Source organism: Rhizobium ruizarguesonis, assembly GCF_017357285.1.
Lineage (GTDB): Bacteria > Pseudomonadota > Alphaproteobacteria > Rhizobiales > Rhizobiaceae > Rhizobium > Rhizobium ruizarguesonis.
Genome location: NZ_CP071678.1, coordinates 516,255 through 627,197, shown reverse-complemented (window position 1 = coordinate 627,197; position 110,943 = coordinate 516,255). Strand labels below are relative to the sequence as shown.

The following is a 110,943-nucleotide window of genomic DNA, read 5'->3' as shown; positions in this document are numbered from 1 at the left end:
GCAACCGTCTGGGCGACATCGGCCGTCGTCGGGCCGCTGGCCGGCGGCATCATCGTCGACAACATTTCCTGGGCCTGGATCTTCTGGATCAACCTGCCGATCGGCATCATTTCGATCATTGCCTTCATGATCTTCCTGAAGGAGGACGTGGCGCACAAGCAGGCAAAGATTGATTACCTCGGAGCGGCGCTGTTTTCGATCTCGATCGTCGCACTTCTCGTCATGCTGACGGAAACCGATGCGAGCGCCTGGATCCTGATTTCGCTTTTCGCCGTCTTCGTGGTCGCGGGCCTTTTCTTTCTCGCCCAGGAGAAGCGGGCGCCGGAACCGATCATTTCGATCCCGCTCTGGAGCCGAAGGCTGATTGCGACCAGCAATGCGGCGACGCTGCTTGCCGGCATGGCGCTGATCGGGCTTTCGACAATCCTGCCGATCTATGTGCAGGGCGTGCTCGGCCGTTCGCCTGTTGTCGCGGGCTTCACGCTCACCATGCTCGTCGTCGGCTGGCCTCTGGCGGTGATCCTCTCCGGCCGCTTCTACAAGGCCTTCGGCATCCGCCGCACCTTGCGTGTCGGCAGCCTGATGTTTCCCTTCGGTGCCTGTTTCCTGTTGTTCCTGACACCTGACAGTTCGCCGGTCGTTGCCGGCGCCGGCTCCTTCTTCATGGGCTTCGGCATGGGTCTCATCAGCCTCACCAGCATCGTGCTGGTGCAGGAGAGCGTCGAATGGTCGATGCGCGGCAGCGCCACAGCCTCGATCATCTTTTCCCGCAGCCTCGGCAATACGCTCGGCGCCACCGTGCTCGGCGCCATCCTCAATGCCGGCATCAACCACTATGCGAGCGGCGAGGCGGCGGCAGGCCTGCATGACGCACTGAACCAGCCGACCGGGCTTTCGGCGCTCGCCGCCGATCCGGCGATCCGCGCCGTCTTCAATGCGGCTCTGCACTGGAGCTTCTGGGGCGTCGTCATCGTCGCGGTGCTCACCTTCTTCACCACCTGGCTGATCCCGGTCGGTCCTAGCCAGAAGCGCGAGGGGGCGGCGGTCGCAAGCGAGGCGGCTTCGCATTAAGCGGTTCGGCTTGTGGAAACGCAGATATGCTGCGTTTCCACAGCGGTGGATTGTGTTGGGAGAGTTATCGGACGATGAGTGTTTTCGTGCTGCTCCTGGGGTTTCCGGGCGTCGGGAAGCTGACAATCGCTCGAGAACTCGGCTCGCTGATATCAGCAAAGATTGTTGATAATCACTGGTTCAACAACCCGATCTTGCGCCTCCTCGACGAGGATCAGACCGCTCCGCTGCCTAAGGGCGTCTGGGAGTACACTGGTAGGATCCGGCAGGCCGTGCTGGATGCGATCACCGCCTATAGCAGCCTGTCGGCGAATTTCATCTTCACCCACGCCGGTGTCGAAGGCGATGTGCGCAGCGCGCGGACGTACCAACAGTTCGTCGACGCCGCCACACAGGGCGCCGCGGTCTTCGTTCCGGTGAGATTGCTTTGTGCCGAAGAAGAACTGGCGCGTCGCGTTTCCTCCCCCGCACGGCGCAACCATTTGAAAACCACCGACGTCGAGACGTCGAGGAGCCGAAGCCAACAGGCCGTGGTTCTTGATATTCCGCACCAACACGCGCTGACGTTGGATGTGACGTTCAGGTCGCCTTTGGAAAGTGCTGCGGCAATACGGGATCATGTTGTGGCTTGCGGCGCCTGAGGGGTGCAGCCCTTCGCGCAATCTTTCAGATTCGCTCCTTGCGCTTTAGGTCTTTGTTTTTAGGCATATCGTTATCGCAAAACCGCCGCACAGTTTTGCGCGACATGCGTGAGACTCGGCGGCGCGCGACAAGGCGCTACGATTCTGATTCAAGGAATTCTGCAGCAGGCTACCGCGTGCCTGTGATCACAGTTGCCGTTGAGCGAAGGTGAACCTTGCCGTCGCTGACGGATTGTAGCGCCAGCTCCAGGACCTCGCTGCGGATTTTCTCCCGTGTTGCTGCGTCGGCCCTGGATAGTCCGGCGACCACAGGCGCAGCGATCTCGGTCATGAAGTCCCAGTAGCGCTCCGGGGCATCGTGCACCATCATCGCCGACACCTCGTCCTCGGCGACATCGCGAAGACCCGCCTCCCTGAAGGTCTCGACGATCATGCCCTCCCCCGCGCAGCGGAACAGGCCCGGAGAGCCGGGCGGCGGCGGAGGCATGTCCACGTGGCGGGCGATCGTGCCCATGACCGTGGTCGCCCATGGATTTTTGGGAGGCACGCTCCAGACTGCGGCGCAGACGCGCGCACCGGGCTTTGCCACGCGCGCCATCTCCCTGGCGGCAGCAGCGATATCCGGGAAGAACATGAACCCGAACCGGCATAGGACGGCGTCGAAACTGGCATCGGCAAACGGCAACGCGCCCGCATCGCATAATTGAGTCTTGAAGTTCTTGAGGCCACGTCCGGCCGCATTTTCGGCGGCAGCAGTCAGCATATTTTCCGAGAGATCGGTGACGACAACCTGACCGTCGGGGATTGCCGCGGCCGCCGTCAGGCCGGGTTCGCCAGTGCCGGCGGCTATGTCGAGCACGCTGAAGCCGTTGGAGAGATTGGCGCGCCGAAGCATGGCGTCGCCAAACGGCGCGAGCCAACCGAGAACCAGGCTGTCCCATTTCTTCCAGCCGGCCGAAAACTTGTCCCAGGTCTCACGTTGCTGGTTACGGATATCGTCGAGATTTGCTGACATGCCCCCGCCTCCTCCCCATGCGCCCAACCGGCAAAGCTGGGAATGCCGACACTATGGGCCGCTGATGGCGGGATTCAATGGAAATAAGCGCCAATGCGCGGCAAATGCCCCGTTTGCCGGAAGCCAGCGGCAGCTTTGGGCCGAGAGGAGGCGCCAGCCCCCCGCTGCCTGTGAGATCAGCACGCCCATCATCCGCCTCACCACAGATCTCGCCCACCCCTGCCCGGCAGAAAGTTTGGCGAAAGCGCGACCACTGTCCTCTTCTCCCCCGCGGGGAGAAGAGGGAGCCAAGCCGCCTCGCCAGTCATCAGCCGGATCGCATCTCCCCGCTGTGCGCAAGCGGCGCGGCGAATCCGATATCCGCCACAAGCAAACATCTGCAGCAACCATAGCCAGCGAACTCAACAGCGCCGGGGCACTCCCATGACTGCCTTGTGTAAATCCTCAAAAAGCGGTTAGCTGCCATCGTTGGGGACGCTCATTCCTGCACGGCTGCTGAAATGTGTCCGCATTTCGAGGGATATCTCGTGCGCTGGTCCAAACCCCTGAGACTGCACCTCGGCGTCCTCGTCGTCGCATCGCTGCTTTGCACGTCGACGCCGATCATCTGGCTGGCGTTCAGACAGGGAAGCAATGCTGCGGTCAGCGCGGGCGTGCAGCAGATGCGCGAGATGAGCCTGCGGCTGATCGAGGGATACCGCAATACGCTGCAGGGGGGCACCGAGGCGGTGGCACTGGCATCGACCCTGCCGCTGCTCGCCTCCCCGCCGCCGCAGGATATCGCGGCAAAGCAGCAATTCTTCCTGGAAATCCTGCGCAACGTCCCCAATGCGACGAGCATCTACACCGGCTACCCCGACGGTTCGTACCTGCAGGTCATCAACACCGAAAGGCGGGATGTTCGCCAGACGCTGGCGGCACCCGACGGTACGGCTTTCGCGATCAGGACGATCGCCGGGAGACAAAGTGCTGATGTCATCTCGACGCTGCGGTTTCTCGACAGCCAGGCAAGACCGATCGGCGAGCGGGACTTCGACTATGCATCCTTCGATCCGCGGCAACGCCCGTGGTATCAATCCGTCGTTCAGGACGGTGTGCCGGTGTCTGTCGGCCCCTATATCGCCGGAACGCTCAAGGTTCCGACGCTGACGATCGCAGCACCCATGCGGGACAATGCTCAGGTGGTCGTCGGCATCAACATTCACCTGCAGACCATCAGTCGCCTGCTGGACGCGCAGGAGATTTCGCCGCGGGCGCGCGCCTACATCATCGACGATGCCGATGATCTGATCGCCCACTCCGACCCGGCAACCATGAACAGGCTTCTCGGCATATGGTCGAAAAATGCCGATGGCGCCGTTGCCGTCGATACGACGACAGACAGTTACGACACGAGCCTGGAAACGGTGGCGAGGCTCAGGCGCGATCCCGCCTTTGCCAATGGCGGCGTGGCGCGGATCGATCTCGATGGCGAACGCCAGATCCTGCAGATCGCCCCCGTCGGCGTGTCCGGTCTGTTCAAGGGAAGCGTCGCCGCAATCGTCGTGCCTCTGGAAGATCTGGTGGCTGAGGCCAATCGGCTGCTCCTGCACAATCTCCTGATTGCCAGCGCCTTCGTGCTCGCGGGTGTCGCTGCCTCGGTGCTGCTGTCGCGCATGGTCAGCCGCTCTCTCTATCGGCTGGCGGACGAGGCACGCAGGATCGGCGATCTCGACGTCGGCGAGAAAGGTGTCTCGCACTCCTGGATATCGGAGATCAACACGCTGGCGAGCGCGCTGGCGGCAAGCCGTCATGCCATCAGCCAGTTTGCCCTCTATGTGCCGCGTGAAGTCGTCCGGCGGATCGTCAGCCCGGAAGGACGAGCGGTCGTCAAGGCGCAGCGGCAGGATGTGACCGTGCTCTTCACCGACATCCGCGACTTCACCACCATCTCCGAGCAGCATTCGCCCGAAGACGTTGTGGATACGCTGTCGGCCTATTTCGAACTGTTGAACACCATCGCCGAGCGCAATGGCGGCACGGTCGTGCAATATCTCGGCGATTCCATTTTCGTCATGTGGAACGCCCCCGTTCCGGATGTCGGACATGCCGAAAACGGCTGCCGATGCGCGCTTGCCATGAAAGCGGCGGTCGACGACTTGAACGAAGCCAACCGTCGGAATGGCCGTCCCGCGCTCATCACGCGATTTGGATTGCACACCGGCCCGGCGGTCGTCGGCAGTTTCGGCGCGATTTCCAGGCAGCAGTACACGGCCATGGGCGACACGATCAATGTCGCCTCACGGCTGGAAGGATTGAACAAGGAATTCAACACCTCGATCCTGGTCAGCGCCGCCATCCACAATGCGGTTGCCGACCGCTTCGAGCTTCGCCCGCTTGGCCTGGTGCAGGTCAAGGGGCGCGCCGAGAAGGTCGATTTATGGGAGCTGGTTGGGGAAAGCCGGAGGATGCAGGAATGAATGAGGCGATCGGGTTGCTACCAACGGCAGCTTCGCGCCGCCAGCGGCCTTTGTGGCGTCGTAAACTTTCTCTATTTCTTTCGTCATTTGATCATGACCTCCAAGGGTATCGCCAATGGGATGGGAAGCACTCGGGCAATGGGGTGAAGACGCAGTTCGCATCGAACGGCTCACGGGTGGAGTTGCCAACGACGTGTGGAGCGTTCGCTTAAACGGGCAGATCGTGGTCGCTCGTCTCGGCACCAGGAGCGACGCTGATCTCGAATGGGAAACCGAGCTGCTCCAATACCTCGACCGTGAAGGCATGACCGTTCCAGTGCCGATCCCGACGACTGACGGCCGGCTGTTCGTGAACGGCTTGGTGGTGATGAAATACATGGAGGGCGGACCGCCCGAGACGGAGGCCGACTGGCGTCGCGTCGCCGACACGCTGCGCGAGCTGCATCGGCTGACGCAGGGCTGGCCGCAGCGCCCGGGCTGGCGATCGTCGACCAACCTCCTGCATACTGAGACCGGAACGAGGATCAACCTTGCCGCGATGCCGCCTGAGGCCGTTATTCGATGTCGGGCAGCGTGGGCGCGGCTCATCGGGCGTCAGACATGCGTTGTCCACGGCAACCCCAACAGCCCTGCCAACGTCCGCATGACTGCAGATCGGGTCGCGTTGATCGACTGGGATGAATCACATGTCGACGTCCCCGACCTTGACCTGGTGCTGCCCGACAACGCTGCCGATCTCGACGACGGCGCGTATGACATCGCCGCGCAAGCCTCAGCCGCATGGGAAGCCGCCGTCTGCTGGCAGGACGATTACGCAGTCAGGCGGCTTGCCGAAGTTCGAGCGGTTTAGAGCCTTTCCGGCGGATCGACGGGCGGCATCCACCTGTGAATTGCGCCAACGCCAGCGGAACATTGTGTGGTAGCGGACTTCAGGAAAGTAGTCACGCTGCGCCAATTCCCTGTTTCTTCTCTGTTTGAGGCATGGCCGATTGAGTTGAGCTGTCACTCGCTCGCGCTGAGCGTGATGAGAAGTTCATCCAACTGCTCGAACTGCTCGGGCATCGCGTCTTCCATGCCGACGAAAGCCTCGTCGAGCGCTTCGTTCGAGGGATAGAGTTCCTGCAGGACCAGCAGCGTCCTGCCGTCCTCTTCCTCGAAGGTCACCGTGGTGACGGCGGCGCCCTCGCTTTCGTCATTGGTCCAGACGAGGCGCGAAGGCGGCGACACGTCGAGATATTTGCCGAAGAAGGCCATGGCATCCGAGGCGTCGTGTCCGAACGTGATGCGATAACTGCCCCCGGTGCGAACATCCATCTCGCAGGAAAGTAAGGGCACGCCCATCGACTTCGGCGCCCACCATAGCTTGAACAATTCGGGCTTGGTCCACGCGTCGAATACGAGGCGAACCGGGCCGTTGAAGGTGCGCGTCACCACGAGTTCGCGCTCCGACCTCCGTTCGACCACCGTGCGGCCGTTACTCGCTCTGTCTCCCATCGATTTTCTCCTTCCGTTTCAGGGCCTCGACGACGTCATCCAGCGCGTCGAAGCGTGCGTTCCAGATCTGGCGGCGCGCTTCGATCCAGGCCGCCTCTTCCTCGAACCCGCGCAGGCCGAGCCTGCAGGTCCGCACACGGCCGACCTTCTCCGTCGTCACCAGCCCCGCCTGTTCCAAGAGGCTGACGTGCTTCTTCATGCCCGTGAGGGTCATGTGAAACGTCTCTGCAAGCTCCGTGATCGAAGCATCCGCACGTCCGAGCTGCTCCAGAACGCCACGTCGCGTGGCGTCCGAGAGCGCGGCGAAGGAGGCATCAAGGCGGGCTGTCGAAAACTGAACCATCTGGTTCAGTGTCTAGCACGCAGATCGGCGTCATGCAAGAGGCCGAGATCGGTCTCAGGCTAGCGGCTAGCGTTGGAAAGTCAGGTGGACGGTGCCGCTCGGTGACGTTTCTGCCTTGATTGTGCAGCCGGCTTCCAAGCCGCGCAAATCGTCCCATAGGCGGATGCCGCGCCCGAGCAAAATCGGCGTGATCGCCACGTGAAGGCGGTCGACGAGGCCGGCTTTGAGATAGTCGCGAACGACGGTAGGACCACCGCCTATCCTGACATCCTTGCCGTTTGCGACCCTCACGGCCTGCTGGAGCGCATCAACAGGGGTGGTATTGAGGAAGTGGAAAGTCGTCCCGCCGGCCATCTCGATGGAAGGCCGTGGCTTGTGGGTGAGGACGAAGACCGGGCACCCGAACGGTGGCTCGTCGCCCCACCAGCCGCGCCAGTTCGGATCGTCGGGAAAGTTGTGCAGTCCGAACATGCCGGCGCCCATGATCTCGGCGCCCACATTCTCGAAATATTCCTTCGCATATTCGTCGTCGAGACCTGTGGTTCCCGCTCCCGTCGTATCCTTGAGCACGCGCTCACGGAACGTTCGCGTTGCCGCATATGCGCCGACGAGACGCGGCCAGTCCTCGCCGAACGGGGTTTCGGGCGTCTGGTCCGTCGTTGTAGCGAAACCATCGAGCGAGATCATGAGATCGACACGAACTACCATTGGAGTCCTCCTTGAAAGGTGTTGCACCACAGCGGCCCCTGCATTCGGGGCCAAACACTAAGGCAACTACCTTCATATTTCGAGCCCGATACTAAGGCAAGTACCTTTTTATCCTTGACCGCCGCCACCGACCAATTTACGGATTGATATGCCTTACCATTCGACCCCCCTCGACCTCGCCTTTCACGCTCTCAGCGACCCGACCCGCCGTGCTGTGGTGTCGCGGCTGGTTGAGGGCGAGTTGCCGGTCAGCGCGCTTGCCGAGCCTTTCGACATGGCGCTGCCCTCCTTCGCCCAGCATCTCAAGGTGCTGGAAGATTGCGGACTGATCGCCAGCGAGAAGCGCGGGCGCAGCCGCTGGTGCCGGCTGGTGGAGGCGCGCTTCGACGAGGCGGCGGACTGGATGGTATCGGAGCGCCGGCGCTGGACCGAGCGGTTGGATCGCCTGGAAGTCTACCTGGACAAAACCGAAGAGGACGATGAAGGACATGGCAAACCTGTTTGAGACATGGTCGCTCGACCGCGAAATCGTGCTGGTGAAGCTGCTCGACCACCCACGCGACAAGGTCTTTGCCGCCTGGATGGACCCCAAGGCGCTTGGCGAATGGTACGGCCCGGCCGGTCTCAGCATCGAGACCCACGAAGCCGATATCCGCGAGGGTGGGGTCTGGCGGTTCGACATGGTGGGCGTGTTCGAGGGCAAGCAGCAGCGCTTCCCGAACCTCATGCGCTTTCTGGAGATCGTGCCGAACGAGCGGATCGTCATGGACTATGGCACGCCCGACCCCGACGACCCCGACCGTTTCCGCGCCACGGTGACCTTCGATGAGCAGGCCGACGGCAAGACGGTGCTGACCTTGCGCCAGCTCCACCCCAGCGCCAAGCGGCGTCAGGTGGTCATCGGCTTCGGCGCGGTGGAATACGGGCTGCAGACGCTGGATGGACTCGCCGCCTGGCTGGACGGCTGAGCCCTTGGTGGCTCGGTGCCGCTCGCACCAGATGGCGATGGCCGAGGCGGCGTGCAGATCGAGCTGCTAGCTGAAATAATCAGACCGGGACCAGTCCGTGGCGGAGCATGATCTCATTGGCCTTGGCGAGGTTCGGTTTACCGGGCACGTTCACCACCTCGGCAATTTCCTCGAAATAACGCCGTCCAATTGTACCCGGCGTGATGGTCGCCAAGACCTTGGCTGTGCCGTCATGCAGGTTCTCGTGATGGTGCACCGCGCCTCGCGGAATGAATATGGCGTCGCCGGCGCGAATCTCGCGCGTCTGCCCGTCGACGATGACGGTGAGCGCGCCTTCAAGACCGTAGAGGAATTCGTCGGCATCCCGATGACAGTGCGGAGCCGGCACGCGCGCCCGAGACGGCACCGTGAATTCGAACACCGTCGCGCCGGCTTCACTGATGAGAAAACGCAGTTCGAGTTGCTCGATCCGCACAATATCGTTTCGTACCGCTTCCATCTCAGGTCCCCACAATGTAAAGTAACTTTACATCGAAACGTAAAGTGACTTTACATACATGTCAATCCCATTGCCCCCGCATTCAATTCCGGACGCGTTGCCCGGCCCGCCCTTCTTCGGCGCGCTGCTGCGCATTGTCTGGCAGCATGTGCGCGACCGCATGCTGCAAGCCATTCACGAGGCGGGCTTTACCGACTTCCAGGAGCCGCATTTTGCCGTGTTCTCGTTTCCGTTGCCGGATGGCATGAGACCGTCCGAGCTCGCGCGTCAGAAGCGGATGTCGCGACAGGCTGTGAACTACCTGCTCAGCCAGCTTGAAGAGCTGGGCTATGTCGAGCGGCGCGCGGCCGACGGCAGCGATCGCCGATTGGTCTATCTGACGCCACGGGGACATGACGTCGTCGCAGCCATTTTCGCATGTCTTCGGCAGTTGCATGAGCAATGGTCGAAAGAGGTTGGAAAAGAGCGCTTCGATGACTTCGTCGATGTGTTGAGGCAGCTGTCGACCAAAGCACAGGAACCGGCAAACCGCTGAAAACTCAACACGGTTCGAGAGCCTTACCTCCGAAGGTGAGCCAGCCTGAACGCATGAATATTAGCCGATATAAGTCTACCGGAATTAGTGGCTAGGCCCACTGCTCGCCGCTGCGACCGGTGCAAAGCTGCCCGGCATCTTGCCTCTCCGGTCGGTAGAAGGTCCAACAGCCCGCAAGGGGGAACAGGTGGAAGGCCGTTCACTTCCGGAATGCGCCAATAGAGCCCACCCGGCATCCGAAAATTATTAGTTCCAGAGGCGAGAAATCGCAGCTAAAAATTGCAATCGCATGACATGCGTTTGGGGAAGAATGATGCGCCGCGCTTTCGTTGTTGTTGTCGGGATGGTTTGCCTCGTCTACGCCGCCTGGCATGTCGCAATGACGCGGTCGACCACAATTCGGCTTGAGCCTCCAGGCTACGAATTGACCTACAGCATGGCTTGGGGCTGGGGCATGGAAGAGCGGTGGACCATTAGAAAGTTCGGGGCACTTTGGTCGTCGCCATCAAGCAAATGGACTGAAATATGGAAAAAGCCCTACAATTCCGGGATGGTTGTCTATGCCAGCGATGATGGACAGACATACTATTTCGGAACGGGCTATGGGCTCCATTTCTTTCAGCCGAAACAAGGGGCTTATTGGACCACGTGTGAAAAAGGCAATATCCCGAAGCGTACTCCGCTTGCAGAACGCCTGTCGTTCTTCGGATCGGATCCCGCTGACGAGGATATCGATCCTGGAACGCCCCGCCTTTTCGAATACATCCGAGCAAATGATCCCAGCGGCGCCATTCCAAGCTCGCCACCTCCGTCAAGATATTATGCCGGCCTGAAATACCTCGGGAAGTTTGGGCTGGTCGCGACAGGCGGGCAAGGACGCGGCAACGAGGTTAGATTCGTTCCAGCGGGAAATTCCATCGAGCCGCGCTTAGGCCTGCAATTTAGCTGCGGCTGACTTTTTAGATGACCGCGCCGAGCCGAGCGTAGTCACCAGCCCCCTGCCCGCCAGCAATTCACCCCACGCTCAGTTGTTTCCTCCACGCACCGTGACTGAGCACCCTCGAGGCCCGGCCAACAAGGACAAAACCTCACGACAACGCAAAAATCCTCACTTCCCTCCCGATGCCCTGCAGCTCCGCCATCCGGGAGGCGGATGTGATGCCGCTCTCTCGCAGAATCTCCGAAACCTGCGCATTGCCGACGATCGCCTCCGTCGTCAGGATCACCTGGGGTTCGGCAAGGCCCTGGACACGCGAGGCGATGTTGACGGTCTGGCCGAAATAGTCCTGCCGGTCGTTCATGCTGACGGCGAGGCATGGGCCCTCATGGATGCCGATCTTCAGGAGAAGATCCTCGCTGCCGCGTTCGGCATTCAGCGCAAGCATCGCTTCACGCATCCTGAGGGCGGCGGCGACGGCCCGGTCCGGGCTCGGGAAGGTCGCCATCACCGCGTCGCCGATGGTCTTGACGACAGCTCCGGCCTCTGTGGCGACGATCTCGTGAAGGACCCTGAAATGCGCCCGCACCAGATCGAAAGCGGCAAGATCTCCGACGCGCTCGTAAAGCGCGGTCGAGCCCCTCAAGTCGGTGAAGAGGAATGTCAGGCTGGTGATCTTGAGGCGCTGGTCGATGTCGAGCGTGTCGGTCCGGTAGATGTCCCGGAAGCTCTGGTTCGTCAGCAGACGCTGGGCTGTCAGGAAAGCTCGCCTGCGGCCCAGTATGTCGTGCAGCTCGTCTCCTGCGATGCAGACGTTCGGCACCACCCTGCGATCGGTGTGGTTCTCCAGCGTCAGACGCAGCAAGCCGGGACGCAGGGTCACCGTTTCGTTCAGCGCATGGCCGTGACTGATGACCATCGAGAGGGTCTGACGTTCGTCGGTGGGCTCACCCTGCACATCGATGAACTGCGCCGAGTGTGTCACCGGATCGAATATGATGACGAATTGCGCCGGCAGCTGCAGCGAGACGAAGGCCTTCTCGCCCGGATCCAGCTCGATCATCTCCAACTGGATGTGTTTAAACCTCGCTTCGAGATCGTCAGGCAGGTCTACCCCGGAGCTGAAGAAGATCTGGCGGTAGTACTCGAACGGCGGCAGCCGATCGGGATCGTGGGCAGCAATCCTGCGCACGCGCGGACTGACGGTGAACGTGACCTCGACCATCTCGTCGAGGGTCGGCTCGTATCCGGCCGCACAGAGCGCGCAATGATAGGTCTCCCGGTCGACGGTTTTCAGCGTCGCGCCGGTGTCGAGGACGCCGCCGCATCCCGGGCAAAGCACGTTCCAGGTCATCTCGAACGCACCGATGCGGGCGGCGTGCAGAAATGCCGCGATGGTTTTCTCTTGATCGAGACCATGCGCATCGGCAAAGGCGAGCGCATTGATGCGGTTGAGGTCGCGGTCCGAGCCGCGCATGACCAGATTTTCGATGCACTCGACCGTCTGCGGGTCGGCCGCCTGTCGCAGGGCTGCAAAAAGCACGTCCACTTCGCTCATTCGACAAGTCTCTGTGTGCCACGGCGGAAGACGCCGGTCCGGAGGAATTATAACACGCAAACGTCCGGATAGATATCTCGACACCGGGACGCTGCTTGCTTGCCTATCTTCTGACTTCAATTCTTATTCCCGGGCAGCGCGACCTCGCTCGAACTCTCGCCGCCTTTCGGCAGGGAGCGCCGCTGGTCCAGGAGGCGTGAAAGCACGGTTCGTTTTCTCTTGCGTGGAACGAGGTCGATATCGCTGACGAGCTTTGCGCCGCCCTCGCGCCGCTCCAGTGTGATCTTGCGGCTATGGAAGGCTTCCAGCTCGGCGCGATGCCCGACACTGACGATGGTGACTTTGGGCAATTCCCGGATCACCATCTCCATCATCCTGTCCTGGCTCTTCTCGTCGAGAGCCGACGTTGCTTCATCGAGCACGATGATATCGGGATTGTGCAGGAGGAGGCGCGCAAAGGCGAGCCGCTGCTTTTCGCCTCCCGACAAGGTCTGATCCCATGGCGCCTCTTCCTCGAGTTTCTCGCAGAGATAATCGAGCCCCACCTTGTCGAGCGCCGCCTTGATCTCATCCAGCGTCCAGCCATCGGCAGCATTGGGATAGGCGACGGCGCGGCGAAGCGTGCCCGAGGGGATGTAGGGCCGCTGCGGCAACATGAACAACCGTCTGTCGGCGTGGAAATCGACGCTGCCGTGACCCCACGGCCAAAGCCCTGAGATCGCCCGCACCAGCGTGCTCTTGCCCGAGCCGGATTCGCCTGATACCAGCACCCGCTCGCCGGGTTCGATCTCCACTTGGGTTTCCGTGACCACGGCGGTTCCGTCATCGAGCGAGACGGCGAGATCGTTGAGGCTGAGCATCGCCTCGCCTTCGGTTTCACCATGCTTGATGCGTCCGAGCGAGTCGCTCTGTTCGGCACGCTCCAGCCCGTCGAGCGACATCATCAGCGACGCGACGCGCCGCGCGCAGGCGTTCCAGTCGGCAAGACGCGGATAATTGTCAACCAGCCATCCGAAGGCGGTCTGGACGATGGCGAAGGCCGACGCTGCCTGCATGACCTCACCCAGCGACATGCTGCCTTCCAGAAATTTTGGTGCGCAAAGCAGGAGCGGCACGACAGGCGCAATCAGCATCGACCCATGCGACACAAACGTCGTGCGCATGTGCTGGCGGGCAAGCAGCGCCCATTGTCTCAGCACGTTGCCGAAGGTCTTGTCGAGGTCATTGCGCTCCTCCTCCTCGCCGCCGAGAAGCGCGATGCTCTCGCCGTTTTCCCGCACATGCGTCAGCGTGTAGCGAAATTCGGCCTCTACCTGATTCTTGACCTCGGAGACCTGCACAAAATGGCGGCCGATCACCGCGATCACGCTGGAGGTGATCACCGCATAGAGGACCGCTGTAACGACGAGAAAGCCGGGAATGGTGACGGTCAACCCTCCGATCGGCAGGGTCAAGGCTCCGCCAATCGTCCACAGCACCACGATGAAGGTCGAGGCCGACAGGAAAGCGGAAATGACACCAGCGATGAAATCGACAGGGGCTTCCGTAGCAATCCGCAAATCCTCCGAGATGCGCGCCTCGGGGTTCTTGTGGTCGCCGCCGATGAGGTTCAGCTGATAATATCGGCCGTTTGCAAGCCAGCGCGCGATGACCGCGGTCGCGAGCCAGGAACGCCACCGGCGCTGGATCATCATGCGAACATAGACTTGTGCGGTGACCAGGATGACGCTTCCGAGCACGAGCGGCACGAACACGCCGCTGAGGTAAAAGACAGTCCCGGCATCGTGTCGCTCTATGGCGTCGAAGATCCCCCGGTTCCAGCGATTGATGCCGTACTGGAAGCCGACATTCATGCAGATCATCGCCAACAGCCCGATCGAGAAGGGCCAAGCGAACTTGTCGCCACCGCTGCCCCAGTAACGGCGCGCGCTGATCCAGAAACGCTTGAGCAGATACCGCTTGCGCGCCTCCTCGGCCTCCTCAGGCGTCAACTCCGGATCGGGTTCAATGATATTGGGCGGCGGCCCGACCTCAACAGTCGATGCCCTCTCTTGGCGTGTCTTGTCGGCACCGTGCGGTTCGTCGGTGCCGTCGACCGATGTCGGATTGCGTTTAGCGTCGGCCATAAGCGCGATAACGGCTTACACGTCGAAATGTTTCATGAGGGCTGCCATCCGCCCTATCGAAAACATCTGCTCCTCACTCTAACCCTCTCCCCGTAAAAAACGGAGAGAGGGGACGTGCCCTGCGAGAGGTGGGCGGGAAACGGAGAGGGTGCGGCCCCCTTCCCCCAGCCAGCATTTTGAATCTGATTTGCACCCCTTGGAAATCCCTTCGATTCAAGACAAGATCATCCCGCTCTAGTGTCTGGGGAAATCCTGATGGAAAACCACGAGCCGTTTTTGCGCGAGGCGATTGCGCTCTCGAAATCCGCGGTGGAAAACGGCAACGAACCGTTTGGCTCGCTGCTGGCGAAGGACGGCGAAGTCATCCTGCGCGCCGAAAACAGCGTCTTCACCGGCCACGATATGACGAACCACGCCGAGATGAACCTGGTCAAACTGGCGGCGCGACACTACGACACAGCGTTTCTCGCTGACTGCACGCTCTACACCAGCACGGAGCCGTGCGCGATGTGCTCCGGGGCGATTTACTGGTCGGGCATCGGGCGGATGGTGTTTGCGTGCTCCGAAACGCGGCTTGGCGAGATCGCCGGGATCGGGTTGAACGTGCCGAGCCGGGCGGTGCTGCAAACCGGCGCACGCATCGTCACTGTGGTTGGCCCGGACCCGAACCTCGAAGACGAAGCCGCCGCAGTCCATCAGGAATTCTGGCCGAAGCATCTGGGCAAGGCATAGCCTCTTTCGTCCGAAATGCCGCTGGCGGGCACACCGAGGCGGTGCCCGGAGCTGCTCTCATCCGATCAGGCGGTTTCGGTGGCGATCTGCGGCAGGGATTGCAGCAGGGTCTGGCGGGCGGAGTGCAGATGCGCGCGGCAGGCGGCGTCGATCGCGGCCTGGTCGCCGGATTCCAGCGCTGCGATATAATCCAGATGTTCGTGGATGGCGCGCTCGTTGCGCTGGCGGGCGGCGGTCTTGTTCCACTGGTAGTGATAGTGGAAGACGATGGCGATCGCATCGTAGAAATCGGCGATGAAGCGGTTTTTCGAGGCGCGGTGGATCAGCAAGTGGAAGCGCTCGTCGAGGACGGAGAAATCCTTGAAGCGCTGGTTGATGTCATCAAGCATGGCGTGATGTTCGTCGCGGATGGCGGCAAGATCGGCCCAGCTCTGATTATCCCTTGGAAGCCGGCCGAATTCGGCTGCGGAATGCAGCTCGAACATCTCGCGCACATCGGCAAGCTCGAGCGCGAATTCGCGGGTGAACCCTTTGAGCGTCCAGTGGCTGTTCGGCCGTTTCTCGATGAGGCCGAAACGGGAGAAGCGGATCAGGAATTCGCGCACGCTGGTGGTGCCGGTGCCGATCTCGCGGGCAAGCTCCAGCTCGTTGATCTGCATGCCGGGTGCGGCATCATCGGCAAGGATGCGCTGCATGAAGCTGCGCTCGATGATATCATGCAGGGAGTCGGTTTCTTCGGAGGGAAAGAGGTCATGGTCTGTGGGTTGGCGCAGCACGATCTTCTGGCGCTTGTTCCAGCGGATGATGCCTTCTTCGCTGAGCCGCGTCAGGATGGCCCGCGCCGTCGAGCGGCTGACGCCGAGCTGGGCGGCGATCTCCGGCTCCGACGGCAGTGCGGTATCCGTGCGCAGGGCTACGGCATACCTGTTGTAGGCTTCCTTGAAGACCGTATTCTGCCTTGCCACCAGACCCCGCTTTCCGCCCTCGTGACCGTCGTGCCGCTTCAAAGCAGGGCAGAACAGACCGGGGCTTGTTCAAACGACCTTTAGCTTGATTCCGGTCGCCTGCGGCTCATTGCCTCCCTCGTCCACAGGATCAATATTCCCGTTGACTTGAAAATGTTTATTGTAGATAAAAAACAAAATCAATGCGCTTTCGCCGATGCAGCGAGCGTTTCCCAGGGAGAATAAATTGGACAAACTGCCTTGGATCATCCTTTCGGCCGGCGACAATGTCGCGGTCGCAACGGCGGCAATCGCGCCAGGTTCGACGGTTGCCGGCATTCAGACCCGTGAGAAGATCGACCCCGGCCACAAGGTGGCGATAGCGGATATTCCGCTTGGGTCACCCGTGGTGAAATACGGACAGGCGATCGGCCGCACGACGGCCGAGGTCAAGGCCGGCGACCATGTGCACAGCCACAACCTGCATTTCGAAAACGACCGGCTGGCGGCGACCGCCAATTCGGCGCCGGAAACGGCCACAGTCGATGACAAGGCGCGTACCTTCATGGGCTATCGCCGCGCCGACGGGCGGGCGGCGACTCGCAACTATATCGGCATCATCGCCAGCGTGAACTGTTCCACCACGGTCTGCCGGGCGATCGCCGACGAGGCGAACCGGACGATCCTGCCGCATTACGAGGGCATCGACGGTTTCGTGCCGATCGTGCACGACCAGGGCTGTGGCATGAGCTCGACCGGCGACGGCATGAACGTGCTGCACCGGACACTGGCCGGCTACACCAGACACGTGAATTTCGGCGGTGTGCTGATGATCGGCCTCGGCTGCGAGGTCAACCAGCTGACGCTCTACGGCCAGAGCGGCGCCGGCGCCTCGAAGCGGCATTTCAACATTCAGGATGCCGGCGGTTCGCGCCGCGCGGTCGAGCGCGCCATGGGCATGCTGCGCGAAATCGCCGCCGATGTCGGCAAGGAAAAGCGCGTGCCGATGTCGATCGGCGAGATCATCATCGGCCTACAATGCGGCGGCTCGGACGGCTTTTCCGGCATCACCGCCAATCCGGCGCTGGGTGTCGCAGCCGATCTGCTGGCGGCGGCCGGCGGCACGGCGATCCTGTCGGAAACCTCGGAAATCTATGGTGCGGAGCACCTTTTGCGCAGCCGCGCCGTCAGCGACGAGGTGGCAAAGAAGCTCGACGACAAGATCGCCTGGTGGGAAGATTACGTCGCCCTGCACGGCGCCTCGCTCGACAACAACCCGTCACCGGGCAACAAACGCGGTGGTCTCACAACCATCCTTGAAAAGTCGCTCGGCGCCGTCGCCAAGGGCGGTCGTTCACCGCTGACGGCGGTCTATGGTTATGCCGAGCGGGTCACGGCCCCCGGCCTCGTCTTCATGGACACGCCCGGCTACGATCCGGTCTCGGCGACCGGCCAGGTGGCCGGCGGAGCAAACATGATCGCCTTTACCACAGGCCGCGGCAGCTGCTTCGGCTGTCGGCCGGCGCCGTCGCTGAAGCTTTCCAGCAATTCGGCGCTCTATGCCTCGATGGAAGAGGATATGGACATCGATTGCGGCACGATCGCCACCGGCGATGCCACGATCAGCGGCAAGGGCCGCGAGATCTTCGATCTCATCGTCGATACGGCCTCGGGCAAGAAGACCAAGAGCGAGCTCTTCGGTTACGGCGACAATGAATTCGTGCCGTGGCATCTCGGTGCAACGCTCTGACATCTGGGCGCGACGCTTTAAATAGTCAGTTCTTTAAATAGGCAGTTGTTCGCGAGGAGGCGTGATGAAGACGAGACGGATCGGCAAGACCAAGCTGGAGGTGACCGAAATCAGTTTCGGTGCCGCCGCCCTCGGCGGCCTCTACCGCGCCTGCCCGCGCGAGGTGGCGATGGACACGCTGCAGGCAGCCTGGGACAGCGGCATCCGCTATTTCGACGTGGCGCCCTGGTATGGGCTCGGCCTTGCCGAACGGCGGGTCGGCGATTTTCTGCGCGACCAGCCGGATGGCAGTTACGTGCTTTCCACCAAGGTCGGCCGGCTGCTTCGGCCGGTGCCGACCGGCACCGTGCCTGATTACAGCTATGTCGACCCGCTCTCCTTCGATGCCGATTACGACTATTCCTATGACGGCATCATGCGCTCGGTCGAGTTCAGCTATGCCCGCCTCGGCCTCAACCGCATCGATATTCTCTATGTACACGATCTCGGCGTCTACACGCATGGCGCGGCGAAGAATGCGGTCCACCAGAAGCAGTTTCTCGATTCCGGCGTGAAGGCGCTGGAGGAACTGAAGTCGTCTGGCGCGATCTCCGCCTTCGGCCTCGGCGTCAACGAGGTGCCGGTCTGCCTCGACGTCATGCGCCATTCCGATCTCGACTGCATCCTGATGGCCGGCCGCTACACGCTGCTCGACCGCTCGGCCGTCGCCGAACTGCTGCCGCTTTGCCGGCAGAAGAGCACGTCGCTCGTCGTCGGCGGCGTCTTCAACTCCGGCATCCTCGCCACCGGCCCGGTACCGGGTTCGCATTTCGACTATATGCCGGCTGATGACGATGTGCTTGCCAAAGTCGGCGCGATGGAGGCGATCGCCAAACGCCACGGCGTGCCGCTGGCAGCGCCCGCCCTGCAGTTTCCGCTGCGCGAACCGATCGTCGCATCGGTGCTGATCGGCACGGCCAAGCCGTCGAGCCTGACGCGCAACATGGAGATCGTCGAGCCGCGGCTTGCCGACGCGATCTATGCCGAATTCGAACCCTATACGCTGGTCGCGCCGCCGCTCGGCGCCGAAGCTGTGCGAGTCTGAGGAGAGATTATGCTCAAGGGTATTCATCCGCTGCTTGGCCCCGACCTGCTTCATGCGCTGAAGACCATGGGACATGGCGACGACATCGTCATATCGGACGCCAATTTTCCCTCGGGCTCGATGGGCCCGCCGGTCATTCGCGCCGACGGCGTCAGCGCCACTGACATGGCCGCGGCCATCCTGACCCACATGCCGCTCGACACCTTCGTGCCGGAAGCGGCGTGGCGGATGGAGGTGGTCGGCGATCCCGATGCGATGCCGGAGGTCTGCACCGAATTCCAGCAGATCGTTTCCAAACACGCCGGCGATTTCCGCATCGTGCCGGTCGAGCGTTTTGCGTTTTACGCGATGGCCCGCAAGGCCACCTACATCGTCGCGACGACGGAATTCCGGCTGTACGGCAACCTGATTTTGAAAAAGGGCGTCGTCCATCCGCACGAGATCGACATGGCCTGATCCCTATTTTAGGGTATCGTTGTATTGGAATGAAATCAGTTGCTTGGTGGGAGTTTGCCGAAGAAAAAAAGCCTGTTTGGCGCTCTTGCAATTTGATTGCGCCTCGGCTAGCTTCACCTGGCAAATGTTTTTTATCGATAAAAATCGTCCGCCTGCGTTCAGCGGTCGATTTATTCGGAGGAGAACGCACCCTGAGAGGAGAACCCTTATGAGTTTCGTGAAATCCCTTCTGTCCCGCCGCGCCTTTACCGCGCTTGCGGGTGCCGCAGTCATCGCCACGGCGATGCCGGCGCCGTCGTTTGCAGCCGACGTGACGATCCCGATCATCGTCAAGGACACGACGTCCTTCTACTGGCAGATCGTTCTGGCCGGCGCCCGCAAGGCCGGCAAGGATCTCGGCGTCAATGTGCCGGAACTCGGCGCTCAGGCCGAATCCGACGTCAACGGCCAGATCAGCATTCTTGAGAACGCCGTTGCCGGCAAGCCGGCCGCTGTCGTCATTTCGCCGACCGAATTCAAGGCGCTCGGCAAGCCGATCGATGAAGCGGCCAAGTCGGTTCCGATCATCGGCATCGACTCAGGCGCCGACTCCAAGGCGTTCAAGTCGTTCCTGACGACCGACAACGTTCAGGGCGGCCGCATTGCCGCTGACGGTCTGGCTGCCGCCATCAAGGGCGCCACCGGCAAGGAAGAGGGCGAAGTCGTCATCCTCACCAACCTTCCGGGCGTCGGCTCGCTGGAACAGCGCCGCGAAGGCTTCCTGGATCAGGTGAAGACCAAGTATCCGGGCCTGAAGGTCATTGCCGACAAGTACGGCGACGGCCAGGCAACGACCGGCCTCAACATGATGACCGACCTGATCACGGCAAACCCGAACCTCGTCGGCATCTTCGCCTCGAACCTGATCATGGCGCAGGGCGTTGGCCAGGCGATTGCCGAAAACAAGCTCGGCGAGAAGATCAAGGTCATCGGCTTTGACAGCGACGACAAGACGGTCGGCTTCCTCAAGGATGGTGCGATTGCCGGCCTCGTCGTTCAGGACCCCTACCGCATGGGTTATGACGGCGTGAAGACCGCGCTTGCCGTCTCCAAGGGCGAGAAGGTCGAAGAGAATGTCGACACCGGTGCAAACCTCGTCACCAAGGCTAATATGGCCGACCCGAAGATCGACGCGCTGCTGAACCCGAAGATCAAGTAATAACGACAGACAAGCCGCGCCGGCTTCAAAAACCGGCGCGGCTTTTTCCATCCGTGCTATGTTTTGCGGGGGATGGAGAGCAGACGCGACACAAGGAGGAGAGGTCCCATGATCGGACTGGAAGAGGTCAGTCATCGCCATGATGACAGTGCGACGCTGAAAGAAGCCAATCGAATTCCCGCCGGATCGCCTATCCTCGAACTCAAGGGCCTGCAGAAGAATTACGGTCATGTGCAGGCGCTGAAGCCAGCGACGCTGACCTTTCTCGCCGGCGAAATCCACGCCATCGTCGGTGAAAACGGCGCCGGCAAATCCACCCTCATCAAATTGCTGACCGGCGTCATCACCCGCACCGCCGGCGAAGTGCTGTGGTGCGGCCAGCCGGTGGGGCTGGCGACGCCGAACGAGGCGATCGCCCGCGGCATCAACGCCGTGCACCAGGAAGTCGTGCTCTGCCGGCACCTGACGGTCGCCGCCAATCTCTTCCTCGGCGATGAAGTCAACCGCTTCGGCCTGATGCGCAAGAAGCAGATGGAGAAGATGGCGCAGGCCGTGCTCGACGATCTCGGCTTCGGCCTGCCGGCCGGTGCGCTGTTGAGCTCGCTGACCATCGGCCAGCAGCAGCTGGTGGCCACGGCGCGCGCAGCGATGCGCGGCACGCAATTCCTGATCTTCGACGAACCGACTGCCTATCTCACCCGCCAGGAATCGGCGCAGCTCTTCAAGCTGATCCGCCGGCTGCAGGGCGAAGGCGTCACCATCGTCTATATCAGCCACCGCATGGAGGAAGTCTTCGAGCTTGCCGACCGTGTCTCCGTGCTGCGCGACGGCACGCATGTCGGCACGCGCCTGATCGGCGAGACCAACGATGCCGAACTGATCTCGCTGATGATCAACCGCTCGATCGAACAGATCTACCACAAGGAAAAGATTGCGATCGGCGAGACGATCCTCACGGTCAACGGCCTCTCCGGCCCGGGCTTCGAAGATGTGTCGCTCAGCATCAAGGCGGGACAGATCGTCGGCCTCTACGGCCTGATCGGCGCCGGGCGCAGCGAATTCGCGCTCGGGCTCTACGGCCGCCAGCCGACGACATCCGGCGATGTCGAATGGATGGGCAAGCCTGTCAACATCCGCAACGAACGCACGGCGATGGAGCTCGGCATTGCGCTGGCGCCGGAAAGCCGGCGCGACCAGGGGCTTTGCCTCAACCTGCCGATCGGCCTCAACATCAACCTGCCGGTGTTCGGGCGGCTGAGCCACGGGCCGGTGATCAATCACACGCGCGAATCGGCCAATGCCGACCAGCAGATCCGCAATCTCAGCATCAAGACGCCGAGCCGGCGCGTTCCGGCCTCCAGCATGTCGGGCGGCAACCAGCAGAAGATCGTTATCGGCAAGTGGCTGAGCCATGGCGCCCGGCTTTTCATCTTCGACGAGCCGACAGTCGGCGTCGACGTCGGCACCAAGGCGGAAATCTACCGGCTGTTCGCCAAGCTTCTGAAGGACGGCGCCGGCATCATCCTGATCTCCTCCTATCTGCCCGAGGTCTACGAACTGGCCGACCGGCTGCACGTCTTCCGCGCCGGCAAAATCGTCGCGAGCCATGATTATCACGCGGCGACGCATGAAGAAGTGCTCAGCGAAGCGATCGGCGTCTGAGCCAAAAGAATAAGAGGGAGAAAATTCATGACTGCCACCCCCACCGAAATAATCGCGCCGCCGCCGCGCCGGAAAATGAACATCCTGTTCGGCCTGACGCTGATCGGCCTGCTGATCTTCCTCTGGATCGTGCTCGGCGTCGTTACCCCGAGCTTCTGGACGCCGCTCAATATCTCCAACCTGCTGCGTCAAGGTGCGATGACGGCGATCCTGGCGCTAGGCCAGACCTTCGTCATCATCACCGCCGGCATCGACCTTTCGGTCGGCGCCATCGTCGGCTTTTGCACCGTGATCATCGCCTGGCTGCTGCAGGCGGGCGTGCCGGTCTGGGGGGCGATCGCGCTGACGCTGCTCATGGGTGTGGCGATCGGCGCCTTCCATGGCTTCGGCATCGTCCATATGGGCCTGCCGCCGTTCATCATCACGCTGGCAACCCTGACATCGCTGCGCGGCATCGGCCTGCTGATTACCAACGGTTCGACGATCAACATCACCAATGAGGGTTTCAGCAATTTCGCCCGCGCCGATCTGCTCAGTATTCCGAGCCTGTTCTGGATGGTCATCCTGGTGGCGGTCCCCTCCTTCATCTTCCTGCATCTGAGCCGTTGGGGCCGCTATCTCTTCGCGGTCGGTTCGAACGCCGAGGCGGCGCGCCTTTCCGGCGTCAACGTCAAGGGCATGATCTACCTCGCCTATATCCTGTCCGCCTCCTTCGCCGCCTTCGTCGGCGTGCTGCTTGCCTCGCGCATCGCCATCGGCAATGCGACGCAGGCCGACGGCTGGGAACTTCAGGCGATCGCCTCCTCCGTCATCGGCGGCACCAGCCTGTTCGGCGCGGTCGGCTCGGTGCACGGCCCGCTGATCGGCGCCTTCATTCTCGCCACCATCAACAACGGCGCGAACCTTCTGAACGTCAACTCCTTCTGGCAGCGCATCATTACCGGTCTGCTGATCATCGTGATCGTGTTCTTCGACCAGCTGCGCCGCCGCCGGAGCAATTGAGAGGCAAGCAAGTGATCGCCGCCGGCCCCTCATCCGGCTGCCGCCACCTTCTCCCCGTTTTGACGGGGAGAAGGGGATATGCCGCAAACCTCTCCGTCCCTCGCCAGCATCCCGATTGGCACGTCCCCTCTCCCCGTTTTTTACGGGGAGAGGGCTAGGGTGAGGGGCAGATGTTTTCGATACGGCGCCACATCGGCGCGAGCCGGCCAGACAAACCGGCTTCCTCCTTTCGAAGAATGTGAGACCCGTCATGAAAGCAGTTCTTTGCCGGGAGCCCGGCGTGCTCGATATCGTCGAGCGTCCTTCGCCAGCGGCTCCCGCCGCCGGCTGGGTGCGGCTTGCCGTCAGCCATGTCGGCATCTGCGGCACCGACTACCACATCTTCGAGGGCAAGCATCCCTTCCTCGAATATCCCAGGGTGATGGGGCACGAGATCTCGGCAACGGTGCTGGAAGCCGGCGATGGTGTGACTATCGCGGTCGGCACGCCTGTTATCGTCAATCCCTATCTCTCCTGCGGGCAATGTATCGCCTGCCGTCAGGGCAAGCCGAATTGCTGCACCAACATCAAGGTGCTCGGCGTCCATACCGACGGCGCCTTCTGCGAGGAGATTTCGGTTCCGGCCGACAACCTCTATGTCGCCAAGGGCTTAAGCCTCGAGGCGGCGGCGACGACCGAGTTCCTGGCGATCGGCGCGCATGCGGTCCGCCGCTCGATGACCGGTGCCGGAGCGCGGGCGCTCGTCATCGGCGCCGGGCCGATCGGGCTTGGAGCAGCGATCTTCTCGCGCATCGCAGGCCATGAGGTAACACTGCTCGATACCAGCGCCGAGCGGCTGCAGATGGCATCCGAGCGTTTCGGCTTCACCTCCGGCATCATTGCCAACGAGCAAACGGCTGACGCCGGTCGTGACAAGACCAACGGCGACGGTTTCGACGTGGTCTTCGATGCGACGGGTTACGGCCCTTCGATGGAGAAGGCCTTCTCCTTCGTTGCCCATGGCGGCGCACTGGTGCTGGTCAGCGTCGTCAAGGACGATATCCGCTTCTCCGATCCGGAATTCCACAAGCGCGAGATGATGGTGATCGGCAGCCGCAACGCCACCCGCGTCGATTTCGAGCATGTCGCGGATTCGATCGCCAAAGGGCTGGTGCCGGTGGACAAACTCATCACCCACCGCACGACGCTTGCCGATGCACCGCGCGATCTCGCGCGCTGGGCGCATGAGAAGAACGGCCTGATCAAGGCGGTGATCCGCATCGGTGCTTAGGGCAATCCCGAGGTACGAGGTCGTATCGCGATTGCCTTGAACGCTTCCGGCAAATCCCGCCGGGAGCCGTTGCCCCGTACCGCATAATTCAAAGTGTTACAGCGTCCTTTGCGCGTCTGAAAAGGCGCGCGGCGCTGTGGTCTTTCCACGAGACGTTCTGACGGGGCGCCCGCCAACAACGCGGTTCCGACTCGAACCGGCGCCCGCGATTTCGCGCAACATTTCTCAATCAAAAAGCACACAGACGAAAACGGAAGTGTCCATAAGTGGGGCCCGCCGGATACTCGGCAGATGTTCATCAATTGAGTGATGGAAAGGGTCGGGCGATGAAAATGCGAATTGCTTCCTTGGCAATGGCAGCTGCGCTGACAATGCCGCTTGTGATGCCGGCCCGCGCGCAGGTGGTCATCCAGGAAGGCCAGGGATCGCAGTTCTATGCCGATCCTGACGATAACCAGACGGAAACGGATTTTCTGCAGCGATGGAACCGCCACCACGACCAGCGAAGCGGATGGCGCTCGGGTCGGGACAATTTCGGGCCGGACGATGCGGTTCGCCTCCTCGAACGGCGTGGTTATCGCGTCAGAGATGTGAAGGACGTGGGTGAACGATATCTGATCAGGGCATGGCGAGACGGGGACGATCTCCTCGTCAGCGTATCGCGCAGGGGTGAGATCATGGGCGTCGTGCACGACCGCGAGTGATGGGTCGCTTGGGCTCTGTTCAAGAACCGGGTGTCTGGTTCGCGCCACTCGTCCCGACCCGTCCTTTGGACCCCCCGTAAAAACGGGGAGAGGGGACATGCCCCGTGAGGGGTACGAGGGGAACGGAGAGGTCGCGGCATCCCCTCTTCTCCCCAGCGGGGAGAAGGTGGCCCGAAGGGTCGGATGAGCATCTGTGTTTGGTGTCAAGGTGGATTTGGTGTCCAGATACGGTTTTTAGTGATGAGGGTATTTGCGAGCACGATGAGCTTTCGCATGACGGCGACGAGGACGACCTTGTTGGGTTTCCCGGCCTTCTTCAGTCTTTCGGCGAAGTGCGCGAGGTCGGGGTTGTGACGGGAGGCGGACAGGGCAGCCATGTAGATGGCGTTCCTGGGTGCGGGGCGTCCGCCCCTGATGGCGCGATGTCCGGCCCGCTCGCCACTTTCGCAGGCGAGCGGCGCAAGGCCAGCCAGCATGGCCGCCTGCTTGCCGGAGCAGGCGCCAAGTTCGCAAAGGCCAGCGATCAGGCTTGCGGCGGTGACGGCACCGATGCCGGGAATGGAGATGAGGATGTCGAGGCGGCGGCGCATCTCGGGCTCGGCGCCGATGCTGCGCTCGATCTCGGCATCCAGTCTTGCGATATGGGTATCGAGCGCGGCAAGCCGGCGCGTCAGTTCCTTGCGCAGGAAGGCGGTCACGGCCGTCTTCATCCGGTTGGACAGGGCGGTGCGTTCGCCGTTGGCCGCAGATCGCGCATTGACCAGTTCCTGCAGGGCTTCCAGCGCTTGGTCCTGCGGTGGGGTCTGTGCGGGCTTGAGGGCTTCTCCCATGATGGCCAAAAGCCGCGCATCGAGCCGATCGGTCTTGGCGAGAAAGCCGCAAGCTTTGGCAAACAGCCGGGCGCGCAACGGATCGACGACCGACACGTAAAAGCCATCGGCATGCCGAGAACGCTGAACGGCGCGATGCCACTTGCCGGTCGCTTCCATGACGATGTGCAGCGCCGAGGGCGGCATCTGGTCAAGCGCATCGAGCTCCCGCTTGAGGCGGCGCAGACCGGCCGTGTCATTGGTCACCCGAAAACTGCGGCCGAGAGGATGCAAATGAATGTCCAGCCACTCTTTACAGACATCGATACCGACATAAACTGTCGCCATCGCGGTGCGTTCGGACGATACCTTGCCTTGCATACGGGACCTGCTCCCCACTATCTGTTCAGGACAAACGCGAAGGACGGGCGGACCAGGCTCATCCCCGGTTCAAGCCAAGGGGGTTACGGTCCCGCCCGTCCGACCCCTGGGGGATGGCCATCCCCCAGGGGTCGCACCCATCATCAAACAATGAATGCAGTTTGAACATGCAAGGGGGCCACACGGCACGTTCTTCACGTAAAACCCATTCCGCCAAGCCGATGGCAAGCGCCTGAACACGGTCGTCCGATGCCGGCACGCTCGAAGTCCGCATAGGCGTTGTTGAAAAGACCGGCTTCGCCGGCCCCCTCATCCGCCCTACGGGCACCTTCTCCCCGCTGGGGAGAAGAGGGAATCGAGATGTTACGGCGTATCCCTTCTCCCGCAGTCGGGCTAACCCGCCGCCTCGATCGCCCTACGCATCTGCCTGACGACGGCGACGTCCGTCTTGTTCGTGCTTTTCGCCTCGAAACCAAAAGCAATGGCGCGCGGATCGGCGCTTTCGACGGGCGAACTGCAGGAGCCGTGGACCTCACGGGCGCCGGTCGCCTGCAGGATCTCGCCGACATTTGCCGGGCGGATGCCGCTGCCCGGCATGATGGCGATCCGGCCGGCGGCCTTTGCCGAAATGCGCTTCAGCGTGTCGATACCGTCGGCCGCCTTCAGCGCGCAGCCGGAGGTCAAGATGCGTTCGCAACCGAGCTCGACCGCCTGCTCCAGCGCCCGATCGGCATCCGGCACCAGATCGAAAGCGCGATGCAGCGTCGAGCCGAGGCCCGCGGCATGCGCCTTCAACCGGTGGATCAACGGCATGTCGAGCGTACCATCCTGCCGGTTGGCGCCGATGACGACACCGGCAAGGCCAGCAGCGCGCACGGCATCGATATCGATCATCATCGCTTCCTCGTCGACCCCGTCGAAGATGAAAGGCCCCGCATGAGGGCGGATCATCGCATAGACCGGAACGGGCGCCCGGGCGGCGATCCGCATCAGGCTCGGCAGCGGCGTCAGGCCGCCGAGTTCCAGCGCCGAGCAGAGCTCGATGCGCCCGGCCCCACCTTCGATCGCGGCGGCGAGGCCCTCGGCGCTGTCCACGCATACCTCAAGCAAGATCGTCACGCTGCAGTCTCCCTGGCTCCGGCATCCGCCGGCCTTATGGCTCGTGCGACGGATTCCGAGGTAATTCTCGCCGCCGCCTCGATGATGACAGTGCAGGCATCGGCGGCGGCTTTGCGATGGTTGAAGGCGACGTGATAGGACATCGGCAGATGCTCGTCGAGATCGACGATGCGCACCTTGTCGGCGATCGGCATGGCGCTGACCCGGCCGAGGAAAGAGACGTAACCGTGATTGGCGACGAGATCGACGATGACGGGCAGCGAATCTGCCGCGGTGATATCCTGGCCGCGCCGGCGCCGGTTGGGCGCGCGCTCATAGCTGAAGGCCATGGCCGCATGGCCGAGGCCGGTGCGCGGGCTCGGCATGCAGATCGCGTGGCCGGCGACGAGATCGGCGACACTGGTCTCGGTACTATCCGGCGGCGCGATCACCACCATATCGGTCTGCAGCAATTCGCGATGCCGGAAGCTTTCGAGGCCGAAGACCGAATCCAGGATTGCGACATCGATGCGGCCGTTCTTCAGCGCCTCGCGCAGATCGTCGGCGGTCATCGACACCAGCGAGATCGCATTGTTGTTGCGGCGCGCATTCCATTCGGAGACCAACGACCCCAGGCAGCGTGCCACCCAGCTTTCCGAACCGGTCGGAATGATCGAGCCGATGCGCAGCGACCGGGCGGTGCGCCGATAACGCTCGTCGGCCGACGATTTGAGATCGTTCCACGCCTGGCTGATCGCCATGAAGATCTGGTAGGCGCGCCTGCCCTCCTCCGTCAGCACCGATCCCTGCGCCTGCCGCTCGAACAGGCGGTGCCTCAGAAATTTCTCAAGATTGGCAAGCTGAAGCGAAAGCTGCGGCTGACCGAGGCGAAGACGGCGGGCGGCCCGGTTGATGCTGCCCTGATCGGCAACTTCGAGAAAACGCTCCATCGTGACGATCTTGACGGGAATGCGGGATGTCCAGGCCTCGTCGATCTCGGCGCCGGCGCCGTCGTGACCGGCCCATTGGCCGAGCTCACCGATCGCAGCCATGATCGGCTCCAGGCCTTCCAGCACCCTGCCGCTCGCAATCAGCGTCGCCAGCTCGCCGGAGGCGCGTTCCGTCAGCTTCATCGCCAGTTCGGTCTCAAGATTATGGATGGCCGTCGAGACGGTGGAGGGCGACAGCTGGAAGCGCCGCGCGGTCTCGCGGACCGAACCGGAGGTCAGGACATGGCTTGCGATGAACAGGGCACCAAGATGCAAACGGCCACCTCCGGAAAGTGCTGGAAAAACCGGACGATATGATGTGTTCATGAAAAAAGATATCCCTGCCTCCGGAGAGCCGGGCTATCGTTCGATCATAGAAAAATCCGGGCGGCGGGAATCCGCAACAGAGCCTGGGAATATCGTGGAAACACGCAAGGGGACAAAAACAAATCGCGACGGCCTTGGAAAAGGGAATGCCTTTCCGCGCGCGGAGATGCATTCGCCGCCATAATCGTGCCGCGACCGCAAATACTGGAGGGGGCTTGCATCGATTTTTCGGGCATGCACGCTATTTCCATCACGCACGCAATTCCGGCATGATGGCGGCCTCACCGCCTTCGCCGGCGGATTTCCTATGCGCAGGCCTCCCGCCCGGGGCTTGGGCCACTGCATAATTCCTTAAATCGGTATCGATTTAAGATAAAATTATGCAGCAATTCAAAGTGCTACAACGTCCTTGCACGTCTGAAAGACATGCGGCGCTGTAGGTCAACGGTTTTTGAAAAAGGGGACTTTCCATGCTGAAGAAACTCGCACTTGCCGTTTCGCTCTCCGCCTTCGCAGCGGGTGCGGCCCATGCCGCCGACATCGTCGTCTCGTCGAAGATCGACACGGAAGGCACGCTGCTCGGCAACGTCATCGCGCTCGCTCTCGAAGCGAACGGCATCAAGACGCAGGACCGCATCGCGCTTGGCGCGACGCCCGTCGTGCGCAAGGCGATCACCGCCGGCGAAATCGACATCTATCCCGAATATACCGGCAATGCCGGCTTCTTCTTCAACAAGGCCGATGACGCCGCCTGGAAAAACATCGACCAGGGATATGAGCTGGCGAAGAAGCTCGATTACGACGCCAACAAGATCGTCTGGCTGACGCCGTCGCCTGCTAATAACACCTGGGCGCTCGCCGTGCGCAGCGACGTCGCCGGCCCGAACAAGCTGAAGAGCCTCACCGACTTCGGCAAATGGGTTGCCGGCGGCGGTGCCGCCAAGCTTGCCGCCTCCGCCGAATTCGTCAATTCGGCCGGCGCGCTTCCCGCCTTCCAGACGACCTACGGCTTCCAGTTGAAGCCCGACCAGATGGTCGTTCTTTCCGGCGGCGACACGGCTGCAACGATCAAGGCGGCCGCCGACCAGACGAACGGCGTCAACACCGCCATGGTCTACGGCACCGACGGCGCCATCGAAGCGGCCGAACTTACCGTTCTCGAGGACGACAAGAACGTGCAGCAGGTCTATGCCCCGACGCCGATCATCCGCGAAGAGGTGCTGAAGGCCAATCCGAAGATCGAGGAAGTGCTCTCGCCGATCTTCAAGAGCCTGACTGCCGACGAATTGCGCAAGCTCAACGCCAAGATCCAGGTCGACGGCGAGCCGGCAAAGTCCGTCGCCGAAGCCTATCTCAAGGAAAAAGGCTTCCTGAAGTAGTCATTGCCCGCTCCGCCCGATTAAGGGCGGAGCTTTCTTTCCTGACAGGATTGGCTTTCCTGACAGGGTTGGCCAGACAGGATTGGGATTCATGGCAGAAACCTTAGCGGTCCGCAGGCTGGACCGGCTCGGCGTGGTTCTGGTGGCCGGCGGCATCGCGGCGACTGCACTGATGCCCTTCATCTACGTGAAGGCGAACCGCATCGCCGCCGGCAAGCCGATGCTGCTGATGCAGCTTCTTCCCCAGCCTTCCGTCATCATCCTGACCGCGCTTCTCCTTCTCACCGGCTTCGCCACGCTGTTCCTCACTAATGCGATCGCGCGGCTTGTCATCGCGACACTCTGTCTTGCGGCGCTAATCGTCGCGATCGGCTTCGTCTCGACGGCGGCAACGCCCCCCGGCAGCACGGTGGCGCGCATGACGCCCGGCGGCGGCTTCTGGGCGCTGTTTGCGGTGATCGGCCTCGTCATATCCGATGCGCTGGTGAAGATCCGGTTGGCGCCCTGGATGCGGATCGCAGCCCTGGCCGCCTATACGGCGCTGCTCTTCATCTCGCTCTCCTCCGGCCTGCTCGACAGCCTTTCGATCATGAAGGAATTCTCGACGCGGGCTCCGCAGTTCGAGACGGAGGCGACCTCGCATCTGCTCTTGGCGTTCGGCTCGCTTGCGATCGCCATTGTTCTCGGCCTGCCGCTCGGTATCCTCTGCTTCTGGGTGCCGAAGCTGCGCGCCATCGTGCTGCAGGGCCTCAGCCTCATCCAGACGATCCCAAGTCTGGCGCTCTTCGGCCTGCTGATGCTGCCGCTCGGCTATCTCGCCACCCATGTGCCGCTCGCCGCCGCGATCGGCATTCGCGGCATCGGCACGGCGCCTGCCTTGATTGCGCTGGTGCTCTATTCGCTGCTGCCAATCGTCGCCAATACCGTCGTCGGCCTGCAGGGCGTCGACCCCTCGGTGCGGGACGCTGCGGCCGGCATGGGGCTGACACGCTTGCAGATCCTGGCCGGCATCGACATGCCGCTCGCCTTTCCCGTCATCCTCACCGGCATCCGTATCGTGCTGGTGCAGGCGATCGGCATGGTGACGATCGCCGCGCTGATCGGCGGCGGCGGCTTCGGCATCTTCATCTTCCAGGGGCTCGGCCAGACGGCCATGGACCTCGTCCTGCTCGGCGCCGTGCCGACCGTCTTCTTCGCCTTCTCATCGGCCGTCATCCTCGATGCGGTCATCGAAAGCATCCGGGGATCTGCCGCATGACCATGATCGAGATCAGGAACGTCACCAAGCGCTACGGCACGGCCACCGTCGTCGACAACGTCTCGATGAGCGTCGAGAAGGGCGAGATCACCGTCATCGTCGGGACGTCGGGCTCCGGCAAATCGACGCTGATGCGGATGATCAACCGGCTGGTGCCGATCACCGAAGGCGAAATCTCAGTCGGCGGACAGAATGTGATGGACGTTGAGGTGACCGAGCTTCGCCGCAAGATCGGCTATGCCATCCAGGGGCACGGCCTGTTTCCACACCGGACCGTGGCGCAGAATATCGCCACCGTGCCGCAGCTTCTCGATTGGGATTCCACCCGCATCGCCAAACGCGTCGAGGAACTGCTCGGGCTTTTCAACCTCGATCCGGCAACATTTGCCGATAAATATCCGCATCAGCTCTCCGGCGGCCAGCAGCAGCGCGTCGGCGTCGCCCGGGCGCTGGCGGCCGAACCGGAGCTGCTGTTGATGGACGAGCCCTTCGGCGCGCTCGATCCGGTCATCCGCGGCAAGGCGCAGGACGATCTGCTGGCGATCCAGAAGCAGTTCGGCACGACGGTTATTCTCGTTACCCACGACATGGATGAGGCCTTCCATCTCGGCAACCAGATCGCGGTAATGAGCGAGGGCAGATTGCTGCAATGCTCGACGCCGGAAAAGATCCTCACCGAACCCGCCGATCCCTTCGTGCAGCAATTGACCGGCACCTCCGACCGGGCGCTGAAGCTGATGTCGCTGCTGCCGCTGAAGGAAAGCATGGAGCCGGCCAAGAACGGTCTTGCCTATGCCCTGCCGCAATCGCTCAGCCTGCGTGATGCGCTGGCCGAGATGATCTGGCAGGGGGTCGACGAGGCGGCGGTGCAGGATGCGCAAAAGGCGCCGGTTGGCTCGATCTCGATGACGCGGCTGCTCGAACTGGGCCGCAAGGCATGAAGCTCGTCGTCGCCAATCTCTTCCGCCTGGCGGCGCTGGCTTTGCTGCTCATCCTGCTGTTCAGGACGGAGTGGCTTTCCTTCATGCTGGTGCCGCTGACCAGCAATAATGCGCCTGCCGTCTATACACAGAACAGCCTTGCTTCACTGGCCGCCGGGCATCTGCAGCTGGTGATCGGCTCGATCGTCTGCAGCGCCGTGCTTGCCGTTATCGGCGGCATCTTCGTGACGCGGGAAAGCGGCGCTGACTTTCTGCCGCTGTCGCGCGCCATCGCCAATGCGGGGCAGACTTTCCCGCCGGTCGCAGTGCTGGCGCTCGCGGTTCCCGCGACCGGCTTCGGCGCCATGCCGACGCTGATCGCCCTCTTTCTCTACGGCCTGCTGCCGATCTTCGAAAACACCGTCGCCGGGCTGAAGCAGGTTTCGCCGCAGGTTCTCGATGCTGCCGACGGCATGGGCATGAACGGCACGCAGCGGCTGTTTCGCGTCGAGCTGCCGCTTGCCCTGCCGCTGATCCTCGAAGGGCTGAAGGTCGCGACCGTCATCAATATCGGCACGGCGACGATCGGCTCGACGGTTGCGGCCAAGGGTCTCGGCGAGGTCATCATCGCCGGGCTGATCTCCGACAATACCGCCTTCATCCTGCAGGGCGGCCTGATCGTCGGCCTGATGGCGGTGCTGATCTATGACGCCATGGGTCTGGTCGAAGCGGCGATTACGCGAAGAATCGGCTTGCGCGCGGCGTAAAAGGACGAGTACCAAGACTGCCGTAATTGATGAGAATGGGAGGCAGACTTGGCGAAGATGATCCACTCCATGATCCGCGTTCTCGATGAGGCGCGCTCCGTTGAATTTTACGAGAGGGCATTCGGCCTTTCGGTCGCCGACCGCGTCGATTTCGAAACCTTCACGCTGATCTATATGAGCAATGCCGAGACCGGCTTCGAGCTGGAATTGACCGTCAACAAGGGCCGAACCGCGCCCTATGACCTCGGCAATGCCTACGGCCATCTCGCCGTCTCGGTCGAAGAGGTGACGGTCGAGCGCGAGCGGCTGTCGAAGCTCGGGCTCAAGCCCGGTGAACTGGTGGAGCTCAACCGCGACGGCAAGCTCTTCGGCCTGTTCTTCTTCATCAGCGATCCCGATGGCTACAAGATCGAGGTGCTGCAGCGCCACGGCCGGTTTCTGTGAGGCATCTCATGCCGAACCACCGGTACGTTCCAATCCATAGATAATCCCACAGCTTCAAGCGGCATGCATCAGGAGCCCGCCATGATCGAAAAGACTGCGCTCAATTCCGGCTGGACGCTCGCCTGTAACGATACAGTAAGGCTCGGCCTGCCGGCCGCAATCCCCGCGACGGTGCCGGGCTGCGTGCATCTCGACCTTCTCGCCAACCGGCTGATCCCCGATCCCTATATCGACGTCAACGAGATCACCAACGACTGGATCGGCAAGACTGACTGGACCTATCGCTGCAGCTTCGAGGCGATGCCTGGTGATGGCAGGGTGCAGGAACTGGTCTTCGACGGGCTCGATACGGTCGCGGTGATATCCCTCAACGGTGAAGAGATCGGCCGTACCTTCAACATGCACCGCACCTATCGTTTCGATGTTTCGGCACTGCTGAAGGCCGGCGCCAACGAACTTTCTGTCACCTTTCGCTCCGCCTACGCCTACGGCGCGGAGATGGAAAAACAATACGGCTACCGTCCCAACAACTATCCGGGACCGGGCAATCTGATGCGCAAGATGGCCTGCAATTTCGGCTGGGACTGGGGGCCGACGCTGGTGACAGCAGGCGTCTGGAAGCCGGTCCGGCTGGAAAGCTGGGATCGGGCGCGGCTTGCCGAAACACGGGTGTCGGCAACACTTGCCGGCGGCGACGGGCTGGTGAAGGTGCATGCCCGGCTGACGCGGCATGGCGATAAGGCGCCATGCAAGCTCATCGCCGAAATCGGCGGCGTGACCAAGACGGTGGCGATCGCCGACGACGAAGACGCGGTGGCCTTCGAGCTTGCCGTGCCCTCGCCGCAGCTCTGGTGGCCGCACCATCTCGGCGCGCAGCCGCTCTATCCGCTGACGCTCAGGCTGATCGACGATATCAGCGACGATGTGCTCGATGGCTTTGAAAGGGAGCTGGGTTTCCGCTCCCTGCGGCTTGATACCTCGGCCGACGCGCACGGCTCGGCCTTTACCTTCGTCATCAACGACGTGCCGCTCTTCATCTGCGGGGCGAACTGGATACCGGACGATTGTTTTCCCCCGCGGGTGACGGCCGAGCGTTATGCCGCGCGGATCGAGGAGGCAAAGGCCGCCAATATCCACATGCTGCGCGTCTGGGGCGGCGGCATCTTCGAGGCCGACGAGTTCTATGAGGCCTGCGACCGCGCCGGCATGCTGGTCTGGCAGGATTTCCTCTTTGCCTGCGCCGCCTATCCGGAGGAAGAGCCGCTCAGAAGCGAGGTCGAGGCGGAGGTGCGCGACAATGTCGTGCGGCTGATGCCGCATGCTTCGCTCGTCCTCTGGAACGGCAATAACGAGAACATCTGGGGTTTCGACGAATGGGGCTGGCGGCCGATCATCAAGGCCGGCGAAAGCTGGGGGCTCGGCTACTATCTCGACCTGCTGCCGAAACTCTCAGCCGAACTTGATCCGGACCGGCCCTATTATCCCGGCAGTCCCTATTCCGGCTCGATGGAGATCGAACCGAATGCCGACGGACATGGCTGCAAACATATCTGGGACGTGTGGAACGACGTCGGCTACGAGGTCTACCGCAATTATATCCCCCGCTTCTGCTCCGAATTCGGCTGGCAGGCGCCGGCCGCCTGGGCAACGATCGAAGAAAGCGTCCATGACGCGCCGCTGACACCGCAATCGAACGGCGTCTTCCACCATCAGAAGGCAACCCAAGGCAACGACAAGCTGATCGGCGGCCTGTCCGGCCATCTGCCGGAGCCCAAGACGATGGACGACTGGCATTTCGTCACCCAGCTCAACCAGGCGCGCGCCATCCGTTTCGGCGTCGAACACATGCGCTCGCATCGGAATATCTGCAAGGGTGCGGTGGTCTGGCAGTTCAACGATTGCTGGCCGGTGACCTCATGGGCCGCCCTCGATTCGGCCGGGCGCCGCAAGCCGCTCTGGTACGCGCTGAAGGCAGCCTATGATCCGCGCCTGCTGACGATCCAACCGCGCGGCGGCGGGCTTGCGGCGGTGGCCGTCAATGAACGCACCCTGTTCTGGCGGGCGAAGATCAGCGGCAAACGCCTGAAGCTTGACGGCACGGTGCTTGCCCAATTCGAATTCTGGCGCTTGCTCTGCGACCGTTTCGAAGCAAAGGAATTTGCGCTGCCCGAGGATATCGTCACTCCCGACTTACCGAAGGACGAGCTCATCGTCGTGCAGATGCTCGACAGGCGGGCCTTCCATTATTTCGTCGAGGATATCGAGCTTGCCTTACCAGCACCGCGGCTGACGGTCGATGTCACCAGCATCGAGGGCGGGTACGGGGTCAAGGTCACAGCGCAAAATTTCCTCAAGGATCTCTGCCTGATGGCCGATCGGCTGGATCCGGATGCCGTTGTCGATTCGATGCTGGTGACGTTGCTGCCGGGCGAGAGCCATGTCTTTGCGGTCAAGACGGCAAAGGCGATCGCGGCAGACGACATTGTCGTCGGCACCGTGCTGCGATCGGCCAACGATCTTGTTGTCGGCCGCTGAAAAGCCCCTCATCCAGCTGCCGCCACCTTCTCCCCGCTCGCGGGGCGAAGGGGATATGCCGCGGCCTCTCGGTTCCCCGCCAGCCTCTCGTAGGGCACGTCCCCTCTCCCCGTTTTTACGGGGAGAGGGTTAGGGTGAGGGGCAGTCGTCGGCGCCGACGACAAGAGGCAACTATCGTCGCCAAACACTAAAAAGGCCCCGCATCCGCGGGGCCCTTCCAGCTCGGCCTATCGGACGACGTTACATCCAGTAGGGCGGCACGCCGTAGTAATCATAGACCCGGCGGCCATTGTCGTTGTACCAGGTGTCGTCATCGTCCGAATAGCTCGGGGCGCCTTCGATCTGCGCCTTGGTCAGGTCGATGCGATAGCCATCCAGCTGGGTGTCATAGTTCAGCTTTTCCCAGGGAAGCGGATAGTGATCGTGACCGATGCCCAGGAAGCCGCCGAAGCTCAGTACGGCATAGGCAACACGGCCGTCGAGCTTTCCGATGATCAGGCGTTCGATCGAGCCGATATGCTTGCCATCGGCCCCATAGACTCGGGTGCCTTCGACGCGGTCGCTGGCGATCAGCGAGTGCGTGGCCTTGACATTCGGGTCACGGCGGGTGGCGTCAGTATCCTGGTTCAACATTGTGCACCTCCTTTTTGGTGTTTCCTCATGGTGAGTATGCAAGGTCAACGCCATGGCGGACTCAAAGTTCCCCATCCTTCCCACGATCTCGCGATGGGCGAATGTTGACGTTTACGTCAAGGTTAGTATAGCTTCATTCGGCTTGAACCGTTCAGGCAATGGCATAAGCTGCCGGACTGGAAGATGGAGGACTCTTCCAGTCAATTGCGGGCCAGTCGATTACCGGCTCGGCTGGCGCGGCGGCCGCAAGGGAGAGAGGATACGATGAACAGCATTTCCGTCCATCCGAACGGAGCCAAGCCGAATAAGCCCTGGCTTGCCGCCTATCCCGATGTCGTTCCGGCCGAACTCCCGCCGCTGGAATATGCCTCGCTTGCGGAACTGCTGGAAAAATCCTGCACTCGTTACGCCGACCGGACGATGTTTTCCAGCATGGGCAAGGCGATGAGCTACCGCGAACTGGAGAGCCAGACGCGCAAGGTCGCCGCCTGGCTGCAAAGCACCGGCCTTCAGAAGGGCGACCGCGTCGCCGTGATGATGCCGAACGTGCTGCAGAACCCGATCGCCACCTACGCCATCCTGCGCGCCGGCCTCGTCGTCGTGAACGTCAACCCGCTCTATACGCCGCGCGAACTCGAACACCAGTTGCGGGATTCCGGCGCCAAGGCGATCTTCGTGCTGGAGAATTTCGCCCGCACGGTCGAGCAGGTTCTCAACAAGACGGATCTCCGCCATGTCGTCGTCACCTCGCTCGGGGAAATGCTGGGGCCTAAGGGGCTGATCGTCAATTTCGTCGTGCGCAAGGTGAAGAAGCTCGTTCCCTCCTGGTCGATCCCTCAGTACAAGAGCTTCGGCCAGGTGCTGCGCGCGGGGGCGGGAAAAAAGCTTGAGCCGGTCACGCTAACAGGCAGCGATATCGCCTTCCTGCAATATACCGGCGGCACGACGGGCGTTGCCAAAGGCGCGGTGCTGACGCATGAAAACCTGCTCGCCAACAAGCAGCAGCTGTCGCTCTGGCTGCGGTCGGCCTTCGAGCGCAAGAAAGAGCCGGAGGTGCTGAATTTCCTCTGCGCCCTGCCGCTCTACCATATCTTTGCGCTGACGGTGAATTCGCTGATGGGAATGTCACTTGGCGCCCACAATATCCTGATCGCCAATCCGCGCGACATCCCCGGTCTCGTCAAGGAATTCGAAAAGTCGAAGGTGCATATCTTCCCCGGCCTCAACACGCTGTTCAATGCGCTGATGAACAATGCCGATTTCGCCAAGCTCGATTTTTCCTCGCTGATCATGTCGCTCGGCGGCGGCATGGCCGTCCAGCGCCCGGTCGCCGAACGCTGGCTGAAGATGACGGGCACGGCGGTGACGGAAGGTTACGGCCTTTCCGAGACCTCGCCTGTTGCCACCGCCAACCGCTTCGATTCGGCGGAGTTCACCGGCTCGATCGGCCTGCCGCTGCCCTCCACCGAACTCGATATTCGCGACGAGGAAGGCAATTCGCTGCCGCTCGGGCAAGTCGGCGAGATCTGCATCCGCGGGCCGCAGGTGATGGCCGGCTACTGGCAGAAGCCGGAAGAGACGGCGCGGGTGATGACCGATGACGGCTACTTCCGCTCGGGCGACATGGGTTTCATGGACGAGCGCGGCTATACCAAGATCGTCGACCGCAAGAAGGACATGATCCTGGTCTCGGGCTTCAACGTCTATCCGAACGAGATCGAGGAAGTCGCCGCCATGCATGCCGGTATTCTCGAGGCCGCAGCGATCGGCGTGCCGGATGGACATTCGGGCGAGGCCGTAAAACTCTTCGTCGTCAGGAAGGATCCGAACCTGACGGAAGCCGAGGTGAAGGCCCACTGCATCGCCAACCTCACCAACTACAAACGCCCGCGCTTCATCGAATTCCGCACCGAGCTGCCGAAGTCGCCGGTCGGCAAGATCCTGCGAAAGGACCTGCGCGGCTGAATTTGACGAATTCAAAGTGTTACAGCGTCCTTTGCACGTCTTTTCAGATGCGCGGCGCTGTAATGAATTTGACAGCCATCCGCTGCCGCGGTTGGCTTTTTTCCATTTCGACAGGTGGCTGAACTTGATTTGCCGGTGAGAAAGCGAATAGTTTCCGCAACCTTTCCGCCTCCAAAGGAGCCTCCCATGAACGCCATCGTCGAACAGCTGAAAAGCACCGCTGATGCCACCAAGGCGACCGACATCCGTGCCGCCTTCGCCGCCGATTCGCAGCGCTTTTCGCGCTTTTCCGTCTCGCTTGACGACCTGCTGATGGATTTTTCCAAGACGGCGGTGAATGACGACATCCTCAAGCTCTTGGTGAAGCTCGCCGAAGAAGGCGGCGTCGAGAATAAGCGCGAGGAAATGTTCTCCGGCAAGGCGATCAACTTCACCGAGGATCGCGCCGTTCTGCACACCGCATTGCGCAACCGCTCCAACACGCCGGTCCTGGTCGACGGCAAGGACGTCATGCCCGACGTCAATTCCGTGCTTGCGGCCATGGGCAAGTTTGCCGACGACGTCCGCTCCGGCACGCTGAAGGGCGCGACCGGCAAGGCGATCACCGATGTCGTCAATATCGGCATCGGCGGCTCGGATCTCGGCCCGGTCATGGCAACACTGGCGCTTGCCCCCTTTCATGATGGCCCGCGCGCCCATTTCGTCTCCAACATCGACGGCGCCCATATCGCCGACATCCTGAAGCTGGTGCAGCCGGAAACGACGCTGTTCATCGTCGCCTCGAAGACCTTCACCACGGTGGAGACGATGACCAATGCGCAGACGGCGCGCAATTTCATCGCCAAGGCGCTTGGCGAAGCGGCCGTGCAGCACCATTTCGCCGCCGTCTCGACGGCGCTCGACAAGGTTGCCGCCTTCGGCATCGACAGCGCCCGCGTGTTCGGCTTCTGGGACTGGGTCGGCGGCCGCTATTCGATCTGGTCGGCGATCGGCCTGCCGCTGATGATCGCCGTCGGGCCGGAGAATTTCGGCAAGTTCCTCGACGGCGCCCATGCCGTCGACAATCATTTCCGTAAGGCGCCGATTACCGAAAATCTGCCGATGCTGCTCGGCCTGATTGGCTTCTACCATCGCAACGTGCTCGGCTACCCCACACGCGCCATCCTGCCCTACGACCAGCGCCTGTCGCGCTTCCCGGCCTATCTGCAGCAGCTCGATATGGAATCGAACGGCAAGGGCGTCACCATCGATGGCACGCCGGTCGAGGGCAATTCCGGCCCTGTCGTCTGGGGCGAACCCGGCACCAACGGCCAGCACGCCTTCTACCAGCTCATCCATCAGGGCACGAGCATCATCCCGGCCGAATTCATGATCGCCGCCAACGCCTTCGAGCCCGAGCTGCGCCACCAGCACCAGCTGCTGATCTCCAACGTTCTCGCCCAATCGGAAGCGCTGATGAAGGGACGCACCTTCGCAGAAGCCAAGAAGCAGCTGACCGACAAGGGCATGGACGACAAGAAGGCCGATTTCATCGCGCCGCACCGCGTCTTTACCGGCAACCGGCCGTCGATCACCTTCGTCTACGACAAGCTGACCCCCTATGCGCTCGGCCGCCTGATCGCGCTTTACGAACACCGCGTCTTCGTCGAAGGCGTGCTCTTCCGCATCAACTCCTTCGACCAGTGGGGCGTCGAGCTCGGCAAGGAACTGGCGACGGGCCTGCTGCCGGTCGTCGAAGGCAAGGAAAGTGCGGCATCGCACGACTCTTCGACCCAGGGCCTGGTTGCGGCGCTGGCGAAGCTGGCGAAATAAGTATTGAGAGTGCGAGAGGCCGGTGGGAACGGCAAGGTTGCCGCGAAATCCCTTCTCCCCTCGGGGAGAAGGTGCCGGCAGGCGGATGAGGGGGCCGTACGGCACAACCTTTGAGCAAAAACTATTCCGCAATGCCGTGCCTCAACGCCCCCGTCCACAGTCGAGACGATTCCAGCGCAGCCAAACCCGGAGGCCTTCTTGAGACCGGCTTCGCCGGCCCCCTCATCCGCCCTACGGGCACCTTCTCCCCGCTGGGGAGAAGACGGAATCGAGAGGCTGCGATATATGTCCCTTCGCCCTTTTATTAGGGCCCGAAGGACGGGGCGGGACCCGTGGTTCGACCCCAGTTGCTGCCGGGGCGGACGCTGGCTCTCGTCTCAAAGGCCGATCCTACGCGCCGGGGCGGATTGCCGCCAACATCGTCATTGCGGCTGCAAATGATGAACTGATATCGGCGGGCTCGGTGCATCCGCACGATGGGCTTCGTCGTGCGAAATCGGATTGAACGTTCTTCTAATGGAAAATTGTAGAATGAATTCTTTCAATTCGTTGGAATTGCCCTAGATTCAAGCAAAATCTGTGCGGAAAATGCTCCGTTCGTTGTTCCCTTGGGCCGCTCGCGTCCCGGTCGACTCTGTCGATGTCGGCGCCTTCACTGCATGGTCCCTGCCAAGTTCAGGAGATGTCTCAAGACGCTCGTCACGCAGCGTTTTCATGTCCCATCTTCATTAAAGGAAGCTCATGAGCCGTCTTATCGTCGTTTCAAATCGTGTTCCCATGCCCGCCAAAGATGGGAGCGCCGCTGCCGGCGGCCTGGCCGTCGCGCTGCAGGCAGCCTTGCAGGAGCGTGGCGGCATCTGGATGGGATGGTCGGGAGAATCGAGCGGGGACAGGGAACCTGGCCCGCTGTCGCAACTGCAGAAGGGCAACATCACCTATGCGCTGACCGATCTCACCGACACAGACGTCGAGGAGTATTATCGCGGCTTCGCAAACCGTGTTCTCTGGCCCATCTGCCATTACCGCCTGGACCTCGCCGAATATGGCCGGAAGGAAATGGCCGGCTATTTCCGCGTCAACCGCTTCTTCGCACACAGGTTGGCGCCGATGATCGAGCCGGACGACATCATCTGGGTTCATGATTACCACCTCATTCCGCTGGCCGCCGAACTCCGACAAATGGGGCTGAAAAACCGGATCGGCTTCTTCCTGCATATTCCCTGGCCGCCGGCCGACATTCTCGTCACGATGCCCGTCCATGAAGAAATCATGCGCGGGCTCTCGCATTACGATCTCGTCGGCTTCCAGACTGACTACGACCTCCAGAACTTTGCCGGGTATCTCAGAAGGGAGGGAATTGGCGACGACCTCGGAAATGGATTGTTCGATTCACATGGGCGGATATTCAAGGCTGGCGCCTATCCGATCGGGATCGAAACTGCTGCCTTCGCCGAGTTCGCCGAGAGGGCCGCAAACAATATCATGGTACAGAAAACCCGGCGCAGCGTTGAGGGCCGGGACATGATCATCGGGGTCGACCGCCTCGATTATTCGAAGGGCATCATTCAGCGGCTGGAAGCGTTCGAACGCTTCATCACCAACAATCCGGCCTACCAGAACAAGGTCACTTATCTGCAGATCACGCCGAAGTCGCGATCGGAAGTTCCCGAATACGAGCATATGCAGAACATGGTCGCCGAACAGGCAGGCCGCGTGAACGGCGCCATCGGAACGGTCGACTGGGTGCCGATCCGCTATGTCAACCGATCGATCAGTCGCAACGTGCTCGCCGGCCTCTACCGGCTGGCGACGATTGGACTGGTCACGCCGTTGCGCGACGGCATGAACCTCGTCGCCAAGGAATATGTCGCTGCCCAGGATCCCGATCGCCCGGGCGTATTGGTGCTATCGCGCTTCGCCGGGGCGGCTCGCGAGTTGAAGGGTGCGCTGCTGGTCAATCCTTACGATGTCGAAGGCACTGCCAATGCCATCGCCAAGGGCCTTGCCATGTCGCTGGAGGAGCGCCGCGACCGCTGGAGCATGATGATGGAGCATCTGCTGTCTCACGACGTCTCACTTTGGTGCGAAAACTTCTTGCGGGATCTGGTGCTTGCTCCCGAGCTTCGACCGGAGCGTGATCCGGGATAGTCTTGATCGATCGGCATCGACCCGTCCTTCGGACCCGAGGGAAGAAGAGGGAATCGAGACGTTGCGGCAAGGAGGAGGCACTCACGAGCGAGATTCCGCGTGACCTGCTGCGTGATGTGGCGGATGACTGTCACCCACCGTTTCAGACGCAGTGGCGCGTCAACCCTCGCCTTGGCACGATCGTGTGTGGCAGCTTGATCGCCGAAGCCAGGCCGAGCCTTGCCAGCAGCCGGATGAAATACCAACCGAGATCCAGCTGCCCCGGCTCGATGCCGAGCCGCGCCGAATCCGGAAAGGCGTGATGGTTGCCGTGGAAGCTCTCGCCGAAGGTCACCAGCCCGAAACGCGGCAGGTTATAGCCCTGCACCGCGACATCATCGACACTCCAGCCCTGATGGCCGGCTCGATGCGCGAAATGACCGACCAGCCAGTGTCCGGTCAGCGACACGGATATTCGCACGGCAATACCCCAGACCACCCACGGCAGTCCGCCGAGTGTGAAGAGCGCGAGTCCCAAGGGAATCTGCTGCGCCATCCATGTCGCCTCCAGGAAGCGATAGAAGCGGTCGCGCCGCTCGCGCTCCTCGAGGACGAAACGCGGCGGATGGTCCAGCGCCACAATGCAATGCATCTGCCAGAAGGCATCGATGAAGAAAGACCGCCGATGGGCATAGAGGTCATGGCAGTCTCGCTGCCGTTGCGCCCAGTCGCGAATGTCGTGCGCGTGGATCATGCCGAAGGGGCCGGCCATGCCGACCAGCATACCGAGATAGACAAGAAAATGCTCGATCCAAATATGAGTGCTGAATGAGCGATGGATCAGCAGCCGGTGCATGCCGACCGAATGACCAAGGCAGATCGTGATGGCGGTCAAGAGGATAAAGACGGCAAAGGCGCTCCAGGTGAAGGTCAGTGGGCCACCAATGATGGCAATCAAGGTCATGGCGGTGATCCAGATCGACTTTGCGGGCATCCAGACCACTCTGCCCTTCACCGGATCGCTGCTGTTGTCGATCATTCGCCCAGTGGAAATGCTGCTCATGACAAACTCCTTCCCATCGGGCGCATTCTCTACTTGAACATCGCCTAGCAATTTATTATTTAAGCAATTAGCTAATTACTTTGCACGAATGGAAACAATTAAGCAATGCATTAATTGCTTAATTGAGGATGATGCCGCAGGCACGGAGACCGGACTTGGACGAAGAGACTTTCGATAACGCTGTAGAAGGCAGCTCCGTCAGCGCCGCCCAGCGGGTATTCCACGCGCTTTCCAGTGCGCCGCGCCGGAAGATCCTCGCCTATCTCTCGGCATCGGGTCTGACCGCTGGCGAGATCGCTGACCGCTTCAGCATGTCCAAGCCAGCCGTTTCGCAGCATCTTTCCATCCTCGAAGCTGCGGGTCTGATCAGACGAGAGAAACAGGGCCAGTTCGTCCACTATTCCCTGATCGAGAACAATCTCGTCAATACGCTCAACGGCTTCGTGCAGGAGGTCTGCCCGGTCGGTCGGCCTATCAAGAAGGAAAGCCAGGCGCGCACCCGGGGCGGATTGGTGCCGGCGAAGCCCGCGAAATAAGCGTTCGAGATTTGCCCCTCACCCTAACCCTCTCCCCGTGAAGAACGGGGAGAGGGGACGTGCCATACGGGACGTCAAGGGGAACGGAGAGGGCGCGGCACATCCCCTTCGCCCCGTGTTTACGGGGAGAAGGTGCCGGCAGGCGGATGAGGGGCGGAGGCTTGCTCGAGCCTTAAAGCCCAATCTCGCGCGCCCAGGGCGGATTGGCGCCGGCGCGGGAGACGGTGACGGCGGCGGCTTTGGCGCCGAGGGTCAGGGCGTTGCGCAGCGCCTGCTCATCCAGCGAGGCGACTTGGCGCTTGGTCAGCAGATTGTCCATCTTCAGCGACGCCAGGATGCCGGCATCGAAGGTATCGCCGGCGCCGACCGTGTCGACGACGGTGACCCGTTCACTCGGCACCGTGACCTTGCGATCCTTGGTATAACCGGAAGCGCCTTCCGCGCCCTTGGTGATGACGACGAGCTTGGCGCCGTGGTTCAGCCAATGGGCGGCGAGCGCATCATGGTCGCCCTGCAGGCCGAACCAATCGAGGTCCTCGTCGGAGAACTTGACGATGTCGGATTTGCCGGCCATGCGCTTGATGCGGGCCATATGCGACGGCTTGTCCTTGATGAAACCGGGACGGATATTCGGATCGAGCGAGATGACGCGGCTTGCGGCTTCGCGGTCGAGCAGGGCTTCGTAGGTTTCGCCGCAGGGGCTGGGGATCAGGCTGATCGCGCCGAAATGCAAGGCCTCGCAATCATCGCCGAGATCCGGCAGGTCGGCCGTGGTGATCATCCGGCCGGCCGTGCCCTCGTCGTAGAAGGCATAGGTCGCTTGGCCGTTCACCAGCTTGACGAAGGCGATGGTCGAGGGACGCGGCGTAATGGCGCACGGGCTGTAATCGACATTGCTCGCCTTCAGCGTCTCGAGCAGGATTTCGCCCATCATGTCATCGGCAATGCCGGTGAAGAAGGCGGTGGGGATGCCGAGGCGGCCGAGCGCGATCGCGGTGTTGAAGATCGCGCCGCCGGCATAGGGCGCAAAGCCCTTTTCACCGAGAGTGGTGTCCCTCGGCAGCATGTCGATCAGGGCTTCGCCGCAGCACAAAATCATCGTATTCCTCCCAACAGCATCTATACGTTCATCAACCGATTAGGCGAGCTTTTGTCAACTGGCTAGAGCGAAAGCTCACTTACGCCACCATTCTTTCCCGACCAGGCCAGCGGCGCATCGAGGAAGGCCTCGACTTCCGACAGCGTCTTGTCGTCGAAGAGCTTCTGCTCCCTGGCGATGGCCAGAACATTCCGCCAGGTGGCGATGTGATGCAGCCTGACTTTGCCATCGGTAAAGCGCTGTTCGCCAAAAATGCCGTAGAAGAACAGCGCGATGCCATGATCGACAATGCCGCCGGCGGCACGGACGGCATCGATGAACTTGAACATGCTGCCGCCGGCTGTCGTCAGGTCTTCGATGACGAGCACGCGCGACCCTTCCGGCATATTGCCTTCGATCTGGGCGTTGCGGCCATGGCCCTTCGGCTGCTTGCGGACATAGATCATCGGCAGGCCGAGACGATCGGCCAGCAGGGCGGCGAAGGGGATGCCGGCTGTCTCGCCGCCGGCGATGCAATCGAACTGCTCGAAGCCGGCATCGCGCAGCAGGGTGCTGGCGGCGAAATCCATCACCGTCGAGCGGATGCGCGGGAAGGAGAGCAGCTTGCGGCAATCGATATAGACCGGGCTCGCCATGCCGGAGGCGAGTTTGTAAGGCTGGGCGGCATTGAAATGCACCGCCTTGATTTCCCAGAGCATCTTGGCCAGCAATTCGGCCATCACGGCACGGTCGGGAAATGTGGTCTGGATCATGCGGCTCTCCTTCGGCTTGGATCCTTGCGGGAATAGCAGCAAGAGCCTGCCGTTTCCAGACGAAAGGCGGGCTATTGCTGCTGCAGGCGGCCGATATCAACGATCTGCACCTTCTTGAACAGGGCAATCGCCTGGGCGCCCTCCTCCGCATCCAGCGAAACGGCATAACGCACGGCGGCGGCAAGCAACTGCATCGTCAGCCGCGCGATCGCCAGCAGCTCCTTGCGGTCGCGATCCGGCCACAGGCGGAGGAGCACGGCGAGAAACATCTGGGCATGAAATTCCATGTCCTCGGCATCGACCTGCTGCAACAGCTTGTCGACATGGGTCGCATGCCAGATGTCGCGCATGACGGGTTCGCTGAGGAAGAAGGCATAATATTCATCGACGATATTGGCGAGCGCACCCTGCAGGGCCGCCGCGTCGGTGACCTTCGCCAGTTCCTCTTCGACGCACCGCCTGCCCTGTTCGTTGAAGCGCTCGGCCAATGTCCGGATGATCGAGGTCTTGTCGGGGAAATATTGGTAGAGGGCGCCGAAGGAAAGGCCGGCCTTTTCGACGATCTCGCTCATCTTCAGGCCGTCGCTGCCATGGCTTTCGATCAGCTCGGCGGCGACGGTGAGGATCTTTTCGAAGCGCTCGCGGCCGCGCTGTTGGCTGGGGATGCGGCGCAGCTGGCCGGTAGACTCCTGCTGGCGCCTGCGCGCTGCGACCGGCTGTTCCGACATGCTCTCTCCTTTTCCACGTTGACAAACAAAATAAGAGATATTATCTCATTTTGCAAATGAGAGAGTTTCTCTTGTTTTTAACGTTTGGGAGGAGTTTTGACATGCAGACTTCCGAAATCGTCCTCGTCGGTGGATCGGGAAAGACCGGCGGCCGCATCATCAAACGTCTGGAAGAGCGCGGCCTCACCGTTCGCGCGGCATCGCGCTCCAGCGCACGGCCGTTCGACTGGGAGGACAGGTCGACCTGGCGCGGCGCACTTCAAGGCGCGTCGAGCGCCTATGTCGCCTTCCAGCCGGATCTTTCTGTCGCCTGGGCGGCGGAAGCGATCGGGGCACTCGCCGAGGTCGCGGTAGAATGTGGCCTTGAGCATATCGTGCTGCTTTCCGGCCGTGGCGAAGAGGGCGCGCAGCGAAGCGAAGCGGCGCTGAAAGCGTCCGGCATAAACACCACCATCCTCCGCGCCTCCTGGTTCTGCCAGAATTTCAGCGAGGGCGCCTTCCTGGAGCAGATCCTCTCTGGCCGCCTGCAATTGCCGGCGGGCGAGGTCAGCGAACCTTTCATCGATGCCGACGACATCGCCGATGCCGCCGTCGCCGCCTTGACCCATCCCAGCCACCGCAACAAGACTTACGAACTGACCGGCCCGCGGGCGCTGACATTCCGCCAGGCGGTCGCCGAGATCGCTCAGGCCACCGGGCGGCCGATCGAATACGAGCAGGTGTCGATGGCGGACTTCACCGGCGGGCTTGCGGCCGCCGGCCTGCCGCAGGGCCTGATCGATCTTCTGGAGGAGCTTTTCGGACAGGTGCTCGATGGGCGCAACGCCAGCACCATGGGCGGTGTCGCCGAAATTCTCGGCCGTCCCGCCACCGATTTCAACCAATATGCCCGCCGGACCGCGGCAACCGGACTATGGAGCGCCTGACCATGCAGATCTTTCTCATCCTCTCCCTCGTGGCGGCGGCAATCGGCAGCGGCCTCGTCGCCGGCATCTTCTTTGCCTTCTCGACCTTCATCATGACCGCCTTCTCGCGCATCCCGGCAGAGCAAGGCATCGCGGCGATGAACTCGATCAACGTGACGATCGTCCGCTCGCCCTTCATGGGCCTCTTCGTGCCGACGGCGATCCTCTGCCTCGTCATCGCCGTGCTCGCCCTGATCGACTGGCGCGGCGGGGCATCCTTTCTAATGCTGGCGGGTGCAGCGCTCTACGTCTTCGCCTCCTTCCTCTCGACCATTGTCTTCAACGTGCCGATGAACGATGCGTTGGCAAAGGTCGGCGGCAATGGGCCGGAAGCCGTTCAGCTCTGGGCCAGCTATGTCAGGGACTGGACGTGGTGGAACCATGTGCGGACCATCGCCTCGCTACTCGCCTCGGTCGCCTTCGTGCGGGTGTTGATGATCGTCTGAATGGTTGCCTCCCGGCGATCCTACGCGCCTTTCAGGAATCGGGTGGTTGGCCCCGGGCGGGCATGCGATGTTGGGCACTCGCCGCGAAAGGACCGTCATGTTTACGCTTCACGATTATCTGCCGTCGCAAAATGGCTGGAAGGTCAGGGTTTTGCTCGGCCTGCTCGGAATGCCCTACCGCAGTCGCATGGTATCGATCTTCGAGGGCGAGAGCCGCACCGAGGCGTTCCTGGAACTCAATCCGGTGGGCGCAATCCCGGTTCTGGAACTCGACGATGGGCGGGCGATCGCCGAATCCAATGCGATCCTCACCTATCTTGCCGAGGGCACGCGCTTCCTGCCGTCAGACCATTATCTGCACGCCAAGGTCATGCAATGGCTGTTCTTCGAACAGTATCATGTCGAGCCGGTCATCGGCTCGCTGCGCTTCTGGACGTTGACGGGACGGCTGGACCGTAACCAGAGCATGGTTGCGGGCAAGCGCGAAGCCGCAGCCCGCGCGCTTGCCGCCATCGATCGCGGCCTCAGCGACAGCCTGTTTCTCGTCGGCCAGGAGCTGACGATCGCGGATATCGCCGTTTACGCCTATAGCCATCGGGCCGAGGATTGCGGATTTTCTCTCGCAGCCTATCCTGCGTTTTCTGCCTGGTCCGGCCGCGTTCGGGATGCCATCGGCGCCGATCATCCGGTCTATCCCTATAGTATGGACCCACATTCGGCCGGTTGAGACAAAGTCCCACTCGTTCCGGCTATTTGCCAGCATACCGGGTGCGGAACGCGCGCCAGGCTGAGATCACAGCGAGCAACAAGAACAGCCCTGCCAAACCAGCCCACAGAGAGCCGCCTTGCGTTAGATTGTCACCGTCGGGAGTGAGGCAACTGGATAGGGCCTGCGATATGCAATCTCGGAACTTCCAGTACCTTTCATAGAATAACAATCCGAAAAAAATCGAAAGAAACGCTAAAATCGAGACTGAAACGTATCTCATTTTGTTCCTCCCTGCAGGCATGCCCGCGGCCCCATGGCTCCGGCACTGCGCCTTCTTTTGACCAGACAGCCATAGCTAAAGGCCGAGAATGACGGAATGTATGGCGACGTGCCAGTCAACCTCATCAGCGGCGCGGTCAGACGCCGGCATTCAAGAGAGCCTCATCCTGAGGTGCCCCGCAGGGGCCTCGAAGGACGAGGCGGGTGCGCTGACATCAGATACACGCAAGGAGTAGCGTCGAGGCGTGTCCTTCGAGGCTTCAGCCTTCGGCTTCCGCGCCTCAGGATGAAGGGAGGTTGGAGGGTACCTCGGCTTGGCTTTCGTCTCGGGGAACGGCGCTCACCCACCCTCATTCCTGTGCCTGTCACAGGAATCCAGTGCGCCCAAGTCCTTGGGCGCGTGAGACTCTTTTGACGGCAGCAGAAAGTCACTCACCGCGCCGACGCGCGGCGGCTGGATTCCTGTGACGAGCACAGGAATGAGGGTGGGGATATGGTGGCGCCTCGCGGCAGCGCGGCGTGCGTCGCTACAAATCCATTCAGCAGCGGTCTGAGGCAGAGGAGCAATTTCCCCCGCCCTCTTCCACTATCCCTGCTCGCAAAAGGCGATGCGGTTGCTGAAGGGGTCGGTGACGGTCATCTCCAGCCCCCACGGGGCTTCCTCGACGCCGGGCTTCATGTAGCGGTAGTCCTTGCCTGAGAGTTCGGCGTGATAGGCCCGCACATTGGCGACGCGGACGAAGGCCTTGGCGCCGGGGCTGGCGTCGCCGGAATGTTCGCTCAGGTGCAGCGCCATGCCGTCGCGCGAGACCTGGCAATAGAGCGGGAAGTTTTCGCCGAAGCGGTGCTCCCAATCGAGATGGAAGCCGAGGAAGCCGCAATAGAATTCCATGGCCTTTTCGACCGAAAAGATGCGGAAGATCGGCATCGGCGGCTCGATGCCGATCGCAGAGGGGCTCACCCCCGCCGCATCGATCTTTGCCGAGAGGATATTCCATTGATCGAGCCCGAACTGCCGGGCGACGATTTCGAGCGTCTCGCTGTGGGTCAGCGAAATGTCGCGGTCGGCAAGGGCCTGTCGCAATGTCTTTGCCATGAGCTTGGCATCGCGAAAATCGCGCATGATGTCATCCTTCCGTTGGCGGCAAACAGGAAGATCAGTGCCCGCGTCTGCTGACCCGTTCGCCATCGATCGCCAAACGGCAAGGGATGTGAAGGATGTTGTCTGGATGCATTCACCATAACGCAGAAGCGTCGCGGGGCGGCTGGCCGCATCCGGCCGGGGGCGATAATATGAGAGCGTCGGTCAGGAATCAAGACGCCGTGCGCGCTGCCTCGACGGGAACCGCCTTGAGGTAGCTGGCAAGCTCGACCCGGTTGCGGCCGGCGCGCTTGGCGACGTAGAGCGCCTTGTCGGCGGCGCTCAGCATGGTGTCGAAATCCAAGCTCTTCGAGCGGCCGGGGGCAACGCCGACGCTGACCGTGCATGTCAGCACTTCGTCATCGATATGGATCTCGCGCGCCTCGAACGCCCGGCGGATGCGCTCGGCCGTGAGTTCGGCCCGGCCGGGCATGATCTCCCTCAGCACCAGTACGAATTCCTCGCCGCCGAGCCGGGCAGCGGTGTCGCCGGTGCGGCAATGGGCCGAAAGTTCGCCGGAAAAGACATTGAGCACGCGGTCGCCGGCGGCATGGCCGAAGCGATCGTTGACGGATTTGAAATGGTCGATATCGAAGACGATGACGGCGGTGGTCGTTCCCATCGGGCGCGTGCCGTATTGGTCGAAGAGGGCGCGGCGGTTGAGCAGGCCGGTCAGCGGATCGGTGATCGCATCGAGACGATGGCGGGCAGCGAGCCGCCATTGATGCAGCGCCAGCGACAGCGCGCCGATCCCGGTCATGCCGGCAATGCAGACGGCAAGGCTCAGATCTTCGGCCCAGTTGCTGGGGGCTTTGCCGAGCACCAGCTTGCCGTCGGATATCAGCACCGCGGCGCAGAGAAAGAAGGAGATCGCCGTCAGCGTATAAAGCACTGCGATGCCGAGGAGCGGCGCCGGTGCTTCGGCACGGGCGAGCCAATATTGCCGGGCGGTGGCAAAGAGCAAAAGGGCGATGGCGAGATTGTCGGCGATGAAAGCCAGGCCGTCATAACCCGATAGCATCGGCACGACGGAGAAGACCATCGCCGCAAGCGCGCGGATCGCGATGGCGAGGAGAGACACCCGGCCGGTCAGGAATTGTTTGCCTGCCCCCCAGATGGTGGCAAAACCGGCATGAAACAGCACGAAATTGGCGACGCCGAGCCATTTCTCCGGCGTATTGACATAGGCGCTATAGACGAAAATGCCGCTGACGACGAGGACAAGGCCGACGGTGGCGGTCAACAGCACGGTTTCCGAGCGGCGGACAAGCCAGCTGCCCATCAGCGTCACCGCAAGGCAGGCCGCGGAGACGCCGAGCGCCAACAAGAGGGAGTTATAGTCAAGCATCATGCTTTTCAGTCTCCGCAGCTATTGTCGCTTCGAATGGCAGCTTATCGGTCTGCGAGGAGGAATGTCTTATGCATCCGTTAACAAATGATGCACTGCACAATACAAATGTTACGCGTTTAACGTCGCGCCGAATTTTAAGATGAATTTTCTATTTAAAATTGAAATCTGAGAGCTTACGCCTGCTGCATCACCTGCCAATGCAGGGGAAACATCGGATCGAACACCGTTACCGGACCGGCGCCGGTTTCAATCCTCGCGGGAAAGACGACCGGCTCGGCCTGCCTCGACAGGGTGATGCGCTCCTCGTTCGGCTGCAGCCCGTACCAGGCCGGCCCGTTCAGCGACACGAAGGCTTCGAGCCGCTCCAGAGCGCGCTCCTGTTCGAAGACATGGGCAAGGCAGCTCATCGTATTGACCGAGGTATAGATGCCGGCGCAGCCGCAAGCGCATTCCTTCAGCGGATCGACATGCGGGGCGGAATCCGTGCCGAGGAAGAAGCGCGGGTCGCCGCTGACGGCCGCCGCACGCAGGGCCAGCCGGTGGTTTTCGCGCTTGGCGACGGGCAGGCAGTAATAATGCGGGCGGATGCCGCCGACGAGGATGGCGTTGCGGTTGATGATCAGATGGTGGGTGGTGATCGAGCCGGCGAGATTGCCCTTGGCCGCCTTGATGTAATCGACGCCATCGGATGTCGTCACATGCTCCATCGTCACCTTCAGCTCCGGCAGGCGCTGCCGCAACGGATCGAGCACGGTCTCGATGAAGACGGCCTCGCGATCGAAGATATCGACCTCCGGCGTCGTCACCTCGCCATGGACGCAGAGCGGCAGGCCGATCTTTGCCATGCGCTCCAGCACCGGCATCGCCTTTTCCATGTCGCGGACGCCGCCATGCGAATTGGTCGTGGCGCCGGCGGGATAAAGCTTGACGGCGGTGATGAGGCCGCTGTTCTTCCCCTCCTCGACGTCATCGGGGCTGGTATGTTCGGTCAGATAAAGCGTCATCAGCGGCTGGAAGAGATGACCGTCCGGCAAGGCCTTGAGGATGCGTTCGCGATAGGCCTTGGCATCAGCGGTAGTGACAACCGGCGGCACGAGATTGGGCATGATGATGGCGCGGGCGAAGGTGCGGCTCGTATCGGCGATCACGCCCTCCAGCATGGCGCCATCGCGCAGATGCAGGTGCCAGTCATCAGGACGGCGGATGGTGATCGATTGCATGGCAGGCCTCCGAAGCGATGCGTCTGCCGTCTCGATAACACTAAAGCGCGCCGCATTGAAATTGAATCATGCGACCCGCTTTAGCTCTTTTTTCATGCGTGTCGTTATCCCGGAACCGGGGCATCACGCCAGCGCGATCTCCAGCGTCACATCGGCCGGGCGGCGGTTTTCGAGGATCAGCCGGCCATTCGGCAGGTCGTTGCCGTAGACTTTGGCGTTGGCGGCCTCTTCGGTCAGGTTGTAACCGCGCCAGCGCGCCCAGAGCCGCTCCTCGAGCACCTCGATCGGCGGCGCCAGCATGATCGAAAAATCGAAGACGCCTTCGAGTTCGGCCCATTTGCCCAGCGAAAACAGCAGATAGTTGCCCTCGACGATGATGAAGCGATGATCGGGGGAAACGGGCCGGGCCGACGCAATGGCGAGTTCGCGGGAACGGTCGAAGACCGGCACCAGAACTTCCTGATCGGCCAGCCGGACGGCGCGGATGATATCGAGGAAACCGCGGACATCGAAAGTCTCGGGGATCCCCTTGCGCGCCAGCAGGCCGCGTTCGATCAGGATGGCGTTGTCCATGTGGAAGCCATCCATCGGCAGGACTTCGGCACTTTCGCCCTTGGCTTTCAGCGCTTCCGCCAGATTGTCGGCCATGGTCGATTTGCCGGCACCCGGCGGTCCGGCAATGGCGACCAGGAAACGCTTGGAATGGCCGGCGCGGTCAAGAACTGCGCCGGCGATTTCATCGATGCGTGCATTCATGCGGCGACGGGCTCCGTCGGCACCGCCTTGGCGCCGGTCATGAAGGCGACGGCGTCGGACATGGTGTATTCCTTCGGATCGATCACCGTCAGCCGCCGGCCGAGGCGGTGGATATGGATCCGGTCGGCCACCTCGAAGACATGCGGCATGTTGTGGGAGATCAGCACGATCGGCAGGCCGCGGGCGCGCACATCGAGGATCAGCTCCAGCACCTTGCGGCTTTCCTTGACGCCGAGAGCGGCCGTCGGTTCGTCCATGATGATAACCTTCGAGCCGAAGGCGGCGGCTCGGGCGACGGCGACACCCTGGCGCTGGCCGCCCGACAGCGTCTCCACTGCCTGGTTGATGTTCTGGATGGTCATTAGGCCAAGTTCGGAAAGCTTGTTGCGCGCCAGCTTTTCCATGGCCGGCCGGTCGAGCATGCGGAACAGCGAGCCTAGCGGGCCCTTTTTGCGGATCTCGCGGCCGAGGAACATGTTGTCGGCGATGGAGAGCGCCGGCGACAAGGCGAGATTCTGATAGACGGTCTCGATGCCGGCGTCGCGCGCCTCCATCGGCGAGCGGAACTGCACCTGCCGGCCTTCGAGGGTAATCACCCCCTCGTCTGGGGTAACGGCGCCCGATATCGCCTTGATGAGCGAGGATTTGCCGGCGCCGTTATCGCCGATGACGGCGAGGATTTCACCCGGATAGAGGTCGAAATCGGCATTGTCGAGCGCGGTCACGCGGCCATAACGCTTGACGAGACCGCGGGCGGTGAGAAGGGGTTCGCGAGCCATGATTACACCGAAACCTTTCTGATCCACTGATCGATGGCGACGGCGGCGATGATTAGCACGCCTGTCAAAAGGACTTTCCATTGCGGGTCGGCGCCGAGCATGTTGAGGCCCATCGAGACGACGCCGACGATCATGGCACCGAAGAGCGTGCCGAGAATGGAGCCGCGGCCGCCGAACAGCGAGATGCCGCCGATCACAGTCGCGGTGATTGCCTGGAGGTTAAAATCGGTGACGGCCGAGGACGGCGAGATCGAGCCGTTGCGGCCGATCGAGACCCAGGCGGCCAAGCCGGCAATGACACCAGAGATGGCGTAAACGGTCAGCAGCACCTTCTTGGTCTGAATGCCCGAGAGCTTGGCTGCCTCCGGATCGTCGCCGACCGCATAGACATGCCGGCCCCAGGCGGTGTGATTGAGGACATACCAGAGCACCAGGACGAGCAGCACCATGGCGATGACGCCGAGGGTCAGCACGGCGCTGCCGAGCTTGAAGCTCACGGCGAAAAGATGAAGCAGCGGCGCCTTCTCGTCGACGTCGGTGTCGCGGATCGTCTCATTGGCGGAATAGATGAAATTCGTCGCCATGACGATGTTCCAGGTGCCGAGCGTGACGATGAAGGGCGGCAGCTTCATGTAGGCAACGAGGAAGCCGTTCAGCAATCCGCAAAGGCCGCCGACAAGCATGCCGGCTGCGACCGCGATCGGCGTCGGTATGCCGTAGGTGATGGCGACATTGCCCATGATCACCGCCGAGATCACCATGATGACGCCGATCGAAAGATCGATGCCGGCGGTCAGGATGACCAGCGTCTGGGCGGCGCCGAGAATACCGACGATGGCGATCTGCTGCAGGATCAGCGTCAGCGTATAGGACGAGAAGAACCGTCCGCCGATGGTGATCCCGAAGATGACGATCGCCAGCACCAACACGATCAGCGGCACGGCGGCCGGCGTCGAGTGCAGAAAATGCTGCGCGCGCTTGATCAGCGAGACTTTCTCGTGCTCGAAGGAGGCAACGCTCTTGTCGCTGCCGTCGAGGACACGTTCGAATTCCTGTGTTCCGGTCATGGTTCCTCCTCCGCATCCGCGCGCCGAACTCGCGCGGGGGCCGTCACCGATATCCATCCGGTCTTTGATTAGCCGGTTCGTGAGGCGACGGCACATCGTCCGTCGAAAACGGCCGGGGATCAAGCCCCGGCCGCCCTGCTTTCAACAATCAGGGCTCAGCCCCAGCACTTGTCCGTGCCTTCCTTGGTGTCGATCGACTTGACGCCGGAAACCGGCTTGTCGGTGACGAGCGAGACGCCGGTGTCGAAGAAGGACTTGCCTTCGGTCGGCTTCGGCTTTTCACCATTGTCGGCGAACTTCTTGATCGCTTCGACGCCAAGGGCTGCCATCATCAGCGGATATTGCTGCGAGGTGGCGCCGATGACGCCTTCCTTGACCGACTTCACACCCGGGCAACCGCCGTCGACCGAGACGATCAGCACGTTCTTTTCCATGCCGACGGCCTTCAGCGCCTGATAGGCGCCGACTGCGGCCGGCTCATTGATCGTGTGGATGACGTTGATGCTCGGATCCTTCTGCAGAAGGTTTTCCATGGCCTTGCGGCCGCCTTCTTCATTGCCGTTGGTCACGTCATGACCGACGATACGAGCATCGTCCTCGTCGCCGATCTTGTTCGGGTCCTTCGGATCGATGCCGAAGCCCATCATGAAGCCCTGGTCGCGCAGAACGTCGACCGTCGGCTGCGACGGGGTCAGGTCGAGGAAGCCGACCTTGGCGTCCTTGGCCTTGTCGCCCATCGTTTCCTTGGCCCACTGGCCGATCAGCTTGCCGGCGAGCAGGTTGTCGGTGGCGAAGGTGGCGTCGGCGGCATCGGCCGGCTCGAGCGGCGTGTCGAGCGCGATGACCAGCAGGCCGGCATCACGCGCCTTCTTGACCGAAGACACGATGCCCTTGGTGTCGGAAGCAGCAAGCAGGATGCCCTTTGCGCCGTCGGCAATGCAGCTTTCGATCGCTGCGACCTGGCTTTCGCTGTCACCGTCGACCTTGCCGGCATAGGACTTCAGCGAGACGCCGAGTTCCTTGGCCTTGGCCGTCGCACCTTCCTTCATCTTGACGAAGAAGGGGTTGGTGTCGGTCTTGGTGATCAGGCAGGCAGCAACGTCAGCCGCCATCACAGGAGCGGAAAAGGTGACACCAAGCGCCAGCGCGCCGAAAGCGAGAACAGATTTCTTCATGGAACTCCTCCCAGAGTTTGCCGGCGCCGCTCCTGCGGGGCCGGAAGCTTAAGATATGACACTTCGCCGTGGATCGCTAATGCCTCCCAGCGGTCCCGTGCCCTTGACGACGGCAATTAAGAGCGAAAAGAAATCGGCTTGTCAATAAATAAATCCAATTGAATTATTAATTCGATGTGGCATGCTCCATCGAATTCGGGCATAGGCCAACGATCGGGAGGAGCGGCCATGTCGACCTTGGATGGACCGGAACACACGCCGGTCCCGCCACCAATTCTGAATCCGGCCGGAGGTGCAAACCAGGTCAGGGTGCGAGCCTATAACGAACGGCTCGTGCTGTCGCTGGTGCGTCTCTACGGCGCACTGTCGAAGGCCGATATCGCACGCCGCAGCGGGCTGTCGGCGCAGACCGTCTCCGTCATCATGCGGGTGCTGGAAAAGGAAGGGCTGCTGTCGCGCGGGGATCCGGTGCGCGGCCGTGTCGGCCAGCCGTCGATCCCGATGCATATCAATCCCGATGCCGTCTATTCCTTCGGCCTGAAGATGGGCCGGCGCAGCGCCGATCTGGTGCTGATGGATTTCGTCGGCCGCATCCGCATGCAGCTGCACCGGACCTATGCCTATCCGCTGCCGGATGAAATCCTCGCCTTCGTCACCTCGGGCATCCGCGAGCTGGAAGACCGGCTCGACGACAAGCAGCGCGGCCGCATCGCCGGCCTCGGCATCGCCGCCCCCTTCGAGCTCTGGAACTGGGCCGAAGAGGTCGGTGCGCCGCCGGGCGCTATGGAGGTCTGGCGCGACGTCGACCTGCAGGCCGACGTCGCCTCTCGCGTCTCCCATCCGGTCTTCCTGCAGAACGATGCGACCAGCGCCTGCGGCGCCGAACTCGTCTTCGGCGTCGGGCCGTCCTACCCGGATTTCGTCTATTTCTTCATCGGCTCCTTCATCGGCGGCGGCATCGTGCTCAATTCGGCGATCTTTTCCGGCCGCACCGGCACGGCAGGCGCGATCGGGCCGCTTCCGGTGCGGGGCAAGAACGGCGAGACGAAGCAGTTGCTCGAAATCGCCTCGATCTTCGTGCTCGAAAACATGCTGCGCGAGCGCGGCATCGATCCCGAGCCGCTCTGGTATTCCGCCGACGACTGGGTGGATTTCGGCGAGCCGATGGAAGCCTGGATCCAGGATAGTGCCAAGGCGCTGGCGCAGGCGATCGTCGCCGCCGCCTCGATCGTCGATTTCAGTGCGGCCGTCATCGATGGCGGCTTTCCCGATTGGGTGCGCAGCCGCGTGGTGCAGGCCACCATCGACGAAGCTGCCAAACTCGACCTGCAGGGCGTCGTCATGCCTGAAATCATCGAGGGCGCGGTCGGCGCCCAGGCGCGCGCCATCGGCGGCGCCAGCCTGCCGATCTTCGCGCGTTACCTCACCGACCAGAACGTACTTTTCAAGGAGGTAGACCATGCTGAAAGGACTTGATCCGCTGTTGAGCCCGGAGCTGCTTTTTACGCTTCGCGCCATGGGCCACGGCGACGAGATCGCCATCGTCGACGGGAATTATCCGGGCGTCGAACATGCCCGCCGGCTGATCCGGCTCGACGGGCACCACATTATCCCGGTCCTCAACGCCGTGCTCAGCGTGCTGCCGATCGACGATTTCGTGGCGGAGGCGATCTTCCGATCGACCGTCAAGGCCGAGCGCGACAAGCTCGACCCCGTGCATGAGGAGATGATCGACTGCTGCGCCCGCCACGAACCGCACCGGCAGGTGGTGCCGCTGATCGGCCAGGATTTCTACGGAAGGGTGAAGACCGCCCATGCGGTGATCCAGACCGGCGAGCCCAGGCTCTATGCCAACATCATCCTGCGCAAGGGCGTGATCTATCCGAAAGAGCCGGGAACCCATGCCGCGGCCGGAGTCGATCCGTTCGTCTACTAGAACAATTCCGGCAACAATGCGCAGCGGTCTGATCGTCGGTAAGCTTTGGCTTTCGGGCCGGCTGAAGGTCAGTCTTTCGCCATTCGTTCGATGGATGTTATGGTGCGGCGGTTGCGTTGGTCCGCCGCGCCGGCAAACCGCTCGGCAAGCCAAATGCTGCGAACGGTGCCTCACCGCCAGGAGCGGACGTCGCGCGGCTCTATGGACACGTGCGGGATCAGGCCGGTGAAGCGATGAGGAGACGGGTCTCACATGGCACCTGACATGAGCACGGTTCCTCGTCGCAGCACCACCGGTCTGCGCAAGTTTCTGGATCCTGAGCAGCAGCGCGATTGGATAGAAGGCGAGGCGGAGTTGATCGACGCCGAAGAACGCTCGGAGTCCCTGGAGCAGCGGTTCAAGTACGTCCCACGGTTCGAGAAGCTGCTTCGTCGCCCGCAGGCGCAAGACGTTCTGGAAATTCTCGGGGTATACGGGCAGGCCTGCATTCCCATCCCGCGTAAGACCGAGCGTCACTACTGGTCGGTTTCATGTCTGCCCTCGACCTCAGACAAGCCGCTCGTCCGCGTCAATGCGAGCTGGATGGAGCTTTTCACGCTCTACGCCGACGGAGAGGGCCTGCGTGCACGATTCCTGGTGCATCTTTCGCATTTCACTACGGACCATTCACTCGCGCAGGGCGATGTCGACGAGCCTTTTCTCGAGCTCTGCGTCACGACGCCCGAAGACGTCGGTTATTTTTTTCCGCGCGGCGACGACATTTTCGGCATCACCGTGCGGGGCTCGGCCTCGATCCGCAAATTCCTCGCGGAGCGCCGCATCTTGCGCGCCATTCGGACTTTCAATGTGACGCACATGAACCGAGGTCGGAACGCCTATCAGGCGAGCCACTGCTACAGCCTAGCGGATACTATGCTGGCAGATTGATCGGCTCCGGGATGCGCCCTACCCTGGCGAGATTGCCGAGCCGATCCGCGGTCGCTGACGGCGCGCAGATGCTGAAAAGACGCGGGCGCGCTGTAAACCCGTCACGCCCATTCCTTTTCAAGGACTACTGATCCTCCGGCGGGTTCTTCAGCCGTTCGAAGAATGGCAGATAGCGGCGACCGGCAGACACCATGGAATCGAGGCCCCATCCGATTTACGGGAAACATATCCAATTCACGCAGCGAAACGCCCGCACCTTCGTCAATGCAACCCGCCATTAACCTTCGAAGGTAACGATCTTACGGACTTGTCGGTGCTGCGCAGTTTGATCAACGACTGCAATGCCCGACCCGGCATTCGGTGATGCGAGCATCCGCCATGTCGGCTGATGATTGAAAACATGTCGGGGACGATGCGGTTCTCCAAACTGGCCATGACGGCTCGTCACACAACAGGAGCCTGTTCATATGCCTCGCATCCAACCGACCAGACCCCAGGTGGAGATCGTTGTCTGGCTCGCGGTCTTCCTGCTTCTCTTCTGCCTATCGTGGTCCTTCGACTGGCATGAGGGGCTGGATGCGTTCATCGAGAAGCATCATGACTATCCGCTCGACCACGCGCTCCTTGCCATGAACATCTCCGGGTTTCTCGGGCTGATTTATTCCGCGCTGCGGATCAGCGATCTTTCGAGGGAGGTTCATCGCAGGCTGCAGGCCGAAAAGAACGTAGACTGGATTGCCTGTCACGACACGCTGACCGAACTGCCGAACCGCAGATTTCTGGATTCCATCTGCGCGCAGGCGATGAGCGACCAAAGGGCACAGGAAAGCTATGCCGTGTTCAGCATCGATCTCGACGGCTTCAAGAAGGTCAACGACCTCCTGGGGCACGATCACGGTGACGCGGTGCTGAAGACTGTCGCTCAGCGGCTCTCTTCCCTCTTTCCGCGTGAGCACGTTTTTCGTCTTGGCGGAGACGAGTTTGTCGTTTTGGCGCGGCGCACTGGAAATCCCGATCTTGCCGCGTTGGGGAACCGCATCGTGAGCGTGATCGGCAAACCCTTCACATTCAATGGCGTCGCCGTCGACCTCGGCGCCAGTGTCGGCTTCGCACTTTATCCGGAGAACGGCGATGACCTAAGCCAGGTCATCCGACATTCGGACTGTGCGATGTATGTCGCCAAAAAGCAGGGGCGCAATCTGGTGAAGCCCTTCGTCCCTTCGATGCAGGATGAGTTGGCGAAACGGATTCGGGTGGAAGCCGATCTAAGAGCCGCCATCAGGAAGGCTGAGATCGTTCCCTACTATCAACCGCTCGTGGACCTGAAGACGAACAAGATTATCGGCTTTGAGGCGCTGGCACGCTGGAAGATCGCCTCCGGCGAATTCATCCCGCCGAACGAATTCATTCCTGTGGCAGAGGAAGCCGGGCTGATCGTCGAATTGACGGACCAATTGCTTCGCCACGCCTGCACCGATGCGCTTTCCTGGCCAAGTGAGCTCGTCCTGTCATTCAACCTTTCTCCGATCCAGCTGAGCGATCGGTTGCTGGGGCTCAGAATTCTCAAGATATTGGGTGATGTCGGTCTGCCGGCGCACAGGGTCGAGCTTGAGGTGACGGAGAGCGCCATCATCCAAGACGCCGTCACTGCACGAATCGTCCTCGACGATCTGGTGAACGCTGGGGTCAGGATTGCTCTCGACGATTTTGGAACAGGCTATTCCAGCCTCTCACAACTCTCCAACTACCGGTTCGACAAGATCAAGATCGACAGGAGTTTCGTCTCTTCATTCGAAACCAATGACAAGCAGGACAAGGTGATCAAGGCCATCATCGCTCTCGGCGTGGGACTTGGCGTGACGATAACCGCCGAGGGTATCGAACAAGAGAGCCAACTTCAGCGGCTTCAGGATCTGGGTTGCGACATCGGCCAAGGATATCTGCTTGGTAGGCCAGCGCCGGCCGCGGAGCTTGCCACAGATCACATCTGCGCCAGAGTTTTGCAACGCCGTTGATGGGCCGCGGCGTGTCGGTTCTGATTCAGAGCCGACACGGGCTTAGGGTGACGGCGTGCCGGTGCAATCGTCCGGACTTTACTCCGACACAGGAGTAAAGGGATGACGCCCAAGAAACGCAGCCACTTGTTCTGTAATTTCGACCGGCGCGGAGTCTGGGAAAAAATGCCCGCCTGGTACAGCGCGAGCGTCGATGGTCGTGCAGCGATCCGCCCAGGTGGCTGGGAGATCATAGTGTTTGGCCATCGCGCCGGAGGCGCCGTAGAGGATCAGCGCAGGCGCCGATATACGTCTCCCTTGCTCCGCCAGATCGTGGGCGAGATCGACGGCCAGCGCCGCACGGTAATCGTTGCAGCCGCCGGCAATCGCCTTGGCATCATGCCATGAAGCCCGGTAGGCCGCGAGCTGTTCGACGTCGAAATCCCGCAGGCCCGCCGCGCCCCATCCAAGCAGGCAGGTTTCGTAAAAGAGATCGGGATTGGCTTCGATCATTCGCTCCGGAAAGGGCGCGGGTTGAGCGAGGAAGAACCAGTGCCAGTAGCTTTGAGCGACCTCGCGGCGCAGGTCGCCCAGCATCACCGCCGTCGGCACGATGTCCATCAGAGTGACGCTGGCCACAGCCGCAGGATGGTCGAGAGCCAGCCTGTGCGCCACCCGGGCACCGCGGTCGTGACCCACGAGGTGAAACCGCTCATGTCCAAGCGTTTTCATCAAACCGAGCTGATCGGCTGCCATGGCGCGGAAGCTGTAATTGGTCAGATCAGCGCGAGCCGGTGGTTTGTCGGAGGCGCCATAGCCGCGCAAATCTGCACAGATCACCCGATAGCCAAGCGCGACCAGCTCTGGTGCGATCCGTGCCCAGAGTGCCTTGGTCTGCGGAAAGCCATGCAGCATCAGCAGCGGCTCCCCCGCACCCGCAGCGACATAAGCGATCTCCACGCCGTCGACGGCAATCCGGCCGCTTTCAAAACCCTCAAACATACTTCCCTCCCCGTTTCGCGACGATTGTGACGCCTCTACAGCGGGTTGGATGCCGTGAGGTGGCGTCTTACCTTGATGTAATCCTTACATTGGTTGACATTATTAATGATATACGTCATCAATAAGTCAAGCTATAATGACGCACAACATCATAGTTTGGGCATGGCCGTCGAAAGGGCTGCGAAGTGCGGATCACCAAGGAAAAAAAGCAGGAAAACTACGAGCGGATTATTACCATCGCTTCCGAACTGTTTCGCGAGCGCGGGTTCGATGGCGTGGCGGTGGCGGAACTGATGGAGCGTGCCGGGCTCACTCATGGCGGCTTCTACAACCACTTCCGATCCAAGGAGGAGCTGATCGCAGCGGCGACCGCCAGGGGTTTCGGCGAGACCGCGGAACGCTACGCAGGATATGATGCGCTTGCCGCCATCGAAGCCTATATCTCGCGGGAGCACCGGGATGCTCGCGGCCAGGGATGCTCCGCTGCGGCACTGAGTTGCGAAGCAGCACGGCAGCCGGATGAGACGAGATCGGCTTTTGCTGCAGGAATCGAGAACCTCCTGAGCACATTCGAGGGCGACATGGCGCGAGATCACGCCTCTGGCGCCGGATCGCGTGCGCTGACGATCAGCCTCCTTGCTCAGGCCGTGGGCGCCATCGTCCTTTCAAGAGCCTGCCCGGACAATTCCTCCCTGGCGGATGAAATCCTGGATGCCTGCCGGGTCAACTGCCGTGACGCCATCGAAAATCACGCGCGCAAGCAATAGGGCCGCGCATGCGCGGCCCTATGCAATCAGGCGTCGACCGGCGCGGCCATGGCGGGATAGTCGGTGTAGCCCGCAGCACCTCCGCCATAGAGCGTCGCCATATCGAGATTGGCCAGCGGTGCACCGGCCTTCAGGCGTTCGACAAAATCCGGGTTGGCGATGAACGGCCTGCCGAAGGCAAACAAATCCGCCAGTCCCTGCTCCAGCCTGGTCGTTGCGAGTTCCAGATCGTAGCCGTTGTTGGCGATGTAAGTGTTCTTGAACCTGCGGCGAAGCGCCTCATAGTCGAAGGGTGCAACATCGCGCGGCCCGCCCGTCGCGCCTTCGACGACATGGAGGTAGGCAATGCCCATCTCGTCGAGCTGCTCGACGATGTAGTTGAACTGCGCCTGCGGGTCGGTTGCGGAGATCCCATTGGCCGGCGACACCGGCGAAATCCGAACGCCGGTTCGCTCCGCTCCAACTTCCTCGATGACCGCGGCCGTCACCTCCAGCGTCAGCCGGGCGCGGTTTTCGATCGACCCGCCATAGGCGTCGGTGCGGGTGTTCGCTCCATCCCTGGCGAACTGGTCGAGCAGGTAGCCGTTGGCGCCATGAACTTCGACACCATCGAAACCGGCGGCAATCGCATTGGCGGCGGCGCGACGGAAATCCGCGATAATGCCGGGGATCTCGCCCGGTTCGAGCGCCCGAGGTGCTGACACATCCACGAAGGCGTTGTTCACAAACGTCTTGGTTTCGGCCCTGATGGCGGAAGGCGCCACCGGGTGCTGCCCATCCGGCTGCAGGTCGACATGCGATACCCGACCGACATGCCAGAGTTGCAGGAAGATGCGGCCGCCCTTGGCATGCACCGCGTCGGTCACCTTACGCCAGCCGTCGACCTGCGCCTCTGTGTAGATGCCGGGCGTGTCCTGGTAGCCTTGACCCTGCTGCGAAATCTGGGTCGCCTCCGAGATGATCAGGCCTGCCGAGGCCCGTTGCGCATAATATTCGGCAATGAGATCGCCCGGTACAAACCCGGCGCCCGCTCTGTTGCGCGTCAATGGCGCCATGACGATCCGGTTGGAGAGTGTGAGAGAGCCGAGGACGGAAGGCTCAAAGAGTGTGTTGCTGGTCATGTGTTACTTTCACCAAGGGTTAGAAATTATTCCTGACGTTCCCAGATCTGCGAGCGCCCGAGCAATGACACGCCAATGAAGCCGCGCACGGTCAGTTTCTTGCCTTCATCGGTCAGGTGGATTTTGCTGCTGTAGACTTTGCCATTGTCCGGATCGAGAATCTGGCCACCGGTATAGTCGTCGCCGTCCTTCTTCAGGCCGCTCAGGATGACCAAGCCCACGACCGGCGCGTCCTTGAGTGCGCCTTCGCATTTCGCGCAGGTCGGGCTTTCGTTCGCGGCGAGAAAGACTTTTTCGATCCTGCCCTGCAAGGCACCATTCGATTCCGTAATCCGGACCAAGGCCCTCGGTTTGCCGCTGACGTCATCGACATTCCGCCACAAGCCAACGGGCGAGGTGTTGTCAGCCCATGCTGCCGATGACATGAGCGCCGCAACGGCGGCGAGTGCGAAAACGGTGGACCGTCTCAATATATGCAATGCTGTCAGCTCCTTGAATTGCGTTGAACGCGTGTGTCGGCGGATAGGCGTAAAGACGGCTGTTCCGGGCGAAGGGTTTCGATGCCGCCAGCGTCGCAGAGGTCATGAAGAGTCGCTGAGATCTCTGCGGGTTCTAAAGCGCATCGCGATCTGTCAGATTCGCTTGTTGCGCTTTAGGTCTTTGTTTTTACGCATGTCGTTGTCGCAAAACCGCTGCACACTTTTGCGCGACATGCTTTAGTCGGCGACCGTGATGACCACCTTGCCCTTCGCGCGCCCAGTCTCGACATAGGCCAGCGCATCCCCGGTCTTCTCAAACGGGAACACCTTGTCGACGACCGGTCGGATCACGCCCGATTCGATCAGCGAGGTGATTTGACCCAATTGCTGCCCTTCGGCGCGCATGAACAGGAACGAGTAGCGGATGCCAAGACGCTTGGCCTTTTTCCGAACCCCTCGGCTCAGCAGGCGCAGCACCAGTTTCAGAAACAGGTTCAGGCCGAGTTCCCCGGCGAATGCGGGATCCGGCGGACCGGAAATGGAAATGAGCTGGCCGCCCGGCTTCAGCACGCCCAGAGATTTTTCGAGGGTCTTTGGATCCTGGCTGTTCAGCACGAGATCGTAGCCTGACAAGACCTTCTCGAAATCCTGCGTCTTGTAGTCGATCACCACATCCGCCCCGAGACTTCTGGCCAGCTCGGCATTGCCAGCGCTCGTCGTCGTCGCAACGGTCGCGCCAAGATGCTTGGCGAGTTGAATGGCCAAAGTCCCGACCCCGCCGGAACCGGCCTGAATGAAGACCTTCTGGCCGGGTTTCACCTTGCCCACCTCGACCAGCGCCTGCCACGCGGTCAGCCCCACGAGCGGGATGGACGCCGCTTCCGTCATGCTGAGGTTGTTCGGCTTCAGCGCTACATCGGATTGATCAATGGCAATGAATTCTGCGAATGTGCCAATCCGATGGTCGCGCGGCCGAGCGTAGACCTCGTCGCCCACCTTGAAGCGCCGGACGCCTGGTCCAATTTTCACAACCGTTCCGGCAACGTCGTGCCCCAGGATAAAGGGTGGACGATAGGGAAGAATAAGCTTGAACTCTCCATCCCGGACCTTGGAGTCCAGGAGGTTTACGGCCGTGGCCTGGATCCGGACCAGGAGATCACTGTCCTGCAATTCCGGTTCGGGCAGGTTGGCCAGACGCAGAGCGCCCTTCTTCTTGTACTTATCAACGACGAATGACTTCACGGGGCCTCTCCAATTCGAATTTTATTGCGGCGTCAGGCGCCAAGGAAGGACAAGGCCTTCGGCACGAAATCGGCATAGTTCTGGAAAATCCCGCCATGCCCGGCGTCTTGGTAGATAACCAGTTCCGCCCCGGGGATGCGCCGGGCCATATCGGCGCTGTTGACGGTCGGGACCATAATATCATTGTCGCCATTGGCGATCAGGACCGGGACATCGATACGGCCGAGATCCTGAGGCGCCTGCCGCCCCCAGGCTTTGATCGCCTTGAGTTGCCGCAGGAAGGCCCTTGGAGCGGGCCCCTTGTCCCTTCCCGCCTTCCGTTCTTTCAGCCGATCCAGAAAGGCCTTGGCGGCCCGGCGACCATTGGCCGTGGACGTGAAGAACAGATAGGTTTTTGGGTCGCGCAACGTCAGCAGACCTTTGATTATCAGCGGCCAGGATACTGCTCCGACCTTGTCGATGCCTTTGCCGCCGGCCGGGCCTGTTCCGGTCAAAATGAGTTTGCGCACGAGATCGGGGGCCTTCAGCGTGATGTCCTGCGCGACAAATCCCCCGAGAGAAAACCCAAGCAGATCGACTTTTTTGAACCCAAGCGCCCGGATCAACGCGATCGTGTCGCGCGCCATCTCGTCGATGGTCAAAGGGGCCGTACCGCCTGAGGCGCCGATACCCCTGTAATTGGTGGCGATTACGTGATGCCTGGTGGCAAGACCATCGACAATGCGGGGATCGAAATTGTCCAACACCGCGCCCCAATGGTTGAGAAGAATGACCGGCACGCCACCCTGAAGGCCGAGGTCGCGATAGGCAAAAGGTGTTTCCCCAACATTGATCCAGAGATTGGGAGCCTCGGCATAACACGTGGCAGACCGAAGATATCTCACAGACGTGTTCATCGTTTACTCCATTATCCCACCCGAACCGGCAGGCTTGGGTCGGAGGGAAAGCAGCCAGCTTCGGTCGCTCAATTTTTAATGACAACCGTCATCATAGATGATTAATGATATCCATCATCAAAGTTGTCAAGCGTAATTTTTTAGCCGATTCAACCGCCATCTCCTCTCCCTCAGGCTAGAACCCGCATTATTGCTGCCAGGAAGGGTGCGAACATCATCGGCGTCGAGATAATCTATTCTCACTTCAAACTTCGTCATGAGCCCGAGACGCTCTTCGGTACATGCCAGTCCCGCGCTCGCCGGGCATGCCCGAGCTCGACCAGGCGAGAATTTTCTCGGAAAATCATGGGAGGCCGTTGCGTTTGTATTCTTGATCAGTCATTCTAGAACAAACGATAAAGAATCGGAGTGACGATGGGCCGAACGCGGGAATTCGATGAGGAGGCAGTGCTGAAGGGGGCGATGCAGATCTTTCGCAAGCACGGCTATCAAGGTGCGTCGATCCGGGACCTCGAGGAGGCAACGGGGCTCAAAGGCGGAAGCATCTATCACGCCTTCGGCGACAAGGCCGGCCTCTTCGACGCGGCGTTCGGACATTACAACCGGACGGTGCTGGAGGGACGCATCGAGCGGTTTGCGCCGCCCGGAAGCGGGCTTCAAGGCCTCCGCGAATTGTTCCTGTCGCTCCTGCATGAGCCCGACGATGGCGCGCTCGGCTGCCTGATCACCAACATGGCGGTGGAATTCGGCGGTGTTGCCGATCCGCATCCCCGTGTCGAGGCAGCGCTCGGCCTCCTTCGCACCACATTCCGCTTAAGGCTCACCGAGGCGCCGACCTTCGCTCGGGACGCCGATGGAGCCAAGGCGAACAGGACAGCCATCCGCCTTCTGGCCTTCTATCAGGGCCTCCTCGTGCTCATTCGCGGCGGCGAAGACAAGGCCGGCCTGCGGCAGGCGATAGAAGACGAATTCAATCAACTGGAGACACTGTTATGACACCTGAGGCCCTATGGGATCGATATGCGGCCATCTGGTCGCTGGATGCTGACGCTCGCGAGCCGGAAATGCTGGCTTGCCTCGCGGATGAGGTCACCTATTGCGACCCGAATGGAACGATCGCGGGGCGCGCCGGTCTCTCGGCTTATATGGCCGGCTTCAAGGAGAGCATGCCGGGAGGCCGGTTCAAGATATTGAGCGTCCTCCATCATAATGATCGCTCACTGGCGCGCTGGGCACTGCGCCACGAAGACGAGAGGGTCTTGCAGACCGGCACGAGCTTCGGGGTGATTTCCGATGGCCGGCTCGGTGCGATCACCGGCTTCTTCGATCCTCTGGCGGAGCAGCACCATGAGTAGCGAGGCGACACGCGGGCTGGCGCTCGACTTTGCGAGCCAGATCGCCCCAGCCGGCTGCATCGATATCAGGCGCTTCTTCGGCGGCTCCGCCCTGGTCCGAAACGGCGCGCAGTTCGGGTTCGTCATGAAGGGCACTTTGTATCTCCGCGTCGACGAAGCGATGCGCGCGGAGTTCGAGGCAGATGGCTCCGAACCGTTCAGCTATCGTGCCGCCGGCAGGGAGGTTACGGTTCGCCGCTACTACGCAGTCCCGGCACATGTGATCGACGATCCCGCGCTGCTGCACGGCTACGCGGAGCGCGCATTGCACGCGACCCCTACGCCCGGCCACAGACGCTCCGACACGATCCTGGCCGTCAGCCGGTCCGGCTAGCACGTAGGCTCGGCGGTCGGTCACTTCGTCGATCGCTTAGGCCGCGGATACGGCTCGATATCCCCCAAACCCTGCCCTCTCAGCGAAAGAAAGGGACCGACATCTGTCGATCCCTGTCTTTTTGCAGGCCCGCGGCAACAGATCCGATTCAGGTGTTCAAGCCGCCATCGACTGTGAGGATGGTTCCGGTGATGTGCCTTGCAGCAGGGCTTGCGAGGAAAGCCACAGCGGCTGCCACATCTTCCGGTTCACCATAACGGCCAAGTGGGATCAAGGCACGCTGGAAGTCGGCGAAGTCGCCATCGGCGGGATTCATCTCGGTGTCGGTCGAACCCGGCTGGACCAGGTTTACGGTGATATCGCGAGATCCGAGTTCCCGCGCGAGGCCGCGGGTAAACGAATGGAGCGCGGATTTTGTCATGAAATAGACCGTGCCGGTGTCGCCGACGATGCGTTCGGCGCCGACCGAGCCGATGGTGATGACGCGGCCTCCCGCCTGCAGATAGGGAATGGCGGCCTGCGAAGCGAGCAGGGGCGATCGTACATTGACATCAAGCAGCGCATCGATCTGCTCGACGCTGACGTCGGCGATCGCACCGTAAAGCGCGATTGCGGCATTGTTGACGAGAATGTCGAGACCGCCAAGTGCCTGGGCCGCCTCGTCGACCGAGCGCTTCACCGCCGCCGGATCGGCGCTGTCGGCCTGGATGGCAAGCGCTTTGCGGCCCTTGCCCTCGATCGCCCGGACGACCTCGGCGGCGCGATCGGCCGAACGCTCATAGGTGACGGCGACATCAGCGCCTTTGTCGGCAAGCGCCAATGCGATGGCGGCTCCAATGCCACGCGAGCCACCTGTGACGAGGGCACGCTTTCCAGCCAGTTCTGTCATGATCTTCTCTTTCTGTAGTGATCGACACATAAATAGCTAGGCACGTTGCGATGGGGTGTCAATGGGTTTATATAATGATCGATGCAGAAATCGGATGAGATGTCGAACCTCGATGAAACCCCTGCCCGCAGTCGCGGGCGGCCGCGGGCGTTCGATCGGGAAGCAGCCTTGGCGCAGGCGACCCGCCTGTTCTGGATCAAGGGCTTCGAGGCGACCTCGATCGCCGACCTCACCGAGGCGATGGGGATCGGATCGCCGAGCCTTTACGCGGCATTCGGCTCGAAGGAGGCGCTCTATGCCGAGGCGCTGCGCCACTATCGCGACAACAACGAGGCGCTCGTCTGGGCAGGCTTCTTTTCCGCAGGCACGGCCCGTGAGGCGGTGAAGTCGTTTCTGATGGATTCGGCCGCTGCCTTGACCGGCTGTGTCGTGGATATTCCCCGCGGCTGCATGGTGGCGCTCTCTTCGGTCGGCAGCGAGGGCCATGTGGAACTCGGCGAACTGGTGCGCGCCGCCCGCGGCGTCACGCTCGACCGTCTGAAGGCGCGCCTGAACCAGGCGATATCGGAAGGCGAAATTCCGGCCTCGACCGACGTCCACGCGCTTGCCCGCTTCGTCCAGACCGTTCAGAACGGCATGTCAATCCTGGCCCGCGACGGAGCGACGCGTGGCGAACTGGAGGCAGTCGCCGAGCTGGCCATGCTGGGTTGGGACACTCGAACCGGGGATGCTGAGCACAGGCAAGGCTGATCGCGTTTCGAATATTGTTACGCGGATGCTCCTGCGTCACCTTTGGTCAGTCAGTCGCGGAAGCTTGGTAATTTCGCCGGCGCGTGCCGCTGCCCCTCATCCGGCTGCCGCCACCTTCTTCCCGTAAACGGGGCGAAGGGGATATGCCGCGCCCTCTCCGTTCCTCGCCAGCCTTTCGCGGGGCACGTCCCCTCTCCCCGTCAGAACGGGGAGAGGGTTAGGGTCATATGCGCTAGAGCATGCTGTGATTTAGCGGAATCTGGGATTCGCAAATCAGTTTGAATGTGATTCAACATTGCTGCTGGGGAAGGCAGGCCAGCGGCGATGACACAGCCTTATTCTGAAGATCTTCGAGAGCGTGCAATGGCGCGGCTAACGGCCGGCGAGACGATACGCTCTATTGCGGCCGCACTATCGATCAGCCCTTCGTGTGTTTCAAAATGGAAGCGGCGCCTGGCCGAGACAGGCGCTCTTACGCCAGGCCGGATTGGCGGGCACAAGAAACGGACTTTGTCGGATGAGCGGGCCGAGTGGTTGCGCCAACGTTGTTGCTCTGGCCCGTTCACGACACGTGGGCTGGTCGCGGAGCTTGCCGAGCGTGGCATCAAGACCGACCGCCGTGCTGTCTGGGTGTTTGTCCGGGCTGAAGGCTTGAGTTTCAAAAAAAACGGTTCTGCCAGCCGAGCAGACGAGACCGGACATCGCCCGCAAACGGCAACGCTGGAAGAACCACCAGCACCGGATCGAGGCTCATCGACTGGTCTTCCTTGACGAGACCTGGATCAAAACCAACATGGCGCCGCTCAGGGGCTGGGCACCACGTGGCCAGCGGCTCGCCGCTTCAGTCCCGCACGGCCACTGGAAAACCCTGACCTTCATCGCGGCCCTGCGCAGCGACCGTATCGACGCGCCCTGGGTTATCGACGGGCCGATCAATGGCGAGCTCTTTAACGTCTATGTCAGGAAAATCCTTGTGCCAACACTTGCCAAAGGCGACGTCGTCATCCTCGACAATCTCGGCAGCCACAAGGGGCAGGCTATCCGACGTGCAATCAGGGCTGCCGGCGCGCATCTCATCTTCCTGCCGCCTTACAGTCCAGACCTCAATCCCATTGAGCAGGTCTTCGCCAAGCTCAAGCATCTCATCAGAAAGGCCGAGCCACGAAGCGTCGAAACAACGTGGCGCACCGCCGGTCACATGCTCGACGCATTCGCGCCTGACGAATGCGCAAACTATCTTAGAAACTCAGGATATGCTGCCGTCTAAAAACAGCACGCTCTAGGTTTAGCCCTGGACATAAGGAATCTGGTTGTGATTCAAGCTTTGGATGAAGATTCGTCCTGAGATTTTGGATCATTGGCCGGAAGTGCGCGAGCGGCTTCCGGCGGATTTTGACTTGGAAGCAACGGCGCGGTTGCGTGGTGCTTTTACGCGGGTGCGGGAAATCAAGAATGCCGAGACGCTGTTGCGGCTGGCGCTTGCCTATGGCGGCCTTGGCATGTCGCTACGCGAGACCTGTGCATGGGCCGAAGTGGGCGGAATCGCCCGTTTGTCAGACCCATCGCTGCTCGAGCGGCTGTGCAAAGCGGCGCCTTGGCTTGGCGACATCGTGGCCGCGCTGATTGCCGAACAGGCCAAAGCGCCGGCGGGGCGCTTCGCGGGGTATCGCTTGCGTGTGCTCGATGGAACGTCGATCTGCCATCCGGGCGCTGACCGCACGACATGGCGGTTGCATGTCGGCTACGACCTGGCAACGGCTCAGGTCGATCAGCTTGAGTTGACCGACATCCATGGTGGCGAAAACCTTCAGCGCCTTACCTACGCACCCGGCGATATTGTGCTGGCCGATCGCTACTATGCAAGGCCGCGCGACCTGCGGCCGGTGATCGACGCCGGTGCGGACTTCATCGTGCGGACCGGCTGGAACTCGTTGCGCCTGTTGCAGACGAATGGCGAGCCCTTTGATCTGTTTGCCGCGCTCGCCGCTCAGCAAGAGCAGGAAGGCGAGGTGCAGGTTCGTGTCCACGAAGGCATGACGGGGACGCCGCCGCCACTGGTCCTGCGCCTCATTGTCCGGCGCAAGGATCCGCAACAGGCCCAAGCCGAGCAGGAGCGTCTACTCAAGGACGCCCGCAAGCGCGGCAAAAAGCCCGATCCGCGCAGTCTCGAGGCGGCGAAGTACATTCTGCTGCTGACCTCGCTGCCGACCGCCACCTTTGCACCGGCCGACATCCTCACCCTCTATCGCTTCCGCTGGCAAATCGAGCTGGCGTTCAAACGGTTCAAGAGCCTGGCCGGCCTCGACAGCTTGCCGGCCAAGAAGCCTGAACTGGCCCGGGCATGGCTCTACGCCAGACTGATCGTTGCCATCATCGCCGAACAGATTGCCGGGCAAGTCCCGGACTCTCCCCCCTCTGGATGCGGCTACCCCACGGGCTAGCCCATCGCGCTGGCGTCTCATGAAGATAGCCCTGGCCACCATTTGCGCCGCCATCCGCGGACCACTTCTGTGGCAGGCCGTCTGTAATCTCTTCACACGAAGTCGTCGCCACCTCTGCGAGCCGCCGCGACGACGCCGAAAACAATGCGACGATCTCCGCGCCCGCCTAACCTAGCGCATATGAGGGTTAGGGTGAGGGGCAGTCATCAGCGCAAGCCGTCAGGAAACTGCTTCACACTTCCGGCATCATGTCCCGAACGTTCAAATCTCGCCGGCCGACGGCCCCCAGACATCCGTCAGCGCAAAACCGTTCGGATGCGGGTCAAAGGGGTCGAGCGCTACCTGGGTCAGGCCGAAGGTGAAGCCGCGGCCGGTGATGGTGGGGATGACGGCGGGGCGGCCGGCCACCTCGGTCACCGCCTGCAGTCCGACCTCGAATTCGGAGCCGATGATCGATTTCGAGGTGAAGGTGTCGCCGACCTTGGCCTTGCCGCGGGCATAAAGGGTGGCGAGATTGGCGGAATTGCCGGTGCCGCAGGGCGAGCGGTCGGCCCGGCCCGGCCACATGGTGGTGCAGGTGCGCACCGTGCCATCGGCTTCGGTATCGCGGAACATGACATAGGCGACGCCCGAGATCGCCGGGATCTCGGGATGGACGACCTTGATGTCGCGGTTGATCAGCTCCTTGAGGATCATGCCGGCCTGGACGAGGCCGGCGGCATTGGCCTTCTCGATCGTCAGACCGATCTGGCCGACATCGACCAGGGCATAGAAGATGCCGCCATAGCTGATATCGGCCTTGATCCTTCCCCAATGCGGCGTGTCGATCGCGACTTCGAGCTCATGCACGAAGGAGGGCACCATGGTAAGCTTGACCTTCTCGCAGCGCCCGTCGCGGCAGGTTGCCGTCGCCTTGACGAGGCCGGCGGCGGTTTCGAGCGTAACGATCGTCTCCGGCTCCGTCATTTCGACGATACCGGATTCGAGCAGCGCCGTGGTGACGCAGATCGAGTTCGAGCCGGAGCTCGCATGCGCCTGGTCGGGCTGCAGGATGACGAAGGCGGCGTCGGCCTCCGGGTGCCGTGCCGGCAGCAGCAGGTTGACCGAGCCGATCGGCGCGCCGCGCGGCTCCAGGCAAAGGAAGCGGCGCAGTTCGTCACCCTTCGGATCGGTGTTCAGCCAATGCAGCTGGGCGGCGATAGTATCGCCGGGGATCTTCGGCACGCCGCCGATCGCGACGCGGCCGATCTCGCCTTCGGCATGGACATCCAGCAGCTGGATCGTGCGCTTCCATCTCATATCGAAAACTCCAGATCAGACGTGACGGGTGACGCCGCCATCGACGCGAATATTCTGGCCGGTGATATAACCCGCGCCTTCGGAGAGCAGGAAGGCCGCGGTCTTGGCGATCTCCTCCACATGGCCGATGCGCTTCATCGGGACCGTCTCGGCGGTCCCGGGCTTGTGATTCAGGCTGTCGATATAACCCGGCAGGATGCAGTTCATGCGGATATTGTCGGCCGCATAACGATCGGAATAAAGCTTGGTGAAGGCGCCGGCAGCGGCGCGGTAGGTGCAGGAAACCGGGAAGACCAGCGTCGGCTCATAAGCCGCGAAGGTGGTGATGTTGACGAAGGCGCCCTTGCCCTGCTCCAGCATGACCGGCGTCACCAGTCGGGCCATGCGCACCAGCGACAGGATCATCATGTCGGAACCGAGCGTCCAGTTCTCGTCCGATATTTCGAGCAGGTCGCCCTTCGGCGGATGGCCGCTCAGGTTGACGACGGCGTCGATGCGGCCATAGGTCTTCATCGTCAGGTCGAAGATCGCCTTGAGATCCTCGGCCTTTTCGGCCACGCCGCGCGAGGCGACGCCGCCGAGTTCGGCCGCCAGCCTCTCGCAGCTTTCCGACGGCGACATCAGCGCCAGCTGATAGCCCTGCGCCGAGAGCTCGCGGGCGATCGCCTCGCCCATGCCGCGGCCGCCGCCGGTGATCAGCGCTACGGGTTTGGTGGTTTCGGACATCGGGACCTCCTAATATCGGTCTATGCGGAACGGGGTCATGTCGAGGGATGGTTTGAGCCCGGTGACCATATCGGCGATCACCAGCGCTGTCGTCGCCGAAAAGGTCAGGCCGAGATGGCCGTGGCCGGTCGCATAGAAAACGCCCGGCATTTTCGACGATGGCGAAATGATCGGGATCGTATCGGGCAGGGCCGGACGGTGCCCCATCCATTCCGTCGTCTCCTCGACCTTCAAGCCGGGCAGCGCACGCTGGGCATGGCGCACCAGCACCCGTGGACGGCGGAAATCCGGCGCAGCATCGAGACCGGCGAGCTCGACATTGCCGCCGACCCGGATACCGCCCGCCGTCGGCGTCACCATGAAGGCGCGATGCGGCCAGATCACCGAATAGCGCATCGCGATGCCGGGCTTCATGATCTGCGTGTGATAGCCGCGCTCGGTTTCGAGCGGGATCGGCTCGCCGAGCTTTTCCGCGAGGAAGCGGGTGTGGACGCCGGCGGCAAGCACCACCGAACCCGCCTCGATACGCCTGCCATCCTCGAGGAGAACGACGGCGGTGCCATCGCCCCTGCGCTCGATATTCCGCACGGTGCCGGAGACGAAGGTCGTGCCCGCCGCCTTTGCGGCGTCGGTGAGTTTGACGACGAGCTTGTAGGGATCGCGGATCGACTTGTTGTCGGGGAGCAGCACGGCCTTGGCGATCGCCGGTGACAAAGTGGGTTCGTAATATTGGATGGCGCCGTTACTCAAGACTTCGAAGTCGAGACCGTAGCGCTGCATCATGGCGAGATGGCCACGATCTGCGGCAAATTCCGCCTCGGTCTCGTAGATCGCGAGACAGCCTTCCTCGGTCATCAACTCGGGCGCGCCGATCGCCTCGAGCATCTCTTTGAAATCGCCGAGCGCCCGGTTCGACAGGCGCATGCCGGCATCCTCGATCTCTCTAAGGCGCGAGGGCCGGCCGGCAGCGAGGAAGCGCAGGAACCAGGGCAGCATCCTGGCGGCATAGGAGGGCCGCAGCCAGACCGGGCCTTCGGGATCGAGCAGCCAGCCGGGGATCTTCTTCCAGGTCGAGGGGCCGGAACCGGCGGCAAAATCAAGCGCGATGCTTGCCATATTGCCGAAAGAGGTGCCGCGACCCGGCTCGCCCTTGTCGATCAGCGTCACATCAAACCCGCGCCGCTGCAGCTCGAAAGCGATCGAGGCGCCGATCACGCCTGCGCCGACGACCGCTACCGTCTTCTTCGTCTCATCCGCCATGCCATCAACCCATCGCACGGCAGACAAAATTGCCGTCGTGAATCTGATATATCACATCAAGATGTGATGCCTAGAGAATTTCCGTTTTTTCCGAATCACGGAAATTCTCTATTTCTTTGTTTTTTTCGCAATTCCGAAACGCAAAACCGCTGTGCACTTTTGCTGGAATTGCTCTGTGGAATTTTTACTGGCTTGCCGGCAGGCCGGCGCCGACGCTGTCGCCGACCGAACCGACGGTATTGTTCATCGACTGGCCGAGACGTTTCAGCTGGGCATCGTAGTTGCGCCGGGTGCGCGGATCGAAGATCGCAATCGGCGTGCTGACGGCGACGCTGACGGCACTTCCGGCGGTCTGGGCAGCCCCCATCGCCACGGCGCCGACGGCCTCGCCGAGGCCGACATTGGAATCGGTGATCGTCTGGCCGGCAATCAGCCGGTCGCCGATCAGCTTCACCACTTCGGGGCTTTCGGCGAACTTGCCGTGGTTCAGCCGGTCGCCGCCCTTGAGCTTGGTGAGGTCGAGCACGGTGATGCCGGCCGCTTCGAGCTTGCTGCGATAGGGTTCGACGGAAGGATCGATCTGGCCGAGCCGGTCGACATTGCCGGAGATGCGCCGCGACAGCGCCAAAGCGCGATCGTCCTGCGAGACGAAGATGGTGAAGTGCGGCCTTTCCTTGCCGAGGCTGGCGAACTGGCGGCCGAAAACGTCGACATCGAGATCCGGCGAAGCGAGGATGACATTGTTGATCTTCGAGGCGACATGACCGTTGCGGATCGCCATCTGCCGCAGCGCTTCGACGGTGAGCCAGGTGCCCATCGAATGGGCCATGATGGTGACGTCGCTAACGGCGGGATTTGCGGCGGTGCGGGTCAACAATTCCTCCAGCGCGTCGCGGGAATAGTTGGTGCTTTCCTTGTCGTAATTATAATCGAAGATGCTGCCGCGCGAAGGCCAGGTGAAGACGACGGGCGCAACGTCGGCATGCGAATCGTGGACGATCTGCGCGAAGCGGTAGACGGCATCCTCATAACGATTGTTGAAGCCGTGGACGAAGACCAGTACGCGGCGGCTCTTCGGCATATGGGACTTCAGCCAGGTCTCGCCGGCCCGCTCGCCTTCCAGGGGATCGACGGAAACGGTGACGAAATCGCGCAGCGGATCGGCCGGCAGGCGGCTTGGCCATTGCACCTGGCCGACCTTGCGATTGGCTTCCGGCGGGATCGAGACGTCGACGGCATTGACCGCGAGCCCGGTGCCGCGTTCGCCGGAGAAAAGCACGGCGGGATTGTCGTCGGCAGCGCGCGTCGTGGCGACGAGCAGGTCGACCTTCGACGTGCCGGGGGCCGCGGTGCCGGCCGCCTGCATGACACCGACCGGCCTGCCGCCGCAGCCGGAAAGCGCCATCATTGCCACCAGAAGACCTGTCAGGGCCGCGCGCGGGGCGCGTCTTTTGCCGATCATGACCAACTCCAATCGGTTCACGCGCCGGACAGGCGGCGCCCGTTCAAATAGTCCGACGAGGCTTGCCGAGTCAAACCGCGGGAAATGAACAAGAGCGCTCCCGTGAAAACAGCTGCACGCTTTTGCTGGAAATGCTCCTGAAACTTTCGGCCGCCCCCGGCGTTCTTTTCCGATCAGATTCAATCGATGGATCACGGTCATGAAGGCGCTCGCGATCACATGCTTATCGACATTGATGCTGATGCCTTCGCTCGGCTTGACGGAGACGCTCGGCGAAGCCGATATCCGCCGCGACATCATCGGCAAGACGGTCTACCTCTCCACACCGCTCGGCGGTGAACTGCCGCTGATCTTCCGCTCCTCCGGCACGGTCGACGGCAACGGCCAGGCGATCGGCCTCGGCCGCTATGTCAAACCAAGCGATACCGGCCAATGGTGGATCGACGCCAACCGCCTCTGCCAGAAATTCCAGAGCTGGAACAAGGGCAAGCCGATGTGCTTCGAACTCGAACGCGCCGGCGCCAACACGATTAAATGGACCCGCGACAATGGCAGGACCGGCGTTGCCCGGATCGGCAATTGATCGATTTCGACTTGGGGGAAGAGAGACTTGCGGGAAAAGAAAAAAGCCCGACGCGGGAGGAGGTGCGCCGGGCTCTTTGATCCTGACTGACAACTGGGAGGAGGAGTGTTGTCAGTCCGATGTAAGAGCGCTGGGAGGAGGAGTGCGCTGCTTACGAAGATAGTAATAGCCAATTCTTTTGAATCGGAATAGCGAAAATACCGCAATGCAGCAATGCGCTGGATGCAATGCTTGCCCTCAAAGTAACAGGTCACCGCCTCATTTTGCAGCATGTTTGACCGGATGGTCAAAATTATGCCGAAAATTGCGGCCCCGGGGATCGCCGATGGGCTGCCCCCCTCATCCGCCTGCCGGCACGCCGCCGGGTCAAACCACAGATCTCGACCCGTCCTTCGGCCGCGTAAACGGAGCGAAGGGACATACCGCAACATCTCGACTCCCTCTTCTCCCCAGCGGGGAGAAGAGGACATGCCGCGACCTCTCCGTTCCTCGCCCGTCAAGCAGCCTTGAAGACCTTCCTGCCCTCGCCGTCGAGGGCGGAGAATTCCTCGTTCGAGAGGGTGATGTCGACGGCTGCGACATTTTCCTCGAGATGCTTGACCTTGGAGGTGCCGGGGATCGGCAGCATGACCGGGCTGCGCTTCAGCACCCAGGCGAGCGCGATCTGGCTGGGTGCGGCATTGTGATTTTTGGCGATCGTATCGAGCAGCGAGCCGGGCTTGGCGAGATCGCCGGCGGCGAGCGGATACCACGGGATGAAGCCGATATTGTGCTTGGCGCAATAATCGAGCACGTCCTCGCTGGTGCGATCGACGAGATTGTAGCGGTTCTGGACGGTCGCGACCTTGAAATGCTTCGAAGCCGCCTCGATGTCGGCAACGGACACTTCGCTCAGACCCGCATGACGGATGAGGCCGCTATCGAGCAGCGATTTGATCGCATCGAATTGTTCCCTGGCCGGCACCTTCGGGTCGATCCTATGCAGCTGCCAGAGATCGATCTGCTCGACGCCGAGATTACGCAGGCTCTTATGCACTTGCTGGATCAGATATTCCGGACGTCCCACAGGCAGCCAGATATCGGGACCGTGGCGGGTCAGGCCGCCCTTGGTGGCGATGACCGACTTGCCGTCATAGGGATGCAGCGCTTCCTTGATCAGCCATTCGGAGACATCGGGGCCGTAGGAATCGGCCGTATCGATGAAGTTGACGCCGAGTTCCGGCAGGCGCTTCAGCGTGCGGATGGATTCGGCATGATCGGCGGGCTCGCCCCAGATGCCCTTGCCGGTGACGCGCATGGCGCCGAAACCGAGGCGGTTGATCTCGATATCGCCGCCGATCTTGAAGGTGCCTGACTTCGCTGCGTTGTAACTGGACATGGTCTTTCCTCTCTTATCAATCAATCATTGAAATCGGTGGAACGGTCGGAGGCGGGTTCAACAGCCGCGGCATGGATGCCGAGGCTTTCGGAGATACCTTCGAACGCGAATGTCTGCCTGATCGAAAGCGATGCCCGCCATGGTGATGATCCGCCCCTCGCGGGGATCAGCAGAATGTGGCCGCGACGTTTGCACATATAGGACGGCCCAGTTCCGATGAAAGGGCCCTGATGACAGGGATGAGCGGAAACATCGACATCGAACCGACGCTTGGGGAGAGCGCACTGAGCCTCAGGCGGCCTGCGTCACAGCCTGGTCTTTGCCTCGTCGCCGAATTCCGCCAGCATCTTCCAGAGGTCGGCGAAAATCTCCCGGGCGAAATCCTCAAGCGAGGCGCCCGGCGGGCGCTGCTGCCAGAGTTCGCCGCCGACGCGCAGCGCGCCGATGACGATCGCCGCAAGGAGACGCATGCGCGACCGCTGCTCTGGATCATTTCCCTTGCGCAGCAGCAGCGCCTCGGCGAGCTTCTGTTCGAGCCTGGCGTATTTCAGCTGATCGCGGGCCTTCAGCGCCGGCGTGCGATGAATGAGTTCACCAAGCGCCAGGCCAGGCTCCTCGACGGAGGCGATGACGGTTGCGGTGATCGCCACCTCGACCGCCGCGACCGAGGATTCTGCCGCCGGCCTTGCCGCGACCGCCGCCATCAGGCGATCGGCGAAGGCATCCTGCCAGGCGAAAACCACCTCTTCCTTGGAGGGGAAATAATCGAAGAAACTGCGCTTGGAGACATCGGCCGCCTCGGTAATGTCCTCGATCGTCGTGGCATCGAAGCCGCGTTGCAGAAAGAGGGTCATGGCCGCCTGCTCGATGCGCTCGCGCGTCTGCCGCCGCTTGCGTTCCCGCCTGCCTTCGGTCGTCTCCGTCCGCTTGTTTTCAGCCATTCCGGCCCGGCATCATCGTTCAGCCGCCGGTTTCGTTGGAAAAGGCGGCGACGTCGTCGATGTCAGTCTCGCTCTCGCGATAGCCGATGCGCTCGCGCGACAGTTCGAGCGGTTTGCTGCGCGAAATCCTGTAGACAGACGCCGGCGGCAGGTTGCGCACTGTCCCGCCGATGCGCACCGCCTTCAGGTCGAGACGGTCGAGGATCGGCCGCGGCACCGGGCAGCGGGGACCATAGGTAAACTGATAGACGGCCCCGCCCGGCCGCATATAGGCGAAGGCGCCGGCCATGATCGAGGCGATCTTGCGGGGCGGCATGGAGAGCAGCGGCAGGCCGCTGACAACAGCGCCGACCGGTTCGCCTTCGAAAATATCGGCATGGGCGAGATGGGCGGCATCCATCTGCAACACGCGCGCCGTGGGGAAACGCGCCTGCAGCGAGGTGATGAACTCCGGGCCATACTCGATCAGGGTCAGATCGGCTTCGCTCACCCCGCGCGCCAGCAGCGCCCGGGTAAAGACGCCGGTTCCCGGGCCGAGCTCGATGATCGGACCGTCGAGTGCGGCAATTTCACTGGTCATGATCCTGGCAAGCGAATCCCCCGACGGCGCGATGGCCGCCACCCGAAGCGGATTGCTGATCCAGGAGCGGAAAAAATGCAGGAAATCGGCGCGTGCGGACTTTGCAGTCATGATTATCCCACCTGTCTGAAATTCGATTGATTACGAAATGCGACCATCGCGGCGAGCATGGCAATTCCAAGGCAGAGGCGTCAATCGCTCTTGGCTGCGGCTTTTCGCAACACCACTGTCAACAGTTTGCCTGATTCTGTACTTATTGCATTTTTGCATTCGATGCAACATCGTACGAACGACAGTTGGGAAAGGACATGTCGTATCCGGCTGGCAAGGCCGAGGATGGCGCCGAGGGAAGAGCGAGGTTTGCCAACACACTGAGGCGGCTCGGAGGCCGCCCTTCAGCTCAGACGGGGTCGCTCGCGATGGCGAACGGCCGAGCGTCTCGTCAGTAATTGCAGCTGGAGCTGCTCGTCGGGTTGAAGCCGAGCTTGCAATCCATGTTGAGCGGCTTCTTCGGGTTCATCATATAATGTGTCGAACCCGTGGTTTCCGAGGCGCGCTCGCCGATCGAACCGGTCGTGCGCCGGTCGTGCTGCACCGTGGTTTCTTGGCTCGCAACCGGACGCGTGGCTGCACCCTGCTCTGTCGCGCTCGACTGGAGGGGAGCTGCCGTGGCCGAGAAGGCCGAGAGGCCGAGGATTGCGCCGAAGGCAGCGGCCACCAGGCCGTTCTTGAAAGTCGTGGTCATCATCGTCTCCTTGGGAAGATTCAGGGAATTTACGTCCCGGAGTTAGGAAGGCGATCTGTCACATACTACGGTGTCAAATAAGAGGTCACGGATATGTGAGCGGCGGCCCGATCGAGAAAAAGGCGGCTCCTCGCCGCCTCCTTCATTTGCCGGCTCAATAGCCGTTATCACACGGCATGCTGCCAGGACCGATCGATCCGGAAAACGTAGGGTTGCACATTTCCGGAGCTGCCGGCCTGTTGACCGGCGGGCGGACGATGGAGCCCGTGGTGCCGGCCTCGACGCCGAAAGCGGCAAGCGGATACCAGTAGCCATCGGAGTGGCGGCGGGTGCCGGGGCGCTCGGTGCGGAAGCCCTGATAGCCATACCAGGACCCGGCATGTGGTTTATATTGCACCATTTTCACGTCCGAGACAGTTGGCGGGGAAACCGTCTGGACGGGTGCGGCTCGCGCGGGGACAATAGACGCGAGGGCGAGAAGGGCGCCGAGGGCGGCGGTGGAAGGGGTGAGACTGAGCATCTTCATGATAAACCCTCCTTACTGGATTTATCTCCGGGGAATGCGCTTCCCAACTGCGGAGTTCCGCCGCAGCACGCAACTTCCAAAACTCGTGATTGCAGGCGATCCGGCGTGACCAAATAGCCAAAAAACGTGAAAAGTCGCGATCAGAAAGAGGGCTCAAACGGCGTTTGTGAGGAAACGCGAATTCTCTGTTCTCAATTCGCGTATAATGTCCGGTAGCCCTGGCCGGAGAGGCAGGCGACATATTGGCGATGGGCGGCCGCGCGCGCTATCGTTTCGGCCTCAAGCTCATCGGCTTGAGCATATCCGGTCAGTTGGGCGCGCAGCTGATACTGCTTCCTCGCCTCGTCATACATGGCGTTGCCGTCGGTCATGCAAAGGCCGTGCGCGACAGCGGGCGGATTGACCGGAACACCCACCGCCAGGAGCACGGGATCATTGGCATGGTCGATGCAGCCCGCAAGGCCCGTCACCATCGCCAGGGCAGCCAGAGCCCGAAAAATTCCCACCGACATGCATTCCTCCGGCTGAAGCGCCTCAAAGATCATCAGACCTGCGGATACATCAGGAAGGTTGCGCGAAACTAGGCTGACGGTTTGCCTGCCAATTCCGACCGGACGGCGCCGCGCCCTGGTGGACCCACGCCTTGTTCTATCGCTACGTTCTCAGACAGAAAAACGCCGGAAAGCCGGGTTATGCCCCATTTCGCGTCGAGCACGCCGCAGAGGCATCCCATTCGGAGATTGCCGGGACATTGAAGGAACTCGGCATGGATGTCGTCTTCGTCGGGCGAGTATGTGTCGACACAGGTGCACGCGCTCAAGGACAGAATTCCCCCGCTTTATTGGCTCTATGAGGCTTTCGGCCTTCTGCTTCGCACGGTTTCGGCCGGGAAGATCGGGGTCGGGAGACGGAGTTCCTGATCGTGGCAAAGTGCCTTCGTTAGGCACACCCCACCAAGATCTGTATAGCACTTCGGAATCCCGAAATTGGTTGGGGCATTGAATTCATTCAACGTTTCTTCACCTGCACAGCTCACGAAGCGCGGCGGATTTCGGAATCCCGAAGCGGGGGGATTTCGGGATTCCGAAGTGGGATTTTTTTCTTCCGGCCGACGCGACCGCGTTTGTCGGCGGCAACCTTGCGGTCGGTCTCGGACCATTTCCGGCATCTTTCCGCCGTGCACCGTTTCCACTCATCCGTCGGTGGCGCACCCTCATGGTCACCGACAAAGGTCAGCGTGAACCGGTTGGGATGCGCGACACCGCTGCCCGCCCGGCCGCGGCGAACTTTTATCAGCCCCTTATATTCGAGCTCATCGATCGCATCGGCCACATATTCGCCGGTCACGCCGTAGGACACGAACTGAGGATGGGTCACGATCAGCTTGCCGTTTTCCAAGGCGGCGTGCGACGTGTGCTCGATGACGATGCGGAAGAAGGCGCGGCAGGCATTCGCACTCAATGTCGTGAAGGCCGCAGATTCCAGCAACTGAATGGTGAACCATTGCCAGCGAAGGCTGCCGTCATCCGCCGCGCCCGGCGGAGCGGTATGCTTGCGCACCATCGCCCGCGTCTTTCCCTGACTGGTCCGGCTTTTGTCGCGAGGGTTGAATTCCGCCATCAGCCCCTCGCCCGTGTTGTCGGTCGGTATCCGCCCGCCCTCCAGAGCCTGTTGCGGGAACTCCGTTCATGCAGCGCGTGACGGCCAAAGCTCATCCATACCATCACCTCATCCCTGAGAAAAAATTTGCTCAACATCTAACAGTCCGTGGCTGCAATGGCGGCAAACCTAGCGCAAGAACGATCCATGAACTAGGAAAATATTCTTAGTTATGATCTTCTATTATCCAGTCCCTTCTGCTAGGATCGCGGCAATGAATCTCGGGGTAGAAGCGCGATGCGAATAAGCGGTATGGGGGAAAAGAGCGTGGTCATTTGCATCCGGCGATTGGCGGCATTGGTTTCGATCTTACTGGCAAGCGCTGTCCAGGCTTTTTCCTGCGATCAGCCGATCATGAGATCTAACTGGTCGTTCTGTGCGATCGCCAACGTGACCGATGAGGGCGGCGACGCTGATTGGAAAGTCGTGCCTGCATGGACTCGCGAGAAAGCCATAAGCGCGTATTTCGGAAACGATCCGCGGCTCTTAGCAAACCACGGACTTTGCAACGCCAAATTCCATCACGTCGTACTCTGCCAGCCGGGATCGCAAACGGGCAACCCGGATGAGTGCTCATATCTGGTTTGCAGCGGCTATTACTGATCTTTGGTCGGGAAGGAAGAAAGGGAAGACTATTTGAGAGACCACCCGACCGCTCAATAGTTTTTCCCTTCGCTGTCTTGGGGCAGAGACTGGAGCGGCCAATGAGAAGTGCTTAACCTTGATCTCCCGATCTCGATCTTGAAAACCTGAAGCAGTTTCGCGCAAAACGATTATCGCAGCGTCGGCACTACCCATCCTCTTCATCAGCCAATAAGCTCGCGGCCGGCAGCCGGAAGGCGCCCTACAACCTTCAATGTTCAGAGGTCCCGCCCGCATGACATCACTGCACTGGAAGAGATTTGTCTGGTTTTGCCTGTGCCTCACACTCTCCCATCCGGCATGGACCGCCGGCGGCATCGATATCCCGGGCTATGCGCCAACGACGGGCGTCGAGCGCAGCTACCGCGTTCAAAAAGCGACCGAGACCGATATGTCGTTCTGGTTCGACAAGCCAGGCGCCTCGGCCATGACGGTGCGCGGCGCGTTTCGCCAGCGTATGACAGTTCTGTCGCTGGATGAAGACGGCATGCGGGTCCGCTGGTCCCTCAGCGCCGACTTGCCGGAAGACATTGCGGGCCTTGCCGATAGCTATCAGATGAACCTGCTCTATCGGAATTCCCTCACGGCCTATGGCACCGCTGCGCTCGAACTCGAAACCGACCTGAACGGCAACCCGCGCGATCTCTCCGGTGTCGATCAGATCGTGGCGCACATGCGGGAGGTGGCGGCCAATGGACCGGGTGGACTTCCCGCGGCTGGCGCCTCTGCGGCGCGGGAAAGCGGGCTCTATGACATCATCGCCAAGCTAGAGGCAAACCCTCTTCAGATTGTCGCCGCCTTGGTGCCGGAGGCGCAACTGCTCGCCACAGGGCAATCCTATCAGGCAGAGACCATGAAGATTGGTCAGGCCTCGGCGACCTCCCGAGACGAAGATTATGGCGGCGTCAGTGTCCCGGTGACATCGACCTGGACCCTGAAATTCCACCGACGCAACCGCACGCACGGCAACCCTTTCGCTGTCGGAGGCAGCAGACGCCTCAGCGTTCAGCCAGTCGCAGCAGCCGGCGATCGCAAATTTGATCAGCGGCTTTGCCGAGCGGGCAAAGAATCTCACCGCCGATCAGCTGGCTTCCGTCAAACGCGCCAGCAAGAGCCGAAGCGTCGAGCTCGTGGTGTCCCTGAACGATGGTTCGACGCTTGAAGCGTCGGAGATCGTAACCGTTGAGGCAGGCGGGACGACGTTGCGCACATACACCCACATCCTACGCGAGGACATGCCGGCCAGCTTGCCGCTCCCCGCTGTGCTGACAGCAAAAGACTTGCAGACGCCCGATTTGCATATCGAGCCGCTGCCATCGGCCAAAGCCGGGCCGGGCATCCTGGACGAGCTTTCGACACCGCCTGCCCCACCAACGGCATCGCAGGATACGACCATTGCTGCAGACAATGACGCGGCCAAGGCGATCGCGCCTGTCTCGCTTGAGGTGAAGAGTGCGGAGGTAACCCTGTCCCCCGTGTCCTACGACCATGGCCTGAATATCGTGCTCACCCCGGAAAGCGCCGCCAAATTCCGCGATTTCACCCAGGCGGTATTGGGACGACAAACGCAGATGCTGATCAACGACAAGGTCGTCATGGAACCCTGGATGAGGGAGCCGATCATGGATGGTCGCATCGTCTTGGCGGGAACGGATAGGAAAGATCTGGAAGCGCTGGCCGAACAGTTGAAGGTTCCCGGGGCCAAGATTCTCGTCCGGTTACGCCCCTGAGGGCGCCACCTGTGTCGTCCTCGTTCAGAGCGGCGTCATCGGCCGAGCCTTGGTGAGCTGCCCTTCGTCTCGGCCACTGGGTCGGGCGCTGACAGCAAATAAACGGGTGAACCGTCGCGGGACTTCAATCCTTTGCTTCGGAGATCAGACGTATCAGAGTTCCGTCACTCGCCGCAGCGCTGATTGCCGTTGCAATCTGCCGGAGCGGTCCACGCGCAACGAGCATCTCTGGCGACGGGTGTTTTCCGGGACCCGGATCGATGAAGACCGAACACCGGTGATCCGAGTCGAGCATCGCCATAAATGATGTGGCGACAATCGTTTCGCCGCAGGAGGCGCATCGGAGAATGTAGGAACCGTGGTGGACAATCGATTCCGTCTTGTCCGTTCCGCACGAGAGACAGGCCAACATATTGTTCATTGGTTCACTCCGGCACGAGCATGCGGCTCTAGGAGGCGGCGGCCAGAACGATGGCGATCGCGAGCAGCAAGGGACCCATCCACTTGAAATGGCGAACCAACGGCGGCCGGCTGGCCGGCTTGCCTGGATATGGCAGATAACCAAAGCCCACGGACGTCATCCAGAGGCCGGCGCAAAACATGATGATTTCATCGATATAGGCTGCGATCATGACTTTCCTGCCTTCGGATCGGCGCTGCGATATCTCGGTTTCCGCTAAAGCGCGTCGCGATCTTTCAGATTCGCTTGACGCGCTTTAGGTCTTTGGTTTGCGCATGTCGTGGTCGCAAAACCGCTGCACAGTTTTGCGCAACATGCTTTAGCGAAGCCGCTCATCATACAAATCAGCAAGGCCCAGACGGAACAGATCGGGATAGATACCCAACCATAGAAACAAACCCTGGCGTCGTGTCCCGAAGCGCTTGTGCCCTTTCATCATTCGAAAAGCCACATCGCGTTTCGCAAACAGGTGGCCGCTATCGGCTGCCTCCAACAGAATGTCGTCGGCTTCGCCGGCATGCTTCGCCAAATGGGGATGCGCCTCGATCGTCCTGTATTGCCAATAGAGCGACGATATCGGGCGATGGCGGTCTTTCCGGAACCATTCCAGCGCAAGTTCGGGGCGTCCCGCTTCGAAATGGCTGAGCCCAAGAGGATGTGCGGCGGAGTCGTCTCCGCCGTCATGGGCCAGCTGGTAGTGGTGAAGCGATCGATCTCTATCCTTTCGAACAGCGTGGCCATACCAATACATCCAACCAAGCACTCCATGAGCCCAGGCAGATCCGGCATTTGCGCCCTCCTCCAGCAGAGGCAAGGCTTCCTTATAACGCTTCTGTTTGTACAATTGCTGGGCTATCTCCTCATTGGACGCAGTCATGCCAGCATTGCTCCGATCAGCTGGACAGCCTCTCTGACGTCCGGGCCGTGACGCATGTCGAGCCGATCCACCAGCCTCCGCCCCAATTTCTGCCACCGGTCGATATGGGTGTCATAGCCAGTTCCCGAAACCAGCCACGATCCACTTGCGCCCACGCCGATGGATTTGCGGCGCCTGGCTGCCTCCTCGGTGACCATGATCCACTCGCAGAGACCGAGAAGTGCTGCGTCGTTCCATTGGTGCCGGCGGCCGAGCGCGAACCACAGCATGGCCAGTCCGAAGAAGGGGATTTCTCCCGCTTCATGTTCGGGCAGGCGCGGAATAAGCCAGGACAACAGCGACAGAACCTCATCCTCGACGTCCAACCCGAGCGCTTCCAGGCTGCCGACCAAGCTTATGAGTGTCTGGTTGCTGCCATAAGAGGCACCCGCGTTGCGCGGATCGCCATAGGAGACGAGGAGAACTGTGCAAGCGAACGCGCATTGCCTGGATAGTCTCGCCGCCATACCGGGATCCTGTTGTTCGGGTTCAGACCAGCGGGTCAGTTCCAGAACCTCGCGGGGATGCCATTTCAATGGCGAGGGCAATTCGCACAGCCGGACGATGTCAACGAGCCCGGCCAGATGTTCATCGGTGTCGTTGCCGTAGTCAGCGCGCGCGATGCTCCGCAGATCGCCTTCATCCAGCAGGTTAGCCGTGGCCTTGAGAAGAGACTTTGGATTGTTTGGTGAAATCGATGGAGCATTGCTTGCGATGCCCTGAAATTCGGCGATTTGCGCCTGGGTGAGTGACGTCATTTAAATTTCCGTCTCCGCGAAAACTGTCCAGACTCTGATCCGGACGCGTCGGATTGGTCCCATTCGCCATCGACCGCCACCCCCGCTAAACATTTGGCAGCCCTTCCGAAAATGTCGAGAGGCTAAACTTAAGGTAGCACTATTGCTTCGAATCCCCTAAGCATCCGGATGCATTGCAACGAATACCAACCCGCTACAGCATTCTCAGGACTATTCCATGCACAACGCTCAATCCATTCGTTACGCCGCCTTCTCCGCGTGCGTCGCTTTTGCGGCATTTCAGGCCGGACAGGTTCTGGCCGATTCGGCCAATGACAAGTTCTTTGACGCAGCCCTTTGCAAGCCGCCCTATACGATGACATCGGCAATGAAGATCTATGATGTCGTGGAAGCTTTGGCCAAGCCGGACACGTCGTCTTTGGGTGCGGCGATCTACAAACTCCCGAACCAGATAGACCGCGACGGCTTTAAGTCGACCGAGGTTTTCTTTGCAAGCAACGCGGTTGGAATTTTGGTCGAAGGCGAGCGCGCCGACGATCTGGCCGCAAAATACGGGTTGAAGCCGGAGACCTCGGACCTGCTCGGCACATCCACCAAGGGCTATTCGCGCGAGCTGCCGGCAGATCTGCAGCCGGAACCCGGTATGGCCGGCCCCGGAAAGGTCTCCATCGTCGCCCGCCAAGGCAACGCCCTGCCCGGCAAAACCTTGCTAGCGTGTGAATTCGTTCAGGAATTCTAGGCGTCGCATGCATCTGCGCGGGACATCCGTGCCCTTCGCCGATGTCGGCCGAAGAGGATCTTAGGACAGGCGACTATGAAACCCGCAGTTATATTCGACTGCGGGTTTCATTGCATCTAGGGCTCACACAGAGACTGCCTTGGGGCGGCCATGAGTTTCCCAGCAGGACCTGGTCCTATGAAGCGGGAGACGATGTCCTCACAGTTTCCAGATGCCAGACCTTGGCAACGATCCGCCAGCCCTCAATGCCTTTTATAAAGCAAAGATGGTCGACGAAGACGTTGGCGTGAATCCGCAGCCGGACCTTCACGGTGGCAGCGGCGGGCGAAAGCCAATCAATCAGGATGATTTCGTCCTCGCGGTCTTGCGAGCGGCTTGCGGGCGATACGCGTTTGGCAATCACCTGGCGATAATCCGCGATCGGGTCGACGGTGATTGCGCCTTCATCCGCGTCGAAAAGGCTGCAGGCTGGATGAAAGATCTGATCGAACAATGAGAGATCGCAGGCGTACAGGGCATCGAAATAGATCTGTATCGCCTGCAGCAAGTCGGTATCGCGGCGCATGGTGTTTTCCGTGGTTGGTTGGCAGAAGACCCATGTCGCATGGCCGGCGCACGCGTTGCCAGTGGCAGGATTGCCAGATAGGACGGCATTCATGCCAAAGAATGAGAACCTATGCTTTCCCACAAACAGGCATGTCGTCAGCCTCGTCTATGACGGCCTCTGTACCTTCGAGTTCGGGATCACCGCTGAAATCTTCGGCCTGGCCCGACCTGAAGCAGGGCCTGATTGGTATCAGTTCAAATCGGTCTCGCTGGAGGATCAGGTTCTTCATGCCTGTGGTGGCCTGACTGTCGCAGCAACGGGCACCGTGGTCGATCTGCATCGGGCCGGAACGATCATCGTCCCCGGCTGGCGCGGGCCTGATGCGCCTGTGCCCGATCAGATCTGTGACGCATTGGTCAGCGCTCATCGGGGCGGCGCCCGCATCATTTCCATCTGCGGCGGCGCCTTCGTGCTTGCAGCCGCCGGCTTGCTCAATGGCCGCCGCGCCACGACGCATTGGCGTTTCGCCGAGGGCCTGGCCCAGCGCTACCCCACGATCGAGATGGACGCGAGCTGCCTCTATATCGATGATGGCGACATTCTGACGTCAGCCGGCAGCTCAGCAGGCATTGATCTGTGCCTGCATGTCGTCCGTTCGGATTTCGGGGCGGAACTCGCCAACACCGTGGCGCGTCGTCTGGTGATGTACAGCCATCGTCAGGGCGGGCAATCGCAGTTCATCGAGCGCCCCGTGCCCGTGAAGCGGGAGGCAGATCGATTGTCCTCGATCCTGGATTACATTCAGGCCAACCTTCACCATCCCCATAGGGTCAGCTCTCTCGCCCGCCATGCCGGCATGAGCGAACGCACCTTTCAGCGCCGCTTTCGCTCGCTGACCGGCTTGCCCACGCTCAAATGGATCCTGAGGGAACGGCTGGAGCAAGCCCGCACCCTCCTCGAGACCACCTCTGCCGCACCCGATGACATCGCAAGGGCGACCGGACTTGGAAGTGCTGAAAACCTGAGGCTTCAGTTTGCTCGCCAATATGGCGTCAGTCCGCTGATCTATCGCAATCGTTTTGCGCAAGGCCGGTGAGTCTGCGACCGGAATTGGCCAAGCGCCCTCGCGCAGCAGTTCGCTGCTTAAGAAAAGCAGCTCGTTCATCCCCTCACCTCGCCACGCTGGATGAACCGCGCTATGTGAGCAGCCTACAGAGAGCACGCAGCGGAGATCCCGAGATCATGCAAACCATTTGGAAGAAGCCGGTGACGCTTGCCCTTGAGGGCCCGGATCAGTGGGTGGTGATCCAGACGACCCAGGCCGCAACATGGGCGCTGGTTGAGGACTGGCCGACCGAAGAGGGCCCCGCCTTGGATAGGGCTTGTGCGGTTTGCGCGGATGTCATGTCGGGCAAACGAAACCGGGAAGAGGCGCGGCAGGCGTTCATCGACGCTGCGATCGAAGCCGGAATCCCGATCAAGGAATGAGGCCGGGGGCTCTGGCACATGATGCCGCCCGTGCGTGCCCGGTCATACTGTGAGCCTGCGGCTCTGGGCTAAGTAATTGGGAAGAATGGCGCACCCGAAGAGATTCGAACTCCTGACCCCCAGATTCGTAGTCTGGTGCTCTATCCAGCTGAGCTACGGGTGCGTGCAAAATGCGGCGGTGCCGCTTGCGTGGCGATCCTCTAAAACGTCCTTCGGGACAATGCAAGAGCATTTCTGAAAAAATCGCGTCTTTGTCTGCCAGCAGCCGCGCCTTGCTAAACCCTGTCACTTTTCGATGTGCGTCCGGCTGCGGTAATCCTCCAGCGAAACCGGGCGATCGGGGATCTCGATGCGGAACTGCGTGCCGACCGTCGGTTTTTCCACCAGGGCGATGGTGCCGCCATGGGCGAGCACCAGCTCGCGGGCGATGGTAAGGCCGAGGCCGGTGCCGCCGGAACGGGCGGAGCCGCGGAAGGCGGCAAAGAGGTTCTGGCGCGCCTTCAGCGGCATGCCGGGGCCGGTATCATCCACCGTGATGCTGACGACGCTGCCGACGCGCTGGGCGGCGACGGTGATGCGCCTCAAGGCGCCAGGCGCGCCCTCGCTCGGCGCGGTCAGCGCCTGCAGCGCGTTACGGCAGAGATTGTGGATGACCCGGAAAAGCTGTTCGCCATCGGCATCGACCTTGAGATCGGCGCCGATCTGCTCGACGAATTCGATGCCGCTTTGCGGATCGATCGCCAGTATATCCTTGACCTCCTGGGTGAGTTCCAGAAGCAGGATATGGCGGCGGCGCGGTGCAGATTCGCTCGCCTTGCCGTAGGACAGCACCTCGGTGGTATAACCGACGGCGCGGTCGATGGTGCGCAGCAGCTTCGGAGCGAAGCTCTTGACCATCGGATCGTCGACATCGACCAGCCGGTCCGACATCAGCTGAGCGGACGCCAGGATATTGCGCATGTCGTGATTGATCTTGGAAACGGCGAGGCCGAGAGCGGCAAGGTTTTTCTGCTGCTTCAGCGTCTTTTGCAGCTCCATCTGCATCGAGGTGAGGTTGCGGCCGGCGACCGCCAGTTCGTCGCGGCCGCCATCACCGATATAGATATGGGCCGGGTTGTCGGGATCGGAGGAGAATTGCTGCATGCTGCCGGTCAGCCGGCGGATCGGGCCGATGAGGATGCGGTTGATCGCAAAGAAGATCAGCGTCGCCGTGAACAGCGAGATCAGCACCGACAGCAAGAGGACATTGCGGGAATAGACGAACATCGCCCTGCGCAACTGCCGGTCCTTCATCACCACCTCGACGCCGGTGTTGGTGTCGCCGACGGGACCATAGACGCGGATCATCCTGCCGCCGCCGAAGACCAGCGTGTCGAGCGCATCGCGGATCGCCGTTACCGGCGGCACGTCGGTCAGATCGTAGGATTCGTCGACGGAGGTCGGCATATCGGTCGTCGCCAGCAGCCGCGAGGTGCCGTCCTTGCGCAGCACGATCGCCTTGGTGCCGGTCGCCTCCAGCGTCTCCTTTTGCAGCGCGCGCGGCAGCTCGACCGGCTGCAGCCCATCGATGACGATGGCGGCGGCAGCGGCCGTATTCAGCCGGTCCTCCAGCCACCGTACGCGCATGCTGGCGACCGAGGGAAAGAAGATCAGGATTTCGGCGAGCATGATAAAGAAGACGGTGAGCCAGAGAAGCTTGCCGGAAAGGCCGCCGAACAGGCCGGCAGACGGGCACGGCGCCCTTGCGGCCTCGCCGGCCGCCGGGTATTCCGCCGAAGGATTATCGCCCTGGTCTCTTGTCGGCATTGTCGTCTCGCCCGATCGGCAGCACGTCAGCTGCCCTTACCGTTGAGCTCTATATTAGACCAATACGCTCCGCTTTCAAATCTTTGCGAGCAGCGTCATGTCGCCACAAGAAAACGCCGCCCGGAGGCAGCTCGCGCCGATGGCTGCCCCTCACCCTAACCCTCATATGCGCTAGGTTTAGCCCTGGACATAAGGAATCTGGTTGTGATTCAAGCTTTGGATGAAGATTCGTCCTGAGATTTTGGATCATTGGCCGGAAGTGCGCGAGCGGCTTCCGGCGGATTTTGACTTGGAAGCAACGGCGCGGTTGCGTGGTGCTTTTACGCGGGTGCGGGAAATCAAGAATGCCGAGACGCTGTTGCGGCTGGCGCTTGCCTATGGCGGCCTTGGCATGTCGCTACGCGAGACCTGTGCATGGGCCGAAGTGGGCGGAATCGCCCGTTTGTCAGACCCATCGCTGCTCGAGCGGCTGTGCAAAGCGGCGCCTTGGCTTGGCGACATCGTGGCCGCGCTGATTGCCGAACAGGCCAAAGCGCCGGCGGGGCGCTTCGCGGGGTATCGCTTGCGTGTGCTCGATGGAACGTCGATCTGCCATCCGGGCGCTGACCGCACGACATGGCGGTTGCATGTCGGCTACGACCTGGCAACGGCTCAGGTCGATCAGCTTGAGTTGACCGACATCCATGGTGGCGAAAACCTTCAGCGCCTTACCTACGCACCCGGCGATATTGTGCTGGCCGATCGCTACTATGCAAGGCCGCGCGACCTGCGGCCGGTGATCGACGCCGGTGCGGACTTCATCGTGCGGACCGGCTGGAACTCGTTGCGCCTGTTGCAGACGAATGGCGAGCCCTTTGATCTGTTTGCCGCGCTCGCCGCTCAGCAAGAGCAGGAAGGCGAGGTGCAGGTTCGTGTCCACGAAGGCATGACGGGGACGCCGCCGCCACTGGTCCTGCGCCTCATTGTCCGGCGCAAGGATCCGCAACAGGCCCAAGCCGAGCAGGAGCGTCTACTCAAGGACGCCCGCAAGCGCGGCAAAAAGCCCGATCCGCGCAGTCTCGAGGCGGCGAAGTACATTCTGCTGCTGACCTCGCTGCCGACCGCCACCTTTGCACCGGCCGACATCCTCACCCTCTATCGCTTCCGCTGGCAAATCGAGCTGGCGTTCAAACGGTTCAAGAGCCTGGCCGGCCTCGACAGCTTGCCGGCCAAGAAGCCTGAACTGGCCCGGGCATGGCTCTACGCCAGACTGATCGTTGCCATCATCGCCGAACAGATTGCCGGGCAAGTCCCGGACTCTCCCCCCTCTGGATGCGGCTACCCCACGGGCTAGCCCATCGCGCTGGCGTCTCATGAAGATAGCCCTGGCCACCATTTGCGCCGCCATCCGCGGACCACTTCTGTGGCAGGCCGTCTGTAATCTCTTCACACGAAGTCGTCGCCACCTCTGCGAGCCGCCGCGACGACGCCGAAAACAATGCGACGATCTCCGCGCCCGCCTAACCTAGCGCATATGACCCTAACCCTCTCCCCGTAAAAACGGGGCGAGGGGACGTGCCCTGCGAGAGGTGAGCGGGAGACGGAGAGGCTGCGGCATATCCCCTTCGCCCCGTTTACGGGGAGAAGGTGGCGGCAGCCGGATGAGCGGCTGGTGTCGGCAATCTCCTGGGCCAAGGATAAGGCCTAGTAGCGGGCTTCTAACAAAGAAACGCCGCCCGGAGGCGGCGTTTGAAGGCGCGTGGTCGGTAAAGCTTAGAACTCTTCCCAGCTCTGCTCGGCTGCGGCCGCATTACCGCCGAAGGCGCGGGCGACCTTGGCGATTGCCCGGCGGGCGGGCGAGGCAACCGGTCTTTGCGGCTCGTTGCGGACGAGCGCCACGGGTGCCGGCGCATCATCCGACAATTTGAAGCGGGCGATGAGGCGCACCAGTCCACCGGCTTCGGCTGAAAGCCTGTGCGTGGCGGCAGAGGTCTCTTCCACCATCGCAGCATTCTGCTGTGTCACCTGGTCCATCTGGTTGACGGCGGTATTGACTTCCTTGAGGCCGGTCGACTGTTCGGTCGCAGCCGTCGCGATCGAATGGATATGGTCGTTGATGGCGATAACGCGGGTGCCGATTTCGGCCAGTGCCTCGCCGGTCGCCTGGACCAGCTTGACACCAACCTGCACCTCGTTGCCCGACTTGGTGATCAGCGCCTTGATGTCCTTGGCAGCCGTTGCCGAACGCTGGGCAAGTTCGCGCACTTCCTGCGCCACCACCGCGAAGCCCTTTCCGGCATCGCCGGCACGTGCCGCCTCGACGCCGGCATTCAGCGCCAGCAGGTTGGTCTGGAAGGCGATCTCGTCGATGACGTTGATGATCTGGCTGATTTCGCGCGACGCCTGCTCGATGCGGCCCATGGCCTCGACGGCATTGCGCACGACGACGCCGGAGCGGCCGGCATTCTCCTTGGCTTCGGACACCATGATGGTGGCTTCATGCGCCCGCTCGGTGGAATTCTGAACGACGGCGGTGATCTCGTCGAGGGCTGCCGAGGTCTGTTCGAGGGCGGCTGCCTGCTGCTCGGTGCGCTTCGACAGGTCGTCGCTGGCATTGCGCAGTTCGGCGGTGTTGCCGTTCATCGCTTCCGTCGTTTCGCGCACTTCGCGCATCGTCGCCTGCAGGGTGACGAAGGTATTGTTGACGTTCTGCTGCAGCTCGGCGAAGGCGCCCTGGAAGTTGCCGCTCATCGTCTGGGTGAGGTCGCCTTCGGCAAGGCTTGCGACGACGCGGCGGGTCTCGCCGATGCCGGCATCGACGCTCGACAGCAGCGTGTTGATGTTGCCGGCGAACTGGTTGAGGTTGTCGTCCTCGTAGTCCTTGCTGATGCGGTGGCCGAAATCGCCGGCCGCAGCCGCAGCCACGACGACGGACATGCTCGACTGCAGGTCGTCGCTCTTGGCACGCATCGCCGCTTCCTGGGCGTTCAGGCGCTTGACGGCCAGGCCGTTCGCCTTGAACACCGCAACCGCTGCGGCCATCTCGCCGATTTCGTCCGGACGGCCGGCGAAGGGAACCTCGGCATCGAAATTGCCGTCGGCGACTTCCTTGATCGCATGGGTGACGCGCTTGATCGGGCGGCTGAGATGGCTGGTGCCGATATAGAAGCCCATGCCGATGCCGACGGCGATGCCGATGCCGGTGATGCTGAGCACGAGCATCAGCACCCAGGAGCGGAAGCTCTCGATCTCGGCATTGACGGTTTCCAGTGCTGCCTTGTCGGTGGCGACGACGGCATCGATTTCCGCCTGGAACGCCTTGCGGTTGGCGCGGTTGGCGTCATTGTTGCCTTGTTGGCCGGCGGCTTCGGGGCCGACTTCCGTGCCGAGGCGGGCCGTTTCCGTGCGGAAGGTGCGGAATTCCGCGGCGCGGGCGACAAGCTTGGCAAAATCGGCCTTCTCGCTCTCGGGAACGAGCGGCGCCCAGCCCGAGATGACCTTGTCGATCTCGTCGAGGTCGGCCATCAGGCCCTTGGCGAAGTTCGGCGTGTCCTTGATCGTTTTGGCGGCATAGATGCCGCGCGCCTCCATGACCACAGCCGTGACGAAACGGTTGAGGCGTTCGCCGGCATAGGCGCGGGCGGCGGCCTGCTCGTAAGCCGTCAGGTTGCGACTGTATTCGTGCATGGCGGACAATGCCGTTGCGCCGATCAGAAGTGCGACCGCGCCCATCACGCAAACCAGCAGATTAATTTTGCCCCGGATCTTCAATGCAATGCTCCTAGCTACGCCACTGCCTGGAAAGCAAATTCCCAGTCGATGCGTTGAATATCGGCGAAATTTATTAAAGTTAGATTTCTAATATTTACGATTATGGCTTCGGAAATGATCCATGCCGAATGCTTGCCGGAAGGCGTAAACGCCTGAAAACCGGGGCAATCGACCTGCCGCGGTGCAAAACTACAACCACTCAGGGCAGGCCTCATTTCTTAACACCAGAGTGCGAAATTACTTTCGAGGCCGGCAGCGCAGAGTGAAATGATCCGGCATAATTGACTTTTACGGGCTTCATCCTTATAAGCCCGCGCACGTTCGGTCACTCAAGCCTTTCATGGCCCGCCCGTTCGAAAAACAACGCTCCTTGCATTATGCAAATTCAAGAAGGGCCGCACTCCGCGGTGTTTAAAATAAATGAAGCGTACCTACCAACCATCCAAGCTTGTTCGCAAGCGTCGCCACGGTTTCCGTGCGCGCATGTCCACGAAGGGTGGCCGCAAGGTCATCGCAGCCCGCCGCGCGCAGGGCCGCAATCGTCTGTCGGCGTAAGGCCGGGTTGCCCGGTAAGAGATGGCGGGCGAATTGACGACCAGTGAGAAGAAACACACTGTCGGGCGGCTGAAGAGCCGCCCGCAGTTTCTTGCCGTGCGCGAGGGCGAAAAACGCCGGGGCGGCCTCTTCCTTCTCGAAGTCCTCGACCGGAAGGAACCCGACAGCCAGGCACGCGTCGGTTTTACAGTCACCAAAAAACATGGCAACGCGGTCGAACGGAACCGCATGCGCCGCCGCCTGAAAGAGGCGGTGCGGCTTCATGCGGGGTTTGCAATGCAGCCCGGACACGACTATGTGGTTGTCGCGCGCAGGGACGTGCTTGACGCGTCCTTCCAGGAATTGGCCGCGGAACTGAAATCCCGCGTGGAAACCAGGCCGAAACATCGGCGCTCCGGAGACGGACGCCCCAGGAACGTATGATGGAAAACAACCGCAATTACTTCATTGCGATCGCTCTCTCGGTGCTGATCGTCCTCGGCTGGCAGTTTCTCTATATGAATCCGCGCATCGAGGCCCAGCGCAAGACGCAGGAAGCCCAGAAGGCGCAGCAGCAGACCGAACAGGTGCAGCAGCCGGCAGCCGGCGGCGAGACGCCGGCCCAGCCGAGCGGTACGGCACCTTCCGGTCAGGCGGTCGCGACGGCGACGCTCGAGCAGGCGCTGGCAAAGACCCCGCGCGTCGTCATCGACACACCGGCACTTTCCGGCTCGATCAACCTTGCTGGCGCCCGCCTCGACGATCTGAAGCTCAAAGGCTATCACGAGACCGTCGACGACTCGAGCCCGACCATCACGCTGTTCAGCCCGGCCGAGACCAAGGACGGCTATTTCACCGAGCTCGGCTATATCGGCAGCGACGCGACGGGCAACGTTCCCGGCGCCTCGACGCTCTGGACCGCGCCTGAAGGCGCCAAGCTCACCGAAAAGACGCCGGTGACGCTTTCCTATACCAACGACAAGGGCCTGACGTTCACCCGCACGATTTCCGTCGACGAACGCTACATGTTCACCGTCGCCGACAAGATCAGCAATGCCGGCCAGGCGCCCGCTTCGCTGTCTTCCTACGGCCGCGTGACGCGCTACAACAAGCCGACGACGCCCTCCGTCTACGTGCTGCATGAAGGCTTCATCGGCGTCATCGGCGATGACGGCCTGATCGAAACCAAATATAGCGCCGCCGAAAAGGAAGCCGTGATGCCGGCGAAATCCACCGGCGGTTGGCTTGGCATTACCGACAAATACTGGGCGGCGACGATCGTTCCGCCGCAAAGTGCCGCCTATGAGGCGCGCTTCTCCCATTTTGCCGATGGCCAGCCGCGCTATCAGGCCGATTACAAGGACGATGCCTTCACCGTCGCGCCGGGCCAATCGATCGAGCTCAAGAACCTCGTCTTCGCCGGCGCCAAGGAAGTGCCGGTTATCGACGGCTATGAGGCCAGCTACTCGATCCCGAAGTTCGACCGGCTGATCGACTGGGGCTGGTTCTATTTCATCACCAAGCCGATGTTCAAGCTGATGGACTTCTTCTATCGCTTCTTCGGCAATTTCGGCGTGGCGATCCTGTGCACCACCATCGTCGTCAAGCTCCTGTTCTTCCCGCTCGCCAGCAAGCAGTACGCTTCGATGGCGAACATGAAGCGCATGCAGCCGAAGATGGAGGAGCTGAAGGCGAAATTCGCCGATGACCGCATGGGGCTGCAGCAGGCAACGATGCAGCTCTACAAGGAAGAAAAGATCAATCCGATCGCCGGCTGCTGGCCGGTGGCGCTGCAGATCCCGATCTTCTTCTCGCTCTACAAGGTGATCTACATCACCATCGAAATGCGTCACGCGCCGTTCTTCGGCTGGATCAAGGACCTATCGGCGCCCGATCCGACGACAATCGTCAATCTGTTCGGCCTTTTGCCCTTCGAGGCGCCGACCATTCTGCATCTCGGCGTCTGGCCGCTGATCATGGGCGTCACCATGTTCCTGCAGATGCGCATGAACCCGACGCCGCCCGATCCGACGCAGGCGATGATCTTCACCTGGATGCCGCTGGTGTTCATGTTCATGCTGGCAAGCTTCCCGGCCGGCCTGGTCATCTACTGGGCCTGGAACAACACGCTTTCGGTAGCACAGCAGTCGGTGATCATGAAGCGCCACGGCGTCAAGGTCGAACTCTTCGACAATCTGAAGGGTCTGTTCCGACGAAAAACGGCGCCGTCGAAATGATGCCAAGCCCCGCTCCGGCGGGGCTTTTTCTTTTCCAGGCAGCGGACGAAGACGCCTGCAAACGGCCTCGAAGCTTGACATCCGCCCGTAAAACCATGAAGCCCGGTAAAAGACCCAACCCAGAGATTGCCGAGCCCGCATGTCCGACATCGAAAAGCCGCTCTTCGGCCACCCATGGATCTTCATCCGCGGCGTACCGTCCCTGAATTTCCTGCCGCCGGAAGGGCCGTTGGAAGTGGCCTTTGCCGGTCGCTCGAATGTCGGCAAATCCTCGCTGATCAATGCGCTGGTCGGCCAGAAGGGTCTGGCGCGCACCTCGAACACGCCGGGACGCACGCAGGAACTCAATTATTTCGTTCCCGACGGCTATTCCGGCGAAGGCGGCGACCTGCCACCAACGGCGATCGTCGACATGCCGGGCTATGGTTATGCGCAGGCACCGAAGGAGCAGGTCGACAAGTGGACCAAGCTCGTCTTCGATTATCTGCGCGGCCGCGCGACGCTGAAGCGCGTCTATGTGTTGATCGACAGCCGCCACGGCATCAAGAAGAACGACGATGACGTGCTTGATCTGCTCGACAAGGCAGCGGTCTCCTACCAGATCGTGCTGACCAAGGCCGACAAGATCAAGGCGGCTGGTGTGCCGAAACTGCTTGCCGAAACGGCGGAAAAGATCCGCAAGCGTCCGGCCGCCTATCCCGGCGTGCTGTCCACCTCGTCCGAAAAGGGCGACGGGCTGGACGAGCTGCGCCAGGCGATCGCCGAAACCGTCGGCATCGCCCGCTGGAAGTAGAGGGCGTGCGCGCCCCCGGGCGCGGCGCCCGGTTTGGTGTAAACGCGTCATAGACATCCAAAAGTTGAACAATGCGCCACCAGAAAACCAATGGTTGACAACGCGGGGGAGTTGAGCTAGATAGCGATCATCGAATTTTGCTTGCTGGCTTGGTTATCGCGCGATTGGCACCGCGCTCTGAACGAACTTCCTTTCAAAAATCGCTATCACCATCCGCATCGCCTTGGCGTTGCGGTTCTTCAATATTGCTATGAAAGGGTTCATCATCATGGCCACTGGCACAGTTAAATGGTTCAATTCCACCAAAGGCTTCGGCTTCATTCAGCCTGATAATGGCGGCGACGACGCCTTCGTTCACATCTCCGCCGTCGAGCGCGCCGGAATGCGCGACCTTGTCGAAGGCCAGAAGATCGGCTTCGACCTCGAGCGTGACAACAAGTCGGGCAAGATGTCCGCTTGCAATCTCCAGAACGCTTAAATCGGTATCTGCTTCCCTTTGACCACGGATGTACTGGCACTGCCGGAAGCACGTTATCCATTCAAGGCCAGGCGATTTGCCTGGCCTTTTTGTTTTCGCTCGCGCGTCGAGCCCACGAGTATCGGAGCCAACATGACAGAAACATACAGCAAATCTCGCCAGCGGGCGGAGATCGCCTTCGGCAACGTCCAGACCCAGTTCTTCGCGAAGAACCAGGCGGCCGAGGAGCTCGAATCCGACGCCCAGTCGCAACAGGCAAAGACGTTGCGGCTTCGGGAGGCCCGGCTTGCGAGGGAACAGAGTAACCGGGTGTCGGCCACCTCTGCCCTCATTGCGAAACGCGCCAGGGCCCGCTGAGATAACAACCCGATCGAAGGCTCGAAGTTTAAACCGCACCTGAAATGACGGGCTTGCAGATCGCGCGCTGCAGCATGGCCGAAGGCGTCCCGCGCATTCACCCGCACCAAGGAAGCGTCAATGGCAGAGACTGCGAACGCATGAACTGGCCGGTGCTGATTGCGCTTGCGTCCCCGCAGCTTTTAAAGCAACGCTAGTTCTCCTGCTGTGCGGGAGCAGCCGCGTCCACGAGTAATATTTGATGACCGATAGCAAAGACCAGCCGATTTCGCCGGAAGGCGTCGGCAACTTGCCCCATCTTGCCGAAGCCCTTGATGATGACCGGTTTCGACACTTTCTCGATCATGTGCCATTCGCGGTGGCTGTCTCCGAACTCGGTGGGAACGAGCCGCTGATTTACGTCAACCTCGAATTCGAACGGCTGACGGCGCTTGGGGCAACCGAGGTCCAGGGGAAACCCTGGCCGGACATTGAATTGAATTCCACCGCCGTCTCCGGAGAGGTGCCGCTCACGGCAGCTGTGACCTCTGCTGAGGAATATATTGGTGCCTTCTCGCTGGTGGCCGAGGCCGAGAGCACCGTCATCATCGATGTCTGGTCGAATACGATCGTCGACGATGATGACACGCCGCTTTTCCGATTGGTGGCCTTTGCTGCCCGCAATGAGGCGACGGCCGCCGAGAGCTTCAGCGAACTGCTGACGGAGAAAGATGTCCTTCTGCGGGAACTACAGCATCGCGTGAAGAACAATCTCCAGATGATCACGGCGCTCATCCGAATGGAGGCGCGCAATGCTCAACAGAATGAGGAAAGCGAAAGATTTGCACGGCTTGCGGGGCGGATCGAAGCCTTGGCCCTGCTCTATCGCTCGCTGTCGGACGAAGAGAAAGGCGCCACTGTCGATCTTGGCACCTATGTGAGCCAGATTGCCGCTTCTGTGATGGCGGCCCATGCCGTGGAAGGGATCCGGCTGGACATGAAGGTCGATACCTGGCCGGTTTCCGTCGATGTCGCCATGCCGGCCGGCCTCGTCATCAACGAACTCCTCACCAATACGCTGAAGCATGCTTTCGTGGGGCGCGATGGCGGCGAAATCACGTTTCGCTGTGTCGTCAGCGATACCGGGTGCAGAATTACCGTTGCTGATAACGGGGTCGGTCTTCCCCAAGACGTGACCTGGCCGCAGCCCGGGAAGCTCAGCGCGATGATCGTACAGTCGCTGAAACAGAACGCCCGCGCCGAGGTTGAAGTCACCTCGTCCCCCGATACCGGCATGAGTGTCACCCTCGTCTTCCCGAGAGCTGAAGCGGCCCGATAGAGCGCCGCGCGTCTTTTCAGACGCGCTAAGGACGCTCTATCACTTTGAATCTGCGCGTAATCCTTTCCGAAAATCGATTCCGATTTTCGGGGTTATGCGCTAGCCACCTCATCAATCTGTGTTTGGGGCGCCCCAAAGAGCGCCCCAATGCGTCTGCCGATACGAGCGGGCTTACATCTTCGGCAGCAGCACCTTGTCGACAACGTGGATGACGCCGTTCGATTGTTTGACGTCGGCGATCGTCACATGGGAGACACCGCCGTTTTCATCGGTCAGCGTGATCTTACCCATGCTTTCCTTGGCTTTCAGCACACAGCCGCCGACGGTCTTGATGTCGTGCTCGCCGCCGTCATCCTTGATCATCTTGGCAACGGTCTTGGCCATGGCATCGGCGGCGACGACGTGGCAGGTCAGAACCTTGGTCAGCGTCGCCTTGTTTTCCGGCTTCAGCAGCGTATCGACGGTGCCTTTCGGCAGCGCGGCGAAAGCTTCGTTGGTCGGCGCGAAGACGGTGAAAGGACCCTTGCCCTCGAGCGTGCCGACCAGGCCGGCGGCCTTGACGGCTGCGACCAACGTCGTGTGATCCTTTGAATTCACGGCGTTCTCGATGATGTTCTTGCTATCGAACATCGCAGCACCGCCAACCACCGGGTTTTTCGCGGCGGCAAAGGCGACAGCGGACATGAGAGCGGCGAGCGCGAAGCCGCGCAATACGGACTTGATCATGATTTTCTCCTCACCGGACACCATCCGCGGGCTTTATGCCTGAGCGTCGTCCGGACATTTCGAACTACGGAGGGCCGCGCGGAAGAGTTTCAGGCAGGAGAAAATGATTTATGGCCGACCCAGATTATGGTCGGCGCAGGGGACCGCTTGCGATCACCGGGCCGGTCGCCTGGCCGGTCGGCGAGCCGCCGAAGGGTTCGAGGCTGACGGCAAGTGTTGCGCCATCGGCGACCTGGCTGCGCAGATCGGCGGGAATGACGAGTTCGCCGCTCTCGCCCGGCTGGAAGACGCCGAGCGATTTCGGCAGGCCGCTGCCCGGCACCAGCCAGAGTTCCAGCGACTTCTCCTCCGGCTTGCCGGCCGCGACCGGCACGATCTTCAGCCGGCCGCTCTGCAGCTCGTAGGAGGCGAGAAGGTTGACGGTGCTGTTCTGGCCCGAAAGCGAGGCCACCAGCGGTGCCGGTCCCTGCGGCTGCGGCACCACGCCGGAGGCGAAGATGACGGCGCTGACGGCGACGACGACGCAGGCGAAGCTCAGCGAGCGCCAGAAAACGGCGGAATTCCATAGCCCTTGCGAAAAGGATGCGGGCTTTTGGCCATCGCCGAAAAGCCGCGCCTCGATCTGCTTGAAGGTTTCCCGGTTCGGAGCGACACCTTCATACTCGTCGTTGAAGGCGGAGAGGTTGGTTTCCCAGCGGCTGACGATCGCAGCGAAGGGCCGGTCGTGGCGCATCCGCTCTTCTACCACTCGACGGTCCTGCATCGATAGGACGCCAAGCACATATTCGCCGGCGAGAACCTCGTCGCGGGAGCGGTCTCCCTTGCTTTTGTCGGGCGATGTCATCGTTCCATGCACTCTCTCAGTTTCAAGAGGCTGCGCCTAAGCCAGGTCCGCATCGTGTTCAGCGGGACACCAAACTGATCGGCCAGCTCCTGATAGCTCAGCCCTTCGACATAAGCCCGTTTCACCGCGACCGCGCGATCAGCTTCCAACTCTTCCATGCAGGTGTCAATCCGCCTTCCTTCATCCTTCGTCATCGTCTGTCTTTCCGGGTCTGGTCCGGCATCGGCAAGATCATAGACCGTATCCAATTCGTCGGCGATGGGCTTGCGCGCCCGCAGCGCGTCGATCGACCGGTTGCGGGCAATCGACGCGAGCCAGGCCGCGGACGAACCCGAAGCGACGGAGAAGCTGCGAGCGCGCTGCCAGATGCTGATATAGACTTCCTGCAGGACCTCTTCGGCTTCCGAGCGATCCTTCAAGATACGCAGGCAGATCGCAAAAAGTTTCGGCCCAGTCTGGTTGTAAAGGGCAACGAAGGCCCTGCGATCGCTCAATGCGACGCGGCCGATCAGGTCTGCAATCTCATCGCCTTGCATGCCGTTCCTCATCTCAAGCTTGCGTGCGCCGGACGGTAGCGGCCGCCGGCTTCGCGCCAGATACGAAAAACTATTGCCCTCTGGATTATTCCCTCTGTCAGAAACTTACGATAAAAGGCCGCGAACAATTCTGCGGGGTTCCCATGAACGAAACCGAAAGCGAAATGCAGGCACGGCTTCTGGCCAAGGCACTGCCCTTCATGCAGCGTTACGAGAACAAGACGATTGTCGTGAAATATGGTGGCCACGCGATGGGCAATCCCGAGCTCGGCAAGGCCTTCGCCAGCGACATCGCACTCTTGAAGCAATCCGGCGTCAACCCGATCGTCGTTCACGGCGGCGGCCCGCAGATCGGCGCCATGCTGAGCAAGATGGGCATCGAATCGAAATTCGAGGGCGGGCTTCGCGTCACCGACCAGAAGACGGTCGAGATCGTCGAAATGGTGCTCGCCGGCTCGATCAACAAGGAAATCGTCGCCCTCATCAACCAGACCGGCGAATGGGCGATCGGCCTTTGCGGCAAGGACGGCAACATGGTCTTCGCCGAAAAGGCGCGCAAGACCGTGAAGGATCCGGATTCGAACATCGAGCGCGTGCTCGATCTCGGTTTCGTCGGCGAAGTGGTCGAGGTCGACCGCACGCTGCTCGATCTGCTCGCCCGCTCCGAGATGATCCCGGTCATCGCGCCCGTGGCGCCTGGCCGCGACGGCGCCACCTACAATATCAACGCCGATACCTTCGCCGGCGCCATTGCCGGCGCGCTGAACGCCACCCGGCTGCTGTTCCTCACCGATGTGCCGGGCGTGCTCGACAAGAGCGGCCAGCTCCTCAAGGAGCTTTCCGTCGCCGAAGCGCATGCGCTGATCGCCGACGGTACGATTTCGGGCGGCATGATCCCGAAGGTCGAGACCTGCATCGATGCGATCAAGGCCGGCGTGCAGGGTGTCGTCATCCTGAACGGCAAGACCGCCCATTCCGTCCTGCTCGAGATCTTCACCGAGCACGGCGTCGGAACGCTGATCGTCCCCTGAGCGAGGCTGCGCCCTTCACTTGCGAAGGGCGGATCTTCCTCACACGGGAACAGGGTATCGAGGAAACAAATGCGCCTGACAGACTGCTATAATTTTCACGATTTCCGGCGCATGGCCAAACGGCGTCTTCCCGGGCCGATATTCGACTATATCGACGGCGGTGCCGATGACGAGGTGACGTACCGGCGCAATACAGCGGCCTTCGAGGCTTGCGATCTGGTGCCTGACGTTTTGCGCGGTGTGGCCGAGGTCGACATGTCGGTGACCGTCATGGGGCAGAAGCTCGCAATGCCGGTCTATTGCTCGCCGACGGCGTTGCAGCGCCTTTTTCACCACCAGGGAGAGCGGGCGGTCGCGGCGGCGGCAGCAAAACACGGCACGATGTTCGGCGTCTCCTCGCTCGGCACGATCAGCCTGGAGGAAGCGAGACAGATCAGCAACGGGCCGCAGGTCTATCAGTTCTATTTCCACAAGGACCGCGGCCTCAACCGCGAGATGATGGCGCGAGCGAAAAATGCCGGCGTGCAGGCGATGATGCTGACGGTCGACAGCATCACCGGCGGCAACCGCGAGCGCGACAAGCGCACGGGCTTTGCCATTCCCTTCAAGCTCAATCTTGCCGGCATGACCCAGTTCGCGATCAAGCCTTCCTGGGCGATCGACTGGCTGACGCATGAGCGCTTCCGGCTGCCGCAGCTCGAAAACCACGTCAAGATGGACGGCGGCGCGCTGTCGATCAGCCGATACTTCACCGAGATGCTGGACCCCTCGATGTCGTGGGACGACGTGGCGGAGATGGTGCGCGAATGGGGCGGGCCATTCTGCCTTAAGGGCATCATGTCGGTCGAAGACGCCAAGCGCGCGGCCGAGATCGGCTGCAGCGGTATCGTGCTTTCCAATCATGGCGGGCGCCAGCTCGACGGCTCGCGCAGCGCATTCGACCAGCTGGCCGAGATCGTCGACGCCGTGGGCGACCGGATCGACGTGATGATGGATGGCGGTGTGCAGCGGGGAACGCATGTTCTTAAAGCGCTGTCGCTGGGGGCGAAGGCCGTCGGGCTCGGGCGCTACTATCTCTTCCCGCTTGCCGCTGCCGGACAGCCCGGCGTCGAACGGGCGCTGGAGACGATGCGCACCGAGATCGAGCGCGGCATGAAGCTGATGGGCTGCACCTCGGTCAGCCAGCTGACGCGGCGAAATCTGCGCTTCCGTTCCTGAGCGGAACGGGATTTCATTGCGGGCCGCAGCCTTTCGCACCAGATCTGCGGCCCTCGGACTTTCGACGTCAGAGCGGGCTATAAATCGCCGCCGCCTCCTGTTTCAGCTTTTCCATCATCGACCGGTAAGGCCCGGGGCCATAACTGACGCGGCCGACGCCGAGCTTTGCCAGCGTTTTCACATCCGGGGCGCCTGTCCGCATCATGATGTTGACCGGCAGCGGCGAGGCGGCGCAGATCTTCTCGATCAAGGCGGGATCGATCAAGCCAGGCACGAAGAAGCCGCTGCCGCCGGCCGCCGCATAGGCCCGGCCGCGCTCGATCGCCTCGTCCACCAGACCGGCATGTTTGGAAAGATCGCTCTCGGCCAGGAAGAGATCGGTGCGGGCGTTGATGAAGAAGGGGATGCCCTTGCCTTCGGCCATGGCGCGAATGGCGCGGATGCGGGCAGCCTGCCTCTCGGCCGGATAAAGCCCACCACCGCCGACCACCTGATCCTCGAAATTGATGCCGACGGCGCCGACCTCCACCAGCTTGGCGACATTGGCGGCCGCACCCTCAGGCTCGGCCGAATAGGCGCCTTCGAAATCGACCGAAAGCGGCAGGTCGATGACAGCGGTGATGGATTTCGCCGTGTCGACCAGCACCGACATCGGCAGCTTCTCGCCGTCGGCATAACCATGGGCAGCGGCGACCGACCAGCTTCCCGTGGCAAGCGCCTTGGCGCCGGCATCGGCAACCGCCCTCGCCGTGCCGGCATCCCAGATATTGTAGAGAACAACGGGGTTGCCCTTCTGGTGCAGCGTGCCGAACAGCTCGGCCTTTTCAGTCTGGTTCATGCCGTCTCCTCCATGTTAGGTGCTTGGTTAGGTGCTTGTGCTCTGATCTTCTCTTCATGCCGCAGCAGCCATTGCTTGCGCCAGAGCCCGCCGCCATAGCCGGTCAGCGAACCATCCACGCCGAGGATGCGATGGCAGGGCACGATGATGGCGAGCTGGTTGGCGCCGTTGGCGCGGCCGACGGCACGCACCACTTCCGGCCTTTCCATCTCCCTGACGAGATCGCCATAGGCGCGCGTCTGGCCGGCAGGAATCTCCATGAGTTTTGCCCAGACATGTTTTTCGAAGGGTGTGCCACCAAGGGCCAACGGCGTCCTGAAGACGGTCAGCCGCCCTTCGAAATAATCCCGGATTTCTGCCTCGATCTGGTCGATCGCCGGCGTGCGGCCGATCGCGACCGAGGAGCGGACGCGCTTCTGCAGCGCCTCGAGCTCGGTCGGCAATGCCTTACGGTCGTGGAATTCGAGAAGGTGGAGATGCGTCTTGTCGGCAACCGCTACCATCGGCCCGAGCGGGGTGTCGAACCAGTCGGCAGAGAGCAGTTCGCGGTTCTGCGACAGCGCCGGCGCTTTGCCGACGAGCCGCTGAAAAGCCGTCCGGAAACCACTTGGGGAGTCATATCCCGCCTCGAGCTGCGCATCGATGACGCGCGCGCCATCGGCCAGTTGCCGGGCCGCCTCGCCCAGCCGGATATAGCGGACGATATCGTGGAAGGTCACGCCGAGCCCGCGTTTGAAGGCGCGGCGCACCGTCGAGGGGTCATGGCCCCTGCGCATGAGCTCATCCTCGGTCCAGCGCAGCTGCGGCTCGCGGTCCAGTGCGGCAAGCAGTTCGTCGACGATCGGCTCCCTGCCCGGCTGCTCCAGCGGCCTGCAGCGCTGGCACGGGCGGAAACCGGAATGCATGCAGGCGGCGATCGTGTCGAAAAAGATGGTATTTTCCCGCCTCGGCTTGCGCGCCGGGCAGGTCAGACGGCAGAAGATACCTGTCGTCTTGACGCAGACATAGGCCTGACCCTCATAATCGGCACTGCGCGCGATCAGGGCATCATAGAGCGTATCATCATCGGGGCGTTCGAAAAGCATGACCGCTTTCTAGCATTCCGTGCCTGCGCCGTCCGCCGAAAATCGGGCGTCTATTTTATTCCGCCGCGTCGAGGCTTTTCACATGCCGTTGCGGGCGCAACATCGATTCCTCCTCTGAATCCTGCGGTGCGCCCCAGAAATTCTCGAGCGTCGGGCCATCCTTGAGATGGCGGCGGCGGAAGAGGAATTCGAGGATCTCATGAAACCAGACGCGACGACCCATTTGCGTATACCAGCGCATGGAATGGCGTTGCTGGCGATCGCGATGGAAGAGTATGCGCAGCAGTGCCTTCGGCCGCGCCTGGACCGCCACCTCGATGAGCTTAACGCAGGCGACCAGCACGATCGGGTTGAGGTGCCGCATCTTCAGTACCTGATGCTTGTAGTCCCATTTACGGATGTCGGTTTCGATGACCTGTCGATCGCGGGCAATGCGGAAGAAGGGCGTCCAGCGATGTGGCGTCACATAGAGCGCCTGGATCTGGTCGGGATCATAGGAAAGCAATTGCCGGAAGCCGCGCCAGAGATGGCTCAGCTTCTCCTCCTCGAAACCGACGACCCAGGTCGCCATGGAGAGGATATCGTGTTGGCGCAGAAGGCGGATCGCCTCCCGGTCAGTCGTCTTGGCTCCGCCCTTCTTGATCAGCGTCAAGGTTGCCTCGTCGGTGTTTTCCATACCGATCAACCAGCGCACGACACCCGCTTTGCGGTAGAGATGCAGGATATCGGCATCGCGGACGATATCATCGGCCCGTGTCGATCCGACAATCTGCACCGGCACGTTCTCGGTGATCATCGCTTCGAGAAAAGCGAGCCAGGCCTTTCGCGAAGAGGTCGGATTCTCGTCGGCGAGATTGATAAGTTCCACACCCTCTTCGCGATAAAGCCTGGCGATCTCGCGGGCAAACAGTTCCGGCGAGCGGTGACGCCAGCGGGTCCAGAAACCGCGCTGGCCACAGTAGTTGCAAAGATGCGGACAGCCGCGCGAAAACTGCATGACGACAGCGCGCTTGCCGCCCCAATAACTGTAGTGGCGATGATCGATCAGCTCCCAGCCGACGCGATAGGCATCGAGATCGGCGATCGCCTGCGCCGGCTGTGTTGCCAGGATTTCGCCATCGCCATCGCGAAAGGCGATGCCGGGAACGGTTGCGAGCGGGCGGCCCGTCGCCAGGGTGCAGGCAAGCCGCCGCATCGTTTCCTCGCCTTCGCCGCGCACGAGGATATCGAATGCCTCGGTCTCGGCCATCGCCTCCCGCCAGTGATAGGTCGGGAAGACACCGCCATAAACAATGCGGATAGCAGCATCGCTGTGCTTGACCGCCTCTGCGATCGCGCGGGCGGTGGGATGGGCCGAGGTCGAGCCGGAATGGCCGATCAGCACCAAATCGGGGCCACTGGCCACCACACGGCTGACAATCTCCGCTATCGTCATCGGTCCGAACTCGGCATCGATGAGACTGACGATATGACCGTCGTCGATCAGCGGGCCGCCGACCGAAAGAAGGCCGAGCGGTGGAAGGTGATCATCGGGAATGCGACTGCCGATCGCCGTATGCGGCGGATTGATCAGAACGATCTTCATGCGACTTTACCCCTTGCGGGTCCCCCTGTCTGACGCAGGCAGAAAGTCACCAGCGATCAATGGCAATATTCAGACAAAATCCTCTTAAAGTTGTGAAAATCTGACGGCATTTTTGCGGAAGCCGATGTCAGGCTGAGCTGGGAGCCAAAAGCCTTTGGTTTCCCACAGCAGCCGTGCCATAAGACCGCCATGACCAAGATCGACCGCACGCCTGATAAAACCGATTTCGAGCACGTCACAGACTGGGTCTTCGACCTCGACAACACGCTCTATCCGCATCATGTCAATCTCTTCGCGCAGATCGACAAGAACATGACCGCCTATGTCGCGGCGCTCTTGCAGATGGAGCGGGAAGAGGCGCGCAAGCTGCAGAAGCAATATTACCTCGACCATGGCACGACGCTGCAGGGCCTGATGATCCATCATGGCATCGACCCGAACGATTTCCTCGAAAAGGCGCATGCGATCGACTACACGGCGCTGACGCCGCAGCCGGAACTCGGCGAGGCGATCAAGGCGCTGCCGGGGCG

Annotated in this window: 110 protein-coding genes, 1 tRNA gene and 3 pseudogenes (2 of these 114 running past the window's edge); 60 read left to right on the top strand and 54 right to left on the bottom strand. The window is 61.5% G+C overall.

Translation table 11 applies throughout. The annotated features are described in order from the left end of the window. A protein-coding gene (locus J3P73_RS03060) for an MDR family MFS transporter (protein WP_130660831.1) crosses the window boundary here: on the top strand, positions 1-1,071 show its 3' portion. It extends 420 nt beyond the left edge of the window; 1,071 of the gene's 1,491 nt are visible here — the last part of the coding sequence; its start codon lies off the left edge, out of view; its stop codon occupies positions 1,069-1,071. Between the two features lie 74 nt (positions 1,072-1,145). Next, on the top strand, positions 1,146-1,712 hold the full coding sequence (locus J3P73_RS03055) for a phosphotransferase-like protein (protein ID WP_130680943.1): 567 nt from the start codon (positions 1,146-1,148) through the stop codon (positions 1,710-1,712). Between the two features lie 169 nt (positions 1,713-1,881). On the opposite strand, the gene J3P73_RS03050 is transcribed toward J3P73_RS03055, so the two are convergent. Further along, entirely contained in the window at positions 1,882-2,727 is an 846-nt protein-coding gene (locus J3P73_RS03050; protein WP_130680942.1) for a class I SAM-dependent methyltransferase, read from the bottom strand. A 527-nt stretch (positions 2,728-3,254) separates the two neighbouring features. On the opposite strand from J3P73_RS03050, the gene J3P73_RS03045 reads away from it, so the two are divergent. Both J3P73_RS03045 and J3P73_RS03040 read left to right on the top strand, forming a co-directional pair. After that, on the top strand, positions 3,255-5,186 hold the full coding sequence (locus J3P73_RS03045; protein WP_130687550.1) for an adenylate/guanylate cyclase domain-containing protein: 1,932 nt from the start codon (positions 3,255-3,257) through the stop codon (positions 5,184-5,186). A gap of 115 nt (positions 5,187-5,301) precedes the next feature. Further along, positions 5,302-6,036: a phosphotransferase gene (locus J3P73_RS03040; RefSeq protein ID WP_024321067.1), complete on the top strand. Its 735-nt coding sequence runs from the start codon at positions 5,302-5,304 to the stop codon at positions 6,034-6,036. Between the two features lie 152 nt (positions 6,037-6,188). On the opposite strand, the gene J3P73_RS03035 is transcribed toward J3P73_RS03040, so the two are convergent. From J3P73_RS03035 to J3P73_RS03025, 3 genes are all read right to left on the bottom strand, one after another. Further along, a complete protein-coding gene (locus J3P73_RS03035) occupies positions 6,189-6,680 on the bottom strand; it encodes an SRPBCC family protein (protein ID WP_024321068.1) in 492 nt (163 codons plus the stop codon). Then, the gene (locus tag J3P73_RS03030) at positions 6,661-7,023 is read right to left on the bottom strand and encodes an ArsR/SmtB family transcription factor (protein ID WP_024321069.1); all 363 of its coding nucleotides are present in this window, start codon (positions 7,021-7,023) and stop codon (positions 6,661-6,663) included. Before J3P73_RS03030 ends, J3P73_RS03035 begins: the two co-directional genes overlap by 20 nt. 66 nt (positions 7,024-7,089) lie before the next feature. After that, positions 7,090-7,731 carry a dihydrofolate reductase family protein gene (locus tag J3P73_RS03025; RefSeq protein WP_024321070.1) on the bottom strand — a complete coding sequence of 214 codons (642 nt, stop codon included), beginning with the start codon at positions 7,729-7,731 and terminating at the stop codon, positions 7,090-7,092. 148 nt (positions 7,732-7,879) lie between these two features. On the opposite strand from J3P73_RS03025, the gene J3P73_RS03020 reads away from it, so the two are divergent. Together J3P73_RS03020 and J3P73_RS03015 are read left to right on the top strand one after the other, a co-directional pair. Then, positions 7,880-8,236 (top strand): ArsR/SmtB family transcription factor, encoded by a 357-nt coding sequence (locus tag J3P73_RS03020; RefSeq protein ID WP_018497242.1) that lies wholly within the window; start codon positions 7,880-7,882, stop codon positions 8,234-8,236. Then, complete coding sequence (locus tag J3P73_RS03015; RefSeq protein WP_024321071.1) at positions 8,211-8,699, top strand: SRPBCC family protein; 489 nt, start codon at positions 8,211-8,213, stop codon at positions 8,697-8,699. Before J3P73_RS03020 ends, J3P73_RS03015 begins: the two co-directional genes overlap by 26 nt. 79 nt (positions 8,700-8,778) lie before the next feature. On the opposite strand, the gene J3P73_RS03010 is transcribed toward J3P73_RS03015, so the two are convergent. Continuing rightward, on the bottom strand, positions 8,779-9,198 hold the full coding sequence (locus J3P73_RS03010) for a cupin domain-containing protein (protein ID WP_075226056.1): 420 nt from the start codon (positions 9,196-9,198) through the stop codon (positions 8,779-8,781). A 58-nt stretch (positions 9,199-9,256) separates the two neighbouring features. On the opposite strand from J3P73_RS03010, the gene J3P73_RS03005 reads away from it, so the two are divergent. Both J3P73_RS03005 and J3P73_RS03000 read left to right on the top strand, forming a co-directional pair. After that, positions 9,257-9,733, top strand: coding sequence for a MarR family winged helix-turn-helix transcriptional regulator (locus tag J3P73_RS03005; protein ID WP_063828089.1), 477 nt, complete (start codon positions 9,257-9,259; stop codon positions 9,731-9,733). 310 nt (positions 9,734-10,043) lie between these two features. After that, a complete protein-coding gene (locus J3P73_RS03000; protein WP_130706450.1) occupies positions 10,044-10,688 on the top strand; it encodes a hypothetical protein in 645 nt (214 codons plus the stop codon). A gap of 133 nt (positions 10,689-10,821) precedes the next feature. On the opposite strand, the gene J3P73_RS02995 is transcribed toward J3P73_RS03000, so the two are convergent. Next, positions 10,822-12,228, bottom strand: coding sequence for an adenylate/guanylate cyclase domain-containing protein (locus J3P73_RS02995; protein ID WP_130690714.1), 1,407 nt, complete (start codon positions 12,226-12,228; stop codon positions 10,822-10,824). Positions 12,229-12,344: 116 nt separating this feature from the next. Next, positions 12,345-14,354 (bottom strand): ABC transporter ATP-binding protein/permease, encoded by a 2,010-nt coding sequence (locus tag J3P73_RS02990; RefSeq protein WP_075226057.1) that lies wholly within the window; start codon positions 14,352-14,354, stop codon positions 12,345-12,347. 255 nt (positions 14,355-14,609) lie between these two features. Between J3P73_RS02990 and J3P73_RS02985 the strand changes: the two genes are divergently transcribed. Beyond that, a complete protein-coding gene (locus J3P73_RS02985) occupies positions 14,610-15,086 on the top strand; it encodes a nucleoside deaminase (RefSeq protein ID WP_130680938.1) in 477 nt (158 codons plus the stop codon). Positions 15,087-15,151: 65 nt separating this feature from the next. On the opposite strand, the gene J3P73_RS02980 is transcribed toward J3P73_RS02985, so the two are convergent. Then, positions 15,152-16,051: a GntR family transcriptional regulator gene (locus J3P73_RS02980; RefSeq protein WP_018496522.1), complete on the bottom strand. Its 900-nt coding sequence runs from the start codon at positions 16,049-16,051 to the stop codon at positions 15,152-15,154. 226 nt (positions 16,052-16,277) lie between these two features. Here J3P73_RS02980 and J3P73_RS02975 point away from each other — a divergent pair, with 226 nt between their 5' ends. The 8 genes from J3P73_RS02975 (at position 16,278) to J3P73_RS02940 (ending at position 25,156) form a co-directional block, all read left to right on the top strand. Continuing rightward, positions 16,278-17,780, top strand: a complete 1,503-nt coding sequence (locus tag J3P73_RS02975) for a UxaA family hydrolase (RefSeq protein ID WP_018072378.1) — start codon at positions 16,278-16,280, stop codon at positions 17,778-17,780. Positions 17,781-17,844: 64 nt separating this feature from the next. Further along, positions 17,845-18,864 carry an aldo/keto reductase gene (locus J3P73_RS02970; protein WP_018072377.1) on the top strand — a complete coding sequence of 340 codons (1,020 nt, stop codon included), beginning with the start codon at positions 17,845-17,847 and terminating at the stop codon, positions 18,862-18,864. A 9-nt stretch (positions 18,865-18,873) separates the two neighbouring features. Further along, positions 18,874-19,320, top strand: a complete 447-nt coding sequence (locus J3P73_RS02965; RefSeq protein ID WP_018072376.1) for an RbsD/FucU family protein — start codon at positions 18,874-18,876, stop codon at positions 19,318-19,320. A gap of 208 nt (positions 19,321-19,528) precedes the next feature. Continuing rightward, positions 19,529-20,518, top strand: coding sequence for an ABC transporter substrate-binding protein (locus tag J3P73_RS02960; RefSeq protein ID WP_018072375.1), 990 nt, complete (start codon positions 19,529-19,531; stop codon positions 20,516-20,518). A 108-nt stretch (positions 20,519-20,626) separates the two neighbouring features. Then, positions 20,627-22,180 (top strand): sugar ABC transporter ATP-binding protein, encoded by a 1,554-nt coding sequence (locus J3P73_RS02955; protein ID WP_130690712.1) that lies wholly within the window; start codon positions 20,627-20,629, stop codon positions 22,178-22,180. Positions 22,181-22,207: 27 nt separating this feature from the next. Next, positions 22,208-23,182: an ABC transporter permease gene (locus J3P73_RS02950; protein WP_018072373.1), complete on the top strand. Its 975-nt coding sequence runs from the start codon at positions 22,208-22,210 to the stop codon at positions 23,180-23,182. Positions 23,183-23,432: 250 nt separating this feature from the next. Further along, entirely contained in the window at positions 23,433-24,452 is a 1,020-nt protein-coding gene (locus J3P73_RS02945; RefSeq protein ID WP_130690710.1) for a zinc-binding alcohol dehydrogenase family protein, read from the top strand. Between the two features lie 326 nt (positions 24,453-24,778). Next, positions 24,779-25,156 (top strand): hypothetical protein, encoded by a 378-nt coding sequence (locus tag J3P73_RS02940; protein WP_130687540.1) that lies wholly within the window; start codon positions 24,779-24,781, stop codon positions 25,154-25,156. 203 nt (positions 25,157-25,359) lie between these two features. Here the strand turns inward: J3P73_RS02940 and J3P73_RS02935 are convergent, their stop codons facing one another. The 3 genes from J3P73_RS02935 to J3P73_RS02925 all read right to left on the bottom strand — a co-directional run bounded on the left by J3P73_RS02935 (position 25,360) and on the right by J3P73_RS02925 (position 28,709). After that, a complete protein-coding gene (locus J3P73_RS02935) occupies positions 25,360-26,346 on the bottom strand; it encodes an IS110 family RNA-guided transposase (RefSeq protein ID WP_207579748.1) in 987 nt (328 codons plus the stop codon). 393 nt (positions 26,347-26,739) lie between these two features. After that, positions 26,740-27,465: a copper homeostasis protein CutC gene (locus tag J3P73_RS02930; RefSeq protein WP_207579747.1), complete on the bottom strand. Its 726-nt coding sequence runs from the start codon at positions 27,463-27,465 to the stop codon at positions 26,740-26,742. Then, positions 27,462-28,709: a LysR family transcriptional regulator gene (locus J3P73_RS02925; protein WP_130688618.1), complete on the bottom strand. Its 1,248-nt coding sequence runs from the start codon at positions 28,707-28,709 to the stop codon at positions 27,462-27,464. The genes J3P73_RS02930 and J3P73_RS02925 overlap by 4 nt, the downstream gene beginning before the upstream one ends. 49 nt (positions 28,710-28,758) lie before the next feature. Between J3P73_RS02925 and J3P73_RS02920 the strand changes: the two genes are divergently transcribed. The 7 genes from J3P73_RS02920 to J3P73_RS02890 all read left to right on the top strand — a co-directional run bounded on the left by J3P73_RS02920 (position 28,759) and on the right by J3P73_RS02890 (position 36,063). Further along, positions 28,759-28,944, top strand: coding sequence for an acetyltransferase (locus J3P73_RS02920; RefSeq protein WP_174827182.1), 186 nt, complete (start codon positions 28,759-28,761; stop codon positions 28,942-28,944). A gap of 286 nt (positions 28,945-29,230) precedes the next feature. Then, positions 29,231-30,139 carry a glycine betaine ABC transporter substrate-binding protein OsmF gene (gene osmF, locus J3P73_RS02915; RefSeq protein WP_018072367.1) on the top strand — a complete coding sequence of 303 codons (909 nt, stop codon included), beginning with the start codon at positions 29,231-29,233 and terminating at the stop codon, positions 30,137-30,139. Between the two features lie 91 nt (positions 30,140-30,230). Beyond that, a complete protein-coding gene (locus tag J3P73_RS02910; protein WP_207579746.1) occupies positions 30,231-31,397 on the top strand; it encodes an ABC transporter permease in 1,167 nt (388 codons plus the stop codon). Continuing rightward, positions 31,394-32,338, top strand: a complete 945-nt coding sequence (locus J3P73_RS02905) for an ABC transporter ATP-binding protein (protein ID WP_130680937.1) — start codon at positions 31,394-31,396, stop codon at positions 32,336-32,338. The genes J3P73_RS02910 and J3P73_RS02905 overlap by 4 nt, the downstream gene beginning before the upstream one ends. Then, the gene (locus J3P73_RS02900; RefSeq protein WP_027689542.1) at positions 32,335-33,084 is read left to right on the top strand and encodes an ABC transporter permease; all 750 of its coding nucleotides are present in this window, start codon (positions 32,335-32,337) and stop codon (positions 33,082-33,084) included. The genes J3P73_RS02905 and J3P73_RS02900 overlap by 4 nt, the downstream gene beginning before the upstream one ends. Before the next feature lie 48 nt (positions 33,085-33,132). Continuing rightward, positions 33,133-33,528 carry a VOC family protein gene (locus tag J3P73_RS02895; protein WP_018072363.1) on the top strand — a complete coding sequence of 132 codons (396 nt, stop codon included), beginning with the start codon at positions 33,133-33,135 and terminating at the stop codon, positions 33,526-33,528. An 81-nt stretch (positions 33,529-33,609) separates the two neighbouring features. Next, complete coding sequence (locus tag J3P73_RS02890; RefSeq protein WP_130680936.1) at positions 33,610-36,063, top strand: glycoside hydrolase family 2 protein; 2,454 nt, start codon at positions 33,610-33,612, stop codon at positions 36,061-36,063. A 240-nt stretch (positions 36,064-36,303) separates the two neighbouring features. Here J3P73_RS02890 and J3P73_RS02885 read toward each other — a convergent pair whose 3' ends face one another. Next, positions 36,304-36,696, bottom strand: a complete 393-nt coding sequence (locus tag J3P73_RS02885; RefSeq protein WP_018496538.1) for a PRC-barrel domain-containing protein — start codon at positions 36,694-36,696, stop codon at positions 36,304-36,306. A 264-nt stretch (positions 36,697-36,960) separates the two neighbouring features. Between J3P73_RS02885 and J3P73_RS02880 the strand changes: the two genes are divergently transcribed. The 3 genes from J3P73_RS02880 (at position 36,961) to otsA (ending at position 42,621) form a co-directional block, all read left to right on the top strand. Continuing rightward, entirely contained in the window at positions 36,961-38,661 is a 1,701-nt protein-coding gene (locus J3P73_RS02880; protein ID WP_024323998.1) for a long-chain fatty acid--CoA ligase, read from the top strand. 186 nt (positions 38,662-38,847) lie between these two features. Further along, positions 38,848-40,473 (top strand): glucose-6-phosphate isomerase, encoded by a 1,626-nt coding sequence (gene pgi, locus J3P73_RS02875; RefSeq protein WP_024323997.1) that lies wholly within the window; start codon positions 38,848-38,850, stop codon positions 40,471-40,473. A gap of 741 nt (positions 40,474-41,214) precedes the next feature. Beyond that, on the top strand, positions 41,215-42,621 hold the full coding sequence (otsA, locus tag J3P73_RS02870) for an alpha,alpha-trehalose-phosphate synthase (UDP-forming) (RefSeq protein ID WP_020397279.1): 1,407 nt from the start codon (positions 41,215-41,217) through the stop codon (positions 42,619-42,621). 142 nt (positions 42,622-42,763) lie between these two features. Here the strand turns inward: otsA and J3P73_RS02865 are convergent, their stop codons facing one another. Beyond that, complete coding sequence (locus J3P73_RS02865; RefSeq protein WP_130660816.1) at positions 42,764-43,663, bottom strand: acyl-CoA desaturase; 900 nt, start codon at positions 43,661-43,663, stop codon at positions 42,764-42,766. A gap of 155 nt (positions 43,664-43,818) precedes the next feature. Between J3P73_RS02865 and J3P73_RS02860 the strand changes: the two genes are divergently transcribed. Then, positions 43,819-44,199 carry a metalloregulator ArsR/SmtB family transcription factor gene (locus tag J3P73_RS02860; protein ID WP_018067903.1) on the top strand — a complete coding sequence of 127 codons (381 nt, stop codon included), beginning with the start codon at positions 43,819-43,821 and terminating at the stop codon, positions 44,197-44,199. Between the two features lie 172 nt (positions 44,200-44,371). Here the strand turns inward: J3P73_RS02860 and J3P73_RS02855 are convergent, their stop codons facing one another. The 3 genes from J3P73_RS02855 to J3P73_RS02845 form a co-directional block, all read right to left on the bottom strand. After that, a complete protein-coding gene (locus J3P73_RS02855; RefSeq protein WP_027689541.1) occupies positions 44,372-45,298 on the bottom strand; it encodes a carbohydrate kinase family protein in 927 nt (308 codons plus the stop codon). A gap of 62 nt (positions 45,299-45,360) precedes the next feature. Further along, positions 45,361-46,050, bottom strand: a complete 690-nt coding sequence (locus J3P73_RS02850) for an orotate phosphoribosyltransferase (protein ID WP_130660815.1) — start codon at positions 46,048-46,050, stop codon at positions 45,361-45,363. Between the two features lie 71 nt (positions 46,051-46,121). Next, on the bottom strand, positions 46,122-46,778 hold the full coding sequence (locus J3P73_RS02845) for a TetR/AcrR family transcriptional regulator (protein WP_130685842.1): 657 nt from the start codon (positions 46,776-46,778) through the stop codon (positions 46,122-46,124). Positions 46,779-46,879: 101 nt separating this feature from the next. On the opposite strand from J3P73_RS02845, the gene J3P73_RS02840 reads away from it, so the two are divergent. The 3 genes from J3P73_RS02840 to J3P73_RS02830 all read left to right on the top strand — a co-directional run bounded on the left by J3P73_RS02840 (position 46,880) and on the right by J3P73_RS02830 (position 48,916). Continuing rightward, positions 46,880-47,704 (top strand): NmrA family NAD(P)-binding protein, encoded by an 825-nt coding sequence (locus J3P73_RS02840; RefSeq protein WP_018068784.1) that lies wholly within the window; start codon positions 46,880-46,882, stop codon positions 47,702-47,704. A 2-nt stretch (positions 47,705-47,706) separates the two neighbouring features. Beyond that, positions 47,707-48,189: an anthrone oxygenase family protein gene (locus J3P73_RS02835; RefSeq protein WP_032995458.1), complete on the top strand. Its 483-nt coding sequence runs from the start codon at positions 47,707-47,709 to the stop codon at positions 48,187-48,189. A gap of 97 nt (positions 48,190-48,286) precedes the next feature. Continuing rightward, positions 48,287-48,916, top strand: a complete 630-nt coding sequence (locus tag J3P73_RS02830) for a glutathione S-transferase family protein (protein ID WP_018068782.1) — start codon at positions 48,287-48,289, stop codon at positions 48,914-48,916. A gap of 847 nt (positions 48,917-49,763) precedes the next feature. Here J3P73_RS02830 and J3P73_RS02825 read toward each other — a convergent pair. From J3P73_RS02825 to J3P73_RS02795, 7 genes are all read right to left on the bottom strand, one after another. Further along, positions 49,764-50,300, bottom strand: coding sequence for a glyoxalase superfamily protein (locus J3P73_RS02825; protein WP_130690704.1), 537 nt, complete (start codon positions 50,298-50,300; stop codon positions 49,764-49,766). A 190-nt stretch (positions 50,301-50,490) separates the two neighbouring features. Beyond that, a complete protein-coding gene (locus J3P73_RS02820) occupies positions 50,491-51,669 on the bottom strand; it encodes a GGDEF domain-containing protein (protein WP_130690702.1) in 1,179 nt (392 codons plus the stop codon). A gap of 173 nt (positions 51,670-51,842) precedes the next feature. After that, positions 51,843-52,889: a dihydroorotase gene (gene pyrC, locus J3P73_RS02815; protein WP_130706448.1), complete on the bottom strand. Its 1,047-nt coding sequence runs from the start codon at positions 52,887-52,889 to the stop codon at positions 51,843-51,845. Between the two features lie 123 nt (positions 52,890-53,012). Continuing rightward, positions 53,013-53,645 carry a nucleoside triphosphate hydrolase gene (locus J3P73_RS02810; protein WP_003556147.1) on the bottom strand — a complete coding sequence of 211 codons (633 nt, stop codon included), beginning with the start codon at positions 53,643-53,645 and terminating at the stop codon, positions 53,013-53,015. Continuing rightward, positions 53,642-54,424 (bottom strand): ATP-binding cassette domain-containing protein, encoded by a 783-nt coding sequence (locus J3P73_RS02805; protein WP_018068777.1) that lies wholly within the window; start codon positions 54,422-54,424, stop codon positions 53,642-53,644. Before J3P73_RS02805 ends, J3P73_RS02810 begins: the two co-directional genes overlap by 4 nt. 2 nt (positions 54,425-54,426) lie before the next feature. Next, a complete protein-coding gene (locus J3P73_RS02800; protein ID WP_012755861.1) occupies positions 54,427-55,491 on the bottom strand; it encodes an ABC transporter permease in 1,065 nt (354 codons plus the stop codon). Positions 55,492-55,646: 155 nt separating this feature from the next. Then, positions 55,647-56,666, bottom strand: a complete 1,020-nt coding sequence (locus J3P73_RS02795) for a sugar ABC transporter substrate-binding protein (RefSeq protein ID WP_018068775.1) — start codon at positions 56,664-56,666, stop codon at positions 55,647-55,649. 228 nt (positions 56,667-56,894) lie between these two features. Between J3P73_RS02795 and J3P73_RS02790 the strand changes: the two genes are divergently transcribed. The 4 genes from J3P73_RS02790 (at position 56,895) to J3P73_RS02775 (ending at position 61,544) form a co-directional block, all read left to right on the top strand. After that, complete coding sequence (locus J3P73_RS02790; protein WP_018068774.1) at positions 56,895-58,142, top strand: ROK family transcriptional regulator; 1,248 nt, start codon at positions 56,895-56,897, stop codon at positions 58,140-58,142. Further along, the gene (locus J3P73_RS02785; RefSeq protein ID WP_024323883.1) at positions 58,126-58,602 is read left to right on the top strand and encodes an RbsD/FucU family protein; all 477 of its coding nucleotides are present in this window, start codon (positions 58,126-58,128) and stop codon (positions 58,600-58,602) included. The genes J3P73_RS02790 and J3P73_RS02785 overlap by 17 nt, the downstream gene beginning before the upstream one ends. Before the next feature lie 252 nt (positions 58,603-58,854). After that, positions 58,855-59,529: a hypothetical protein gene (locus tag J3P73_RS02780; protein ID WP_024323884.1), complete on the top strand. Its 675-nt coding sequence runs from the start codon at positions 58,855-58,857 to the stop codon at positions 59,527-59,529. Positions 59,530-59,996: 467 nt separating this feature from the next. Further along, complete coding sequence (locus J3P73_RS02775) at positions 59,997-61,544, top strand: putative bifunctional diguanylate cyclase/phosphodiesterase (RefSeq protein ID WP_130814631.1); 1,548 nt, start codon at positions 59,997-59,999, stop codon at positions 61,542-61,544. 78 nt (positions 61,545-61,622) lie between these two features. On the opposite strand, the gene J3P73_RS02770 is transcribed toward J3P73_RS02775, so the two are convergent. Further along, positions 61,623-62,525, bottom strand: a complete 903-nt coding sequence (locus J3P73_RS02770) for an alpha/beta fold hydrolase (protein WP_207579745.1) — start codon at positions 62,523-62,525, stop codon at positions 61,623-61,625. A 185-nt stretch (positions 62,526-62,710) separates the two neighbouring features. Here J3P73_RS02770 and J3P73_RS02765 point away from each other — a divergent pair, with 185 nt between their 5' ends. Further along, positions 62,711-63,292 carry a TetR/AcrR family transcriptional regulator gene (locus J3P73_RS02765; protein ID WP_018496513.1) on the top strand — a complete coding sequence of 194 codons (582 nt, stop codon included), beginning with the start codon at positions 62,711-62,713 and terminating at the stop codon, positions 63,290-63,292. 26 nt (positions 63,293-63,318) lie between these two features. On the opposite strand, the gene J3P73_RS02760 is transcribed toward J3P73_RS02765, so the two are convergent. From J3P73_RS02760 to J3P73_RS02745, 4 genes are all read right to left on the bottom strand, one after another. Next, complete coding sequence (locus J3P73_RS02760; RefSeq protein ID WP_018496514.1) at positions 63,319-64,413, bottom strand: alkene reductase; 1,095 nt, start codon at positions 64,411-64,413, stop codon at positions 63,319-63,321. A 26-nt stretch (positions 64,414-64,439) separates the two neighbouring features. Next, complete coding sequence (locus J3P73_RS02755; RefSeq protein WP_165422118.1) at positions 64,440-64,838, bottom strand: DUF2147 domain-containing protein; 399 nt, start codon at positions 64,836-64,838, stop codon at positions 64,440-64,442. A 291-nt stretch (positions 64,839-65,129) separates the two neighbouring features. Then, positions 65,130-66,134, bottom strand: coding sequence for an NADP-dependent oxidoreductase (locus J3P73_RS02750; protein WP_130814630.1), 1,005 nt, complete (start codon positions 66,132-66,134; stop codon positions 65,130-65,132). A 32-nt stretch (positions 66,135-66,166) separates the two neighbouring features. Further along, positions 66,167-67,030: an alpha/beta fold hydrolase gene (locus J3P73_RS02745; protein WP_130814629.1), complete on the bottom strand. Its 864-nt coding sequence runs from the start codon at positions 67,028-67,030 to the stop codon at positions 66,167-66,169. Between the two features lie 414 nt (positions 67,031-67,444). On the opposite strand from J3P73_RS02745, the gene J3P73_RS02740 reads away from it, so the two are divergent. The 3 genes from J3P73_RS02740 to J3P73_RS02730 are packed head-to-tail and all read left to right on the top strand — an operon-like array spanning position 67,445 to position 68,758. Continuing rightward, complete coding sequence (locus J3P73_RS02740; protein WP_130716577.1) at positions 67,445-68,026, top strand: TetR/AcrR family transcriptional regulator; 582 nt, start codon at positions 67,445-67,447, stop codon at positions 68,024-68,026. Beyond that, complete coding sequence (locus J3P73_RS02735) at positions 68,023-68,385, top strand: nuclear transport factor 2 family protein (protein ID WP_024323891.1); 363 nt, start codon at positions 68,023-68,025, stop codon at positions 68,383-68,385. The genes J3P73_RS02740 and J3P73_RS02735 overlap by 4 nt, the downstream gene beginning before the upstream one ends. Beyond that, positions 68,378-68,758 (top strand): TfoX/Sxy family protein, encoded by a 381-nt coding sequence (locus J3P73_RS02730; RefSeq protein ID WP_075225652.1) that lies wholly within the window; start codon positions 68,378-68,380, stop codon positions 68,756-68,758. Before J3P73_RS02735 ends, J3P73_RS02730 begins: the two co-directional genes overlap by 8 nt. Before the next feature lie 148 nt (positions 68,759-68,906). On the opposite strand, the gene J3P73_RS02725 is transcribed toward J3P73_RS02730, so the two are convergent. Then, complete coding sequence (locus tag J3P73_RS02725; protein ID WP_130771074.1) at positions 68,907-69,647, bottom strand: SDR family NAD(P)-dependent oxidoreductase; 741 nt, start codon at positions 69,645-69,647, stop codon at positions 68,907-68,909. An 81-nt stretch (positions 69,648-69,728) separates the two neighbouring features. On the opposite strand from J3P73_RS02725, the gene J3P73_RS02720 reads away from it, so the two are divergent. The 3 genes from J3P73_RS02720 to J3P73_RS02710 all read left to right on the top strand — a co-directional run bounded on the left by J3P73_RS02720 (position 69,729) and on the right by J3P73_RS02710 (position 72,838). After that, complete coding sequence (locus J3P73_RS02720) at positions 69,729-70,397, top strand: TetR/AcrR family transcriptional regulator (protein ID WP_197729664.1); 669 nt, start codon at positions 69,729-69,731, stop codon at positions 70,395-70,397. A 324-nt stretch (positions 70,398-70,721) separates the two neighbouring features. Beyond that, positions 70,722-71,664 (top strand): IS630 family transposase gene (locus tag J3P73_RS02715; RefSeq protein ID WP_027689416.1). Its coding sequence is split into 2 segments (ribosomal slippage): positions 70,722-71,057 and positions 71,059-71,664, totalling 942 coding nucleotides; the frame shifts between segments, so codons are not numbered across the junction. 61 nt (positions 71,665-71,725) lie between these two features. Then, positions 71,726-72,838: an IS4 family transposase gene (locus J3P73_RS02710; RefSeq protein WP_027689711.1), complete on the top strand. Its 1,113-nt coding sequence runs from the start codon at positions 71,726-71,728 to the stop codon at positions 72,836-72,838. A 261-nt stretch (positions 72,839-73,099) separates the two neighbouring features. On the opposite strand, the gene J3P73_RS02705 is transcribed toward J3P73_RS02710, so the two are convergent. The 4 genes from J3P73_RS02705 to J3P73_RS02690 form a co-directional block, all read right to left on the bottom strand. Further along, on the bottom strand, positions 73,100-74,137 hold the full coding sequence (locus J3P73_RS02705; protein ID WP_130771071.1) for a 4-hydroxyproline epimerase: 1,038 nt from the start codon (positions 74,135-74,137) through the stop codon (positions 73,100-73,102). Positions 74,138-74,152: 15 nt separating this feature from the next. Then, a complete protein-coding gene (locus tag J3P73_RS02700; RefSeq protein WP_130771070.1) occupies positions 74,153-74,863 on the bottom strand; it encodes an SDR family oxidoreductase in 711 nt (236 codons plus the stop codon). 9 nt (positions 74,864-74,872) lie between these two features. After that, positions 74,873-76,123: an NAD(P)/FAD-dependent oxidoreductase gene (locus tag J3P73_RS02695; RefSeq protein ID WP_130814628.1), complete on the bottom strand. Its 1,251-nt coding sequence runs from the start codon at positions 76,121-76,123 to the stop codon at positions 74,873-74,875. 184 nt (positions 76,124-76,307) lie between these two features. Next, the gene (locus J3P73_RS02690; protein WP_130814627.1) at positions 76,308-77,585 is read right to left on the bottom strand and encodes an alpha/beta hydrolase; all 1,278 of its coding nucleotides are present in this window, start codon (positions 77,583-77,585) and stop codon (positions 76,308-76,310) included. A gap of 199 nt (positions 77,586-77,784) precedes the next feature. On the opposite strand from J3P73_RS02690, the gene J3P73_RS02685 reads away from it, so the two are divergent. Then, a complete protein-coding gene (locus J3P73_RS02685) occupies positions 77,785-78,168 on the top strand; it encodes a hypothetical protein (protein WP_130716569.1) in 384 nt (127 codons plus the stop codon). A 496-nt stretch (positions 78,169-78,664) separates the two neighbouring features. Here J3P73_RS02685 and J3P73_RS02680 read toward each other — a convergent pair whose 3' ends face one another. From J3P73_RS02680 to J3P73_RS02655, 6 genes are all read right to left on the bottom strand, one after another. Next, positions 78,665-79,546: an aldo/keto reductase gene (locus J3P73_RS02680; RefSeq protein ID WP_130674606.1), complete on the bottom strand. Its 882-nt coding sequence runs from the start codon at positions 79,544-79,546 to the stop codon at positions 78,665-78,667. A gap of 305 nt (positions 79,547-79,851) precedes the next feature. Then, positions 79,852-80,487 carry a TetR family transcriptional regulator gene (locus tag J3P73_RS02675; protein WP_018068749.1) on the bottom strand — a complete coding sequence of 212 codons (636 nt, stop codon included), beginning with the start codon at positions 80,485-80,487 and terminating at the stop codon, positions 79,852-79,854. Between the two features lie 19 nt (positions 80,488-80,506). Further along, entirely contained in the window at positions 80,507-81,178 is a 672-nt protein-coding gene (locus J3P73_RS02670; RefSeq protein WP_018495639.1) for a class I SAM-dependent methyltransferase, read from the bottom strand. A gap of 331 nt (positions 81,179-81,509) precedes the next feature. Further along, positions 81,510-81,812 (bottom strand): hypothetical protein, encoded by a 303-nt coding sequence (locus J3P73_RS02665; RefSeq protein WP_130656296.1) that lies wholly within the window; start codon positions 81,810-81,812, stop codon positions 81,510-81,512. Positions 81,813-81,966: 154 nt separating this feature from the next. Next, on the bottom strand, positions 81,967-82,338 hold the full coding sequence (locus tag J3P73_RS02660) for a cell surface protein (protein ID WP_130814626.1): 372 nt from the start codon (positions 82,336-82,338) through the stop codon (positions 81,967-81,969). 191 nt (positions 82,339-82,529) lie between these two features. Further along, positions 82,530-82,850 (bottom strand): hypothetical protein, encoded by a 321-nt coding sequence (locus J3P73_RS02655; RefSeq protein WP_024324019.1) that lies wholly within the window; start codon positions 82,848-82,850, stop codon positions 82,530-82,532. A 113-nt stretch (positions 82,851-82,963) separates the two neighbouring features. On the opposite strand from J3P73_RS02655, the pseudogene J3P73_RS38130 reads away from it, so the two are divergent. Beyond that, positions 82,964-83,281: pseudogene (locus tag J3P73_RS38130) on the top strand (class I SAM-dependent methyltransferase); the annotation flags it as partial. An 89-nt stretch (positions 83,282-83,370) separates the two neighbouring features. On the opposite strand, the gene J3P73_RS02650 reads toward J3P73_RS38130, so the two are convergent. Next, positions 83,371-83,958, bottom strand: a complete 588-nt coding sequence (locus tag J3P73_RS02650; RefSeq protein WP_018068744.1) for a hypothetical protein — start codon at positions 83,956-83,958, stop codon at positions 83,371-83,373. 211 nt (positions 83,959-84,169) lie between these two features. Here J3P73_RS02650 and J3P73_RS02645 point away from each other — a divergent pair. Beyond that, a pseudogene (locus tag J3P73_RS02645) lies at positions 84,170-84,600 on the top strand (hypothetical protein). A 274-nt stretch (positions 84,601-84,874) separates the two neighbouring features. Beyond that, positions 84,875-86,369 (top strand): annotated as a pseudogene (locus J3P73_RS38125) (hypothetical protein). A gap of 124 nt (positions 86,370-86,493) precedes the next feature. On the opposite strand, the gene J3P73_RS37420 reads toward J3P73_RS38125, so the two are convergent. The 4 genes from J3P73_RS37420 to J3P73_RS02625 all read right to left on the bottom strand — a co-directional run bounded on the left by J3P73_RS37420 (position 86,494) and on the right by J3P73_RS02625 (position 88,503). Then, positions 86,494-86,790 (bottom strand): hypothetical protein, encoded by a 297-nt coding sequence (locus J3P73_RS37420; protein ID WP_024324013.1) that lies wholly within the window; start codon positions 86,788-86,790, stop codon positions 86,494-86,496. 28 nt (positions 86,791-86,818) lie between these two features. Then, entirely contained in the window at positions 86,819-87,001 is a 183-nt protein-coding gene (locus J3P73_RS02635; protein ID WP_017958768.1) for a hypothetical protein, read from the bottom strand. Positions 87,002-87,148: 147 nt separating this feature from the next. Beyond that, positions 87,149-87,706: a tetratricopeptide repeat protein gene (locus tag J3P73_RS02630; RefSeq protein WP_024324014.1), complete on the bottom strand. Its 558-nt coding sequence runs from the start codon at positions 87,704-87,706 to the stop codon at positions 87,149-87,151. After that, on the bottom strand, positions 87,703-88,503 hold the full coding sequence (locus J3P73_RS02625; protein WP_130716563.1) for a hypothetical protein: 801 nt from the start codon (positions 88,501-88,503) through the stop codon (positions 87,703-87,705). The genes J3P73_RS02630 and J3P73_RS02625 overlap by 4 nt, the downstream gene beginning before the upstream one ends. A 217-nt stretch (positions 88,504-88,720) precedes the next feature. Here J3P73_RS02625 and J3P73_RS02620 point away from each other — a divergent pair, with 217 nt between their 5' ends. Then, positions 88,721-89,242, top strand: a complete 522-nt coding sequence (locus J3P73_RS02620; RefSeq protein WP_130716561.1) for a hypothetical protein — start codon at positions 88,721-88,723, stop codon at positions 89,240-89,242. Between the two features lie 175 nt (positions 89,243-89,417). On the opposite strand, the gene J3P73_RS02615 is transcribed toward J3P73_RS02620, so the two are convergent. After that, a complete protein-coding gene (locus tag J3P73_RS02615; RefSeq protein WP_024324017.1) occupies positions 89,418-89,807 on the bottom strand; it encodes a nuclear transport factor 2 family protein in 390 nt (129 codons plus the stop codon). A gap of 91 nt (positions 89,808-89,898) precedes the next feature. Here J3P73_RS02615 and ftrA point away from each other — a divergent pair, with 91 nt between their 5' ends. Both ftrA and J3P73_RS02605 read left to right on the top strand, forming a co-directional pair. Then, positions 89,899-90,885 (top strand): transcriptional regulator FtrA, encoded by a 987-nt coding sequence (gene ftrA, locus J3P73_RS02610; protein ID WP_075225641.1) that lies wholly within the window; start codon positions 89,899-89,901, stop codon positions 90,883-90,885. Between the two features lie 146 nt (positions 90,886-91,031). Continuing rightward, entirely contained in the window at positions 91,032-91,277 is a 246-nt protein-coding gene (locus J3P73_RS02605; RefSeq protein WP_012755837.1) for a DUF982 domain-containing protein, read from the top strand. Between the two features lie 86 nt (positions 91,278-91,363). On the opposite strand, the gene J3P73_RS02600 is transcribed toward J3P73_RS02605, so the two are convergent. Together J3P73_RS02600 and J3P73_RS02595 are read right to left on the bottom strand one after the other, a co-directional pair. Continuing rightward, positions 91,364-91,440 (bottom strand) — tRNA-Arg (locus J3P73_RS02600). 122 nt (positions 91,441-91,562) lie between these two features. Next, positions 91,563-93,083 carry an ATP-binding protein gene (locus J3P73_RS02595; RefSeq protein WP_024324018.1) on the bottom strand — a complete coding sequence of 507 codons (1,521 nt, stop codon included), beginning with the start codon at positions 93,081-93,083 and terminating at the stop codon, positions 91,563-91,565. 220 nt (positions 93,084-93,303) lie between these two features. On the opposite strand from J3P73_RS02595, the gene J3P73_RS02590 reads away from it, so the two are divergent. Beyond that, positions 93,304-94,416 (top strand): IS4 family transposase, encoded by a 1,113-nt coding sequence (locus tag J3P73_RS02590; RefSeq protein ID WP_027689711.1) that lies wholly within the window; start codon positions 93,304-93,306, stop codon positions 94,414-94,416. Between the two features lie 419 nt (positions 94,417-94,835). Here the strand turns inward: J3P73_RS02590 and J3P73_RS02585 are convergent, their stop codons facing one another. Then, positions 94,836-96,833 carry a methyl-accepting chemotaxis protein gene (locus J3P73_RS02585; protein ID WP_130660792.1) on the bottom strand — a complete coding sequence of 666 codons (1,998 nt, stop codon included), beginning with the start codon at positions 96,831-96,833 and terminating at the stop codon, positions 94,836-94,838. Between the two features lie 420 nt (positions 96,834-97,253). On the opposite strand from J3P73_RS02585, the gene rpmH reads away from it, so the two are divergent. From rpmH to J3P73_RS02550, 7 genes are all read left to right on the top strand, one after another. Beyond that, complete coding sequence (rpmH, locus tag J3P73_RS02580; RefSeq protein ID WP_003545006.1) at positions 97,254-97,388, top strand: 50S ribosomal protein L34; 135 nt, start codon at positions 97,254-97,256, stop codon at positions 97,386-97,388. Between the two features lie 21 nt (positions 97,389-97,409). Next, positions 97,410-97,811, top strand: a complete 402-nt coding sequence (rnpA, locus tag J3P73_RS02575; protein WP_018068735.1) for a ribonuclease P protein component — start codon at positions 97,410-97,412, stop codon at positions 97,809-97,811. Continuing rightward, positions 97,811-99,604: a membrane protein insertase YidC gene (gene yidC / locus J3P73_RS02570; RefSeq protein WP_018068734.1), complete on the top strand. Its 1,794-nt coding sequence runs from the start codon at positions 97,811-97,813 to the stop codon at positions 99,602-99,604. The genes rnpA and yidC overlap by 1 nt, the downstream gene beginning before the upstream one ends. A 139-nt stretch (positions 99,605-99,743) precedes the next feature. Continuing rightward, on the top strand, positions 99,744-100,397 hold the full coding sequence (gene yihA, locus J3P73_RS02565; RefSeq protein WP_130814623.1) for a ribosome biogenesis GTP-binding protein YihA/YsxC: 654 nt from the start codon (positions 99,744-99,746) through the stop codon (positions 100,395-100,397). Positions 100,398-100,665: 268 nt separating this feature from the next. Beyond that, positions 100,666-100,875: a cold-shock protein gene (locus J3P73_RS02560; protein ID WP_018244551.1), complete on the top strand. Its 210-nt coding sequence runs from the start codon at positions 100,666-100,668 to the stop codon at positions 100,873-100,875. Positions 100,876-101,007: 132 nt separating this feature from the next. Then, complete coding sequence (locus J3P73_RS02555) at positions 101,008-101,232, top strand: hypothetical protein (RefSeq protein ID WP_018485371.1); 225 nt, start codon at positions 101,008-101,010, stop codon at positions 101,230-101,232. A gap of 241 nt (positions 101,233-101,473) precedes the next feature. Then, entirely contained in the window at positions 101,474-102,550 is a 1,077-nt protein-coding gene (locus J3P73_RS02550) for a sensor histidine kinase (protein ID WP_130663970.1), read from the top strand. 171 nt (positions 102,551-102,721) lie between these two features. On the opposite strand, the gene J3P73_RS02545 is transcribed toward J3P73_RS02550, so the two are convergent. From J3P73_RS02545 to J3P73_RS02535, 3 genes are all read right to left on the bottom strand, one after another. After that, entirely contained in the window at positions 102,722-103,276 is a 555-nt protein-coding gene (locus J3P73_RS02545) for a fasciclin domain-containing protein (protein WP_018068729.1), read from the bottom strand. Between the two features lie 124 nt (positions 103,277-103,400). Further along, a complete protein-coding gene (locus tag J3P73_RS02540; protein WP_024323872.1) occupies positions 103,401-104,120 on the bottom strand; it encodes an anti-sigma factor in 720 nt (239 codons plus the stop codon). Continuing rightward, positions 104,117-104,656 (bottom strand): sigma-70 family RNA polymerase sigma factor, encoded by a 540-nt coding sequence (locus J3P73_RS02535; RefSeq protein ID WP_018068727.1) that lies wholly within the window; start codon positions 104,654-104,656, stop codon positions 104,117-104,119. The genes J3P73_RS02540 and J3P73_RS02535 overlap by 4 nt, the downstream gene beginning before the upstream one ends. Positions 104,657-104,799: 143 nt before the next feature. Here J3P73_RS02535 and argB point away from each other — a divergent pair, with 143 nt between their 5' ends. Together argB and J3P73_RS02525 are read left to right on the top strand one after the other, a co-directional pair. Beyond that, a complete protein-coding gene (gene argB / locus J3P73_RS02530; protein WP_027689527.1) occupies positions 104,800-105,687 on the top strand; it encodes an acetylglutamate kinase in 888 nt (295 codons plus the stop codon). A gap of 69 nt (positions 105,688-105,756) precedes the next feature. Then, positions 105,757-106,905 carry an alpha-hydroxy acid oxidase gene (locus J3P73_RS02525; protein ID WP_018068725.1) on the top strand — a complete coding sequence of 383 codons (1,149 nt, stop codon included), beginning with the start codon at positions 105,757-105,759 and terminating at the stop codon, positions 106,903-106,905. Between the two features lie 67 nt (positions 106,906-106,972). Here the strand turns inward: J3P73_RS02525 and J3P73_RS02520 are convergent, their stop codons facing one another. From J3P73_RS02520 to bchE, 3 genes are read right to left on the bottom strand one after another with little or no spacing between them, the layout of a single operon-like run. Then, positions 106,973-107,743 carry an isocitrate lyase/PEP mutase family protein gene (locus J3P73_RS02520; protein WP_027689526.1) on the bottom strand — a complete coding sequence of 257 codons (771 nt, stop codon included), beginning with the start codon at positions 107,741-107,743 and terminating at the stop codon, positions 106,973-106,975. After that, entirely contained in the window at positions 107,740-108,828 is a 1,089-nt protein-coding gene (locus tag J3P73_RS02515; protein WP_130764801.1) for a bifunctional transcriptional activator/DNA repair enzyme AdaA, read from the bottom strand. Before J3P73_RS02515 ends, J3P73_RS02520 begins: the two co-directional genes overlap by 4 nt. Positions 108,829-108,883: 55 nt before the next feature. After that, positions 108,884-110,413, bottom strand: coding sequence for a magnesium-protoporphyrin IX monomethyl ester anaerobic oxidative cyclase (bchE, locus tag J3P73_RS02510; protein WP_027689525.1), 1,530 nt, complete (start codon positions 110,411-110,413; stop codon positions 108,884-108,886). Between the two features lie 189 nt (positions 110,414-110,602). Here bchE and J3P73_RS02505 point away from each other — a divergent pair, with 189 nt between their 5' ends. Continuing rightward, positions 110,603-110,943: the beginning of a pyrimidine 5'-nucleotidase gene (locus J3P73_RS02505; RefSeq protein ID WP_018485363.1), read on the top strand. It continues 367 nt past the right edge of the window; 341 of the gene's 708 nt are visible here — the first part of the coding sequence; it begins with the start codon at positions 110,603-110,605; its stop codon lies beyond the right edge, outside the window.

Bases quoted from the DNA above. Each gene is read 5' to 3' on its own strand.
- bchE (WP_027689525.1), bottom strand. From the start codon at position 110,413: ATGAAGATCGTTCTGATCAATCCGCCGCATACGGCGATCGGCAGTCGC.
- J3P73_RS02950 (WP_018072373.1), top strand. From the start codon at position 22,208: ATGACTGCCACCCCCACCGAAATAATCGCGCCGCCGCCGCGCCGGAAA.
- ftrA (WP_075225641.1), top strand. From the start codon at position 89,899: ATGCCAAAGAATGAGAACCTATGCTTTCCCACAAACAGGCATGTCGTC.
- J3P73_RS02760 (WP_018496514.1), bottom strand. From the start codon at position 64,413: ATGACCAGCAACACACTCTTTGAGCCTTCCGTCCTCGGCTCTCTCACA.
- J3P73_RS02545 (WP_018068729.1), bottom strand. From the start codon at position 103,276: ATGATCAAGTCCGTATTGCGCGGCTTCGCGCTCGCCGCTCTCATGTCC.
- J3P73_RS02775 (WP_130814631.1), top strand. From the start codon at position 59,997: ATGCCTCGCATCCAACCGACCAGACCCCAGGTGGAGATCGTTGTCTGG.
- J3P73_RS02855 (WP_027689541.1), bottom strand. From the start codon at position 45,298: ATGATTTTGTGCTGCGGCGAAGCCCTGATCGACATGCTGCCGAGGGAC.
- J3P73_RS02965 (WP_018072376.1), top strand. From the start codon at position 18,874: ATGCTCAAGGGTATTCATCCGCTGCTTGGCCCCGACCTGCTTCATGCG.
- J3P73_RS03035 (WP_024321068.1), bottom strand. From the start codon at position 6,680: ATGGGAGACAGAGCGAGTAACGGCCGCACGGTGGTCGAACGGAGGTCG.
- J3P73_RS02710 (WP_027689711.1), top strand. From the start codon at position 71,726: ATGAAGATTCGTCCTGAGATTTTGGATCATTGGCCGGAAGTGCGCGAG.
- yihA (WP_130814623.1), top strand. From the start codon at position 99,744: ATGTCCGACATCGAAAAGCCGCTCTTCGGCCACCCATGGATCTTCATC.
- J3P73_RS02995 (WP_130690714.1), bottom strand. From the start codon at position 12,228: ATGAGCGAAGTGGACGTGCTTTTTGCAGCCCTGCGACAGGCGGCCGAC.
- J3P73_RS02900 (WP_027689542.1), top strand. From the start codon at position 32,335: ATGAAGCTCGTCGTCGCCAATCTCTTCCGCCTGGCGGCGCTGGCTTTG.
- J3P73_RS02535 (WP_018068727.1), bottom strand. From the start codon at position 104,656: ATGCAAGGCGATGAGATTGCAGACCTGATCGGCCGCGTCGCATTGAGC.
- J3P73_RS02660 (WP_130814626.1), bottom strand. From the start codon at position 82,338: ATGAAGATGCTCAGTCTCACCCCTTCCACCGCCGCCCTCGGCGCCCTT.
- J3P73_RS02735 (WP_024323891.1), top strand. From the start codon at position 68,023: ATGACACCTGAGGCCCTATGGGATCGATATGCGGCCATCTGGTCGCTG.
- J3P73_RS02985 (WP_130680938.1), top strand. From the start codon at position 14,610: ATGGAAAACCACGAGCCGTTTTTGCGCGAGGCGATTGCGCTCTCGAAA.
- J3P73_RS02790 (WP_018068774.1), top strand. From the start codon at position 56,895: ATGTCGACCTTGGATGGACCGGAACACACGCCGGTCCCGCCACCAATT.
- J3P73_RS03030 (WP_024321069.1), bottom strand. From the start codon at position 7,023: ATGGTTCAGTTTTCGACAGCCCGCCTTGATGCCTCCTTCGCCGCGCTC.
- J3P73_RS03020 (WP_018497242.1), top strand. From the start codon at position 7,880: ATGCCTTACCATTCGACCCCCCTCGACCTCGCCTTTCACGCTCTCAGC.
- J3P73_RS02700 (WP_130771070.1), bottom strand. From the start codon at position 74,863: ATGTCCGAAACCACCAAACCCGTAGCGCTGATCACCGGCGGCGGCCGC.
- rnpA (WP_018068735.1), top strand. From the start codon at position 97,410: ATGGCGGGCGAATTGACGACCAGTGAGAAGAAACACACTGTCGGGCGG.
- J3P73_RS02675 (WP_018068749.1), bottom strand. From the start codon at position 80,487: ATGGCTGAAAACAAGCGGACGGAGACGACCGAAGGCAGGCGGGAACGC.
- J3P73_RS03050 (WP_130680942.1), bottom strand. From the start codon at position 2,727: ATGTCAGCAAATCTCGACGATATCCGTAACCAGCAACGTGAGACCTGG.
- J3P73_RS02655 (WP_024324019.1), bottom strand. From the start codon at position 82,850: ATGTCGGTGGGAATTTTTCGGGCTCTGGCTGCCCTGGCGATGGTGACG.
- J3P73_RS02695 (WP_130814628.1), bottom strand. From the start codon at position 76,123: ATGGCGGATGAGACGAAGAAGACGGTAGCGGTCGTCGGCGCAGGCGTG.
- J3P73_RS03025 (WP_024321070.1), bottom strand. From the start codon at position 7,731: ATGGTAGTTCGTGTCGATCTCATGATCTCGCTCGATGGTTTCGCTACA.
- J3P73_RS02920 (WP_174827182.1), top strand. From the start codon at position 28,759: ATGAAAAAAGATATCCCTGCCTCCGGAGAGCCGGGCTATCGTTCGATC.
- J3P73_RS02935 (WP_207579748.1), bottom strand. From the start codon at position 26,346: ATGCAAGGCAAGGTATCGTCCGAACGCACCGCGATGGCGACAGTTTAT.
- J3P73_RS02755 (WP_165422118.1), bottom strand. From the start codon at position 64,838: ATGTCATCGGCAGCATGGGCTGACAACACCTCGCCCGTTGGCTTGTGG.
- J3P73_RS02910 (WP_207579746.1), top strand. From the start codon at position 30,231: ATGGCAGAAACCTTAGCGGTCCGCAGGCTGGACCGGCTCGGCGTGGTT.
- J3P73_RS02880 (WP_024323998.1), top strand. From the start codon at position 36,961: ATGAACAGCATTTCCGTCCATCCGAACGGAGCCAAGCCGAATAAGCCC.
- J3P73_RS02635 (WP_017958768.1), bottom strand. From the start codon at position 87,001: ATGATCGCAGCCTATATCGATGAAATCATCATGTTTTGCGCCGGCCTC.
- J3P73_RS02845 (WP_130685842.1), bottom strand. From the start codon at position 46,778: ATGTCGGAACAGCCGGTCGCAGCGCGCAGGCGCCAGCAGGAGTCTACC.
- J3P73_RS02800 (WP_012755861.1), bottom strand. From the start codon at position 55,491: ATGACCGGAACACAGGAATTCGAACGTGTCCTCGACGGCAGCGACAAG.
- J3P73_RS02890 (WP_130680936.1), top strand. From the start codon at position 33,610: ATGATCGAAAAGACTGCGCTCAATTCCGGCTGGACGCTCGCCTGTAAC.
- J3P73_RS02620 (WP_130716561.1), top strand. From the start codon at position 88,721: ATGCACAACGCTCAATCCATTCGTTACGCCGCCTTCTCCGCGTGCGTC.
- J3P73_RS02905 (WP_130680937.1), top strand. From the start codon at position 31,394: ATGACCATGATCGAGATCAGGAACGTCACCAAGCGCTACGGCACGGCC.
- J3P73_RS02615 (WP_024324017.1), bottom strand. From the start codon at position 89,807: ATGCGCCGCGATACCGACTTGCTGCAGGCGATACAGATCTATTTCGAT.
- J3P73_RS03055 (WP_130680943.1), top strand. From the start codon at position 1,146: ATGAGTGTTTTCGTGCTGCTCCTGGGGTTTCCGGGCGTCGGGAAGCTG.
- J3P73_RS02810 (WP_003556147.1), bottom strand. From the start codon at position 53,645: ATGAATGCACGCATCGATGAAATCGCCGGCGCAGTTCTTGACCGCGCC.
- pyrC (WP_130706448.1), bottom strand. From the start codon at position 52,889: ATGCAATCGATCACCATCCGCCGTCCTGATGACTGGCACCTGCATCTG.
- J3P73_RS02805 (WP_018068777.1), bottom strand. From the start codon at position 54,424: ATGGCTCGCGAACCCCTTCTCACCGCCCGCGGTCTCGTCAAGCGTTAT.
- J3P73_RS02725 (WP_130771074.1), bottom strand. From the start codon at position 69,647: ATGACAGAACTGGCTGGAAAGCGTGCCCTCGTCACAGGTGGCTCGCGT.
- yidC (WP_018068734.1), top strand. From the start codon at position 97,811: ATGGAAAACAACCGCAATTACTTCATTGCGATCGCTCTCTCGGTGCTG.
- J3P73_RS02665 (WP_130656296.1), bottom strand. From the start codon at position 81,812: ATGACCACGACTTTCAAGAACGGCCTGGTGGCCGCTGCCTTCGGCGCA.
- J3P73_RS02770 (WP_207579745.1), bottom strand. From the start codon at position 62,525: ATGTTTGAGGGTTTTGAAAGCGGCCGGATTGCCGTCGACGGCGTGGAG.
- J3P73_RS02520 (WP_027689526.1), bottom strand. From the start codon at position 107,743: ATGAACCAGACTGAAAAGGCCGAGCTGTTCGGCACGCTGCACCAGAAG.
- J3P73_RS02560 (WP_018244551.1), top strand. From the start codon at position 100,666: ATGGCCACTGGCACAGTTAAATGGTTCAATTCCACCAAAGGCTTCGGC.
- J3P73_RS02685 (WP_130716569.1), top strand. From the start codon at position 77,785: ATGAAGGCGCTCGCGATCACATGCTTATCGACATTGATGCTGATGCCT.
- J3P73_RS02650 (WP_018068744.1), bottom strand. From the start codon at position 83,958: ATGGCGGAATTCAACCCTCGCGACAAAAGCCGGACCAGTCAGGGAAAG.
- J3P73_RS02730 (WP_075225652.1), top strand. From the start codon at position 68,378: ATGAGTAGCGAGGCGACACGCGGGCTGGCGCTCGACTTTGCGAGCCAG.
- J3P73_RS02540 (WP_024323872.1), bottom strand. From the start codon at position 104,120: ATGACATCGCCCGACAAAAGCAAGGGAGACCGCTCCCGCGACGAGGTT.
- J3P73_RS02835 (WP_032995458.1), top strand. From the start codon at position 47,707: ATGCAGATCTTTCTCATCCTCTCCCTCGTGGCGGCGGCAATCGGCAGC.
- J3P73_RS02630 (WP_024324014.1), bottom strand. From the start codon at position 87,706: ATGACTGCGTCCAATGAGGAGATAGCCCAGCAATTGTACAAACAGAAG.
- J3P73_RS02825 (WP_130690704.1), bottom strand. From the start codon at position 50,300: ATGCGCGATTTTCGCGATGCCAAGCTCATGGCAAAGACATTGCGACAG.
- J3P73_RS02795 (WP_018068775.1), bottom strand. From the start codon at position 56,666: ATGAAGAAATCTGTTCTCGCTTTCGGCGCGCTGGCGCTTGGTGTCACC.
- pgi (WP_024323997.1), top strand. From the start codon at position 38,848: ATGAACGCCATCGTCGAACAGCTGAAAAGCACCGCTGATGCCACCAAG.
- J3P73_RS02820 (WP_130690702.1), bottom strand. From the start codon at position 51,669: ATGATGCTTGACTATAACTCCCTCTTGTTGGCGCTCGGCGTCTCCGCG.
- J3P73_RS02885 (WP_018496538.1), bottom strand. From the start codon at position 36,696: ATGTTGAACCAGGATACTGACGCCACCCGCCGTGACCCGAATGTCAAG.
- J3P73_RS02785 (WP_024323883.1), top strand. From the start codon at position 58,126: ATGCTGAAAGGACTTGATCCGCTGTTGAGCCCGGAGCTGCTTTTTACG.
- J3P73_RS03010 (WP_075226056.1), bottom strand. From the start codon at position 9,198: ATGGAAGCGGTACGAAACGATATTGTGCGGATCGAGCAACTCGAACTG.
- J3P73_RS03000 (WP_130706450.1), top strand. From the start codon at position 10,044: ATGATGCGCCGCGCTTTCGTTGTTGTTGTCGGGATGGTTTGCCTCGTC.
- J3P73_RS02970 (WP_018072377.1), top strand. From the start codon at position 17,845: ATGAAGACGAGACGGATCGGCAAGACCAAGCTGGAGGTGACCGAAATC.
- J3P73_RS02865 (WP_130660816.1), bottom strand. From the start codon at position 43,663: ATGAGCAGCATTTCCACTGGGCGAATGATCGACAACAGCAGCGATCCG.
- J3P73_RS03005 (WP_063828089.1), top strand. From the start codon at position 9,257: ATGTCAATCCCATTGCCCCCGCATTCAATTCCGGACGCGTTGCCCGGC.
- J3P73_RS02720 (WP_197729664.1), top strand. From the start codon at position 69,729: ATGCAGAAATCGGATGAGATGTCGAACCTCGATGAAACCCCTGCCCGC.
- J3P73_RS02550 (WP_130663970.1), top strand. From the start codon at position 101,474: ATGACCGATAGCAAAGACCAGCCGATTTCGCCGGAAGGCGTCGGCAAC.
- J3P73_RS02780 (WP_024323884.1), top strand. From the start codon at position 58,855: ATGGCACCTGACATGAGCACGGTTCCTCGTCGCAGCACCACCGGTCTG.
- J3P73_RS02960 (WP_018072375.1), top strand. From the start codon at position 19,529: ATGAGTTTCGTGAAATCCCTTCTGTCCCGCCGCGCCTTTACCGCGCTT.
- J3P73_RS02515 (WP_130764801.1), bottom strand. From the start codon at position 108,828: ATGCTTTTCGAACGCCCCGATGATGATACGCTCTATGATGCCCTGATC.
- J3P73_RS02590 (WP_027689711.1), top strand. From the start codon at position 93,304: ATGAAGATTCGTCCTGAGATTTTGGATCATTGGCCGGAAGTGCGCGAG.
- J3P73_RS02990 (WP_075226057.1), bottom strand. From the start codon at position 14,354: ATGGCCGACGCTAAACGCAATCCGACATCGGTCGACGGCACCGACGAA.
- osmF (WP_018072367.1), top strand. From the start codon at position 29,231: ATGCTGAAGAAACTCGCACTTGCCGTTTCGCTCTCCGCCTTCGCAGCG.
- J3P73_RS02840 (WP_018068784.1), top strand. From the start codon at position 46,880: ATGCAGACTTCCGAAATCGTCCTCGTCGGTGGATCGGGAAAGACCGGC.
- J3P73_RS02625 (WP_130716563.1), bottom strand. From the start codon at position 88,503: ATGACGTCACTCACCCAGGCGCAAATCGCCGAATTTCAGGGCATCGCA.
- otsA (WP_020397279.1), top strand. From the start codon at position 41,215: ATGAGCCGTCTTATCGTCGTTTCAAATCGTGTTCCCATGCCCGCCAAA.
- J3P73_RS02690 (WP_130814627.1), bottom strand. From the start codon at position 77,585: ATGATCGGCAAAAGACGCGCCCCGCGCGCGGCCCTGACAGGTCTTCTG.
- J3P73_RS02740 (WP_130716577.1), top strand. From the start codon at position 67,445: ATGGGCCGAACGCGGGAATTCGATGAGGAGGCAGTGCTGAAGGGGGCG.
- J3P73_RS02705 (WP_130771071.1), bottom strand. From the start codon at position 74,137: ATGAGATGGAAGCGCACGATCCAGCTGCTGGATGTCCATGCCGAAGGC.
- J3P73_RS03015 (WP_024321071.1), top strand. From the start codon at position 8,211: ATGAAGGACATGGCAAACCTGTTTGAGACATGGTCGCTCGACCGCGAA.
- J3P73_RS02555 (WP_018485371.1), top strand. From the start codon at position 101,008: ATGACAGAAACATACAGCAAATCTCGCCAGCGGGCGGAGATCGCCTTC.
- J3P73_RS02955 (WP_130690712.1), top strand. From the start codon at position 20,627: ATGATCGGACTGGAAGAGGTCAGTCATCGCCATGATGACAGTGCGACG.
- J3P73_RS02940 (WP_130687540.1), top strand. From the start codon at position 24,779: ATGAAAATGCGAATTGCTTCCTTGGCAATGGCAGCTGCGCTGACAATG.
- J3P73_RS02830 (WP_018068782.1), top strand. From the start codon at position 48,287: ATGTTTACGCTTCACGATTATCTGCCGTCGCAAAATGGCTGGAAGGTC.
- J3P73_RS02745 (WP_130814629.1), bottom strand. From the start codon at position 67,030: ATGAACACGTCTGTGAGATATCTTCGGTCTGCCACGTGTTATGCCGAG.
- J3P73_RS02680 (WP_130674606.1), bottom strand. From the start codon at position 79,546: ATGTCCAGTTACAACGCAGCGAAGTCAGGCACCTTCAAGATCGGCGGC.
- J3P73_RS02670 (WP_018495639.1), bottom strand. From the start codon at position 81,178: ATGACTGCAAAGTCCGCACGCGCCGATTTCCTGCATTTTTTCCGCTCC.
- J3P73_RS02525 (WP_018068725.1), top strand. From the start codon at position 105,757: ATGCGCCTGACAGACTGCTATAATTTTCACGATTTCCGGCGCATGGCC.
- J3P73_RS37420 (WP_024324013.1), bottom strand. From the start codon at position 86,790: ATGAACAATATGTTGGCCTGTCTCTCGTGCGGAACGGACAAGACGGAA.
- J3P73_RS02595 (WP_024324018.1), bottom strand. From the start codon at position 93,083: ATGCCGACAAGAGACCAGGGCGATAATCCTTCGGCGGAATACCCGGCG.
- J3P73_RS03040 (WP_024321067.1), top strand. From the start codon at position 5,302: ATGGGATGGGAAGCACTCGGGCAATGGGGTGAAGACGCAGTTCGCATC.
- rpmH (WP_003545006.1), top strand. From the start codon at position 97,254: ATGAAGCGTACCTACCAACCATCCAAGCTTGTTCGCAAGCGTCGCCAC.
- J3P73_RS02945 (WP_130690710.1), top strand. From the start codon at position 23,433: ATGAAAGCAGTTCTTTGCCGGGAGCCCGGCGTGCTCGATATCGTCGAG.
- argB (WP_027689527.1), top strand. From the start codon at position 104,800: ATGAACGAAACCGAAAGCGAAATGCAGGCACGGCTTCTGGCCAAGGCA.
- J3P73_RS02605 (WP_012755837.1), top strand. From the start codon at position 91,032: ATGCAAACCATTTGGAAGAAGCCGGTGACGCTTGCCCTTGAGGGCCCG.
- J3P73_RS02850 (WP_130660815.1), bottom strand. From the start codon at position 46,050: ATGATCCAGACCACATTTCCCGACCGTGCCGTGATGGCCGAATTGCTG.